Origin of the sequence: Mycolicibacterium litorale (assembly GCF_010731695.1) — a bacterium.
GTDB lineage: Bacteria > Actinomycetota > Actinomycetes > Mycobacteriales > Mycobacteriaceae > Mycobacterium > Mycobacterium litorale.
Genome location: NZ_AP022586.1, coordinates 5,456,810 through 5,571,308 on the forward strand (window position 1 = coordinate 5,456,810; position 114,499 = coordinate 5,571,308).

Genomic DNA, 114,499 nt, shown 5'->3' on the forward strand with positions numbered 1-114,499 from the left:
GATCGCCGGGCAGAAGACGGTGGCCGAGGCGCTCGAGCAGTCACAGCGGTACGCCGAGGTCGTCGGCCGGAGTTATCAGGAGCAGTCATGACCACAGTGGCGGCCGACGTGCGCGAGTCGGAGTCAGAACACGTCGCGCGGATCAAGCAGGCGCAGGATCGTGGCGTGTCCCGCGCCGAGGGCTGGCGGCGGCGGGGGCCGCTACTGCCCGCGCTGATCTTCATGATCCTGGTGACGCAGATCCCGTTCCTGTTCACGCTCTACTACTCGACGTTGTCGTGGAATCTGGTGCGGCCCGGCTCCAGTGAGTTCGTCGGGCTGCAGAACTATCTCGATGTCATCGCCGACGGCACCTTCTGGCAGGTGGCGATCAACACCGTCGTCATCATCGTCGCCACGGTGCTGATCTCGGTGGTGCTCGGCCTACTGCTGGCACTGCTGCTCGACCGCGCGTTCCTCGGCCGCGGCGTGGTGCGCACGCTGCTGATCACGCCGTTCCTCGTCACTCCCGTTGCGGGGGCACTGATGTGGAAGACCGCCATGCTCGACCCCGTGTTCGGCATCGTGAACTGGATCCTGCCCGGCGAGGGCATCGACTTCGTCAGCAGGTTCCCGCTGTCGTCGGTGATCCTCGCGCTGGTGTGGCAGTGGACGCCTTTCATGATGCTGCTGATCCTCGCCGGCCTCCAGTCGATGCCTCGCGACATCCTGGAGGCCGGTCGAGTCGACGGCGCGGGAGCGTTCCAACTCTTCCGCGAGTTGACGCTCCCGCACCTTCGGCGCTTCATCGAACTGGGCACGGTGCTCGGCGCGATCTACCTCGTCAACACCTTCGACCAGATCTACATGATGACCCAGGGCGGGCCGGGTACCGCGAGTGCGAACCTGCCGTTCTACATCTATCAGCGCGCGTTCCTGGGCTTCGACATCGGCCAGGCCGCGGCGATGGGCGTGGTCGTCGTGATCTTCACGATGATCATCGCCAGCTTCGCGCTGCGGTTGATCTTCAAATCGTTCACCGGCAAGGAAGAGGCCGCCTGATGAGCACCACCACGACCACGGCTCCCGCCGCCGAGACAACCGCTCCCGCCGCCGCGGCGAAGCGCCGCAAGTTCGACCCGTGGGGCATCGTCGCCTGGCTCGTCGGGCTCGGGTTCTTCTTCCCGGTGTTCTGGATGGTGCTGACCGCGTTCAAGCAGGAGGTCGACGCCTACACCACCACACCGAAGTTCGTCTTCGCGCCGACCCTCGACGAGTTCCGGGCCGTCTTCGACCAGGGCATCGCGACCGGATTGCTGAACTCGTTGTTCGCCACCACGGTGTCGACGATCCTGGTGCTGCTGCTGGGCATTCCGGCGGCGTTCGCGCTGTCGCTGCGGCCGGTCCGCAAGACCCAGGATGCGTTGTTCTTCTTCATGAGCACCAAGATGTTGCCGGTGGTCGCGGTGATCATCCCGCTGTATGTGATCGTGTCGAACATCGGTCTGCTGGACAACATCTGGGCGCTGATCATCCTCTACACGGCGATGAACCTGCCGGTGGCGGTGTGGATGATGCGGTCGTTCTTCCTGGAGGTGCCCGGTGAACTGCTCGAGGCCGCCAGCCTCGACGGTGCGAGCACCTGGCGCTCGGCGCGGGAGGTGATCCTTCCGCTGGTCTCACCGGGGATCGCCGCGACCGCGCTGATCTGTGTGATCTTCGCGTGGAACGAGTTCTTCTTCGCGGTCAGCCTCACCGCGGTGCAGGCCCAGACCATGCCGGTCTTCCTGGTCGGCTTCATCGCGGGTGAGGGCCTGTATTGGGCCAAGCTGTGCGCGGCGGCGACGCTGGCCGCGCTGCCGGTGGTTCTGGCGGGTTGGGTCGCCCAGAACAAGCTGGTTCGTGGACTGTCCTTCGGCGCCATCAAGTAGATAGGGAAAAGTCAATGGCGACAATCGCTTACAAGAACGCCTCGTGCATCTACGAGGGCTCGGACAAACTGGCGGTCGACTCGCTGAACCTCGACATCGCCGACGGGGAATTCGTGGTGCTGGTCGGCCCGTCCGGATCGGGCAAGAGCACCGCGCTGCGCATGCTCGCCGGACTCGAGGACATCGATGAGGGGGATATCGAGATCGGCGGCCGCAACATGCGGGGCGTGCCGTCGAAGGACCGTGACATCGCGATGGTGTTCCAGAACTACGCGCTGTATCCGAACAAAACGGTCGCCGAGAACATGGGTTTCGCATTGAAGCTGCGCGGGGTGTCGGCCGACGAGCGGCGGCGTAAGGTCGAGGAAGCCGCGAAACTGCTCGACCTCACCGACTTCCTGGACCGCAAACCGGCCAAGCTGTCCGGCGGTCAGCGCCAGCGGGTGGCGATGGGCCGGGCGATCGTGCGGGAACCGCAGGTGTTCTGCATGGACGAGCCGCTGAGCAACCTCGACGCCAAGCTGCGGGTGCAGACCCGCACGCAGATCGCCGCGCTGCAGCGGCGGCTGGGCACCACCACGGTCTACGTCACCCACGATCAGGTCGAGGCGATGACGATGGGCGACCGGGTCGCGGTGCTGCGCAACGGAAAGCTCCAGCAGTTCGCCACACCGAACGAGCTCTACGATCAGCCGGCCAACGCGTTCGTCGCGGGCTTCATCGGATCACCGGCGATGAACCTGATGACGCTGCCGATCACCGCCGAAGGCGTTCGGGTGGGCGAGAACTCGTCGCTCGAGCTGGAACGGGCACAGCTCAGCGCCTTGCACGAGGAGGGACTCAAAGAGGTCACCGTCGGCGTGCGGCCCGAGCAGCTCGAACTGACCGATTCCGGCGGCATGGAGGTCGTCGTCGACCTGGTGGAGGACCTGGGCAGCGAGGCGTATGTGTACGCCCACGCCGGTGAGGGGGTCAACCTGGTGGCGCGCTCGCTGACGAAGGCGGCGCCGCGGCTGGCCGACACCGTGCATCTGCGCAAGCACCCCGACGCCGTCGTGCACCTGTTCCACCCGGAGACGGGGGAGCGGATCTAGCGCGGCGAGTTCTACACCAGGGCTGCTCTTGCCGGGGCATCACGACCCTGACGTAGAACTCGGTGGGGTCCAGCCGCGGCGGGCGAACGCCTCGCGGACACGGTGCAGGATGTATCGGCGACTGTGCTCGGCCACCACCCGAAGGTCGATCCATCCTTCGCGCTCGATGAGTTCGGCGCGGCCGATGTCGTGGACGTATTGGCCGCGATTGGTCGCGTAATGCGCGCCTTCATATTCGAGGCCCACCTTCGGCTCGTCGTAGCCCATGTCGATGAAGGCCTCCGAATAGCCGTCGAAGACCCGGATCTGGGTCCGAGGCTTCGGCAGTCCGCCGTCGATCAGGGTGAGCCGCAGCCGGGTCTCCTGTGGCGACGCCGCGCCGGCGTCCATCAGCGCGAGCGCTGTCAGGGATCTCCGAACGCCACGGCCCCCGCGGTAGCGCTGCGCCAGACCGTTCGTGTCGGCGGCCGTGACGCCGGTGGCGGCTGAAAGCGAGTCGAGATGCACCACGGCGACGTCACGCGGGAGATGCCGGGCGAGGTCGAACGCCGTGCGGGCGAGCGACGTCACCGGCAGCTCGCCGACACGGACGACCTCGTCGTCGCCGATCCGCTCCTCGCGCACGATCAGGCCATCTCGGCGGCGCCCGTGTGCGGTGATGATCTCGATCGGGGTCGTCGCATCGACCCATTTCGCGCCGTGCAGCGCCGCGGCGGCCCGGCCGGCGATGATGCCGCGGCGCCCGGTCCACAACCAGGCGGCGTGCGCCCTGAGGAGCAGTGTGCGCTCCGCGTGCTTGGGGATGTACACGCCGGGGTGGATCGCGGCGTATTGCCAGCGCAGTTGTGCGCGAGTGAGCGCACCGGCGGTGACGGCTTCGGATCCGATGACGGGTTCAGACATGCGTCGATGCTGTGGAGCGATGCCGACGACGAGCCCGCGCGAGGCGCCTCACCCAGCCGTGGATGTGGACAAAGCGATCGGTGTGGACGCCGATTTCTACTCCAGGGTCGTGCCGCACGCCGATCGACGACCCTCGTGTAGAACTCGCCGATAAGCACACGGCGTGAAGCGGGTAATACCGTGAGGTGGTGGATCACTACGGTCGGGTGCGCCTGACCAATCCGGACAAGGTGCTGTACCCGGCCACGGGCACCACCAAGGCCGAGGTGTTCGAGTACTACGTCGACGTGGCCGACGCGATGGTCCCGCACATCGCCGGGCGCGCCGTCACCCGCAAGCGCTGGCCCAACGGCGTCGGCGAGCTGGAGTTCTTCGAGAAGCAGCTGGCCAGCTCGGCACCCGACTGGCTCACCCGTGGCACCGTGGTCCACAAATCCGGCACCACGACCTACCCGATCATCGACACCCGCGAAGGCCTGGCGTGGATCGCCCAGCAGGCGTCGCTCGAAGTACACGTCCCGCAGTGGCGGTTCGTCGGGGGGCGGGCGGGCGATAACGCTGGCGAACCGGAGCACCTCACGCCCGGCCCGGCCACCCGCATCGTCTTCGACCTCGACCCCGGCGAGGGCGTCACGTTCCGCCAGCTCTGCCAGGTCGCCCACGAGGTCCGCGACCTGATCACCGACATCGGGTTGACCGCCTACCCGCTGACCAGCGGCAGCAAGGGCCTGCACCTCTACGTTCCGCTCGAGGAGCCGATCAGCTCGCAGGGCGCCTCCGTCCTGGCCAAACGCGTCGCGCAGCAACTCGAGAAGGCCATGCCCAAACAGGTCACCGCCACGATGACCAAGAGCCTGCGCGACGGCAAGGTGTTCCTCGACTGGAGCCAGAACAACGGCAACAAGACGACGATCGCCCCGTATTCGCTGCGCGGCCGCGACGAGCCGACCGTGGCCGCGCCGCGCACCTGGGACGAGATCGAAGATCCTGACCTGCGGCACCTGCGCTTCGACGAGGTGCTGGAGCGCATCGAGCAGTTCGGCGACCTGCTGGCCGATCTCGACGAGAAGGTGCCCGTCGAGGACCGGCTGACCAAGTACCGCAGCATGCGCGACCCGGCGAAGACCCCCGAACCCGTCCCGCCGCGCCCGCCGACCAAGGGCAACAACGACCGCTTCGTCATCCAGGAGCACCACGCCCGCCGCCTGCACTACGACCTGCGCCTGGAACGCGACGGCGTCCTGGTGAGCTGGGCGGTGCCGAAGAACCTGCCGGAGAGCCCGGCGGAGAACCGCCTGGCCGTCCACACCGAGGACCACCCGCTCGAGTACCTCACCTTCCACGGCACCATTCCCAAAGGCGAGTACGGCGGCGGCGACATGATCGTGTGGGACACCGGCACCTACGAGACCGAGAAGTTCAACGACCACGCCCCCGACGGCCCGGCCAAGGGCGGCGAGGTCATCGTCACCCTGCACGGCACCAAGGTCGACGGCCGCTACGCGCTCATCCAGACCGAGGGCAAGAACTGGCTCGCCCACCGGATGAAGGATCAGGGCAACCCGACCTTCGAGGACTTCGCGCCGATGCTGGCCACCCACGGTTCGGTCGAGAAGTACACCGCCAAGAACTGGGCGTTCGAAGGCAAGTGGGACGGCTACCGGCTGCTGGTCGACGCCGACCACGGCAAGCTGTGCCTGCGCTCGCGCAGCGGCCGCGACGTCACCGCCGAGTATCCCCAATTGCGGGCGCTGGCAGCCGATCTCGCCGAGCATCACGTCGTGCTCGACGGGGAGGTCGTCGCGCTCGACGACAACGGGGTGCCCAGCTTCGGGCAGATGCAGAACCGGGCTCGCGCCACCCGCGTCGAGTTCTGGGCATTCGACATCCTGCGCCTCGACGGCCGCTGGCTGCTGCGCGCGAAGTACCGCGACCGGCGAAAACTGTTGGAGACGTTGGCCGGTGGCGGCGGGCTGATCGTGCCGCCGCTCCTCGACGGCGACGGACCCGAAGCGCTCGAGCACGCCCGCGAACGCAAATGGGAGGGTGTGGTCGCGAAGAAGTGGGACTCCACCTACCAGCCGGGGCGACGCTCGTCGGCGTGGATCAAGGACAAGCTCTGGAACACCCAAGAGGTCGTGATCGGCGGCTGGCGCGAAGGTAACGGCGGCCGCAGCAGCGGGATCGGCGCGCTGGTGCTCGGTATCCCCGGACCCGACGGCCTGCAGTTCGTCGGCCGCGTCGGCACCGGGTTCACCGAGAAGGACCTCGCCAACCTGAAGGAGACACTGGCACCGCTGCACACCAACGAATCCCCTTTTTCCACAAGGCTTCCCACGCAGGACGCCAAGGGGGTGACGTTCGTGCGGCCGGAGCTCGTGGGCGAGGTGCGCTACAGCGAGCGCACCGGCGACGGCCGGTTGCGTCAGCCGTCGTGGCGCGGGTTGAGGCCGGACAAGACGCCCGACGAGGTGGTCTGGGAGTAGATCGGTTTTGTCGGTGGTCGAATGTATGTTCGAAGTATGTCGGGCAACGACCTCCAGGCCGCGGTGGCGGCGCTGCGTGCCGCCTTCGAGGCGGTGGGCGCCTGTGATGTCGGCCTGTCGGAGCAGCCTGAACTCGTTGCCGCGCTGGATGATCTCGAAACCCTGTGGTGCCAGCTGCCCACGATGAGCCACCGCCTGCTGGCCCGCCTGCAATCCGAGGCGACGCCGCAGCAGATGGGCGCCAAATCCTGGAAAGAGGTGCTGATGGTCCGCTGGCGGATCTCGGGCACTGAGGCCAACCGACGACTCACCGAAGCCGCCCTGCTCGCACCCCGCCAACCCGTGACCGGCCCGGCGCTGCCGCCGCTGTTGCCCGCCACCGCCGCCGCTCAGGCCGTTGGGCTGATCAATGGTGAGCATGTCGAGGTCATCCGCAAGGCGGTCGACAAATTGCCGGGGTTTTTGGACGCGGTAACCCGCGAGCAGTTCGAGGTCACCCTGGTCCGCACCGCGGTCGGAGTCGGCCCCAAAGAACTCAAGGACGCGGCCGACCTCACGCTGTTCCTGCTCGACCAGGACGGCCCCGAGCCCGATGACACCGAACGCGCCCGCAAGCGCGGGGTCACCAAGCACAAACAGCGCGATGACGGCATGGTCGATCTGAGCGCAAGTCTGACTCCGGAAGCATGGGCGGTATGGGAGGCGATCTTCGCCAAATACGCCGCACCAGGGATGTGCAATCCCGACGATCCCCAACCCTGCACCTCGGGCACACCGTCACAGGCTCAGATCGACAACGACCACCGCACCCTGGCCCAGCGTCAGCACGACGCGATGCTCGCGATCGGGCGCATCGCCCTGATGAGCGGCGAACTCGGGCACCTCAACGGGTTGCCGGTCTCGGTCATCATCCGCACCACCCTGCAAGACCTCGAGTCGCGGGCCGGGGTCGGCACCACCGGCGGCGGCACCGTCGTGCCGATTGCCGACGTGATCCGGATGGCCGGCCACGCCAACCACTACCTCGCGGTGTTCGACCGCGCGACCGGATCAGCCCTGAATCTTTTCCGCGCCAAGCGGATCGCTTCGCCGGCGCAGCGGATCATGCTGATCGCGCGCGATGGCGGATGCACCAAACCTGGCTGCACCGTCGGCGCCTACGGATGCCAAGCCCATCACGTCGATGACGACTGGGCACACGGCGGCAACACCAACGTCGACGAACTCGGCCTGGCCTGCGGGCCCGACAACCGCAACGTCGACCAGGACAACGGGTGGACCACCCGCATGAACAACCAGCACGAGGTGGAATGGATACCCCCACCACGGCTGGAGACCGGCCAAGGCCGGCTGAACTACTACCACCGGCCCGAACGCCTCCTCGTCCCACCGCAGGACCCGGACATCGGCGGCGAACCCGTTGCATCGGCGAAGCCGGCTGACGACAGTGTGGCCGGCGGCGACGTGGACTCGGACGCGCCGCGGCCGTCCGACGAACCCGGTGAACCCGGCGGCCCCGCACCACCCGACGTCCGAGCAGCTTGACGGCTACGGACTCGACGGTCACGCCACGACGCGGAAGTGCTGCGCCGTCGCATCCGACGCGTCTGGCAGCGTCATCCCCGCCGCCGCTCCCGAGCGCAGATAGTCGACCACCGCGTCGTTGAGCATCTCCCCGGGGACGACGGCCGGTATCCCCGGCGGATACGGCGTGATCTGTTCGGCGGCAACGCGTCCCGCCGCCTTCTCGGCCGGCACCATCTCGGTCGCTCCGAAAAACGCGTCACGGGGCAGGATTGCCGTGTCGAGCTGGATCTCCTCGGGGGTGGGCAGGTCGATCGGCGGTGGCGGGTCGAAATGGCGTGCCGCCTCCCGCCAGGATGACAGCGCCCCGTGCAGCCGCTCGACGGTGTGCCGGTCGTCGGCGAACGACATCGTCGCCAGCATGCGGCGGTGGTCGGACATCCCGAGGTCCAGCTGGCAGTGCTCGCGCATCCAGTCCAGACCCTGATAGCCCGACGTCCCGGTCGCGGCGATGTCCATCAGCACCTGCAGGCGGTCGAGGTCGTGGGAGGCCTGCTCGCCCAGCAGTTCGTCGTCGAGCACCTCCACGTCGGAAATCTGCTCGATGCGCGCCCGGACGTCGGCGGCGAGTTCGAGTGCGGCACCGAGCATGTCGTGGCCGCGCTCGACCATCTGGCGGCGCCACGCGTCGAGTGCCGCGTACACCATCACGTTCGGGCTCGTCGTCATCAGCAGGTCCGCGCACTTCGACAACCGGTGCGGATCGACGAGATCGCCCTGCAGATGGAACACCGAACCCTGCTCGAAGCCCGCGCCCATCTTGTGGACGCTGACGACGCAGACGTCGGCGCCCGCGTCCATCGCCCAGGTGGGGAGGTCTTCGTGGAACGGCAGATGCGCACCCCACGCCTCGTCGACGATCAACGGTTTGCCGCGGTCGTGGCACACCTTCGCGATGCCGGCCAGGTCGGCGCAGGTGCCGTACGGGCTGGGGCTCACGACGAGCGCGCCGGAGGCGTCCGGATAGTCCTGCCACGCCTGCTCGACCTGCTCCGGCGACGGCGGATGCGAGAAGTGCCGCTCGGCATCCCACTGCGGGGTGATCCACCGAGGCTGGACGCCCGACATGATGAGGCCCGCGACCACCGACTTGTGGCTGTCCCGGCTGAGCAGCAGGCCGCCGCTGTGCCCGCCTGCCACGGCCATCATCGCCGCCTTGACCGAAAGCGAACTGCCGCACGTCGAGAAGAACGCCGAGTCGGCGCCGACGGCCTCGGCCATCAGGTCCTCGGCGTCCGACAGGAAGCCGCCTCGTGACATCCGGTCGTCGAGGCCGCCCGAGGCGAGCACGTCGTCGCGAAACGGATCCTTGCCGAGAACGGCGAGGGCACGTTCGTCGGCGCCGCGGCCCTGACGGTGACCGGGCGGGCTGAAGCCGTAACGCTCGCTGCGGTGGTAGTCGGCCAGCGCGTCGAGAAGGGGTGCCTTCGCCTGATCCATGACACCGGGCTTACCCGCGGCCGGTGTGTTGAACCGTCAGGCGGTGATCGCCGCGGCGGCGACGGCCTCCTGCAAACCGCGCGTCGCCAGCTGATCGGCCAGCTCGTTGTCGGCGACACCCGAGTGGCCCTTCACCCAGAACCACTCGACGCGGTGCCGCGCGCACGCCTGCTGCAGCCGCTGCCACAGGTCGACGTTCTTCACCGGCTGCTTGGCCGCGGTCATCCAGCCGTTGCGCTCCCAGCCGAGCACCCACTTGGTGATGCCGTTGCGGACGTAGGTGCTGTCGGTGTGGAGGTGCACCACCACCGGTCGGGTGAGTGCCTCCAGCGCCATGATCGGCGCAGTCAGCTCCATCCGGTTGTTACTGGTCGCGCCGGCTTCCCCGCCGCACATCTCACGGACGTGGTCGCGCCGGCGCAGCACGGCACCCCAGCCGCCGGGCCCGGGGTTGGGCCGGCATCCGCCGTCGGTGTGGATGACCACGACATCTTCACTCACGCGCCGAGGATAGGCAGCGCAGCGCGGCGCCGGGGGAGTGACGCGCCGGGTTCCCGCAACGAGATCGTCGACGGGCGCGCACGGGCAACATTGCACCGAGTGCCACTTCCCGACATGGTCGACGAAAGCCGAGACAACGTCCGATTCCGGCGTCCGACCAGCCTTTGCTCGGTACCTTGGAGCGAACATCTCGGGTCTCACCGGAGGACGGTTGGCACTATGGCGGGCGGGATAGCGGGCGAGCTGGCGGCCGCCGGATTCACCGACGCCGCCGAGGTGGGCCGCGGCGGCGGGGGCGTGGTCTACCGCTGCTATCAACAGTCCCTCGGCCGCAGCGTCGCCATCAAGGTACTGGCGTCGGATCTCGACGACGACGACCGCGAACGGTTCCTCCGCGAGGGGTACGCGATGGGCGGGCTCTCCGGCCACCCCAACATCGTGAACATCCTGCAGGTCGGTGTCACCGACAGCAACCGGCCGTTCATCGTGATGCCCTACCACGCAAGGGGTTCCCTCGCCCAGCGCCTGCGCCGCGAGGGGCGGATCGCCTGGCCGGAGGCGTTGCGCATCGGGGTGAAGCTCTGCGGCGCCCTCGAAACCGCACATCGGACGGGGACGTTGCACCGCGACATCAAACCGGCCAACGTGCTCGTCAACGATTACGGCGAACCCCTGCTCAGCGATTTCGGAACCGCGCGCATCGTCGGCGGGTACAAAACCGTCACCGGCTTCTTCACCGGCACGCTGTCCTACACCGCGCCCGAGGTGCTCAGCGGAACGCCGCCGACGGTGGCCGCCGACGTGTACTCGCTCGGCGCGACGATCTACGCGCTGATCGCCGGCAATCCCCCGCATGAGCGGAAAGCCGACGAGGATCTCATCGCCCACTATCTGAGGATCACCTCGACACCGGTGCCGGACCTGCGGCCGGAGGGAATCCCCGTCGACGTCTGCGCGGCGATCGAGAAGGCCATGTCGCGCGAACCGGCCGACCGGCACACATCCGCCGAGGAGTTCGGACGCGAACTGCAACTCGCGCAGCGGCACAACGGTCTGGCCGCGGATCCGATGGCGCTCAGCGAACCGGGCGGCCCCGCCGAACGACCCGACGGCGAAACAGCGTCGCCGCCCGATGCCACGCAAGCGCCTGACCCGCGAGGCGCCGACTCCGAGGCTCTCGGCGCAACCGGTGAGATGACGCCGCCCGTCCCCGGCATGTTCGCGCACACCGCGTCGATCAGCGCGTCGAGCCTGCCGTGGGCGGTACCGGCGGCCGCGCCCCCGCCACCGCCGGCCGAACCCCCAGCCGGAGGCGCTGCGCCGAAACCGGACCGGCACCGGAAACTGATCGCCGCGGCGGCCGCGTTCGCGGTGCTTCTCCTCGTCGCCAGCGGTGTCTACATGGTCACCTCGTCGCGGGACGTCGACAGCGATGCGGCGACACCGGCCGGTCAGGCCCAACCCGCCGAGGTGACTCAGCCTGGTTGGCAGGCGATCGCGAACGCCCGGGTGGCCCGCGAGGGGGTGGCGGCGACGGAGGCCGACGGCACGATCTGGGTGTTCGGCGGCGTCGGAGAGGGCAACCGCATCAGTGGACGGCACGAGGGCTACGACCCCGCGATCGACAGCTGGAAGGGCGGCGAGGACCTGCCCGTTCCGGTCCAGCACGCGATGGCCGTGACCTGGCAGGGCACTCCCGTCGTCCTCGGCGGCTGGCGCACCGAGGGCGCGCGCACCAACGTGGCCACGGACCGAGTGTGGCGCGTCGTCAACAGCCGGTGGGCCGAACTGCCGCCGCTGCTGCAGCCCCGGGCGGCGGCCTCAGCGGCCGTGGTCGGCGACCGCATCATCGTCACCGGAGGGGTCGACGCATCGGGCACGCTGCTCGACACCACCGAGATCTTCGACGGCACCCGCTGGACACTCGGTGCCGCGATCCCCACACCGCGTCAGATGCCTGCGGCGGCAAGCGACGGCAGGCTCGTGTACGTCGTCGGCGGGGCGAACGGGTCCACCGACCTCGCGACCGTGGAGGCCTACGATCCGGCCGCCGACTCGTGGACGGCTCTGCCCCCACTTCCGCAGCCACGCAGCGACGTCGGGGCCACCAGTGCCGATGGGCGGCTGGTCGTGGTCGGCGGTCGATCCTCGGGGCAGGTGTTGCGCAGCGTCGCCGCGTTCGACGTCGTCACACGGACGTGGACGGCGCTGCCCGACATGGCCACAGCGCGCCGCGGCATGGCGGTGGCCAGCGTGGGCAGGACGGTCTACGCGATCGGCGGGTCGACGGGTCCCGGCGACGACGCGGTCACCGCATCGGCGGAATCGCTGCGACTCGGCGCGCGCAGACCGCAACCCGCAGGACAGTGGCGGACGCTGCCGGATGCCCCGACCGCGCGGTTGATGATGGCGTGGACCGTGCTCGACGACAAGATCTGGCTCGCCGGTGGCATGAGCCATGGCGAGACCCTCCAGACCGTCGAGAGCTACGACACCCGAACGGGCACATGGCAGACCGAACCCCCGCTGCCGATCCCTCTGCACCATGCGACCGCGACGACATACCGGGGCGAGGTGGTGGTGCTCGGCGGCGCCAGCGACAGCATCGCGGACGCGTCGAAAAAGGTGTTCGCCCTTCGCGACGGCACGTGGACGGAACTCCCGCCGCTTGCGCATGCCCGCGTCGCGGGTGCGGCGGCGGTGGTGGGCGATGAGCTGGTCGTCGTCGGAGGGCAGGATGACAAGCAACTGGTCGCCCAGACCGAGGTCTTCGACGGAGAGTCGTGGACTCCGGCCGCCGACCTGCCCACACCGCGTGAACACCTCGCCGCGGTGTCCGACGGCGACTACGTCTACACCGTCGGCGGCCGGCTCCTGACCGCCGACGAGAACTCCGCGGCCGTCGAGCGGTACGATCCGCGGTCCGGAGCGTGGGAGTCGTTGCCGGACATGCCGACTCCGCGGGGAAGCTACGGCGCCGCGTTCATCGACGGCCGGATCGTGGCCGTCGGCGGTGAGGAACCGACGCGGGTGCTGGCCACGGTCGAGATGTACGACATCGCAAGCCGAACATGGAGCACGCTGGCGCCGATCAGCACTCCGCTGCACGGCGAGGCGGTGGCCGCCGTGGGTTCGACCCTGTACTGCATCGGCGGAGCCGACCGGCCCACGCACGAAGGACCGGTCGCCACCGTCGAGGCGCTGGACTTCACCTAGCGTCGCGCAACTGGGCGATGGTGACCGCGCCGCGCCGCAGCGCCTCGTTGGCCAGCCGGACCCGCCGGTCGCCCTCCGCGGGCACGGCGAACTTGTCGTACAGGTTCTGTAGGTGCTGCTTGACGGCGGCCTCGGTGACGAACAGCTCACCGGCCAAGCGGCGCACGGAGGCGGGCTCGGGAAAGAGGTCGTCGGAGACCAGCGGCCGGCACAACGCCACCAGGACGTCGAGTTCGCGCCGGGTCAGCCTGGGTGGCAGATCCGACGGCTGGGCGGACACCGTCTCCTCGTCACGCGGCCCATCGGTGTCCTGCACCTGCCAGAAGACCATCCGCGACCTGCCGACGCGCACCTCGTCCCCGGACCGCAGGACCCGCTCGGCGGTGATCCGTTCGCCGTTGAGGTAGGTGCCGTTGCGGCTGCCGAGATCCCTTATCGACCAAGCGAACCCAAGATTCTCGAACACGGCGTGGAGTCGCGACACCGTGTCGTCGTGCTCCAGCGACACCGCGTTGGTGGAGGTCTTGCCGAGGGTGACGCGCTGGCCGTCGAGCGTGATCAGCTCGCGCCCAGACGGTTTCCAGACCTCCAGATGCGAAGGCATGCCACCTCCTCTCGGCCCAATTCTGACCCACGGCACGGAAGGTGACCGCAGAACGCGCCGCGGGCCGCCGGGAATCCCGGCGGCCCGCGGCCCACTCGACCGTCACGCGGTGCGACGCCGGCGGGCGAGCGTTTCCAGCAGCGGCGGCCACGGCCATTCGCTGCCCGCGCGGCCACGCGGAGCCTTCAGGAACGCCAGCCCCAGCATGAAGCCGAAGATCAGGTGTCCCACCAGGGTGATCGTCACGGTCGCCGGCGTCAGCGGGAACATCATGTCCTCACCGCGCGGGGCCAGCGCGACCGTGGCGATCAGTCCCGCCCAGGTCGGGAAGACCGCGAAGGCCACGGCGGCACCCACGGCCTTGACGTTCGACCAGCGGTCGATGCCCAGCGCGAACGCGACGACGAAGAACGCGACGCCCAGGCCGCCGCCGTCGCCGATGTAGCGCCACACGTAGCCCACCGCGGCGCTACCGGTGGTGTCCGGCTCCCCGGTGACCCAGGAACCCATCACGGGGATGAAGTCGTCCATCAGGCCCAGGACGTGGACGGCGAACAGTCGCGCGCCGTCGTAGACGATGCATGCCACCATGCCGGCGATCAGCCCCCGTCCGACGATCATGTCGATCCGGTGCGGGGCGAAGGCGACGACGGTCGCCAGGGCGGCGGCCAGCGCGATGATCACCACCGACGTGGTGGCCTGCGGAACCAGCCCGAAGACGTCGACCGAGATGCCCAGGATCGGCATCGCGGCCAGTAGTAGCACCAGCATGACCCGCGCGATCTGCCACCGGCTGGGTGGGACGTCGCTGACCACGCTCAGGTCGGCGTAGCGCTGCCGCACCGTGTTGGCCACGGTGCCGATGACGATGCTGGGCAGCCGCACCGTCCTGCCGGCGGTCGGGCTCGGCGCAGGCCGGCTCGCGGAGCTCAACCGCTGCGTCTCGGGATCCTCGAGCGCGGCAGGCAGCGGCCGGAGCATCTCGGCGTTGCGCATCCGCACTGTCTCGTCGTGGGCCCGGCGAGGGGAGTTCGTCGAAGCTGTCGCAACCATGAGGTTCCTCGATGTCGTCGATCCGAAAGGGGGACGACATCCATCCTGGTGACGCGGTCATCGACGCGTAATCCCGCGGAAGTCAGTTTCTGCTGCTCGCCGGTAAGACTTTCCTATCCGCGCGGCAAGGGACTCACGCGTGGCGCCGGTCGTGTGGTGCCGTCGACGGGACCCGGCCGAGCAGGATGCCCAGCGCCAGCATGCCGGCCGCGAGCCCGAGATGCAGCCAGTTGTCGGCGCTGTTGAACGGGACGAAATTCGCCGGCGAGTGGCGGCCGACCACCAGCCCGTACACCCACAGCGCCGCATAGACGAGACCGCCGCCGATGAGATACCACTTCGCCCCGTTGAAGGTGCCGTGCAGCGCGACGCCGGCTACACCGAACAGCAGGTGCACGACGTTGTGCAGCACAGAGACGGCGAAGATGCCGAAGAGCATGGCCCCGGAGTGGTGTCCGGCGAACGCCAGCTTGTCGTAGTCGGTGGTGATGCCCGGGATGAAGCCCAGGATCCCGACCAGTAGGAAGACCGCCCCGACCGCCAGCGCCGCCTTCTGCACCGGCGCCTTTCCCGCGGTCGGCGCCGCCTTCGGCGTGCCCTGTGTCCCCGGTGTCGCCATCGATGGCTCCCTTCCTCGGATCCTTTGTTTGCCGGTACCCGGTCCGGCGGGGCGGAAACCGATTCATCGCTGCCGGAGCGGGTATCTGCGGACATGCCTTGCGACCAGATCGACCGGACGGCGGGGTGGGGGCCGCTCGCCGGCCTCGCCACCCGCTTCGCGCGGCAGTTCGAGGCGGTCCGGAGCTGCACCGATCCCAGCTACGTCCGACCGGATTGGGCGGAACGCAATGAGCAGTTGGCGCGCGACCTGCTTCCCGTACCGCCCGCGGACTTCCTGTGCCATCCGGCCATCGCGTTCCAGATGATGATGGGCGAGCGCATCGTGCCCTACGAGTTGCCGTACGTGCGCGAACGACTGGGCGACGACGCGCTGCTGGCCGAGGACGCGGTCGGCTCGCCGCCCACGGCCGCGGTGCCCGACACGTCGATCCGGACGTCGCCCAACACCGTGCACCAGCTGTACCACCTGCTGCGCTACGAGGAGGCCTCCGGACGGCGGGTCCGTGACGCCGACACCGTCGTGGAGTGGGGCGGCGGTTTCGGCAGCCTGATGCGCATGCTGGTGCGGTTGCACGGCGGCGATCCGACCTGTGTCGTCATCGACACCCCGGTGTTCACCGCGCTGCAATGGCTCTACCTGTCCGCCGTGCTGGGGGAGGAACGGGTCGTACTGCACCACCGCGCACCGGTCCGACCCGAACCCGGGCGCGTGAACGTCGTCCCGATCGGTCTCGTCCGCGACCTGGAGCTCGAAGCCGACCTGTTCATCTCGAACTGGGCGCTCAACGAGAGCATGCCCGCCGCGCAGCGGGAGGTGGTGGCTCGGCGGTGGTTCGGCGCGGATTCACTGCTGCTGGCCATGCACGCCGGGGACCCGTTCGCGGCGGTCGTGCTCGACCACGGTGCCCGGGCGACGTTGCTCGGCGACTTCATGCCGGGCCAGCAGTACCTCATCCGCTAAGTGCGGGTCGTCTAGGTGATGGTGACGCCGCCGTCGACGACGATGGTCTGCCCGGTCACGTAGCCACCGGCCGCACTGGCCAGCCACACGAGCGTGGCCGCGAGCTCCTCCGGGTCGCCGGTGCGGCCCAGTACCGAACGCTCGATGACGCTCTCGAGGTAACCCGGCTTGTACTGGTCGGTCATCTCCGATTTGAAGAACCCGGGTGCGATGGCGTTGACTCGGATGCCCTTGCGAGTTCCCCACTGCTGGGCCAGATCTCGCGTCAGACCGGCGATCGCCGCCTTGCTCGCGCTGTAGGCCGCCTGCGGCAGACCGGCCGTCGTGATGCCGAGGATGCTCGAGATGTTGACCACCGAACTGCCCGGCGTCATCACCCGTCCGCAGGCCTGCGCGGCCCAGTACGCCCCGTGGAGGTTGACGTCGACCACGGCCCGGAATTCGTCCGGCGTCTCGCGCGTGGCCGGCACCGCGGTGCCGATGCCCGCGTTGTTCACCAGCACGTCGACGTGCCCGAACTCGGCCATCGCCGTGTCGACCATCGCCTGGCATTGCGCGGGGTCGGCGACGTCGGTGGCCACCGACAGCGCGCGGCGGCCCGAGGAGCGCACCAGTTCCGCGGTGCCCTCCAGCTTGTCGGCGCGGCGCGCGGCCAGCACGACGTCCGCGCCGGCCTCCGCGCACGCCTTGGCGAACGCGACGCCGAGACCCGAGGAGGCGCCGGTGACGATGACGACCTTGTCGTCGAGACGGAATCTGTCGAGAACGGACATGGGGGTCATCCCATCACATGGGCACCGCGCCGCCGTCTCAGACATCGACGTGGGCCCTCGGCTAGAGTGATGATCATTCGGGGGTTCAGCGCCAGCCCTGCACTGCGTGACCCGCAGAGGTGAGACCCATATCGACTCTGAGCGCCCACCCTCGTCGTCCCACCCGGACCCGCGTCGAGGTCACCCGGCCCGACGAGGTCGGCGAGTTCCTCGACGAGACCTACGGTGCGCGGCTGCGTCTTTCGCAGACCGCCGACGCCCGGCGCGGCGACGGCCCACTGCTCACCCATGCGCGCGTGGACGCCGGCTCCTTCACGATCGACGACGTCGAACTCGCCGGCCGCGTCGACGTGTCTCCTGATCCGTTGCACAAGGTGGTGGCCGTGTGGACCACCAGCGGCCGCATATCGGGCACCTGCGACGGCCTCAACGGGCGGGCCGGCGCCGGTGAGGTGGCCATGCTCGCCCAGCCTGACCTGCCGTACCGGGCGCAGGCCGAGGACGTGGCGCTCACCTCGGTCCTGCTGGATCCGGCACTCGTGGCGAGGGTCGCCACCGGAACGCCGGAATCGCAGGTGTCGCTGCCCATTCGGTTCGCCACCTTCGAACCCGTCGACGGCAACGCCCACCAAATGTGGCGGCAGACCGTCGAATACGTCAAAACTGTGCTCTTGCAGGATGATTCGGCCGCCACGCCCCTGGTCCTCGGTCATGCCGGCCGGCTGCTCGCGGCTGTCACGCTGTCCGCTTTCGCAGGCGCAAGCGCCGTCGCAGCCAGCGTGCACGACCGCAACGACGCGAAGGATGTCCTGCTTCGCAGGGCCGTCGAGTACATCCACTGCAACGCCGCCGCCGACATCGCACTCGGCGACATCGCGCAGGCCGTGCACGTCTCCCCGCGCGCGGTCCAGTACATGTTCCGCCGACACCTCGACACGACGCCGTTGCAGTACCTACGCGGGCTGCGGTTGCAGCACGCCCACCAGGATCTGCTGGCGGCGGACCGAACACACGAGACGGTGACCCAGATCGCCGCCAAGTGGGGGTTCGCGCACACCGGCCGGTTCGCGGTGGCCTACCGGGAGAAGTTCCGCGTCAGCCCGCACCTCACGCTGCGCGGTGGCGAGAGACCGCACGTCGGGGCTGCTGCGGCAGTAGCGTGTGAGGCGTCAGCCGAGAAGGGTATTACGTGGTGATGGAACGTCGTCGGGAGAGTTCGCTCGCGCAACAGCTCGCCGAGCTGACACGCGACGTCACCGTACGCAACACGGGCGATCCGGCGTCGGCGCTTCACGAGTTGGTCGGGAGCGCCACGGACTACGTTCCCGGCGCACAGTACGTCGGTATCACGTTGGCCGCGCGCGGCGGTTCCGTCGAATCCGTCGCCGCCACCCACCGGTACGCAGAGCTACTGGACGAGATCCAGGAGAAGTTCCAGGAGGGCCCATGCCTGTCCGCCGCCTGGAATCAGCAGACAATCGAGGTTCCCGACCTCAGTAAGGACAGCCGCTGGCCCAAATACCGACGCGAGGCCACCGCCTCGACGCCGGTCCGGTCAATCCTGTCCTACCAACTGTTCACGGGGGCGAAAAAAGTCGGGGCGCTCAACTTTTATGCGGACAACCCGGGTGCGTTCGAGCCCCGGGATGTGGAACTCGGTCTCGTCTTCGCCACCCACGTCGCGATCACCTGGAACATGGTGCTGCTCGACAAGCAGATGCGCAGCGCGCTGGCTTCTCGCGACATCATCGGTCAGGCCAAGGGCATCATCATGGAACGCTTCGACGTCGACGCCGTACGCGCCTTCGAGTTGCTCAAGCGGCTGTCCCAGGATTCGAACGTCCCACTGGTGACCGTCGCCGAGCGGTTGGTGACCGCCGACCATCCCTCGCGATGACGACGTCGGAGGACCGGCACGGCGACCCCGTGGTACGCCGGGAGGCGGCGCGGAAACGGGCTGACGAACTGCGCTTGCAGCCGGTGAAGTCGAAGCAGCGGGTATCCCGCAGATAGCGCAGGAGAGCTTCGAACGCGTCGTCACTCTCGCCGGTCACCATGGTCCCGTCGCCCCCAGTCTTGGGCGAATCAGATACCGGGGCTTTACAGGCGGTTCTCCGGGCCGAGCAGCGCCCACACCGCTTTTCCGGTCGACGTCGGGGCGTTGCCCCACGTCCGGCACAGCGCGGCGACGATCTTCAGCCCGGACGTCACCTCGACCGCGTCGACGCGTTCACGCACGTTCGCGGGCGCGTGGCTGGCATCCTCGACGGCCACCGTGACGGTGGTGCCGTCGGTTTCCAGGCGTAGGCTCGGTCGGCTCTCGGTGTGCTGCAACGCGTTCTCGATGAACGCCGTGGCGACCACCTTGGCCACCGGGATCATCGCGCTCTGCGACCAGGCCGTCAGCCATTGCTCTACGAGTCGCCGGGACTGGATGAGGCTCGCAGTCTCCGCCGACAGGTCGGCCCGCGCGCGGTGCCGGTAGCGAGGTGGCTCGGCAGCGCTCAAGGCGGCGAGGGCGTCGTCGACGGTCGGATACAGCGGCACGTAGCGAGCGATCCCGTTGCGCTTGATCGCCGAGCGCCCCGAATCATGCTCGCAGACAAGCAGGATCGGCACCTCCGGCCAGCGGGCGACATGCCAGCGCGCGCTGGTGAACACCGCCCACGCCGATTCGGCGGGCACGTCAAGTCCGGTGACGTCGACGACGACCGCTGCCGGGCTCTCCAGAGCCGCTTTGATGACCCTGTCCCGCAGCGTCCGATACGTTCTGCTGTCCAGAGTTCCGCGAATGGTGAGGACCGCTGGGTCGCCGACAACCGTCGCGGCGAACGTGAGGCCAGTGTCGTCAGCTCTCACCGTGCTCACCGTCGACAGTGGGGGTCGAGGCCAGCCGGTCGCCCACAATGGTCAGCGCCTCGACGCCACCCCCGGACGCGCCGACGGCCACCACGCCGCGCGGCGCGCCGTCGTGATGCCCATCAACACCATCCATAGACCCCGGAGTACCCAACGCCCGGCCGGCGAACCGCCCGCTACACCTTCGCCATGACGTTCTCGGCGAACCATTCCAGGTTACGGATCTTGTCGGCCAGCGGTTCGGTGTCCGGCCCGGTGATGTAGGGGATCCGGAAGCCGACGATCACGTCGGTGACGCCCTTGTCCTCCAGTCGTTTGATGCCGTCGACGCTGAACGCGTCGACCGAGATGACGTGGATCTCGAACGGTCCTGTCTGCCCCTGTTCCTCGCGGAACCGGTTGAGCTTGGCGATCAGCCCGTCGAGCTCTTCCGGATCGCCGCCGCCGTGCATCCAGCCGTCGCAGCGTGCGGCCCGTCTGAGTGCGGCGTCGGCGTGGCCGCCGACAAGGATCGGCACCGGCTTCGTCGGAGCCGGTGTCATCTTGGTCTTGGGGATGTCGTAGAACTCGCCGTGGAACTCGAAGTACTCACCGGTGGTCAGACCCCGGATGATCTCGATGCACTCGTCCATCCGCTTGCCGCGCTTGGAGAACGGCACGTTCATCAGCTCGTAGTCCTCCGGCCAGGGGCTGGTACCGACGCCCAGACCCAACCGGTTGTCGAACAGCGCGGCCAGCGACCCCGCCTGCTTGGCGACCAGCGCCGGCGGACGGATCGGCAGCTTGAGCACGAAGAAGTTGAAGCGCAGCGTCGTGGTGACCGCGCACAGGGCGCTCGCGAGCACGAACGACTCGATGAAAGCCTTGCCGTCCAAGAACTCTCGGCTGCCGTCCGGAGTGTAGGGATACGTGGAATCGGATTCGAAGGGGTAGGCGACGCTGTCGGGGATCGTCATCGCGTCGTAGCCCGCCGCCTCGGCGGCCTTGGCCAGTGGGATGTAGTACGTCGGGTCGGTCATCGCCTCGGCGTAGGTGAACCGCACATCGCCTCCTCGGGGTTCGGGTGCCGCGGATACGCGGCTTGCGAATACTAGAACGTGTTCTAGTCCCATGTTTGAAGAATGCACAGTCGGGAACGCCACCGCCGTGAGCGCAGCGAAAACCTTCTACAAGCCCCTGGCCCTGGCGAGCAGCATCGGGGGAGGTCTGATCGCCGGCAAGATCTTCTCCGAGATCTGGCAGCGTGCGAATCCGGCGGGCACCGAACCGCCGGACCCCGAGGACCTGCAGAGCTCCGCGAAGGAGATCTTCATTGCCGCCGCCATCCAGGGTCTGATCGTCGGCATCGTCCGCGCCGCGCTCGCGCGCGGACAGGCAAAGGGATTCGCCGCGATCGCGAAGGAGAATCCGGAGTAGCCGACTGCGGCATCATGTCCTAGGTGCGCACCCGGCGGACCTGGCTCACCCGTAACGTCCGGCTGCTGTCGGCGGTGTCGTTCTTGCAGGACGCCGCCAGTGAACTGCTCTACCCGCTGCTGCCGATCTACCTCACGTCGGTGCTGGGCGCACCGGCCGCGGTCGTCGGCGCCGTGGAGGGCGTCGCCGAAGGCGCGGCGTCGCTGACCAAGCTGGCGTCCGGTCCGCTCGGCGACCGGTTCGCCCGGCGGCCGCTGATCGCCACCGGATACGGGATGGCAGCCCTCGGCAAGGTCATCGTGGCCGCTGCCGGAACGTGGCCGGGTGTGCTGGCCGGCCGGGTCACCGACCGGCTCGGCAAGGGAGTTCGTGGCGCACCGCGGGACGCGCTGCTGGTCGCCGACGTGGACGCCGCCGCCACGGGACGGGTGTTCGGTTTCCACCGGGCCATGGACACCCTCGGTGCGGTGGTGGGCCCACTGCTCGGCCTCGCCGGCTACGAACTGCTCGACCACCAGATCGCGCCGCTGCTCTGGGTGGCGGTCGTTCCGGCGGTGCTGTCGGTCGGGCTCGTGTTCCTGGTCCGCGAACACACCCGTCCCGCGCCGACGGTGCCCCGGGCCTCGATGTTCGCCCGGGTCAGGGATCTGCCGCGGCGCTACTGGCGGGTGACCGCGCTGCTGGTCGCCTTCGGCGTCATCAACTTCCCCGATGCGCTGCTCCTGTTGCGGCTCAACGAGATCGGCTTCTCCATCGTCGAGGTGATCCTCGCCTACGTGGGCTACAACGTCGTCTACGCGGTGGCGAGCTATCCCGCCGGGATCCTGGCCGATCGCGTCGGCAAGCGGGCGGTGTTCGCCATCGGTCTGGCGTTCTTCGCGATCGGCTACACCGGGTTGGGCCTGACCACCGACACCCTCGCCGCGTGGCTGCTGATCGGTGTGTACGGACTGTTCACCGCGTGCACCGACGGCGTCGGCAAAGCGTGGATCTCCTCGCTGGTGGGCTCCGATGTACAGGCCAGCGCGCAGGGAGTGTTCCAGGGCGCCAGCGGTTTCGCGGTCCTGGTGGCCGGGGTGTGGGCGGGTCTGCTGTGGGGCGCCGACGGCACCGTCCCGCTGCTGATCTCGGGCATGGCTGGGGCGGGCTTCGCGATCGCCGTCGCGGTAGTGGCCGTCCGGCGCTGATTGGTGCACGCTCCGGTGGGTATGCCGCGGCCATGACCGATCTGGTGGCAGACGCATTGGTGGCCCGGCTGCGCGACTGGGGCGCCGACCGGGTGTTCGGATACGCCGGCGACGGCATCAACACCCTGCTCGGTGCGTTACAGCGTTCGCGCGCACCGGAATTCGTCTCCACCCGGCATGAGGAACTCGCGGCGTTCATGGCGTGCGGGCACGCCAAGTACACCGGCCGGGTGGGCGTCTGCATGGCCACCCAGGGACCCGGCGCCATCCATCTGCTCGCCGGCCTGTACGACGCCAAACTGGACCGGCGGCCCGTGGTGGCGATCGTGGGGCAGGTCGTCTCGACGGCGCTGGGCAGCGGTTACCTCCAGGAGGTCGACCTGCACGCGCTGTTCAAAGACGTGTGCGGCCAGTACGTGCAGACGGTGTTCGCGCCCGAGCAGGCGATGATGGCGCTCGACAATGCGATGCGCACGGCGATCGCCACGTCGACGCCGACCTGCCTGATCATCCCGCACGACGTGCAGCAGGCCGAGATGCCCGACGAATTGGAGCACAGCCACGGTGTCGTGCCGTCGGCCGCCGTGAGCGCCAAGGCCAGGATCAGCGCGCCCGACGAGCAGGTGCGCCGGGCCGCCGATGTGCTCAACGCGGGCGAGCGGGTCGCGCTGCTGGTGGGCCGGGGCGCGGCCGGCGCCGCCGCCGAGATCGCCCAGGTGGTCGACACGCTCGGCGCCGGTGTCACGACGTCGCTGCTGGGCAAACCGGTACTCGACGAGGGCGAGCCCTGGCACACCGGCGTGATGGGCCACCTCGGCACCACCGCGAGCGCCGAGCTGATGACGAACTGCGACACGCTGCTGATCGTCGGCTCCAACGATCCGTGGACCGAGTTCTACCCCGCGCCCGGCCAGGCCAGGGCCGTCCAGATCGACATCCAGCCCCGCGTCATCGGCGCGAAGTACCCCGTCGAGGCGCCGGTGGTCGGGCAAGCGGCACAAGCGCTTTCGGCCTTGTCGGCATTGCTCGAACGAAAACAGGACCGGCGCTGGCAGGAGCAGGTGCACCAGTGGCGGCAGCGGTGGCAGGAGGACGCGGAGCGGCGCGCCGCGGCCGACACCACCGATGCGAACCCCGAGGCCGTGGTGCGGGCGCTGTCCGACCACCTGCCCGCCGACGCCCGGGTCGCCGTCGACACCGGATCGTCCACCTACTGGTACGCGCGGCACCTCCGGCTACCACCCGGCGTGCCTGCCCACCTCTCGGGGTACCTCGCCTCGATGGGCTGCGCACTGCCCTACGGCGTGGCCGCCAAACTCGATGCGCCGCAACGGCCCGTGGTGGCGCTGGCCGGCGACGGGGCCATGCAGATGGGCGGTCTGCTCGAACTCATCACGATCGCCGACCGGTGGCGCTCGTGGGAGGATCCGCGGTTCGTCGTGCTCGTGCTGCACAACGCCGACCTCACCGAGGTGTCGTGGGAACAGCGGGAGATGGAAGGCAACCCGCGCTTCACGGCGTCCCAGGACGTGCCGCGGTTCCCCTATGCCGACTACGCGGAACTGCTTGGCCTGCACGGTATCCGGTTGACCGACTCGGCGGAGGCCGACGACGCGTGGCGCAAGGCCCTCGCGGCCGACCGGCCGACGGTCATCGAAGCGGTGGTCGACCCCGGGACCCCGCTGCTGCCGCCGCTGATGCCGGAGAGCAAGACCGACAAGGTGCTCGGGGCGCTCGACCGGGAGGGAGCGACCGCGGCGCGCGAGCGGGTCACCGATCAGCGGCGCCACGAACAGGATTGATCCACCAGGGGCGGGTGCGCGACGCGACGTGACCGGCGTCCCGAGTTTGGGATACGGCCGCTCGGGTAGAGACCGAGGCATGGCCGAAGATGCGTCCACGAAGGACAACGCACCCGACCCGGACGATCCGCGCAAGCCGGATTCGCCGACGGATCTGACCAAACCGTCGACGCTGTACGTGCTGCGCAAGACCGCCCGCGAATTCGGCCACGACCAGTGCACCGACCTGGCGGCCGCGCTCACCTATTACGCCGTGCTGTCGCTGTTCCCCGCGGTGCTGGTGATGGTCTCCCTGCTCGGCGTGTTCGGCCAGGGCCGACGCACCACCGACGCGCTGCTGGAGATCGTCTCGGACGTGGCACCGGCCTCGACCGTCGACACCCTGCGCCCCACCATCGAACAACTGGTCAATTCCCCCTCGGCCGGCTTCGCGCTGGTGATCGGCATCCTCACCGCACTCTGGTCGGCGTCGGGGTACGTCGGCGCGTTCGGCCGGGCGATGAACCGGATCTACGAGGTCGAGGAGGGCAGGCCGGTCTGGAAGCTGCGCCCGCTGCAACTCGTGCTCACCTTCGCCGCGCTGCTCGGGGCGGCGCTCGTGGCGTTCATGCTCGCGGTGAGCGGGCCGGTGGCCGAAGCCATGGGCAACGCGATCGGCCTCGGCGACGCGGCGGTGACCGTATGGAGCATCGCGCGCTGGCCGGTGATCCTGCTGCTCGTCGTCATCGCCGTCGCGGTGCTCTACTACGTCACCCCCAACGTGCAGCAACCGAAGTTCCGGTGGATCAGCCTCGGTGCGGGGCTGGCCATCCTCACCTGGATCGTGGCATCGGTGATCTTCGGGATCTACGTCGCCAACTTCAGCAGCTACAACAAGACCTACGGGACGCTGGCCGGCGTCATCATCTTCCTGCTGTGGTTGTGGATCACCAACCTCGCGCTGCTGTTCGGTGCGGAACTGGACGCCGAACTTGAACGGGGCCGCCAGCTGCAGGCCGGGTTGCCCGCCGAGCGCGAACTGCAGCTGCCGCCGCGCGACACCCGCGTGATCGAGAAGAAGGAAGCCGCCTTCGAGGAGGACGTCAAGCGCGCCAAGGCGTTGCGGCGCAGCCGGGGACGCGACGACGGCTGACGCTGGCCCGTCGCGCATACTCACCTGCGTGACCCGACGGATCCACGTCATCGGCATCGGCGCAGGCGACCCGGACTACGTGACCGCCCAGGCCGTCGCGGCGCTCAACGACACCGACGTGTTCTTCGCCATGGACAAGGGCGAGGCCAAAGACGAGCTCGTCGCGCTACGGCGCCTCATCTGCGAACGGTTCATCACCGAACCCGGCTACCGCTTCGTCGAGATGCCCGACCCGGTGCGGGCCAAGACGGGTGACTACCGCCAGGCGGTCGACGACTGGCACGCCGCCCGGGCGCGGCTGTGGGCTGAGGCGATCGAGTCCGAGCTACCCGCCGGCGGCGTCGGCGCGTTCCTCGCCTGGGGCGACCCCTCGCTCTACGACAGCACGCTGCGCATCCTCGACCGGGTGGCTGCCCACGTCGACATCGACTACGACGTCATCCCCGGCGTCACCGCCGTCCAGGCACTCACCGCGCGTCACCGCATCCCGCTCAACGACGTCGGCGAACCGGTGCTCATCACCACCGGCCGCCGCCTGCGCGAGCAGGGGCTGACGGGCACCGCGGTGGTGATGCTCGACGGCGATTGCGCGTTCATGCAGACCTCCGCGCAAACCCGGATCTGGTGGGGCGCCTACCTGGGCACCGGCGACGAACTGCTGGTGTCCGGCACCGTCGGCGAGGTGGGGGAGCGCATCGTCGGGCTGCGCGCCGAGGCACGGGCCCGGCACGGCTGGATCATGGACACCTACCTGCTTCGCGGCTGAGCGTGCGAAGATCAGCCCGTGGGTAGCTTCCTGCTGCGGGCCGCGGTCACCGGGGTGGCACTGTGGGTGGTGACGCAACTGGTCAACGGCATGGAGTTCGTCGGCGGCGACAACACACTGCAGCGCATCGGGATCATCTTCGTCGTCGCGGTGGTGTTCGGGCTGGTCAACGCCATCGTCAAGCCGATCGTGCAGCTGATGTCGATCCCGCTGTACATCCTCACCCTCGGGTTGTTCCACATCGTCATCAACGCGCTGATGCTGTGGTTGACCGCGTGGATCACCGAGCACACCACCCACTGGGGGCTCTACATCGACGACTTCTGGTGGACGGCGATCTGGGCCGGCATCCTGCTGTCGATCGTGAGTTGGGTGCTGTCTTTGCTCAGTGGCGGTCTCCTTTCGCGCGACTGACGGCACACTGGACCCATGCCGGAACTGCCCGAGGTCGAAGCACTGGCCGACCATCTACGGCGCCACGCCGTCGGACTGCCGATCGGACGCGTCGACGTGTCGGCGTTCTCGGTGCTCAAGACGTTCGACCCGCCGATCACCGCACTGCACGGCCGCGAGGTCACCGACGCCCACCGCTGGGGGAAGTACCTCGGCCTGCAGGCCGGCGACCTGTACCTGATCACCCATCTGTCGCGCGCCGGCTGGCTGCGCTGGTCGGACAAACTGGCCGCCGCGCCGCTGAAACCCGGTAAGGGACCGATCGCGCTGCGGGTGCACCTCGGCACACCCGGTCACGCGCCCGGCTTCGACCTCACCGAGGCGGGCACGCAGAAGCGCCTGGCGGTGTGGCTGGTGCCGGATCCCTCTGCGGTGCCCGGAATCGCGACGCTCGGGCCCGACGCGCTCGAGCTGACCGCCGAAGACCTCGGCGCGCTGCTCGCCGGGCAAGGCGGACGGATCAAGACCGTCATCACCGACCAGAAGGTGATCGCCGGAATCGGTAACGCCTACAGCGACGAGATCCTGCACGTCGCGCAGCTGTCGCCGTTCGCGACCGCCAACAAGCTGACCGCCGCGCAGCTCGGCTCCCTGCACGACGCGATGATCTCGGTGCTCACCGACGCCGTGTCCCGGTCCGTGGGCCAGCAGGCGGCGACGCTGAAGGGGGAGAAGCGGTCCGGGCTGCGGGTGCACGCGCGGACCGGGCTGCCGTGTCCGGTGTGCGGGGACACCGTGCGCGAGGTGTCGTTCGCCGACAAGTCATTCCAGTACTGCCCGACGTGTCAGACCGGCGGCCGGGTGCTCGCCGACCGGCGGATGTCGCGCCTGCTGAAGTAGTGGTGATTTCGGTGTCGTCGGTCGCGGTGGGCGCGATCGACTGCACCGAAATCGCCGCCGTTACGCTGCCCGCATGACCCGACAGAAGATCCTGATCACCGGGGCAAGCTCCGGGCTCGGCGCCGGGATGGCCCGTGCGTTCGCCGCCAAGGGTCGCGACCTCGCGCTCTGCGCGCGCCGCACCGAACGCCTCGACGCGCTGAAAGCTGAACTCATGCAACGGTATCCGGACATCACGGTTGCGGTCGCCGAACTCGACGTCAACGACCACGACCAGGTGCCGAAGGTCTTCGCGGCTCTCGCCGACGAACTCGGCGGCATCGACCGCGTGATCGTCAACGCCGGTGTGGGCAAGGGCGCGACCCTGGGGTCGGGCAAGCTGTGGGCCAACAAGGCGACCATCGAGACCAACCTCGTCGCCGCGCTCGTGCAGATCGAGACGGCGCTCGAGATGTTCACGCGCGCCGGCGGCGGACACCTCGTGCTGATCTCGTCGGTGCTGGGAAACAAGGGTGTGCCGGGCGTGAAGGCGGCCTATGCCGCGAGTAAGGCCGGGCTGTCGTCGCTGGGGGAGTCGCTGCGGGCGGAGTACGCCAAGGGGCCGATCCGCGTCACCGTCCTCGAACCCGGCTACATCGAATCGGAGATGACCGCCAAATCCGCCTCGACGATGCTGATGACCGACACCGAGACCGGCGTCGCCGCGATGGTCCGGGCGATCGAGAAGGAGGCCGGCCGCGCCGCGGTGCCATGGTGGCCGTGGGCACCGCTGGTGCGGCTGATGCGGGTGCTGCCCGCCAGGTTCTTCGGGTGATCTCGGTGTAGTTCGTCGCGGTGAGCGCGACCAACTACACCGAAATCACGGGAGATTCGTCGCCATCGCACGCTCTCGCCACGGTGCGAGTTCGGCCGCGTCGGTCGCGACGCGGCGCTCGGTCGCCGCGGCCGCGTCGGGTCCGACCGGAAGCCGGGTGAGGGGAGCCCCCGCGGCCACCACGTCGTACAGGAGCGCGGCGAGCTTGTCCGGGTCACCGTCCTGCGTCTGGTCCATCTCGTCGAACTGCGCGACCTGCTCGTGTGCGGGCGTGCCTGCGTAGTCGTCGGCACCCTCGCCGAAGCCGCCCGGCCCGACTGAAGTCGGGCGCAGTGTTGTAAACGCTTGACATATCGTTGGGTTTTCCAAATACTGCGTTATATGAGTCCGGTGAGACGGGGCAAAACGCTTCCCATCCACAACCGCATCGGCGTCCTGCGCGCCGAGCGTCGCATGTCGCGGGCTGAGCTGGCGGAACTGGTCGATGTGAACCCACAGACCGTTGGCGCACTGGAACGCGGGGACCACTACCCGAGCCTCGACCTGGCGTTCCGGATCTGCGACGTCTTCGACCTGCCGGTCGAGGCCGTGTTCTCCCGCACGGAATTCGTCCCACTGTCCGCCGAGCTCTACCGACGAACGAACCGAGCGCAAGGAGGCGACCCCGATGTCCGAGACGTCCGTGCCGACTGACCGAACTCTGATCGACCGATACCAGGACCACCGCACGCGGCGGTTCCTCAAGCACGAGCGCACCTACGCGAGGTTGCTGCCCAGCTGGCGCACGCGACCGCGGCGTCGACTCCTGGTCATCCTGCTGAGCGCGACGTTCACCTTCATGTTCGCGGTGAGTGTGTTGTGCGCGTTCGGAGTCGACTGGGCGCCACTCCTGTGGCTGCCCGCGTGTCTGGTGTTCTTCCCGGCCTGGACCGTGCTGCAGATCGTGTCCGGCCGTCAGGGCGACGCGCCGCAGGCCGCGCTCGACGAATACGAGGTGCAGCAACGCAACAGCGCGCGCTCGATCGGTCTGACCGCAACGCAGTACCTGATGCTCATACCGAGCTTCTACCTGATCGTCGGCGCAACGCTGACCGGCGGCACGGACACGGACATGGCCTATGCCGGCGGGCTGATGGTGCTGACCGTCCTGCTGATCGGCGGATGCCTGCCCGCGATGATCCTCGGCTGGATCCAGCCGGACCCCGAAGCCTAGGCGGAGCGGCCGCGCTCCGCTCGGCTCAGGCGGAGCGGCCGCGCTCCGCGCGGCTCAGGCCGATCGACCTCGCTGCGCTCGGTAGTGGCGCACCAGCGCATCGGTCGAGGTGTCGGACTGCTCGGCGGGCGAATCGTCGCCGGTGAGGACCGGCAGCAGCGCCTTCGCCTGCGTCTTGCCCAGCTCGACCCCCCACTGGTCGAACGAGTCGATACCCCAGACGACGCCCTCGGTGAACACCTGGTGCTCGTAGAGTGCGATCAGCTGACCCACCACCGACGGCGTCAGCTTGGTCGCGAGAATGCTTGTCGTCGGCCGGTTTCCGGGCATCACTTTGTGCGGCACGACGTCGGCGGGGGTGTCCGCTGGAAGATCACGGGCGATTTCCGCCGCATCTCTGCCGAACGCCAGCACCTGCGTCTGGGCGAAGAAATTGCTCATCAACAGGTCGTGCATGCTGCCGGTGCCGTCGGCGGTCGGCAGATCGTCGGTGGGCTCGCTGAACCCGATGAAGTCGGCGGGCACCAGCCGCGTCCCCTGGTGCAGCAGTTGGTAGAACGCGTGTTGGCCGTTGGTGCCCGGCTCACCCCAGAAGATCTCCCCGGTGTCGGTGACGACGGAGGTGCCGTCGGCGCGCACCGACTTGCCGTTCGACTCCATCGTCAACTGCTGCAGATACGCCGCGAACCGCGACAGGTCGTTCGAATACGGCAGCACCGCCCGCGACTGCGCACCGAAGAAGTTCGAATACCAGAGCCCGATCAATCCCAGCAGCGCCGGCGCGTTGGACTCCAGCGGTGCGGTGCGGAAGTGCTCGTCGACGAGGTGGAATCCGGACAGGAACTCCGCGAAGCGCTCCTTGCCGATCGCGGCCATCACGCTCAACCCGATCGCGCTGTCGACCGAGTAGCGCCCGCCCACCCAGTCCCAGAAACCGAACATGTTGTCGGTGTTGATGCCGAACTCGTCGACCAGGCGCTTGTTGGTCGACACGGCGACGAAGTGCTTGCTCACCGCCGAATCGCCCAGCGCAGCGGTCAGCCACCGCCGCGCGGCGGTCGCGTTGGTCAGCGTCTCCAGCGTGGAGAACGTCTTGGAGGCGACGATGAAAAGCGTTGTGGCGGGATTCAGTCCGTCGAGCTTCGCTACCAGGTCGGCCGGGTCGACGTTGGAGACGAACCGCGCCGAGATCCCGGCGTCGGCGTAGTGCCGCAGCGCGTCGTACACCATCACCGGGCCCAGGTCCGAGCCGCCGATGCCGATGTTGACGACGGTCGTGATGCGCTCGCCGGTGGCGCCGGTCCATTCGCCGCTGCGCAGCCGGTCGGTGAAATCGCCCATCCGGTCGAGCACCTCGTGCACGTCGGCGACCACGTCCTGCCCGTCGACGGTCAACTGCGCATCGCGGGGCAGCCGCAGCGCGGTGTGCAGCACCGCGCGGTCCTCGGAGGTGTTGATGTGGACGCCGGAGAACATCGCGTCGCGCCTGGCCTCCAGACCGGCGGCACGGGCCACGTCGACGAGCAGTCGCAGGGTCTCGCGGGTGAGGCGGTGTTTGCTGTAGTCGATGTAGAGGTCGCCCACCGACACGGTGAGTTCGGTACCGCGCGACGGATCCTCGTCGAACAGCTCCCGCAGGTGCGTCCCGGCGATCTGATCGTGGTGCGCTTGCAGCGCCTGCCAGGCCGGGGTGGCTGCGATGTCGGGGATCTGCAGAGCATCGGAATCCATGCCCCAGACCCTAGTGCGGCGACGGAAACGAAGGTGTAAATGATGGAGGTATGGACACCACCGCACTGTTGAAGTCAGTCCCCACCGGCCTGTGGATCGGCGGCGAAGAACGCCAGGCGAAGTCGACGTTCAACGTGCTCGACCCCAGCGACGATCAGGTGATCGCCACGGTCGGCGACGCCACCGCCGAGGACGCGATCGCCGCGCTCGACGCCGCATGCGCGGTCCAGGCCGAATGGGCCGCCACCCCCGCGCGCAAACGCGGCGAGATCCTGCGCTCGGTGTTCGAGGCGATCACCGACAGCGCCGACGACATCGCCGCGCTGATGACCCTCGAGATGGGCAAGGTCTTCGCCGAGAGCAAGGGGGAGGTCACCTACGGCGCCGAGTTCTTCCGCTGGTTCGCCGAGGAGGCGGTCCGCATCGGCGGCCGCTACACCCCGAGCCCGGCCGGGACCGGCCGCATCATCGTCACCAAGCAGCCCGTCGGCCCCTGCTACGCGATCACGCCGTGGAACTTCCCGCTGGCGATGGGCACCCGCAAGATGGGCCCGGCGTTCGCCGCCGGCTGCACGATGATCGTCAAACCCGCCCAGGAAACGCCGCTCACCATGCTGTACCTGGCCAAGCTCATGGCCGACGCCGGCCTGCCCAAGGGTGTGCTGTCGGTGTTGCCGACCAGCAGCCCCGGCCCGGTCACCGAGGCGCTCGTCGACGACGGCCGGCTGCGCAAGCTGACCTTCACCGGCTCCACCGGAGTGGGCAAGGCACTGGTCAAGCAGTCCGCCGACAAGCTGCTGCGCACGTCGATGGAACTCGGCGGCAACGCGCCGTTCATCGTGTTCGACGACGCCGACGTCGACGCCGCCGTCGAGGGCGCGCTGCTGGCCAAGATGCGCAACGGCGGTGAGGCGTGCACCGCGGCCAACCGCTTCCACGTCGCCAACGCCGTCCGCGAGGAGTTCACCGAGAAGCTGGTGAAGCGGATGAGCGAGTACACCCTCGGCAAGGGCCTCGACGAATCGTCCAAGCTGGGGCCGCTGATCAACTCCAAGCAGCTGCAGAAGGTGACCGAGCTGGTCTCCGACGCGGTCTCGCGCGGCGCGACCGTCGCCGTGGGCGGTGTCGCCCCCGGTGGGCCCGGCAACTTCTACCCGGCCACCGTGCTCGCCGACGTCCCCGCAGACGCCCGCATCCTCAAGGAGGAGGTGTTCGGTCCCGTCGCCCCCATCACCGGGTTCGACACCGAGGACGAGGGCGTCGCCGCGGCCAACGACACCGAATACGGGCTCGCCGCCTACGTCTACACCCAGTCGCTGGACCGGGCGCTGCGCGTCGCCGAGGCCATCGAATCCGGCATGGTCGGCGTGAACCGCGGCGTGATCAGCGACGCCGCCGCGCCGTTCGGCGGCATCAAGGAGTCCGGGTTCGGCCGTGAAGGCGGCACCGAGGGCATCGAGGAGTACCTCGACACGAAATACATTGCGCTGACGAACTGATCCCAGGCGCGCCTGCCGGATCCGGCGCCGCTGCCGCCATAGACTCCCATGCTCGGAACAGATATGGGAGGGCGTCGGAGAGGTGACTGCCGTGACTGCGGCGCCGGTCCGTGTTGCCGCACGCCGGCGCTGGGTGGCGCCGGTGGCGACCCCCTCTCGCCGCGGCACCGCAGGACGCCGTGAGATCCGCGCACTCGACGGGATCCGCGCCGTCGCGGTGGGTCTGGTCCTCGCCGATCACGGCGGGCTGCCCGGAGTCTCGGGTGGCTTCCTCGGCGTCGACGTCTTCTTCGTGCTCAGCGGCTTCCTGATCACCTCGCTGCTGCTCGACGAACTCGGCCGCACCGGGCGCGTCGACCTGCGGGGGTTCTGGATCCGGCGGGCGCGCCGACTGCTGCCCGCACTGCTGGCGATGGTGGTGGCCGTCGTCGCGGTACGGATGTTCTTCCCGCCCGACGCCGTCACCTCCCTGCGCGACGACGCCGTCGCCGCGTTCTTCTGGGCCGCCAACTGGGCGTTCGTCGCGCAGCAGACCGACTACTTCTCGCAGGGCAGCCCGCCCTCGCCGCTGCAGCACACCTGGTCGCTCGGCGTCGAGGAGCAGTTCTACCTCGTGTGGCCGCTGCTGCTGGTCGCGGTCGTCGGGGTGCTGGCGTTCCGGCGTGCGGCGCCCACGCTGCGGGCCGTGCGGTGGGGGGTGTTCGCGCTGGCCGCCGCGGGCGCGGCCGGGTCGGCGGCGGCCGCGGTCCTGCTCACCTCGCAGGCCGGGGACGCCGCGGCGGCCAACCGCGTGTACTTCGGCACCGACACCCGGGTGCAGGCGCTGCTGATCGGCGCCGCGGCCGCGGCCCTGCTGGTGCGCGACTGGTCGACGGTCACCCTGGGCACCCCGATCCGCGCCCGCTGGGTCCGCTGGGCGGCCCGCCTGCTGTCGGTGCTCGGACTGGCCGGACTCACGGCGCTGGCCCACCTCGCGACGGGCGCACCGGCCGAGTACCGGATGGGACTGTTCACCGCGACGGCCGCGGCGGCGGTGCTCGTGGTGGCCACCGTGGCGCTCGATCAGCGCGGCCCGGTCTCCCGGCTGCTCGCCTGCCCGCCGCTGGTGTGGCTGGGCGCGATCTCCTACGGCGTGTACCTGTGGCACTGGCCGATCTTTCTGATCCTCAACGGCGAACGCACGGGTTGGACCGGGTGGCCGCTGTTCGCCGCCCGTTGCGCGGCGACGCTGGCCGTCGCGGTGCTGAGCTACTGGCTGGTGGAACGCCCGGTCCGGCAGTGGCGGCCGGTGACGGTGCCGCAGCTGCCGCTCGCGCTGGCGACCGCCGCGACGGCCGCCGTCGTCACGATGGCCGTCGTCCCCGTCGGCGTGCAGCCCGCCGACGACGCCAGGCCCGACGTGCTCGACATCGCCTCGGCGGCCGCGGTGCTGCCCGAACGGCCTGTGGCCATCGGCGCCGCCGGTGTGCAGCGCCCGCCGGGCACCCGCAGCGTCGCGGTGTTCGGCGATTCGGTGGCGTGGACGCTGATGCGGTACCTGCCGGAGACCCCGGGCCTGCACTTCAGCAACTACACGACCATCGGCTGCGGGATCGCCCGCGGCGGGCCGTACCGAACGACCGGGCAGACGCTGACGCAGAAGCCGGAGTGCGACACCTGGCCCAGCCGCTGGGCCCAGCGCATCGACCACGACCGGCCCGACGTGGTGCTGCTGATGATCGGCCGCTGGGAACTCGTCGACCGCATCAACGAGGGGGAGTGGACGCACGTCGGCGACCCGGCCTACGACGCCTACCTGCGCGGTGAGCTCGACCGGGCGCTCGACATCCTGGGATCGACGGGGGCGCGGGTCGTCGTCACCACCGCGCCTTACAACCGGCGGGCCGAACAGGCCGACGGCAGCCTGTACCCGGAGGACGATCCGGACCGCGCCGACGCGTGGAACGACCTGCTGCGGGAGGCCGCCGCCACCCGGCGCAACGTCACGGTGCTCGACCTCAACGAGAAGCTCTCACCGCGCGGTTACTACACCAACCGGGTCGACGGCATCCAGATGCGCAGCGACGGCGTGCATCCTACGCCGGAGGCGGTCGAATGGCTGACGCCGTGGCTCACCGAGGCGCTGTCGAAGAAGTGAATTCGGTGTAGTTCGTCGCGCCAGGCGCAACGGAGTGCACCGAAATCGCTAATGGCCGAGGCGGCCGCGGCCCAGGCGCAGCAGCAGCATGGCGAGGTCCTTGCCCTCTGGGCCGAGCACGCTGTAGCGCTCGATGACCTTCATCTCCCGGCTGTGCACCAGGCGGGTGCCGCCGGAGGCCATCCGCGCCTTGCCGATGATCTTGGAGACCTCGGTGCGCCGCTGCACGGCGGCGAGGATGGCGGCGTCGAGTTCGTCGATCTCGCGGCGCAGGTCGTCGATGTCGAGCGACTGGTCGGATTCGATGCTCATCTCTGACTCCTCGTTGTGTGGGGGTTCTGGTCTCATCCGGTTTCGGGCCTCACACAAGAGAAGAGCCCCGGATCCGGAAGCGGACCGCGGGGCTGAAGGAAGCAGCTAGACCACGGGCACCGCAGGCCGGTACCCGTAGAAAAATCGCCACGTGTCAAGCACGGTGATCAGTCTGCCACTTGCGGCCGTGCCAGCGCAAAGAGTGTCACCGCGCGGCGGTAAGTTGGGACAGACATGAGTGTGAACGTGACTGAACCGAGATCCAGGCCCGACGGCGGGCCCGAGGAGCTGCTCGACGGCCTCAACCCACAGCAGCGCCAGGCGGTTCTGCACGAGGGTTCGCCGCTGCTGATCGTGGCGGGGGCCGGGTCGGGCAAGACCGCGGTGCTCACCCGCCGCATCGCCTACCTGCTGGCCGCCCGCGACGTCGGCGTCGGCCAGGTGCTGGCCATCACGTTCACCAACAAGGCCGCCGCGGAGATGCGCGAACGCGTCGTCGGTTTGATCGGACCGCGGGCCCGGTCGATGTGGGTGTCGACGTTCCACTCGACGTGCGTGCGGATCCTGCGCAACCAGGCCTCGCTGCTGCCGGGCCTCAACTCGAACTTCTCGATCTACGACTCCGACGATTCCCGCCGGCTGTTGATGATGATCGGCAAGGACATGGGGCTCGACACCAAGAAGTACTCGCCGCGCCTGCTGGCCAACGGCATCTCGAATCTGAAGAACGAGCTGATCGGACCCGAACAGGCCGCCGCCGAGGCCTCCGAGGCCGCCGACGACCTGGCCCGCATCATCGCCGACGTCTACGCCGAGTACCAGCGCCGGCTGCGCGCGGCCAACGCGCTGGACTTCGACGACCTGATCGGCGAGACCGTCGCTGTCCTGCAACGGTTCCCGCAGATCGCGCAGTACTACCGCCGCCGGTTCCGGCACATCCTGGTCGACGAGTACCAGGACACCAACCACGCCCAGTACGTGCTGGTGCGGGAACTGGTCGGCCACGACCTCCCCGAAGATGACGGCGTACCGCCCGCGGAGCTGTGCGTGGTGGGCGACGCCGACCAGTCGATCTACGCGTTCCGCGGCGCCACGATCCGCAACATCGAGGACTTCGAGCGCGACTACCCGAACGCGACGACGATCCTGCTGGAGCAGAACTACCGCTCCACCCAGACCATCCTCAACGCCGCGAACTCGGTGATCGCCCGCAACACCGGCCGCCGCGAGAAGCGGCTGTGGACCGACTCCGGCGAAGGTGAGCTGATCGTCGGCTACGTCGCCGACAACGAGCACGACGAAGCGCGGTTCGTCGCCAGTGAGATCGACGCGCTGGCCGACCGCGGGGAGATCACCTACAACGACGTCGCGGTGTTCTACCGCACCAACAACAGCTCCCGCGCGCTCGAAGAGGTGTTCATCCGCGCCGGCATCCCGTACAAGGTGGTCGGCGGCGTCCGCTTCTACGAGCGCAGGGAGATCCGCGACATCGTCGCCTATCTGCGGGTGCTCGACAACCCCGGCGACTCGGTGAGCATGCGCCGCATCCTCAACACCCCGCGGCGCGGTATCGGCGACCGGGCCGAGGCCTGCATTGCGGTGTACGCCGAGAACACCGGCGGCAGCTTCAACGACGCCCTGCAGGCCGCCGCCGAGGGCCGGGTGCCGATGCTCAACTCCCGCTCGGAGAAGTGCATCAAGAGCTTCGTCGAGATGCTCGACGAACTGCGCGGCCGCCTCGGCGACGAACTCGGCGAACTCGTCGAAGCGGTGCTCGAACGCACCGGCTACCGCGCCGAACTCGAGGCGTCCAACGATCCGCAGGACCTCGCCCGGCTCGACAACCTCAACGAACTGGTCAGCGTCGCACACGAATTCAGCATCGACCGGGCGAACGCCGCCGCGCTGGCCGAAGACCTCGACGAGCCGGTGGACGAGGATGTGCCCGACACCGGTGTGTTGGCGCAGTTCCTCGAGCGGGTGTCGCTGGTGGCCGACGCCGACGACATCCCCGAGCACGGCTCGGGCGTCGTCACCATGATGACGCTGCACACCGCGAAGGGCCTCGAATTCCCGGTCGTGTTCGTCACCGGCTGGGAGGACGGCATGTTCCCGCACATGCGGGCCCTCGGTGACCCCACCGAACTGTCCGAGGAACGCCGGCTGGCCTACGTCGGCATCACCCGGGCGCGGCAGCGGCTCTACCTCAGCCGCGCGAAGGTGCGCTCGTCGTGGGGGCAGCCGATGCTCAACCCGGAATCCCGGTTCCTGCGCGAGATCCCGCAGGAACTCATCGACTGGCGGCGTACCGACACCGCCCCGTCGTCGTTCAGCGCACCGGTCAGCGGCGCCGGACGGTTCGGCCCGGCCGAGCAGCGGCGGCCCGCACCGGGGCGCCCCGGTGCCGGTAAGCGCCCGCTGATCGTGCTCGAGCCCGGCGACCGCATCACCCACGACAAGTACGGGCTGGGCCGCGTCGAAGAGGTGTCCGGTGTCGGGGAATCCGCGATGTCGCTGATCGACTTCGGCAGCGCCGGCCGCGTCAAGCTCATGCACAACCACGCGCCGGTCACCAAGCTGTAGCTACGGGGACTGTGCCCAGCGCGCCGTGCTGGGCAGCAGTGTCAGCACGATCGCGGCCAGCGGCAGCAGCGGTATGGCGTAGACGATCCAGGGGAACTTCGCGCCCGCGACGAACAGGCTGCCGAAGATCAGCAGTCCGATGACACAGCCGACGACGATCAGCAGCCGGCTCATCCGGCGGCGCAGCAGCAGCGTGACGAGCCCCCCGATGGACGCGGCGGCCGAGATCGTCGTGAGGAAGCCGATGGCCACGCAGAACAGCCGATCGGTCTGCCACCACCCGGCGATCAGATCGGTGGCGATGACGGCGGTGGCCCACCCCGACAGGATGGCCAGCACCGCCGCGGCGACCGCGGTGCGCGGATGTGCGGTCACCCCCGTCGGCGGGATCTCCACCGGACGCGGCCGCGGGATGTAGGAGGTCTGGGTGCCGTCCTCGACGGCGGGCGGTTCGATGTAGCTGGTCTGCGGTTCCTGGCCGACGGTGGGCAGACCGCCGGTCGGGTGACGGCGGATGATGCCGGTCGGCGGATCGTGTTGCGGCGGCGCGGAAGGCACGGGATTCGCGCCGGTCGGATGCCGGCGGATGATGCTGGTCTTCGGATCGTCCTGCTGAGAGGATTGGGCCGGATCGCCTGGGTGGCCAGTCGAGTCAGCTGCGCTCACTCAGCCAACATAGCTGCCGGTGGTGATGCCCCGCTTGGACAGCCAGCCCACCGGATCGATCCGGTTCGACCCGCCGAGCAGCACCTCGAAATGCAGGTGCGGGCCGGTCGAGTTGCCCCGGTTGCCCATCGTCGCGATCTGGTCACCGGCCATCACCTGCTCGCCGATGCTCACCGACCACGTGTTCAGGTGGCCGTAGAGCGTCACCGTGCCGTCGGCGTGGCGCAGCTTGACCCAGGCGCCGTAACCGGCGGTCGGGCCGACGTCGATCACGACACCGTCGGCGGCTGCGAGGATCGGCGTGCCGATCGGTCCGGCGATGTCGATACCGCCGTGCAGCACACCCCAGCGGTAGCCGAAGCCGGACGTCCACACGCCCTTCGTGGGCATCACGTAGAGGGGCCGCAGCTGGCGCGCCTCGCGCTCGGCGCGCTCCTGGGCGAACGCGGCCGCCTTCTGGATCTCCTCGGTGTGCACGGACGCGTTGGCGGTCGAGGCGACCGATACGATCTGCATACCGTCGACCGAACCGGTGATCGAGGCGCCCTCGACCGTCGTCGACCCGGCGGCCAGCACCGTGTCGGTGGTGGCCGGGGCGGAGTTCTGGGTCATCGAGTAGGCGCCTGCGGCGGTCGCGCCTGCGGCCATCGCGGCGATCACCAGACGGCTCTTGATCGGGCCCTCGACGTCCTTGCGGTGCGCTCCGCGGCGGGCGCGCAGGTCGATGATGTCGGTGGCGGCGGTGCCGTCGCTGACGTCGGTGTGGCTGTCGCGGTAGGCGCGTGAGCGGCGCGGGGCATCCGCGGCGTCACCGCCGGCGCGGAACTGCGCGGGGATCGCCAGCCGGAGCGGGATCAGGTCGTCGGTGTCGTGCAGGTCGTCGAGTTCCGGAGCGCCGATGACCTGCGCTTCACGGTCGAAGGCGGTGCTGTCGCGGAAATCGAGGTCGTCCAGATCGCCGAACTCGTTGAACGGGATGATGTCGGTCACTTCTGCGGCGCGCTCGGCGGGGATTGAAATCGCCTGGAGCGGGCGGGCATTCGTCGAGACTCCCTCGCGGGACCGGGACGAACGATGCGCTGCCAACCTGAAGAATCCTTTGTCGTGATCTATCCGTTACCTATCAAGACCAGATGGCACGTTAACCAAACCCCAATGTTTGTGGCAACCCGTGCAGTAATTCCGGGCCGGATTGTGAGGTGTATCACGTTGAGGCCGCGGTGAGATCTCCCACATCAGCGGTGGGCGGTGACTACCGGCTCAGGCGGTGCGGATAAAGTTCCCACGAGCCCCTCGGGTGCAAACCTTCGACATATAACGCGACCGTCAACGCAGACAGACAGTGAGTCCATGGACCTTTTCGAGTACCAGGCGAAGGAGCTGTTCGCCAAGCACAACGTCCCGACCACGCCTGGCCGGGTGACCGATACCGCCGAAGACGCCAAAGCGATCGCCGAGGAGATCGGCAAGCCCGTGATGGTGAAGGCTCAGGTGAAGGTCGGCGGCCGCGGAAAGGCCGGTGGCGTCAAGTACGCCGCGACCCCCGACGACGCGTTCACCCATGCGCAGAACATCCTCGGCCTCGACATCAAGGGCCACGTCGTCAAGAAGCTGCTGGTGGCCGAGGCCAGCGACATCGCCGAGGAGTACTACATCTCGTTCCTCCTCGACCGCGCCAACCGCACCTACCTGGCCATGTGCTCGGTCGAGGGCGGCATGGAGATCGAAGAGGTCGCCGCCACCAAGCCCGACCGGCTGGCGCGCATCGCCGTCGACGCCACCAAGGGTGTCGACGAGGCGTTCGCCCGCGAGATCGCCGAGAAGGGGCACCTGCCCGCCGAGGTTCTCGACGCCGCCGCGGTGACCATCGCCAAGCTGTGGGAGGTCTTCGTCGCCGAGGACGCCACGCTGGTCGAGGTCAACCCGCTGGTGCGCACCCCCGACGACCAGATCCTGGCGCTCGACGGCAAGGTCACCCTCGACGCCAACGCCGACTTCCGCCACCCGGAGCACACCGAGTTCGAGGATCGCGACGCGACCGATCCGCTCGAGCTCAAGGCCAAGGAGAACGACCTCAACTACGTCAAGCTCGACGGGCAGGTCGGCATCATCGGCAACGGCGCGGGCCTGGTCATGTCGACCCTCGACGTGGTCGCCTACGCCGGGGAGAAGCACGACGGCGTCAAGCCGGCCAACTTCCTCGACATCGGCGGCGGCGCCTCGGCCGAGGTGATGGCCAACGGTCTCGACGTCATCCTGGGCGACAGCCAGGTCAAGAGCGTGTTCGTCAACGTCTTCGGCGGCATCACCGCATGCGACGCCGTCGCCAACGGCATCGTCAAGGCGCTGGAGATCCTCGGCGAGGAAGCCAACAAGCCGCTCGTGGTGCGCCTGGACGGCAACCGCGTCGAAGAGGGCCGCAAGATCCTCGCCGACGCGAACCACCCGCTGGTGGTGCTGGCGCAGACCATGGACGAAGGCGCCGACAAGGCCGCCGAGCTGGCGGCGAAGGCCTGAGAGGACGAGAACGATGTCGATTTTTCTGAACAAGGACTCCAAGGTCATCGTCCAGGGCATCACCGGCGGTGAGGGCACCAAGCACACCGCGCTGATGCTCAAGGCGGGCACCCAGCTGGTCGGCGGCGTCAACGCCCGCAAGGCCGGCACGACGGTCAGCCACGTCGACAAGGACGGCAAGGACATCGAGCTGCCGGTGTTCGGCAGCGTCGGCGAGGCGATGAAGGAGACCGGCGCCGACGTGTCGGTGGTCTTCGTGCCGCCGAAGTTCGCCAAGGACGCGATCATCGAGGCGATCGACGCCGAGATCCCGCTGCTCGTGGTGATCACCGAGGGCATCCCCGTGCAGGACACCGCGTACGCGTGGGCCTACAACGTGGAGAAGGGGCAGAAGACCCGCATCATCGGCCCGAACTGCCCCGGCATCATCACCCCCGGCGAGGCGCTGGCCGGCATCACGCCCGCCAACATCACCGATTCGGGTCCGGTCGGCCTGGTGTCGAAGTCGGGCACGCTGACCTACCAGATGATGTACGAGCTGCGCGACTTCGGTTTCTCCACCGCCATCGGCATCGGCGGCGACCCGGTCATCGGCACCACGCACATCGACGCCATCGAGGCGTTCGAGAAGGACCCCGACACCAAGATCATCGTGATGATCGGTGAGATCGGCGGTGACGCCGAGGAGCGCGCGGCCGACTACATCAAGGCCAACGTGTCCAAGCCCGTCGTCGGCTACGTCGCGGGCTTCACCGCGCCGGAGGGCAAGACGATGGGCCACGCCGGCGCCATCGTGTCCGGTTCGTCGGGCACCGCCTCGGCGAAGAAGGAAGCGCTCGAGGCAGCCGGCGTGAAGGTCGGCAAGACGCCGTCGGAGACCGCGGCCCTGGCCCGGGAGATCCTGCAGAACCAGTAGCACGCCGAGGATTCCTCAGCGCCTCACCGCGAGCAGACACAGAATCGCCCATTTCCCGCCGGAAATGGGCGATTCTGCGTCTGCTCGGCAGCTAGATGCGCCCCCCGAGATGCTCGGCGAGGAAGCGTTCGACCGCGCGGTACATTTCGATCTGGTTGTCCGGGTTGAGGAATCCGTGGCCCTCGTCGTCCTTGACCAGGTACTCGACCTCGACGCCGCGGCGGCGCAGCGCCTCCACGAGGTTGTCGGATTCGGCCTTCACCACGCGAGAGTCGTTGGCGCCCTGCACGACCAGCAGCGGGGTCCGGATCGCCTCGACGCGCGTGATGGGGGAGCGGGTCAGCATGTCGGCTTCCTGCGCCGGGTCCGACGGGTCGCCGACGAACAGGTGCCAGTTGTTGGCCAGGAACGGCCGGGCCACGTTCGGCAGGGTCCGCATGAAGTTCGCCAGGCTGGAGATGCCGACGTAGTCGATGGCCGCGGCGAACACGTCGGGGGTGAACGTGACACCCACCAGCGCGGCGTAGCCGCCGTACGAGCCGCCGAAGATGCCGACCCGGTCGCGGTCGGCGTAGCCCTGCCCGATCGCCCACTCGACGGCGTCGATGAGGTCGTCGTGCATCTTGCCGGCGAACTCGCCGATGGCGGCTTTGGTGAAGGCCTTACCGTAGCCCGTGGACCCGCGAAAGTTGATCTGCAGCACCGCATATCCGCGGTTGGCCAGCAGTTGCACCTCGGGCTGGTAGTACCAGCAGTCGCGTGCCCAGGGGCCGCCGTGGACCAGCAGGACCATCGGCAGCGCGACCGGTTCCACGCCGACTGGCAGCGTCAGGTACCCGTGGAGATCCAGCCCGTCGCGTGCGGTGACGGTCACCGGCGTCATGGGGGCGAGCGCGTCGGGGTCGAGATGCGGGTAGGGCCGGAACAACAGTCGGCTCTCACCCGTCGCGTGGTCGTACAGGTAGGTGACCCCGGGATCCCGGTCGTCGGTGACGCTGACCACCCATCGCCGCCCGGTGCCGTCGGAGGACACCGACCCGACGTCGCCGTCCGACAACGTCGCCAGATGCTGCAGCACCGCAGCGAAATCCGGGTCCAGCGGGTGGATCACCTGGCGGTCCCCGTAGTAGCGGGCCCCGATCAATTCGCCGGTCCGGTCACTGATGATGAGCGGCGACGGCAGTACCGGTGAGATGGCGAGGTCGAATCGCGGGTGGCTGTCGACCTCGAATTCCTCACCGGTGGCGACGTCGACCCGCACCAGACGGGTCCGGTCGCTGTCCCTGTTGGAGCCGAGCCACAGTCCGGTGCCGTCGGGGGTGACCGCGACCGGGTAGATGCCGAGTGGGTAGTCGGTGCCGTCATAGGTCACGATCGTGCGCAATGTCGCTGTCGCCGTGTCCCATTGGGAGATGTCGATGTCGCCGTCGGCGGTCAGCGTGTTGGTGAACAGGTCACCGCTGGGACCGCTGATCCAGTGGACGACGGTGCCGGGGTTCTCCGCGACGAGGGTGAGTTCGCCTGTCGCGATGTCGAGTTCGTACGCGTCGAGCAGTTCGGGAGTGCGGCGGTTGAGCTGGACGAGGGCCTTGCCGGGGCGCTTCTTGAGCAACTCGAAACTCGCTCGCACCTCCGGGAAAGGAGTGAGATCCACGGCGCCGGCGTCCGGATCGTCGGGATCGACACGGTAGACGTGCCAGTTCTCGTCACCGCCGTTGTCCTGCAGGTAGAGCAGCCACCGTGAATCGTGGGACCACTGATAGAGGTATACGCTGCGGGTTTCGTCGGCGGTCAGGCAGCGCGCCTCGGAGCCGTCGTCGAGGTGTTCGACCCAGACGTTGAGACGGTTCTTCCACGGTGCGAGGTAGGCGATCCTGGTCCCGTCCGGCGAGATCGTCGCGGCCGCGCGGACGGGTGGGCTGAAGAGGTCGTCGACCGGGATCAACTCGGGCAGTGCCATGGTGTCCTTCCGGTTGGGGCAAGCGGGTACCGCGGGCCTGCGTCGCAGGCTCGGCCGTGGTGTCGGGCTGTCAGGGCGCGACGGGCCCGCCGAGGCGGCCGTTGGTGGCTTCGCGGATCGCGCGGTCGATCAGCGCGAGGGTGTCCTGCTGGGTGACGGTCACGCCGTCGACGATCACCGCTCGGCTGACGTCCTCGTCGACGACGCGGAACGCCCCGGTGACCGCGGCCGCGCACAGGCGGACGGTCAGGTCGGTCCCCTTCATGTTCAGGCGGTCGGCGACCACGGGGATGAAGCCCCGTTCCATCCGGTCGTGGACCATCAGGTAGGCGGTGCGCAGCGCGGGTTCCGACGAGGTCATGGTGGCGATGCGCATCGCGCTGATCTCGTCCGCGACCTCCTGCGGGGTGAGCACATGGGTGACGATGTCCGCCGCAAGGTGGTCGGCGAGCGACAGGCGGTGCGGCCACCGGTGCAGCGAGGCCACGAACCGGTCGGCCGACCGGGCGAGCAGGGGTTCGACGCAGCTCTCCTTCGAGCGGAAGTACCGCCAGATCGTGCGCGTGGAAAGCCCTGCGGCCGCGGCGATGTCGTCCCCGCTCGTCCCGGCCACCCCACGCTCCCAGAACAACCTGCAGGCGTGCCGGGAGACCTCGAGACGCGCCTGCGACTGCTTCTCGCGGATCTCACTCACCTCCCGTAGCTGTCACTTAGTGACAGCACCAATGTGTCACCAAGTGACAGCGCGGTCAAGGGGTCGGTGGGACGGTCCGGCCCATCCATTAGCCTGACGAATTAACACCTGCCAGGAGGTTTGTCATGGTCGATCCCCGCACCCCGGTCATCGTCGGCGTCGGTCAGTTCACCGAACGCGTCGACGACTCCGGATACCGCGGCATGTCGGCGGTCGACCTCGCGACCGAGGCGGTCAGGGCCGCGCTGGCCGACACCGGTGCCGACGCGGGCGCCGTGGCCGGGGCCATCGAGGTGTTCGCCGGGCTGCGCCAGTTCGAGATCTGCACGCCCTTCGCCGATCCGCCGCTCGGCGCCTCGGACAACTACCTGCGGTCGGTGGCGCAGCGCGTCGGCGCCGACCCGGCGCGTGCGGTGCTCGAACCGATCGGCGGCAACGGCCCCCAGAAGCTCGTCACCGAGTTCGCCACGGCGATCGCCGCCGGCGACGTCGAGGTGGTGCTGGTCGTCGGATCCGAGCCCGGCTCCACGACCAAGTACTTCGCGAAGCGCGACGACAAGCCGGACTTCACCGAACGCGTCGGCGGCCAGCTCGAGGACCGGGGCTACGGCTTCGAGCAGTACATGAGCGACTACACCGTCGCGCACGGCCTCACCGGCGCACCCGTCCAGTACGGACTGCTGGACAACGCCCGACGCGCCCGCACGGGCCTCGGCGTCGAGGGGTACCGCCGCGAGATGGCCGAACTCTTCGCACCGTTCACCGAGATCGCGGCGAAGAACCCGTTCTCGTCCTCACCGGTGCAGCGGTCGGTCGAGGAGCTGATGACGGTCACCGACGACAACCGGATGATCTGCGATCCCTACCCGCGGCTGATGGTGGCCCGCGACACCGTGAACCAGGGCGCCGCCGCGCTGGTGATGTCGGTGGCGGCCGCCCGCAAACTCGGTGTGCCCGAAGAGAAATGGGTGTATCTGCGCGGGCACGCGGACCAGACCGAGCAGGATCTGCTCGACCGCGCGGATCTGAGCGTCAGCGTCTCGGCGGAACAGGCTGTGGCAGAGGCGCTTCGGGTCGCAGGCATCGGTATCGACCAGGTGGCCACCTTCGACCTGTACAGCTGCTTCCCGTTCCCCGTGTTCGCGGTGTGCGACGCGTTCGGCCTGGCCCCGGACGATCCCCGCGGCCTGACGCTCACCGGCGGGCTGCCGTACTTCGGCGGCCCGGGCAACAGCTACTCGCTGCACGGCATCGCCGAGACGGTCGCCGAGATGCGGGACAAGCCGGGCACATTCGGCCTCGTCGGCGCCAACGGCGGTGTGATGAGCAAGTATTCGGTCGGGGTGTACTCCACCGAACCCGCGGACTGGGTGGCCGACCGCAGCAAGGCGCTGCAGGACGACATCGCCGCGCTGCCGAAGGTGCCGGTCACCCGGCACGTGAACGGCCGCGGCACCATCGAGACGTACTCGGTCCGCTACGACTGGCCGGTGCGCACGGGCATCATCATCGGCCGGCTCGAATCCGACGGCAGCCGGTTCATGGCGATCACCGAGGACGACGACCTGGTGGCGCTGATGACTGACAGCGATCCGCTGGGAGCGGTCGTCGACGTCACGGCCGACGGGGACAAGAACCGCGCCACGCGGGCGTGAACGCGGTCAGACGAGTGCGGAGAGCTTTCCGGCCAACCGCTCGACGTACGCCGCGACCTCGGCCTCACCCTTGTCGGGGAGCCCGAACAGCACCTCGGTCACGCCGAGTTCACGCCAGCGCGCCAGCTTGTCCGGATCGGGTTTGAAGTCGAGCGCCACGATCTGCGGCGCGCCGTCGCGCCCGGCCGCCGCCCACGTGTCCTGCAGCAGCTTCACCGGGGCGTCGATGTCGAAGTCGCGCGGAGTGGTGATCCAGCCGTCGGCGGACTTCGCGATCCACTTGAAGTTCTTCTCCGTACCGGCCGCGCCGACCAGCACGGGGATGTGTGACTGCACCGGCTTCGGCCACGCCCAGCTCGGCCCGAAGTTTACGAACTCGCCCGCATACGACGCCTCCTCCTGCGTCCACAGCGCCCGCATCGCCTCGAGGTACTCCCGCAGCATCGTGCGGCGCCGTCCGGGTGGAACGTTGTGGTCGGCGAGTTCGTCGGTGTTCCAGCCGAATCCGACACCCAGGCTGACGCGTCCACCTGACAGGTGGTCGAGCGTGGCGATCGACTTCGCCAGCGTGATCGGATCGTGTTCGACCGGCAGCGCGACCGCCGTCGACAGCCGCACTCGTGACGTCACCGCGCACGCCGTCCCCAGCGAGACCCAGGGGTCCAGGGTGCGCATGTAGCGGTCGTCGGGCAGCGTCTCGTCGCCCGTCGTCGGGTGCGCCGCCTCCCGCTTGATCGGGATGTGCGTGTGCTCGGGCACGTAGAAAGTGCGGAAGCCGTGATCGTCGGCCAGCTTGGCAGCCGTGGCCGGGGTGATGCCGCGATCGCTGGTGAAGAGTACGAGCCCGAAGTCCATGTTCGAATTAGAACGTGTTCTAGTAAGAAGGGCAAGCACTGGACCGTCGGTTCGGATCGCGGCGATCCATAGTCGTGACGGCGAACGTGGCGATTGCTGCCATGGAGCCATGAGCACCGAACGCATCGCCGACCACGTCAAGTTCGCCTACTGGGTGCCCAACGTCAGCGGCGGCCTGGTCACCAGCGACATCGAGCAGCGCACCGACTGGAACTACGAATACAACAAGAAGCTGGCGCAGACCGCGGAGAACAACGGCTTCGAATACGCGCTGAGCCAGGTGCGATACGAGGCCAGCTACGGCGCCGAGTACCAGCACGAGTCGACGAGCTTCAGCCTCGCGCTGCTGCTGGCCACCGAACGGCTCAAGGTCATCGCCGCCGTGCACCCCGGCCTGTGGCAGCCCGGCGTGCTGGCCAAGCTCGGCGCCACCGCCGATCAACTGTCCGGCGGACGGTTCGCCGTCAACGTCGTCTCCGGCTGGTTCAAGGACGAGTTCACCCACCTCGGCGAGCCGTGGCTCGAACACGACGAGCGCTACCGGCGCAGCGCCGAATTCCTGCAGGTGCTGCGCAAGATCTGGACCGAGGACGACGTGGACTTCCGCGGCGACTTCTACCGCATCCACGACTTCACGCTCAAACCCAAACCGGTCAACACCCCGCATCGGCCGAACCCGGAGATCTTTCAGGGCGGCAACTCGACGGCCGCACGGCGCAACGGCGGGCACTACGCCGACTGGTACTTCTCCAACGGCAAGGACTTCGACGGCGTCACCGAGCAGGTCGTCGAGGTGCGCGACCACGCCCGCGAAGCCGGCCGCGAAGTGCGGTTCGGCCTGAACGGTTTCATCATCGCCCGCGACACGGAGAAAGAAGCGAAGGAGACTCTCCGCGAGATCATTGAGAAGGCGAACAAGCCTGCGGTCGAAGGGTTCCGCGACGCCGTACAGCAGGCCGGCAACGCGACGCACGACAAGAAGGGAATGTGGGCGGATTCGACGTTCGAGGACCTGGTCCAGTACAACGACGGCTTCCGCACCCAGCTGATCGGCACACCCGAGCAGATCGCGGAACGCATTGCGGCATACCGCAAACGCGGTGTCGACCTGATCCTCGGCGGGTTCCTGCACTTCCAGGAGGAGATCGAGTACTTCGGTGCCAGGGTGCTGCCACTGGTGCGGGAGATCGAGGCGGCGGAATCGGCGGACGAGGACGCCCCGGTGCTCACGAGCGTGTGAGGTGGCGCCGCTCGGGGATTAGGCACCCGTCGTGCACCGGGCGTGACCGTCGGTGCGCTAGCGTGGGATAGCGAATTGCTCAGGTGGTCCGTGTTCATGCGCACGCGTTGCCCACGTCAGACGCCCGATCAGCACAGGAGAGGTCATGACCTACTCACCCGGTAGCCCCGGATATCCACCGGCCAACCAGCCCACCACCCAGTTCTCGGCACCGACCCAGCACTTCGGCAAGCTCCCCGAGCAGCCCGCCGCCGGCGAAAGCCCCAACAAGCTGCCCGCCTACCTGCTGATGGTGGTCGCGGCCCTCGGCCTGCTCGTCTACCTCTGCAACTTCGGGCCGATCTTCGAGGTCAACGCCTCGGACTTCCTCGGCCAGGGCGGCACCGTCAGCGGTTCGACGCTGGGCATCGGGCTCGCGGTCGTCGCGGCGCTCGCCGCCGGCCTGCTGGCCGGGGTCACCCTGCTGTCCAAGGGCCGCACCTACGTCGCGATCGCGGCGGTGCTGTCCGTGCTGGCGTTGCTGCTGGTGATCGCCGAACTGATCAACAAGCCGTCGGAAGCCTCGATCGGCTGGGCGCTCTACGCGCTGATCGTGCTGTCGCTGCTGCAGGCCGGATCAGCCGTCGCCGCGCTGCTCTTCGACACCGGTGTCCTCACCCCGCCCACGCCGCGGCCCAAGTACGACCAGCAGCAGCAGTACGGCCAGTACGGCGGCCCCGGCCCCTACTACGGCCAGACCCACGGCGGCCAGCAGCACTCCGGGCAGCACCAGCCGCAGCAGCACCACACCGGTTCCCACCAGCAGGCGCCGCAGCAGCAGCGTCCGGGCTACCCCTCGCAGTACGGCGGCGGCTACCCCGGTGCCGGCGGCCCGTCGACCGGTGGCTTCTCGGCCCCCGGCCAGCAGAGCGGCCCGCCGACCCCTCCCACCGGTTTCCCGACCTACGGCCAACCGCAGCAGCAGGGCGGCGGTTCCGGCCAGGGCCAGCAACCGCAGTCCTCGCAGCAGCAGTCCGGCCCGAACCCCTCGTAATCTGACCGCGCGTGCGTGACCACCGCGCACGCCAGCCTGCGCGAGGGGCCCCGTTAGTGGACAACCGGCCGGTCGGCGCCCGCCAGGCCCGCGAACTGTTGCGGGTCGCCTTCGGGCCGTCCGTCGTGGCGCTCGTCGTCATCGCCGCGGTGACGCTGCTTCAGCTGCTCATCGCGAACAGCGATATGACGGGCGCCTTCGGCGCCATCGCCAGCATGTGGCTGGGCGTGCACCAGGTACCGGTCTCGATCGGAGGCCGCGAACTCGGCGCGATGCCGCTGCTGCCCGTGCTGATGATGGTGTGGGGCACCGCCCGCACCACGTCGGCGGCCACGTCACCGAACAGCTCGTGGTTCGTCACCCGCTGGGTGATCGCCTCGGCGCTGGGTGGCCCGCTGCTGATCGCCGCGATCGCACTGGCCGTCATCCACGACGCGGCGTCGGTGCTCACCGAGTTGCAGACCCCGTCGGCGCTGCGCGCCTTCGGCGGGGTGTTGGTGGTGCACCTGATCGGCGCCGCGATCGGGGTGTCGTCCCGGATCGGACGGCGCACGGTGCGCACCACGCCGCTGCCGAACTGGTTGCCCGAGGCGGTCCGCGCCGCGGCGGCCGGCGTCCTGGCGCTGGCCGGTCTGTGCGGCGTCGTCACCGCCGGATCGCTGGTGGTGCACTGGTCGACGATGCACGAGCTGTTCGCGATCACCGACTCGGTGTTCGGCCAGTTCAGCCTCACCGTGCTCTCGCTGCTCTACCTGCCCAACGTCGTGGTCGGCGCCGCGGCGGTGGCCGTCGGCTCCAGCGCGCACATCGGGCTGGCGACGTTCAGTTCGTTCACCGTGCTCGGCGGCGACGTGCCCGCACTTCCCATCCTCGCGGCGGTGCCCACCCCGCCGCTCGGGCCGGTGTGGGTGGCGCTGCTGATCATCGCGGCCGCGTCCGCGGTCGCGGTCGGTCAGCAGGTCGCCCGCAGACCCGCACCCCTCCACGTCGCGGCGGCGAAGCTGGTCGTCGCCTCCGCCCTCGCAGCGCTGACCATGGCGCTGCTCGGGGTCGCCGGCGGCGGTCGGCTGGGCAACTTCGGCGAGGTCGGGGTGGACCAGACGACGTTCGGTCCCGGTGTGTTCCTGTGGTTCACCGTGATCGGCGGGCTGACCGTGGCCATGTCCGGCGGAATCGTCCGCCGTCCGCGCCGGGTGCGGGCGGTCGGACCTGAACCGGACCTCGAGCCCGAACCGGACGCCGAGCCAGATCCGGCGCCCGAGGCGGACGACGCCGACACCGGGCCGGTCCTCGACACCCTTCCGGACGAGCCGCCGCCCCCGGCGGAGGCACCGGAACCGGCGGCGCCCGAGGTGGCGCAGGACCCCGAGGAGCACTTCATCGTCGACGAGGACGTGACGGGGAACGGCGTAACGGGCCGCGCCCCCACCGGCCGTAGCCCTACCGACGACGAACCGCGCCGCTCAGCCGACTAGGCTGCTGCGCGTGCAGCAACCGCTACGTGTGCCTCCGAGCGCACCTGCACGGTTGGTGGTGCTCGCCTCGGGCACCGGATCGCTGCTCGCCTCGTTGCTCGAATCCGCCGTCGGCGACTACCCGGCGCGCGTGGTGGCCGTCGGCACCGACCGCGACTGCGCCGCACTCGACATCGCCGCCGCCGCCGCGGTGCCGACCTACACCGTCCGGCTGGGGGAGTATCCCGACCGCGCCGCCTGGGACGCCGCGATCACCGCGGCCACCGCCGAACACCAGCCCGATCTGGTGGTGTCGGCGGGCTTCATGAAGATCCTCGGACCCGCATTCCTTTCGCGCTTCCTCGGCCGCGTCGTCAACACCCACCCCGCCCTGCTGCCGGCGTTCCCCGGCGCACACGCCGTGCCCGACTCGCTGGCGTACGGCGTGCGGGTCACCGGCTGCACCGTGCACCTGGTCGACGCGGGAATGGACACCGGCCCGATCCTGGCGCAGGAGGCCGTCACCGTGTACGACGGCGATGACGAGGCGACCCTGCACGAACGAATCAAGGTGGTCGAACGGCGACTGCTGGTGGATGTCCTGGCCGCGATGGCACAGCGCGGCGTGACCTGGACCGGACGAAAGGCGACCCTGGGATGAGCATGGACGAGGCGAACTCCACGACGCGCAAGCCGATCCGGCGCGCCCTGATCAGCGTCTACGACAAGACCGGCCTGACCGACCTGGCCCGCGGCCTGCACGAGGCCGGCGTCGCGATCGTGTCCACCGGGTCGACCGCCAAGACCATCGCCGGCGCCGGTGTGCCCGTCACCCCGGTGGAGGACGTGACCGGCTTCCCCGAGGTGCTCGACGGCCGCGTCAAGACCCTGCACCCGAAGGTGCACGCCGGACTGCTGGCCGACCTGCGCAAGCCCGAACACGTTGCGGCGCTGGAGGAACTCGGCGTCGAGGCGTTCGACCTCGTCGTGGTCAACCTCTATCCGTTCAGCGAGACCGTGGAATCCGGCGCGTCGCAGGACGAGTGCGTGGAGCAGATCGACATCGGCGGTCCGTCGATGGTGCGGGCGGCGGCGAAGAACCACCCGAGCGTGGCCGTGGTCGTCGAACCCAACGGCTACGACGGGGTGCTGGCCGCCGTGCGGGCCGGCGGCTTCACACTGGCCGAACGAAAGATTTTGGCGTCGTTGGCCTTCCGGCACACCGCCGAATACGACGTGGCCGTCGCGACGTGGATGGGTTCGACCCTGGCGCCCGAGGAGCCCGCCCAGAAGCTGCCCGCATGGGTGGGCGGCACCTGGCGGCGCGCCGCGGTGCTGCGGTACGGCGAGAACCCGCATCAGCAGGCGGCGCTGTACCGCGACGCCACCGCGTGGCCGGGTCTGGCCCAGGCCGAGCAGTTGCACGGCAAGGAGATGTCCTACAACAACTACACCGACGCCGACGCGGCATGGCGGGCGGCGTTCGACCACTCCGACATCTGCGTCGCGATCATCAAGCACGCCAACCCGTGCGGTATCGCGATCTCGTCGGTGTCCGTCGCCGATGCGCACCGCAAGGCCCACGAGTGCGATCCGCTGTCCGCGTTCGGCGGAGTGATCGCCACCAACACCACCGTCAGCGTCGAGATGGCTGAGACCGTCGCCGACATCTTCACCGAGGTGATCGTGGCCCCGGCCTACGAGCCCGGTGCGGTGGAGGTCCTCGCCCGCAAGAAGAACATCCGCATCCTGGTCGCGTCCGAACCGCCGACGACCGGCACCGAACTGCGCCAGATCAGCGGCGGGCTGCTGCTGCAGCAGCGCGATGCGCTCGACGCCGCGGGCGACAATCCCGCGAACTGGACGCTGGCGACCGGCGAACCGGCCGACCCGGCCACGCTCGCCGACCTCGCGTTCGCCTGGCGGACCTGCCGTGCGGTGAAGTCCAACGCGATCGTGGTGGCCGCCGACGGCGCCACCGTCGGCGTCGGCATGGGGCAGGTCAACCGCGTCGACGCGGCGCGGCTGGCGGTACAGCGCGCCGGCGACCGGGTGCGTGGTGCGGTCGCGGCCTCGGACGCGTTCTTCCCGTTCCCCGACGGCCTGGAGACGCTCAGCGATGCGGGCGTGAAGGCCATCGTGCATCCCGGCGGGTCGATGCGCGACGACGTCGTCACCGAGGCCGCCGCCAAGGCGGGTATCACGCTCTACCTGACCGGCGCCCGGCACTTCGCCCACTGACCGCGGGCGTCTACAGCGGGGGTTCGTCGTCCTCGAGTGCCCGCAGCGGCGGGCAGTTGATGTGGTGCGCCTGATTGCCGCCGGCGCGCCGCGCGACGACGACCGCCGACCGCGCCAACTCGAGCAGCTCGGCGAGGATCTGCTCCGGCGGTCGTTCGGCGAGGGCCTGCATCGGGGTGCTGACCACGCCGATGCTCGCCGACGTCCGCGGCGGCGTGGTCCGGATCGCGCTGCGCACCCGTTCGACCAGCGGTGAACTGTCGGTCGTCGGAAAGCTGTCGGCGATGAGGAACTCGGTGTCCGGCAGGTGGGCGATGACCGCGTTCTGGCGGGTGACCTCGCGCAGCGTCTGCGCCGCGGCGACGCGGGCCCGCTCCCCGGCCTGCCTGCCCTTGGCCTGCGTCAGCAGCGCGAAGTTGTCGAGGTCCACGACGACGAGCACGAAGAACCGGTCGTCGTCACGGTTGCGGGAGCTGATGTAGGCCGCCGCCGCGCGGTCGAACGCGTCGCGGTTGTACAGACCGGTCAGCGGATCGATGTCGGCGTTGAGCACGTCGATGCCCAGCAGGTGCACCAGCGCGTGGCACGTCGACGGCGTCGCCACGTTGATCACCGTGAGGAAGATCAGCGTCGAGACCGCCAGCGCCGGATCGCCGTCCACCGCGACCCGCACCGCCAGCACGGCCCCGGTGAGCAGCGCGAGCAGGAAGTTGAACGCCATCATTCGCGGGGTGTGGAAGAACGCGATGTACCCGGCCAGCACCGCGAACGTCGCCCCGCCGAACATGCCGTTGAACGGATCGGCCTGGACCAGACACGACGCGCTGATGCACAGCGCCGCGGCGATCACGAAGCCCGCCGACTGGCGCTGGGTCGGCCACCCTTCCCGCCACCAGCCGATCGCCATGGCGGTCAGCGCCACCGCGATGACGACCGTTCCGATTCGTCCGGCCATCCCCGACGGTCCCGCCGGGCTGCCCAGCGAAACCAGCAGGACGAGCGCGAAGCCGACGAGCGAACCCGCAACCACCCGGCAGATACCCTGTTGCGCGCCTCGAGCCGCCAGGAAAGCGGTGAGCCAGTAGTAGTGGTCGGGCTGGCGCCACCATTCGCGCACTGCGCTGGTCATGAACCCCCTTGTGGTGACGGCAGGCCTTCACCCGTCGATGACATCGGCAAACTCAGCTTGGTACCGCGACGGCCCCTGCGCAACCACCGGGACCGGCGTTCAGGGTGCGATCACGGTCTGCTGGTCGATCACGACGCCCGCGTCGGTGATCAGTTGCGTGCCCGTCGCGGGCGCGTCGCCGTTGATCTGCAGCACGAACAGCGCGTCCGGGACCGGGATGACGACGGTCTTCTGCCAGGTCGAGCGGCGTCTCCCGTCGCGCTCGTAGGAGCCGTCGACCTGCACCGAGTCGAACCCGGCGAGGCGGCCGGGGCGGGGTGCGCCGGTATGGGCGGCGGGCAGCGTCGACAGTTCGTTCGGCGCGTACTGGAGGATGCGCGCCGGGTCGACGTTGCCGGACAGCTTCGACATCAGCGAGATCACCGTCGGCGGATCGACGTTGTCGGGCAGGCCGTCGAACACCATCGCCGAGTACGCCCACGACGGGGCGCGTGGGCCGGCGTCGGACCAGCCGGGCGGGATCGGCACCGTGACGACCGGCGCGTCGGGCGTCTCGCGGCGGATGGGCACCTCGACGATGCGGTTGTCGCGGATGTAGTCGGCGATCGTGTAGGCCGAGCGGTCGGGACGGGCCGACGTCGCCGTCGGTCTGCTGACACCGGCCGGACCCCGCGCCGACGTCGAGGTGGTCGTCGTCGGGGCGGGTCCGCCGGCGTCGTCGGAGCCGCCCAACGCGACGGCGGTGACGACGCCCGCGACGAGCAGGATCACGCCGAGGAGGGCGCCGGCGACGACGAGCCCTCTGCGGCGGCGCCGCGGCGGCCGGCCGGGCGCCGGGCCGTGCGGCGCGCCCGGATGCGTGGCGCCGCTCGGCATCCACGGTGAGACCAGCACCGGCGGCGGGCCCTGGCCGCCCGCCTGCGCCTGCGGCGGCGGTGCGGTGATCGGCGGACCCGGATACGACACCCCCGGCGGTGGGCCGACCGGCGACCGCGGGGTGGCCGGGGCATGGGTCGGGGCGTTGGCCGCCTCGGCCAGCGCGGCGGCGAACTCGTGGCAGGTGGGGAACCGCGCGGCGGGGTCCTTGGCCAGGGCGCGCGTCATCGCGGCGTCGAACGCCCGCAACTCCGGGCGCGTGTCCCCGAGCCGAGGGGGCGGGGTGTTGAGGTGGTGGCTGATGATCACCGCGGGGTTGCTGTGCGGGAACGGCGGACTGCCCGTGAACAACCGGTAGGCCGTCGCGGCGAGCGAATACTGGTCGGACCGGCCGTCGATCGCGTGGCCCATCAGCTGTTCGGGCGCGCTGTAGCTCATCGAACCGACCGCGATGTTCGACGACGTCAGACCGGTGTTGTCCTCGGCGTGACGGGCGATACCGAAGTCGGCCAGCAGAATTCGCCGCCGGGCCCGGTCCGGACCGGTGATGAGGATGTTGGCCGGTTTGACGTCGCGGTGCAGCAGTTGGCGCTGATGGGCGTAGTCCAGGGCGTCGGCGACGGCGGTGACGATCTCGATGACGTCGGCGGCGGGCATCCCGTTCGGATACCGGTCGACGAGCAGCCGGGCGGCGTCGTGGCCGTCGACGAAGTCCATCGAGATCCACAGCCGGCCGTCGTACTCGCCGCGGTCGTGCACCCCGACGATGTGCGGATGCCACAGCGCGGCGGCCAGATCGGCTTCGCGGCTGAAGCGGTGCCGGTACTCGTCGTCGGCGGAGAACGAGGCGGGCAGCACCTTGAGCGCATCCTGTCGGGGCAGCCGCGGATGCTGCGCCAGATACACCTCGCCCATGCCGCCGGTGCCCACCAATCGCACGATGGTGTAACCCGCGAAGACCTGACCGGTTTCCAACGGCATGGCCGCAGACTACCGGCGTCATTGTTCGCTCACGGGGGAAGCGGTGCCGCACACGCCGCACCGTCGTAGCGTGGAGTGGTGACCCAACCTCATGATCTGCCGCGGACCGTCGGCGAGCTGCGCGCCTCCGGCCACCGCGAGCGGGGCGTCAAACAGGAAATCCAGGAGAACCTGCTGGCCGGGCTCGCCGAAGGGCGCGACCTGTGGCCCGGCATCCTGGGTTTCGAGGACACGGTGATCCCGCAACTCGAACGGGCGCTGATCGCCGGCCACGACATCGTGCTCCTCGGTGAGCGCGGCCAGGGCAAGACCCGGCTGCTGCGCGCGCTGACCGGACTGCTCGACGAGTGGACGCCCGTCATCGAGGGTTCCGAGCTGGGCGAGCATCCGTACACCCCGATCACCCCGGAGTCGATCCGCCGGGCCGCCGATTCCGGTGACGACCTGAAGGTGGCGTGGCGCCACCGCAGCGAGCGCTACACCGAGAAACTCGCCACCCCGGACACCAGCGTGGCCGACCTCGTCGGCGACATCGACCCCATCAAGGTGGCCGAGGGCCGCAGCCTCGGCGATCCGGAGACCATCGCCTACGGCCTGATCCCGCGCGCCCACCGCGGCATCGTCGCGGTCAACGAACTGCCCGACCTCGCCGAGCGCATCCAGGTGTCGATGCTCAACGTGATGGAGGAGCGCGACATCCAGGTGCGCGGCTACACGCTGCGGCTGCCGCTCGACGTCCTCGTCGTCGCGAGCGCGAACCCGGAGGACTACACCAACCGCGGCCGCATCATCACCCCGCTCAAGGACCGCTTCGGCGCCGAGATCCGCACCCACTACCCGCTGGAACTCGACGCCGAGGTCGGCGTCATCACCCAGGAGGCGCAGCTGGCGGCGGCGGTGCCCGACCACCTGCTGCAGATCCTCGCCCGCTTCGCCCGCAACCTGCGCGAATCGCATTCGATCGACCAGCGCTCGGGTGTCTCCGCACGGTTCGCGATCGCGGCGGCCGAGACCGTCGCCGCGGCCGCCCGCCACCGGTCGACGATCCTCGGCGAACAGGAGCCGGTGGCCCGCGTCGTCGACCTCGGCACCGTCGTCGACGTCCTACGCGGCAAGCTCGAATTCGAATCCGGTGAGGAAGGCCGCGAACAGGCGGTGCTCGAGCACCTGCTGCGCCGCGCCACCGCGGACACCGCGCAGCGGCTGCTCGGTGGCCTCGACGTCGGTCCGCTGGTCTCCGCGGTCGAGGAGGGCTCCGCGGTGACGACCGGCGAGCGGGTCTCGGCCAAGGACGTGCTGGCCGCGCTGCCGGACCTGCCGGTGATCGATGCGATCGCCACCCGGCTGGGCGCACAGACCGACGGTGAACGGGCAGCCGCCGTCGAGCTGGCGCTGGAGGCGCTGTACCTGGCCAAGCGGATCGACAAGGTCTCCGGCGAAGGCGAAACCGTCTATGGCTAGCCGCACGACGATCAAGCGGCGAGGGACGAGCTGCGTTGAGGAGTGCGGCCATGTCACCTAGCCGCACGACGATCAAGCGGCGAGGGACGAGCCGCGTTGAGGAGTGTGGCCATGTCACCTAGCCGCACGACGATCAAGCGGCGAGGGACGAGCCGCGTTGAGGAGTGCGGCCATGTCACCTAGAGCGGCCGGGCACGGCCGGTCGTCGAAGTACTCCCGCTACACCGGCGGGCCGGATCCGCTGGCCCCGCCGGTCGATCTGCGTGAGGCGCTCGAGCAGATCGGCGAGGACGTGATGGAGGGCAGCTCGCCCCGACGCGCTTTGTCGGAGCTGCTGCGACGCGGCACCAAGAACATGCGTGGCGCCGACCGGCTCGCCGCCGAGGCCAACCGCCGCCGCCGGGAACTGTTGCAGCGCAGCAACCTCGACGGCACCCTGCAGGAGATCAAGAAGCTGCTCGACGAGGCCGTGCTCGCCGAACGCAAGGAACTCGCCCGCGCGCTCGACGACGACGCCCGCTTCTCCGAGATGCAGATCGAGTCGCTGTCACCGTCCCCGGCCAAGGCCGTGCAGGAACTGTCGGACTACCAGTGGCGCAGCCCCGAAGCGCGCGAGAAGTACGACCAGATCAAGGATCTGCTCGGCCGCGAGATGCTCGACCAGCGCTTCGCCGGCATGAAGGAGGCGCTGGAGAACGCCACCGACGAGGACCGTCAGCGCGTCAACGACATGCTCGACGACCTCAACGACCTGCTGGACAAGAACGCCAGGGGCGAGGACACCCAGCAGGATTTCCAAGACTTCATGGCCAAGCACGGCGAGTTCTTCCCCGAGAACCCGCGCAACGTCGACGAACTCCTCGACTCGCTGGCCCAGCGCGCCGCGGCGGCGCAGCGGTTCCGCAACAGCCTGAGCGCCGATCAGCGCGCTGAATTGGACGCGCTGGCGCAGCAGGCGTTCGGTTCGCCGTCGCTGATGAACGCCCTCAACCGCCTCGACTCGCACCTGCAGGCCGCGCGCCCCGGCGAGGACTGGACGGGATCGTCGGAGTTCTCCGGCGACAACCCGCTGGGCATGGGGGAGGGGGCGCAGGCGCTGGCCGACATCGGTGAGCTCGAACAGCTCGCCGAGCAGCTGTCGCAGAGTTACGCGGGCGCATCGATGGACGACGTCGACCTCGACGCGCTGGCCCGCCAACTGGGCGACCAGGCCGCCGTCGACGCCAGGACGCTGGCCGAGCTGGAACGCGCGCTGATGAACCAGGGTTTCCTGGACCGCGGGTCCGACGGGAAGTGGCGGCTGTCGCCGAAGGCGATGCGCCAGCTCGGACAGGCCGCGTTGCGCGATGTGGCGCAACAACTCTCGGGCCGACACGGGGAACGCGACACCCGGCGCGCAGGCGCGGCCGGGGAGCTGACCGGCGCCACCCGGCCGTGGCAGTTCGGAGACACCGAACCGTGGAACGTCACGCGCACGCTGACCAACGCCGTCCTGCGCCAGTCCGGTACCGGTGAGCGTGAGATCCCGCTGAGAATCACCGTCGACGACGTCGAGATCTCCGAGACCGAGACCAGGACGCAGGCCGCCGTCGCGCTGCTGGTGGACACCTCGTTCTCGATGGTGATGGAGAACCGGTGGCTGCCGATGAAGCGGACCGCGCTGGCGCTCAGCCATCTGGTGAGCACCCGGTTCCGGTCCGACGCGCTGCAGATCGTCGCCTTCGGCCGCTACGCCAGGACGGTGACCGCCGCCGAACTGACCGGGCTGGAGGGTGTCTACGAACAGGGCACCAACCTGCACCACGCGCTGGCCCTGGCCACCCGGCATCTGCGCAGGCACCCGAACGCCCAGCCGGTCATCCTCGTCGTCACCGACGGTGAGCCGACCGCCCACCTCGAGGACTTCGGCGGGCGCGACGGGGCACAGGTGTTCTTCGATTACCCGCCGCACCCGAGGACCATCGCCCACACCGTCCGTGGCTTCGACGAGGTGGCCCGGCTGGGAGCCCAGGTCACGATCTTCCGCCTGGGCAGCGACCCCGGCCTGGCCCGCTTCATCGACCAGGTCGCCCGCCGCGTGCAGGGCCGGGTGGTGGTTCCCGACCTCGACGGGCTCGGCGCCGCGGTCGTCGGCGACTATCTGACGTCGCGCCGCAGACGCTGACGGATCGGTCCGCCACTATCCGAACCGGAGGTGGTGCGCTATTGTTTGCTGAATTCACAGCGTCCGGTCGGGTCGGGGGAGGCCCTCTCGGACGGTGCACAGCATGAGGGGAATCCATGGCGAACCACCGCGCCGAACCGTGTCGCCGCACCGCTGACCGCGCGGCGGCGGGCCGACTTCGCCGGGCCGTGCTGCCCGCCGCGTTCAGCAGCGCCATCGTCGCGAGCGTGGTCGCCGCGGGCGGTGTCGCGGTCGTCCACCCGGAGACGGTCGCCTCGACGATGTACGACCTGTCGGCGCTGATCACCGAGGGCAGCTCGACCAACCCGACCGGTGCCGGCATCGAAGACTTCTACAACGGCGCCTTCGCCGACGGACGTGACCTGGTGACGGTCAACTTCTTCACCGGACCGTTCGGGGTTTACGGCGCCCTCGCCGCGCATCCCGACGAGAACAACGTCGTGATGTCCTCGGGGTGGGGTGCCGCGAACGTCAGCCTGCTGCTCACCTATCTCCACGCGACCGGCGGTGACGACCCGGTCGCCACCGACGCCGTCTACGTCCTCGACAACAGCGTCGCCCGCCCGAACGGCGGCTTCGGCACGCGCTACCCGGTGTTCGCGGTCATCGGGGTGAACCCGTTGCCGACCCCGACGTCCCCGGGTGCCCACGTCGTCGACGTCGGCTACGAGTACGACATCAACGGCAACACCCCCGCCTACGTGCTCAACCCGTTCGCAATGGCCAATTCGCTGGCGACCTACTTCGACAACCGCCTCAACCAGAACGACGTGAACCTGCCAGTCGACGCCGACGGGGAACTCGAGCTCACCGACACCGAGTGCAACAGCGTCTGCCAGGACTCGATCGACAGCGGTGAGGACACGACGGTCGTGCTCGACTCGGGCGAGACGGTCGTCATCAAACAGGTCGGCCAGACCACCTACATCAGCTACCGCCGTGACGGTCTGCCGTTGCTGCAACCGCTGCGCACCTACGGCGGTGCGATCGGCAACCGGTTCGCGGACGCGGTCGAGGACCCGCTCACCGACATCGTCAACTACGGCTATCCGAACAACGATCCGCTGGCCGATCCGGACGTCTACCGGCCCGCCGGCCTGCTGCCCACGCCGCGGGAGACCGCGACGTTCCTGCGCAACCTCGCCGACCCCGACAACAACAGCAGGCCGAAGGTCACGACGGCAGTCGAGGAGACCGACGAGCCGGCCGCCGCTGTCGAGAAGGACGAGGAAATCACGACCTCGCCCGGTGCGCGGCACACCGGACCGGTCAGCACGATCATCCGCAACACCATCAAGCGACTGACTCCCGCGCCGCCGAAGAAGACCGCAGGCACGCGTGACGACGCGAGCCCGGCCGAGGACACCGCCGAGGCGTCCGAACCCGCGGCCGCAGGCGCGGACGCGGACTCGGATTAGCTGCAGTTGCTCGCTGGTCGCCCCGACGATCGGAACTTTGTTTGACTTCGCGCAGACGTCGTTCCCGATTGCCGTTCGCGTCTGTTGATCTCGGGCGGCCCTGCGCTACCGTTTGCTGAATTCACACGTCCGGGTGAGCGAACGGGGAGGTCTTGCGCGGACGCTTCTTTCGAGGGGAATCGATGGCGAAGCACCGCTGCATGCACGAACCATTGCGACATCGGACATCCGTAGCGCGACTGCTGGCCCCGGGAGGCCTGGCGGCGGCCGCGCTCGGTGCCACCAGTGTGTCGTCTGCGCTCATGACAGGTGCGACGACGGCGGCCGCGCCATCGGTCGATCTGGTAGCCCTGATCACGCCGGCCAACTCGACGTCGCAGATCTTCGCCGGCACAACGTACTACGGCACCGATTACGCCAACCCGCCTCGCTACGGCGAGCAGCAGGTCGTCCCGTTCTTCCTCGGGCCGCAGGGCGTCGCGGACGCGATCAGCGCCGCCGATGACGATGAGGGCGGCACCGTCGTGCTGTCGTCCGGATGGGGCGCCGGCCAGACCGGTACCGCGCTGGGACTGCTGTCGCCCGAGGATCGGGACAACATCGATCTGGTCATCCTCGACAACAACACGAACCGGGCCGGCGGTGGATTCTGGACCACCTATTCGCCGTTCGCGCCGCTGCTGCTGACGTCGGCGGAGCCCACGCGGAGCGATCTCGGTGTGCCCGTGCTGGATGTGGCCTACGAGTACAACATCAACTCGAGCGCCCCTGTCGATCCGCTCAACCCGTTCGCGCTCGGGAACAGTCTGGTCGCTTATCTGTACGGCTACGGCGCGCAACAGACCGCCGAGGTGCCGCCGGAGATCATCGCTGAGGCCAAGGATCCCGGCGGAGATCACTATCACTACGTGATCGCAGCGGACGGCACGTACACAAGGACTCTGCTCGACGACAGCACCACCACGTACGTGACGTTCGAAGCCGACGGGTTGCCTCTGGTGCGCCCGTTGCGGTTGCTGCCCGGCGGGGACATCGTGGCCGACGCGCTGGAGCCGACCCTGACCGAACTCGTCAACGCCGGCTACAACGACGGCCTGGGCGTACCGGGTGACGAGGCGATCCCGAAGGATCCCACGGTGCCGCGGCCGATGCAGCCGGGCTCCTCGCTGACGGGCCTGGGCGGTGTCCCCGACTCGGTGGCGACGGGATTCGACGACGGTGTCCAGACCGCGCGGCAGGATCTCGCCGAGCCCACGAACCTCGCGACCAAACCGGCCGCCGAAGTGGGCAAGCTGCCCGTACTGTCGTCGCTCCCCGACCTGTCGCCAACGAAGGAACAGACATCCGACGCGGCCGACAACGGCCTCGAGACGCTCATCCCGGATCTGAAGCGGAACTCCACCGGCGCCGCCTCGACCTCCGACTCGTCCACCAGGACGAACCCCGGACAGCGGTTCGCCGACCGGATCAACGATGCCGTCAAGAAGGTGATCGGTGGGCCGTCGGGAGGTGCCGACAACGACAGCGACAACGACTCGCCTGAGTCCGGGACCCCGACCGATTAACCAGCGGCGGCCTGCTTGCGCTTCTTGCGCTTGACCGCGACGCTGCCCCACAGGGCGAACCCGCGGATCCGCACGCACGGCGCTCCCGGCGTGCCCTCCCCGGGCACGCTGTGGTCGAACGCCCCCATCACCGCGACGCCGCGCAGATCGACGTTGACCTCCGGCGGCACCAGGATCGTCTGACCGCCGCACACCGAGTACGACCGGATCTCGACCTCGGGTGCGGTGAAGTCCGCGTACCGCAGGTCCACCACTCCGCCGCCGAAGAACGCCACCGTGGTGAGGCGCCGCGGCACGTTCCACCGGCCGCGTCGTTCGAAGCCGCTCATGATCGCCAACAGCAGGGTCGACGGGGCCGGCCGGCACGGGCCGCTGCCGCGAGGAGTGGTCATCGCGCCCGGCAGATCGGAGCTCAGCGCGGCGAGTTCGTCGTAGGTCTGAGCGGCGTACGCCTTCGTCAGGCGGTTCTCGTACTCCGTCATGGGGAGCCGGCCCTGGGCCGCGGCGTCGGTGAGCAACTGGGCAACCTGGATCCGATCGGTGTCGGCAGCGCGCTTCGAACCGTTCCGCGGCGTCGCAGGTGTGCTCATCGCAGTCGAGCCTACGACGAACGCTGGTACATGCAAGAGTGTTGGCTAAACTGTGCCCTCCGCTGCGACGGCGAACAGTCTAGTGCGTCGAAGTTTCTGCGGTTCCGGCCCGCCGCGGTCGCAAAGATACCGGCACACGCTGGGATTATCGCGTCAGTTGGCGTCGAATGTGTAACGTGCCGCGGCACTTTGGGACCTCTGCGATTTCAAACACATTCTTCGCCACGTCTGTGGTTCCGGCGTTCAGCTCACCCAGTTCGGCGGTCGCTTCTGCAGGAACGCCAGCATGCCTTCGCGCGCCTCGTCGGAGACGAACAGCGCCGCCGATTGTTCGGTCAGCGCGTCGGCGTCGCGGTCGAACCGCTCGAGGAGCGCGGCCGTCGTCAACGCCTTCGACGCCGCCAGACCCTGCGGTGAGCCCCGGCCGATCTGCGCGGTCAATTCCGCGAGGGTCGCCTCGACGTCGTCGGTCGCCACCGTCACCAGCCCGATGCGTTCGGCCTCCCGGGCGTCGAACTTCTCGCCCGTCACGAAGTACCGGCCCGCCGCCCGCGGCGTCATCTTCGGCAGCAGCGTCAACGAGATGATCGACGGCGCGACACCGATGCGGGCCTCGGTCAGCGCGAAGGTGCTGCCGGCGCCCGCGACCACGATGTCGCAGGCGCCGATCAGGCCGAGCCCGCCGGCGCGGACGTGTCCGTCCACCGCGGCGATCACCGGCACGGGCAGTTCGAGGATCGCGCGCAGCGCACCGGTCAGCTCCCGGGCGCGGTCGACCGCGACGTCACCGGGGTCGCGTCCGGCGGCTTCACGCAGATCGGCGCCCGCGCAGAACGTGCCCCCGGTGTGACCGAGCACGACCGCCCGCACCGCGGCGTCCGCGGCTGCTCTGCGCAGCCCGTCGTGCAGTTGCTCGACGAGCACCGTCGACAGCGCGTTGCGGTTGTCCGGCGAATCGAGCGTCAGCCGGGCGACACTGCCGTCGACGCGGTAGCGGACGAGTTCGGTCATCAGCGCGCCCCGATCAGTACGAGCGGGGCAGACCGAGCGAGGTCTGCGCGACGAAGTTGAGGATCATCTCCCGGCTCACGGGGGCGATCCGGGCCAGCCGCGACGCCGTCACCGCCGCCGCCACGCCGTACTCCTTGGTCAGCCCGTTGCCGCCCATCGACTGCACGGCCTGGTCGACCGCGCGCACCGAAGCCTCACCGGCCGCGTACTTCGCCATGTTTGCGGCCTCGGCTGCCCCTGCGTCGTCGCCGAGGTCGTAGAGCGCCGCGGCCTTCTGCATCATCAGCTTGGCCAGTTCGATCTCGATGTGGTTCTGCGCCAGCGGATGCGACAGCCCCTGGTGCGCGCCGATCGGCGTCTTCCACACCTGGCGGGTCTTCACGTAGTCGACCGCGCGGTTGATCGCGAAGCGGCCCATGCCGACCGCGCTCGCGGCGCCCATGATCCGCTCCGGGTTCAGCCCCGCGAACAGCTGCGCGATCGCCGCGTCCTCCGATCCGACCAGCGCGTCGGCGGGCAGGCGGACGTCGTCGAGGAACACCTGGAACTGGTTCTCCGGACTGATCAGCTCCATCTCGATCTTCGTCCAGCTCAAACCCGGAGTGTCGGTCGGCACGACGAACAGGGCCGGCTTGAGATTGCCGGTCTTGTGGTCCTCCATGCGGCCGACGACCAGGACCGCCTGCGCCTGGTCGACGCCGGAGATGTAGACCTTCTGGCCGGACAGCAACCAGTCACCGCCGTCGCGGCGCGCGGTGGTGGTGATCTTGTGGCTGTTCGACCCGGCGTCGGGTTCGGTGATCGCGAACGCCATCGTGATCGACCCGTCGGCGATCCCGGGCAACCACCGCCGCTTCTGCTCGTCGGTGCCGAACTTGCTGATGATGGTGCCGTTGATGGCGGGGGAGACCACCATCATCAGCAGTGCCGAACCGGCCGCCGACATCTCCTCCATCACCAGCGACAGCTCGTACATGCCTGCGCCGCCGCCGCCGTACTCCTCGGGCAGGTTGACCCCGATGAAGCCGAGTTTGCCTGCCTCCGACCACAGTTCGTCGGTGTGCTCACCGGCACGGGCCTTCTCCAGGTAGTAGTCCTGCCCGTAGTTGGCGGCCATCGCAGCCACCGCCTTGCGCAGCGCCTGCTGTTCCTCGGTCTCGACGAAACCGGTCATGGTTGTCCTCCTTCTGGGCTTTCCCCCCGGTCCATTACTCGCGCCAACACGGTGCCCACGTCGACCTGCTGGCCGGGGGTGACGGTGAGTTCGGCGAGCACGCCGTCGCCGGGTGCGGTCAGCGTGTGTTCCATCTTCATGGCCTCCAGCCACACCAGCGGCTGGCCGGCGGTCACCGTGTCGCCGACGGCGGCCCCCACGCGCACGACCGCACCGGGCATCGGCGCGATCAGCGAACCGTGTGCGACGGCGGACTCCGGATCGGGGAAGCGGGGCAGCGCGGCGAATTCGACGGCTCCCAGCGGCGAGTCGACGAACACCGCATCACCGTGGCGGGCCACGTCGAACGGGAACTCGACACCACCGGCGGCCAGCACCACGCGCCGCGGGTCCGCGGACACCACCGTGATGTCGTCGCGGTCGGCGAATCGCACACCGGTGCGGGTGGAGCGGTACCGCACCTCACGCTCGTCGCCCGCGGCGTCCCGGTACCGCTTGGTCTGGTAGCCGGAGGGCAGGTTGCGCCATCCGCTCGGGATCGCCGGGAACACCGTTGCGGCACGGCGATTCTCGGCGGCGTCGGCCAGAGCGGCGGCGAGCATCGACAGGTCGGCGCTTCGGTCATCACCGACCGGGGCCGCGAGCGTGGCGAGGCCGTGGGTGTCGAAGAACGCCGTGTCGGTCGCCCCGTCGAGGAACGCCGGATGGCGCAGCACGTTGACCAGCAGGTCGCGGTTGGTGCGGACGCCGTGCAGGCGGGTCCGCACCAGCGCGTCGGCCAGGATGCCGGCGGCCTGCCTGCGTGTCGGCGCGTACGAGATGACCTTGGCCAGCATCGGATCGTAGAAGATCGACACCACCGATCCGTCGGCGACGCCGGAATCCACCCGTACCCCGGTGCGCTCCTGCGGCGCGAACGACGTTGTGGCGCTCGGTATGTCGAAGCGGTGCACGGTGCCGGCCTGCGGCTGCCAGTTGCGCGCCGGATCCTCGGCGTAGAGCCGCGCCTCGATCGAATGGCCGCGCGTGGCGGGCGGTGCGGAGTCGAGCCGGTGGCCGTCGGCGACCAGCACCTGCAACTCGACCAGGTCGAGGCCGGTGGTGGCCTCGGTGACCGGATGCTCGACCTGCAGGCGGGTGTTCATCTCGAGGAAGTAGAACTCTCCCCGGTCGTCGGCCATGAACTCCACCGTGCCCGCGCCGGTGTAGCCGATCGCGCTCGCGGCGAGGCGAGCGGCCTCGAACAGTCTGGCCCGCATCCCCTCGGTGCGGTCGACCAGCGGTGACGGCGCCTCTTCGATGATCTTCTGATGGCGGCGCTGGATCGAGCATTCGCGTTCGCCGACGGCCCACACCGTGCCGTGCGCGTCGGCCATCACCTGCACCTCGATGTGGTGGCCCGCGGCCAGGTAGCGCTCACAGAACACCGTCGGATCGCCGAACGCGGACTGCGCCTCGCGCTGCGCGGCGGCCACCTCGTCGGTCAGCGCGTCGAGCTCGCGCACCACCCGCATGCCCCGGCCACCGCCACCGGCCGAGGCCTTCACCAGGACGGGAAGCTGCTCGGCCGTCACCGCGGCCGGGTCGAGTTCATCGAGTACCGGCACACCCGCCGCGGCCATCAGCTTCTTGGCCTCGATCTTGCTGCCCATCGCCTGCACGGCCGCGACCGGCGGGCCGATCCACGTCAACCCGGCATCCTGCACCGCGGCGGCGAAATCGGCGTTCTCCGAGAGGAAGCCGTATCCGGGGTGGACGGCGTCGGCGCCGGCGGCCCGTGCGGCGGCGATGAGTTGTCCGGCGTCGAGGTAACCGTTGGTGCCCTCCAGGCGCACCCGCGCGTCGGCTTCCGCGACGTGCGGTGCGAGGGCGTCGGGTTCGGTGTACACCGCGACGGTGCCGATGCCGAGGCGGCGGCACGTCGCGAACACCCGGCGGGCGATCTCCCCGCGGTTGGCGACCAGGACTCGGGTGATCATCGGGCCCCCTCCTCTGCGATTTGTGCACGTTTACGCGCGCTCACCGCTCGAAATCGTGCACAAATCGCTGGCATCGGGCGCCTCACATCCGGAAGACGCCGAAGTTCGACGTCCCCTCGATCGGACCGCTGGCGATCGCGGACAGGCACATCCCCAGCACGGTTCGGGTGTCGCGCGGATCGATCACCCCGTCGTCGTAGAGCCGGCCGGACAGGAACGTCGGCAGAGACTCCGCCTCGATCTGCGCTTCGATCGCCGCCCGCAACGCGGCGTCGGCGTCTTCGTCGACCGTCTGGCCGCGCGCCTCGGCGGCCGCGCGGCTGACGATCGAGATGACGCCCGCCAACTGCGTGCCGCCCATCACCGCGGCTTTGGCGCTCGGCCAGGCGAACAGGAAGCGGGGGTCGTAGGCGCGTCCGCACATGCCGTAGTGCCCGGCGCCGTAGGACGCGCCGATCAGCAGCGACAGGTGCGGCACCGTCGAGTTCGACACGGCGTTGATCATCATCGACCCGTGTTTGATCATCCCGCCCTCTTCGTACTGCCTGCCGACCATGTATCCGGTCGTGTTGTGCAGGAACAGAAGCGGGGTGTTCGACCGGTTCGCCAACTGGATGAACTGGGTGGCCTTCTGTGACTCCTCGCTGAACAGCACGCCGCGGGCGTTGGCCAGGATGCCGATCGGATAGCCGTGCAGCCGCGCCCAGCCGGTCACCAGCGACGAGCCGTAGAGCGCCTTGAACTCGTCGAACTCCGAGCCGTCGACGATGCGGGCGATGACCTCCCGCGGGTCGAAGGGGATGCGCAGATCCGACGGCACGATGCCGAGCATTTCCTCGCCGTCGAACAGCGGCTCGGTGACCGCGGCCGCGGCAGGCCCCTGCTTGCGCCAGTTCAGCCGGGCGACGATGCGCCTGCCGATCCGCAGCGCGTCGAGCTCGTCGAGCGCGAAGTAGTCGCCGAGACCGGAGGTGCGCGCGTGCATCTCGGCGCCGCCGAGCGATTCGTCGTCGGACTCCTCGCCGGTGGCCATCTTCACCAGCGGCGGGCCGGCCAGGAACACCTTCGAGCGCTCCTTGATCATCACCACGTGGTCGGACATGCCGGGGACGTACGCGCCACCGGCGGTGGAGTTGCCGAAGACCAGTGCGATCGTGGGTATTCCGGCGGCCGACAGACGGGTGAGGTCGCGGAACATCTGCCCGCCGGGGATGAACACCTCTTTCTGCGTGGGCAGGTCCGCGCCGCCCGATTCGACCAGTGAGATCACCGGGAGCCGGTTTTGCAGCGCAATCTGGTTCGCGCGCAGGATCTTTCGGAGGGTCCACGGATTGCTGGTGCCGCCCTTGACGGTCGGGTCGTTGGCCACCAGCAGGCATTCGACGCCGCTGACCGCGCCGATTCCGGTCACCACGCTGGCGCCAACGGCGAACTCGGTGCCCCAGGCGGCCAGCGGGCTCAGCTCGAGGAACGGCGAGTCCGGGTCCAGCAGCAGCTCGATGCGCTCGCGGGCGGTGAGCTTGCCGCGGGCGTGGTGGCGTTCGACGTACTTGGCCCCACCACCGGCCAGCGCCTTGGCGTGCTCGGCCTCGAGTTCGGCGAGCTTGACGGCCATCGCGTCGGCGGCAGCGGTGTAGCCCGGCGAGGCCGGATCGAGCGTGGACTTCAGCGCGGTCACGACTGGTACCCCAGCGTCTTGGCCGCCAGCGAGGTGAGGATCTCGGTGGTGCCCCCGCCGATGCCGAGGATCCGCATGTCGCGGTACTGCCGCTCGACCTCCGATTCGGCCATGTAGCCCATCCCGCCGAACAGCTGGACGGCCTGGTGGGCCACCCACTCGCCGGCCTCGACGGCGGTGTTCTTCGCGAAACACACCTCGGCGATCAGGTTCTGCTCCCCGGGGTCTGATGTCGCCGCCGGAGCGGCTCCGGCGAGTTGCCGCTCCACCACGTGGCGGGTGTACACCCGGGCGACGTCGATGCGGCGGGCCATCTCGCTGAGCGTGTTCTGTACCGACTGCCGCGAGATCAGCGGCCGCCCGAACGTCTCCCGGTCGCGGCACCACCGCACGGTGAGGTCGAGGCAGCGTTGCGCACTCGCATACGCCTGCGCGGCAAGGCCCACCCGCTCCGACACGAACGCCCCGGCGATCTGGAGGAATCCGGTGTTCTCGGCGCCGACCAGGTTGGCGGCCGGGACGCGGACGTCGGTGTAGGACAGCTCGGCGGTGTCGCTGGAGCGCCAGCCCATCTTGTCCAGTTTGCGGGTCACCTCGAAACCCGGTGTGCCCTTGTCGACCACGAGCAGCGACACCCCGCCGGCGCCCGGCCCGCCGGTGCGCACCGCCGTCACGACGTAGTCCGCACGCACCCCGGAGGTGATGTAGGTCTTGGCGCCATTGACGACGTACGAATCGCCGTCCCGCTCCGCGCGGGTCGTCAGGTGCCCGACGTCGGAGCCCCCGCCGGGTTCGGTGATCGCGAGCGAGCCGATGAGTTCGCCGCGCAGTGTGGGCCGGACGTAGGTGTCGATCAGCCGCTCGTCCCCGGAGGCCGCCATGTGCGGCGTCGCGATGCCCGAGGTGAACAACGAGGCGAACACACCGCCCGGGGCGCCGGCGTAGTGCATCTCCTCGCAGATCACCACCGCGTCGGCGCCGTCACCGCCACCGCCGCCGACCGATTCGGGCATGCCCGCCCCGAGCAGCCCGGCCTCGCCGGCGCGCCGGTGCAGCTCGCGCGGCAGCTCTCCCACGCGTTCCCATTCGTCGACGTGGGGCAGTACCTCGCGTTCGGCGAAGGCGCGCACGGATTTTCGCAGTTGTTCGCGTTCGGGCGTATGCCAGATGCTCACTGGGGCAACAACTCCTCAGGGATGTCGAGGTGACGACTCCGCAGCCATTCGCCGAGTCCCTTGGCCTGCGGGTCGAACCGCGCCTGGTAGGCCACGCCCTCGCCGAGGATGTCCTCGACGACGAAGTTCACCGCCCTCAGGTTGGGCAGCAGGTGGCGGGTGACGGGCAGATCAGCGGTCTCGGGCAACAGGTCGCGCAGCGTGTCGACGGTGAGGGTGTGCGCGAGCCAGCGCCACTGCTCCTCGGTGCGCACCCAGACGCCGATGTTCGCACTGCCGCCCTTGTCGCCGCTGCGCGCACCGGCGATGAGTCCCAGCGGCACGCGCCGGGTCGGCCCGGACGGCGGGGGAGCGGGCAGTTCCGGATCGCCGACCGGTGTGAGTCCGAGTGTCTCGGCGGCGGGCGGGATCTCGGTGCGGGTGCCGTCAGCGTGGATCGCGACGTGCGGTACCTCGCTGGCGTCGACGTAACCGGCGGTGAAGACGCCGTAGACCTGTCCGTCACTGGGTGGTGCGGTGACGTGGAAGCCGGGATAGCTCGCCAGCGCGAGTTCGACGGCGGCATTCGAGAACTGGCGGCCGACGACCGCGGGATCCGGATCGCGCACCACGCAGCGCAGCAGCGCGCTGGCCGTCTCCTCGGTGTCGGCGTCGGAGTGGTCGGTGCGGGCCAGCGTCCACTCGAGTTCGGCGGGCTTCGCCGTCAGCCCTGCGCCGAGTTGGTCGCGCACCAGCGCGGCCTTCGCGTCGATGTCGAGACCGGTGAGCACGAACGTCATCGCGTTGCGGAAACCGCCCACGCTGTTCAGCGACACCTTCAGCGTCGGGGGCGGGGCCTCCCCGGTGACCCCGTCGATGCGCACCCGGTCAGGTCCGTCGTCGTGCAGGCACAGTGAGTCGACGCGCAGCGTGACGTCGGGATTGGCGTAGCGGGCGCCGGCGATCTCGTAGAGCAGCTGGGCGGTCACGGTGCCGACGGTGACCGCGCCACCGGTGCCGGGGTGCTTGGTGATGACCGAGGACCCGTCGGCGTGGATCTCGGCGAGTGGGAACCCGGGATGGCGCAGATCGGACACCTCGGTGAAGAAGGCGTAGTTGCCGCCGGTGGCCTGCACACCGCATTCGATGACGTGCCCGGCGGCGACCGCGCCGGCCAGCGCGTCGTAGTCGGTGCGCCGCCACCCGAAGTGCGCGGCGGCGGGTCCGACGGTCACAGAGGCGTCGGTGACCCGGCCGGTCACCACCACGTCCGCGCCGGCGTTGAGGCAGTCGACGATGCCCCACGCGCCGAGGTAGGCGTTGGCCGCCAGCGGGGTACCGAACCCGAGTTCGGCGGACCGGCCCACCAGATCGTCGCCTTCGACGTGCGCGACCGAGACCGCGAGTCCCAGCCGCTCCGCCAGCGCGCGCACCGCCGCGGCCAGTCCGGCGGGATTGAGTCCGCCGGCGTTGGCGACGATCTTCACCCCCCGCTCGACGGCGAGGCCGAGGCACTCCTCGAGCTGGGAGAGGAAGGTCTTGGCATAACCGCGGTCGGGGTTCTTGGCTCGGTCGCGCGCCAGGATCAGCATCGTCAGCTCGGCGAGGTAGTCGCCGGTGAGGAAGTCGAGCTCACCGCCGGTGAGCATTTCGCGCATCGCGGCGCGCCGGTCCCCGTAGAACCCCGAGCAGTTGCCGATGCGTACCGGATCAGGCAATGCTCGCTCCCATACCGGCTCCAATCGTCGTCGATGCGCCAACCAACCGGTAGGTTAGCCGGTACCTCCGGTTCCACGTCAAGGGCTCACTCCGGCGAAACATGTGCGCGGGCGACCCGGCGGGTGGCCCGATACTTGACCGGTGTCGTGGATCGCGCAGGCGCTGTTCGGCGTCGTGTGGACCGTGAGCGGCGTCGCGATCGGCCTCGGCCCGCCGCTGAGCGAGACCGGCCGGGGGGCATCGTCGCCGCTCGTCGGGTGGGCGCTCACCGCGTTCGGCGTCTACCAGATCGTCCTGGCTTTCCGCCGGTCGGTGGATCCGCCCGGCGAGCCCGACCGCAGGCCCGCACACGCCAGCGGACGGGCACCCGACCGCCGGACGGCGATCGGGATACCGGTGGCTTTTGCCCTCTGTGCCGCGGCGGGAGCCGGCGGCATCTGGTGGGGTATCGCCGCGGGCCGACCGACCGTCATGTGGTTCGGCGTGGCGATGTTCTCCATGGTCATCGCGGCCTATCCGTCGTTCGTCGACATGGTGCGTCACCGTCTGCGCCGGCGCTGACCGGGCGTGTTTTGGAGGCGGTGCAGCTCACCGGCTATCCTGAAGAGCACTTGCCGGCGCCCCGCCCTGATTCGGGTTTCGCGTGGCACCACACCCGTAAGAGGAGAAGCTCGATCATGGCTGTGCCCAAGCGCAGAATGTCGCGTTCGAATACTCGTAGCCGCCGCGCGCAGTGGAAGGCCAAGCCCACCGAACTCGTCGGTGTGACCGTCGCCGGCCAGCAGCGCAAGGTGCCGCGTCGGCTGCTCAAGGCCGCCCGCCTCGGTCTGATCGACCTCGACCGCCGCTGAGGCCACTTTCGACGCCGTAGCGGCGCGCCTCTCAGCGCTCTCTCAGGCGTTGGGTTGAAACTGTGGCTGTGCGCATACTTGTCGTCGACGACGATCGTGCGGTGCGAGAATCCCTGCGCCGGTCACTGTCTTTCAACGGGTACTCGGTCGAGTTGGCCCAGGACGGTGTCGAAGCCCTCGATCTGATCGCCAACGACCGGCCCGACGCCGTGGTGCTCGACGTGATGATGCCCCGGCTGGACGGCCTCGAGGTCTGCCGCCAGCTGCGCAGCACGGGCGATGACCTGCCGATTCTGGTGCTGACTGCCCGCGACTCGGTGTCCGAGCGCGTCGCCGGGTTGGACGCCGGGGCCGACGACTACCTGCCCAAACCTTTCGCGCTCGAGGAACTGCTCGCGCGGATGCGGGCGCTGTTGCGCCGCACCTCGCCGGACGACGGTTCGGATTCACCCGCCTTGACGTTCCTCGACCTGACCCTCGACCCGGTCACCCGGGAGGTCACTCGGGGGTCCCGCCAGATCAGCCTCACCCGCACCGAGTTCGCGTTGCTGGAGATGCTCATCGCCAATCCCCGCCGCGTGCTCACCCGCAGCCGCATCCTCGAAGAAGTGTGGGGCTTCGACTTCCCGACTTCGGGTAACGCCCTCGAGGTGTACATCGGCTATTTGCGTCGCAAGACCGAAGCGTCCGGCGAGCCGCGCCTCATCCACACCGTGCGCGGCGTGGGGTACGTGCTCCGCGAGACGCCGCCCTGATGGGTTTGCCGCCCGTCCCCGGCCCCCCGCCGCGGTTCAAACCGCCACGCAACACCAGTTCACTGTCCTTGCGATGGCGCGTGATGCTGCTCGCGATGTCGATGGTGGCCATGGTCGTGGTGCTGATGTCGGTCGCCGTCTACGCCGTGGTGTCGCGGGCGCTGTACGACGACATCGACGACCAGCTGCACATCCGCGCCCGGCTGCTGATCGAGAGTGGATCGCTGGCCGCCGACCCGGCCAAGGCCATCGAGGGCACCGCGTACTCCGACATCAACGCGATGCTGGTCATCCCCGGCCGATCGATCTTCACCAACAACTCCCAAGGCAAGCTGCCGATCGGCGAGCCGGAGAAGGGCGTCATCTCCGGTGAACTGCTGCTGTCGCTTCGCACGGTCAACCACCAGCGGGTGCTCGCGGTCCACCTCAACAACGGCAGCTCGCTGCTGATCTCCAAGAGCCTCGCGCCCACCGGCCAAGTGCTCGGCCGGCTCGGCACGGTGCTGCTGATCGTCGGCGGGGTCGGGGTGGCGGTGGCGGCCATCGCGGGCGGCATGGTGGCCCGAGCGGGTCTGCGCCCGGTCGGGCGCCTGACCCAGGCGGCCGAACGGGTCGCGCGGACCGAGGACCTGCGCCCCATCCCGGTGTTCGGCAGCGACGAGCTCGCCCGGCTCACCGAAGCCTTCAACATGATGCTGCGCGCGCTGGCCGAGTCCAGGGAGCGGCAGGCGCGGCTGGTCTCCGACGCGGGCCACGAGCTGCGCACCCCGCTGACGTCGCTGCGCACCAACGTCGAACTCCTGATGGCCTCGCAGGCGCCCGGTGCGCCACGGCTGCCCGAGGAGGACTTGGCGGATCTGCGGTCCGACGTCATCGCACAGATCGAAGAGCTTTCCACATTGGTGGGCGATCTGGTCGACCTCACCCGCGACGAGGCGGGCGGGGTGGTCTACGAAACCGTCGACATGGCCGACGTGGTCGACCGCAGCCTCGAGCGGGTTCGGCGGCGCCGCAACGACATCCAGTTCGACGTCGACGTCATCGGCTGGCAGGTCTACGGTGACGCCGCCGGCCTGGCCCGCGCCGTGCTCAACCTGCTCGACAACGCGGCGAAGTGGAGCCCGGCCGGTGGCCGCGTGGGAGTGCGTCTGACACAGAGCGATCCGGTGCACGCCGAACTCGTGGTCTCCGATCAAGGCCCGGGCATACCCGAGGCCGAGCGGCGGCTGGTGTTCGAGCGGTTCTACCGCTCGACCGCCGCACGCGCCATGCCCGGCTCCGGGCTGGGGTTGGCGATCGTCAAACAGGTCGTGCTCAAACACGGTGGGGCACTGCGGGTCGAGGACACCGTGCCAGGGGGTGACCCGCCCGGCACGTCCTTCTACGTCATGCTGCCCGGCCGTCCCGCGCCCCCGTCGGGCGACCAGAACGGCCACATTGCGGCGACTCCCGACGCGGAGATGCATACCGCCGGATCCCGGGCACACAAGAAGTGATCGAAGACACCTACGCGATGATCAAGTCTCGGTCTGGTTCGATGGTTCTCTAAGTGGATTCTCAGTCCACCTGGGCACTGTGAGGACGAGTCCTTCGTTAGACGAACTGTCGGACCACTTACCAGGAAGAGCACCGAAGCGACATGACGAACCACCCGAGGTATTCGCCGCCGCCGCAACAGCAACCGGGCCATCGCCCGGTTGGCCCGGACACCGGGTATCCGGGTGCCCACGGAGCGGATCCGTATGCGCAGCAGCCCTACGACTGGCGGTACGCCGCGCAACCGCAGCAGCAGTTCCGCGCACCGTACGACCCGTACCGTGGCGCCGCCCAGCCCACCGCGGTGCTGCCGCAGCCCCGTCCGGCGCAAAAGCGTTCGCGCGCAGGCGCTCTGATGATCGGCGCACTGGCGGTCGCTGTGGTGTCGGCGGGTATCGGCGGCGGCGTGGCGACGGTGGTGCAACAGGACCGGCCGTCGTTCGGGGGCTCGATCTCCGGTGCCGCGCCGAGCCAGCCCGCCGCGGCCCTGCCCGCGGGTTCGGTCGAGCAGGTGGCCGCCAAGGTCGTGCCGAGCGTGGTGAAGCTCGAGACGAATCTGGGCCGGGCGTCCGAAGAGGGTTCGGGAATCATCCTCACCACCGACGGTCTGATCCTGACCAACAACCACGTCGTGGCCGCGGCCGCCGACCCCAACGCCCCCGGTGCCCGGGCCGAGACCAAGGTGACCTTCTCCAACGGCCGCACCACGTCGTTCACCGTCGTCGGCACCGACCCGAGCAGTGACATCGCCGTCGTCCGCGCGGAGAACGCGTCCGGGCTGACGCCGATCACGCTGGGCTCGTCGGGCAATCTGCGCGTCGGCCAGGACGTGGTCGCCATCGGTTCGCCGCTGGGCCTCGAGGGCACCGTCACCACCGGCATCATCAGCGCACTGAACCGGCCGGTGGCCGCCGGCGGGGACACGCGCAACCAGAACACGGTGCTCGACGCGATCCAGACCGACGCCGCCATCAACCCCGGGAACTCCGGCGGCGCGCTGGTCAACATGAACGGCGAGCTGGTCGGCGTCAACTCGGCGATCGCCACCATGGGTGGCGACTCGCCCCAGGCCCAGAGCGGGTCGATCGGGCTGGGGTTCGCGATCCCGGTGGATCAGGCCAAGCGCATCGCCGACGAACTCGTCCAGAACGGCTCCGCCTCCCACGCCTCGCTGGGCGTGCAGGTCAGCAACGACACCGCCACCGACGGCGCGAAGATCGTCGAGGTGACCGGCGGCGGGGCGGCGGCCTCCGCCGGCCTGCCCAGCGGTGTGGTGGTGACCAAGGTCGACGACCGGGTGATCAACAGCGCCGACGCGCTGGTGGCGGCGGTGCGGTCCAAGGCGCCGGGGGAGAAGGTCACGCTGACCTATCTCGATCAAGGCGGAAAGCCGCAGACCGTGCAGGTGACGTTGGGGAAGGCGCAGCAGTGACGATCAGTACCGGACCGGGAACCCTGCGAGTGGCTGCGCCGCTGTCTGTGCCCACATATACGGTTGAGGTCATGGAGCAGCCAGGGGAGTTGGTGGGCCGCGCGCTCGTCGTCGTCGTCGATGACCGCACCGCCCATGGCGACGAAGAGGATCACAGCGGTCCGCTGGTCACCGAGCTTCTCGGTGAGGCGGGCTTCGTGGTCGACGGTGTGGTCGTGGTGTCCGCCGACGAGGTGGAGATCCGCAACGCACTGAACACCGCTGTGATCGGCGGGGTGGACCTCGTGGTGTCGGTCGGCGGCACCGGGGTGACACCGCGGGATGTGACGCCGGAGGCGACCCGCGACATCCTCGACCGCGAACTGCTCGGCATCTCCGAGGCGCTGCGCGCCTCCGGGTTGTCCGCGGGGATCGTCGACGCGGGAGTGTCCCGCGGGCTGGCCGGAATCTCGGGCAGCACCCTCGTCGTCAACATCGCCGGGTCCCGCGCGGCGGTCCGTGACGGCATGGCCACGCTCAGCCCACTGGCCGTGCAAATCATCGGGCAGCTATCGAGCCTGGAGATCTGACAACGAATCGTGCTGCCAAGACGCCGCGGCGACGCTTTTCCAGCGTCGCCCGGCGTCTTTTTGTTACGTCCTCCGCACCGTTACTGTCTGCAGTGTTACCAGGAAGTGAACGGTAATCCCACCACGAATGTGATGTTGATCACACGCAAGGATTTTCGTGCCTGAGCAATCGAAGCGCCCCCGAGATTCAGTTAACAAAATCTTCGGCGAGACGCTGCCGGAGACGTCCGCGGACGAGCGGGATGACCGAGCCTCCGAGGACGAGGCGCAGCACGACCGATGGCTGCGTGACAATATTCCGCCGCATCACGATTGATCGTGAATATTTAACACATCTGAGGAATCCCCAGGTGGGAGCCGCATGAGCAGGTGCGCCGACCGACGGTTGTCCCGGTTTCACCGGCGCGGGACGTCACCGGGCAACCGCGTTCCCGGGGCTCTCGGACGGAGTGGTCAGCAAATCCTCAGCAAATCTTGACCCCGTCGTGACCTCGGCCGTGTGACCGCACCGTCTGCGTTGCCGCCCGGGTGCCTCCCGGATATGTTCCTCGTGTCAACGATGAGCTACGCGTAAGAACAGCCTGTGGGGTTTCTAATTCGCCTCACATGTTGGGCTTGCCGGGTGTCAGGTGAAGCGGTAGGCCAGGCACCCACACAACGACTCGGTGAGCACGTCACCGGCCATAACAGCTAGGGAGAACATGAAGGCAATCAGTCGGGTGCTGATCGCGTTGGTTGCGGCCATCGCGGCTCTGTTCACGAGCACGGGCACCTCTCACGCAGGTTTGGACAATGAGCTCAGCCTGGTCGACGGCCAGGGCCGGACCCTGACCATCCAGCAGTGGGACACCTTCCTCAACGGTGTGTTCCCGCTCGACCGCAACCGGCTGACCCGTGAGTGGTTCCACTCGGGCCGCGCCAAGTACATCGTGGCCGGCGAAGGCGCCGAGGAGTTCGAGGGCTCGCTCGAGCTGGGCTACCAGATCGGCTTCCCCTGGTCGCTGGGCGTGGGCATCAACTTCAGCTACACCACCCCGAACATCGCGTTCGACGGTGAGGGCGTCAACGTCATCGAGGGCGTCGGCGGCATCCTGCCCGCCGAGGGCATCGTGACCCCGCCGCTGTTCCCGGGTGTCTCGATCAGCGCCGACCTGGGCAACGGCCCCGGCATCCAGGAAGTCGCCACCTTCGCGGTCGACGTCGAGGGTGCTGAAGGAACCGTCGCGGTCTCCAACGCGCACGGCACCGTGACCGGTGCGGCCGGCGGCGTGCTGCTGCGTCCGTACGCCCGGCTGATCGCCTCCACCGGTGACAGCGTCACCACCTACGGCGCGCCGTGGAACATGAACTGAGTTCTCCCTGATCGCAAGGAACCCCGCGGGTCGCGTACCCGCGGGGTTCTTTGCGTTCGACCGAAGCGCCGGGTTCGGCGTTTGCGCAGGTTGGTACCGAAATCAACGGGGTGTGGGCCATCTGTTGTCGCTCGTTGGCCGCCCTGTTATGTTTTGCGCGTCACAGACGATGAGATTCACATGAGGGCAGCACGTGAGAATTCTCATCCGAGTCACATGTTGGTCTCACAGGGTCCGCGGTCGAGGGTCGGCCGGAACCCGAAACCACATCAGCGCGACAGCTAGGGAGAACATGAAGGCAATCAGTCGGGTGCTGGTCGCGTTGGTCGCGGCCATCGCGGCTCTGTTCACGAGCACGGGCACCTCTCACGCAGGTTTGGACAATGAGCTCAGCCTGGTCGACGGCCAGGGCCGCACGCTCACGATTCAGCAGTGGGACACCTTCCTCAACGGTGTGTTCCCGCTCGACCGCAACCGGCTGACGCGCGAGTGGTTCCACTCGGGCCGCGCCAAGTACATCGTCGCCGGCGAAGGCGCCGACGACTTCCAGGGTTCGTTGGAGTTGGGCTACCAGATCGGCTTCCCCTGGTCGCTGGGCGTGGGCATCAACTTCAGCTACACCACCCCCAACATCGCGTTCGACGGTGAGGGCGTCAACGTCATCGAGGGCATCGGTGGCATCCTGCCCGCCGAGGGCATCGTGACCCCGCCGCTGTTCCCGGGTGTGTCGATCAGCGCCGACCTGGGCAACGGCCCCGGCATCCAGGAAGTCGCCACCTTCGCGGTCGACGTGACCGGCGCCGAAGGTGCGGTGGCGGTGTCCAACGCGCACGGCACCGTGACCGGTGCGGCGGGCGGCGTGCTGCTGCGTCCGTACGCCCGGCTGATCGCCTCCACCGGTGACAGCGTCACCACCTACGGCGCACCGTGGAACATGAACTGAGTCCACACCCCGCGTGAAACCGATCGGCCCCCGGATCCGTCCGGGGGCCGATCGCCTTTCAGTGCTTGTCGGCGCTGGTGGTCTCCGCCGTGTCGGGGGTGGGCCCGGTGCCCGGCCCGGTGACCTGCGGCCTCGAGCCGTTGGTCTCGGCCAGCAGGTTGCGGATCTCGGTGAGCAGGCTCAACTCGGTGTCCTGCGCCTGTTCGACCTGGCCGCGTTCCCGCAACTTCTTGTACGGCAGCACGATGAGGAAGTACACCACCGCGGCGACCAGCAGGAAGTTGATCATCGCCGACAGCAGCACGTTGAGGTCGATGGTTTGACCGCCGCCGATGTTGATGCGCAGGATTCCGTAGTCCGCCTCACCGCCCGCGCCGATCCGGCTGATCAGCGGTTCGATGACGCTGTTGGTGAAGCTGGTGACCAGGCCGGTGAACGCGGTGCCGATGACGACCGCGGTCGACAGGTCGACGATGTTGCCGCGGGCGAGGAAATCCTTGAACCCTTTCAGCATGGAAAGCCCTTCTTCCGTGGGTGGACGGCTGATAGTGCGCCACGTTAGGCGGGGCGGTCCCTCAGTGGAAGGTCAGCGTGACGGCCTGGGTGAGCGAGGCGCCGGCCACCTCATTGGCCGCCTGCGCCGGCAGCGCCACCAGCACGGCGCGCTCACCCGCGGCGCCGGGTCCCTGCCGCTTCTCCGACACCAGCACCACGACCGCGCGGGTGGCGATCACTCGAGGCCGCGCTTGGATTCCGGTGTCGCCGGCCGGTGCCGCGAGGACGTCGACGACGTCGCCGGTGCGCACCAGGTCGACCAGTGCGCCGTCGGCGAGCTGGAGTGACACGATGCGGGCGTCGGGGCCCGCGGCCGCCTCGGCGATCCGCGGTCCGAGCAACCGCACGTCGGTGAGGACCTCGCCGCGGCGGGCCGGACCCGCCACGGTCGCGCCGACGACGTCGGCCGGGTCGGTCGCTGCGCCGTCGGGGACGGTGGCCACGGGGCGACGCTCGAGACGGATATGGGTTTCGGCGAGTTCCGCGCCGGGGGTGAGATCGCTGGCGGCGACGACGACGTCGACCTGGTCGCCGTCGGGATCCGACCGGACTGCCGCGACCGCGGCCAGCACCACGAGGGCCGCCGCGGCGACGCGGCGCGCCGGCACCGTGCGGCTCCAGTCGGGCCGCAACCTGCTCAGCCGCGCCAGTGGTGTCGGTTCGACAGATTCCCCCATGCCGCCACGCTAAGCAGCTATGGGGTGGACCCGCGCGGGTTCGCCGCGGGCCTGTGGATAACTACGCCGTCAGCTGGAGGCAGCCGCGGCGGGCGCCGAACTGGTCGACGACGAACTCGAACCGGAATCGCTCGACGCGCTCGCGGTCGACTTCTCCGAGGAGCTCGACGAATCCGAGGAGCTCTTGGCCGAACCGCCGCCGCTGGTGGACTTGGCGGCTTCGCGGCTGTCGGTGCGGTAGAAACCGCTGCCCTTGAACACCACGCCCACCTTGCCGAAGAGTTTGCGCAGCCGTCCGCTGCACTTCGGGCATTCGGTCAGCGCATCGTCGCTGAACGCCTGCACGGCATCGAACCGATTGCCGCATTCGGTGCACGCATAGGAATAGGTAGGCACGAAAACCTCCGAGGTCGTCAAACTTCTTAGCACTCTACCGGCTCAAGTGCTAGAACCGCTACGCGGCCTTGGTCATTCCTGCAAAGCCACCAGTCCGAGCCCGGGTGTGAGCGCATGCGTCATCCGCACGTCATGAGGTTCGGACGGGAGCCGCTCGACCAGTTCGTCGTCCCGCACCACTGCGATCAGGAGCGCGTCCGGGTCGGCCGATCCGAGGGAGCGGTCGTAGAACCCGGCTCCCCGCCCCAGCCGCACCCCGGTGCGGTCCACCGCGAGCGCCGGCACCAGGACGACGGCGGCCTCGGCCACCGCGTCGGGCGCCAGCCACGGCGGCGCAGGTTCGCGCAGACCGAACCGAGCCGCCACGAGATGTCCCGGGCGATATTCGCCCCACCGCAGCGGGAGCGGAGCGTCCGCGTCGTCGTGCTGCGCGACCGGGAGCAGCACCCGGGCTCCGAGCGCGAGGAGCTCATCGAGCAGAACGAGCGATCCGGGTTCGGAGCCCACCGGCACGTACGCGCACACTGTTCGACCAGCCGGTGCGAATCCAGCAAGGTGGCCGGCGAGCGCTGCCGCTTCCCGTTCCCGTGCTTCGGGGGTGACTTTGCGGCGCGCGCTCGACAGTCGGGCGCGCAACTCGGCTTTGGTCGGCGATGTCACGTATTCACGATGACATCCCCGATTCGGCGATCAACGTGCGGCCAGAACGGGTTCAACCAGCCCGTAACGGTTAATCTGTGAGCGATGAGCCGGCCAGAAGTACCCATTCCACGTACCGCCGTCGTGCCCGCCGCAGGCCTGGGCACACGTTTCCTGCCCGCCACCAAGACGGTGCCCAAGGAATTGCTGCCGGTGGTCGACACCCCCGGTATCGAGCTGGTGGCCGCCGAAGCCGCCGAGGCGGGCGCCGAGCGCCTCGTCATCATCACCTCCGAGGGCAAGGACGGTGTGGTCGCCCACTTCGTCGAGGACCTGGTGCTCGAGGGCACGCTCGAGGCCCGCGGCAAGAAGACCATGCTCGAGAAGGTCCGCCGCGCGCCCGCCCTGATCAAGGTGGAATCGGTGGTGCAGGCCGAACCGCTCGGCCTCGGGCACGCCGTCAGCTGCGTCGAATCATCGCTGTCGGACGACGAGGATGCGCTCGCTGTGCTGCTTCCCGACGATCTCGTCCTGCCGACCGGTGTGCTGGAGACGATGTCGAAGGTCCGCGCCAAGCGCGGCGGCTCGGTGTTGTGCGCGATCGAGGTGCCGACCGAGAAGATCAGCGCCTACGGCGTCTTCGACGTCGAACCGGTGCCGGACGCCGCCAACCCCGACGTCATGCGCGTCAAGGGCATGGTGGAGAAACCCAAGGCCGAGGATGCGCCGTCACCGTACGCGGCCGCGGGCCGCTATGTTCTCGACCGTGCGATCTTCGATGCACTGCGACGGGTGAAGCGCGGTGCGGGCAACGAGATCCAGCTGACCGACGCGATAGCGCTGCTGATCGAGGAGGGTCATCCGGTCCACGTGGTGGTGCACCGGGGCACCCGACACGACCTGGGAAATCCCGGCGGCTACCTCAAGGCTGCGGTTGACTTTGCGTTGGAACGCGACGACTACGGCCCCGAGCTGCGGCAGTGGTTGGTCGAGCGATTGGGCCTGGCCGAGAACTGAATCCGCGCGACAGGCCCGACTGAGGTGGAGAAAGGCGTGTTGTGCGTTCGGTTGAGGAGCAGCAGGCTCGGATAGCGGCCGCAGCGGTGGCCCCGCGGCCGGTACGGGTTGCCATCGCCGAAGCGCAGGGTCTGATGTGCGCCGAAGAGGTCGTGACCGAGCGGCCGATGCCGGGATTCGATCAGGCCGCCATCGACGGTTACGCGGTGCGCAGTGTCGACGTCCTGGGTGTCGGCGGAGGCGCGGGCGCCGACGATCACGACGGTCGCGATGTCAGCCTGCCGGTGATGGCCTCGATCGAGGCGGGTGCCCGGACGCCGAGCCGGCTGCAGCCCCGGCAGGCCGCGCGCGTCCAGACCGGCGCCCCGATGCCCACGTTGGCCGACGCGGTGTTGCCCCTGCGGTGGACCGACGGCGGCGCGAACCGTGTCCGGGTGCTGCGTGGCGTGCGTTCGGGTGCCTATGTGCGGCGCGCCGGTGACGATGTCCAGCCCGGCGACGTCGCGGTGCGGGCGGGCACGATCATCGGTGCTGCCCAGGTCGGTCTGCTGGCGGCGGTCGGCCGGGAGCGGGTGCTGGTACATCCGCGACCGCGGCTGTCGGTGATGAGCGTCGGCGGGGAGTTGGTCGACATCTCGCGGACGCCGGGTAACGGCCAGGTCTACGACGTGAACTCGTACGCGCTCGCGGCCGCGGGGCGCGATGCCGGCGCCGAGGTGAACCGGGTCGGCATCGTCGACACCGACCCCGCCCGGCTGCGCGAGGTCGTCGAGGGACAGCTCAACCGGGCCGAGATCGTCGTCATCGCCGGCGCGGTCGGCGGTGCCGCCGCGGAGTCGGTGCGCGCGGTGCTGTCCGAACTCGGGGAGATGGAGGTCTCGCGCATCGCCATGCACCCCGGCTCCGTTCAGGGGTTCGGCCAGCTCGGCCGCGACGGGGTGCCGGTGTTCCTGCTGCCGGCCAATCCGGTCAGCGCGCTGGTGGTGTTCGAGGTGATGGTGCGGCCGCTGATCCGCCTGTCGCTCGGCAAACGCGCGCCGATGCGCCGCGTGGTCTCGGCTCGCGCGCTTTCGCCGATCACCTCCGTGTCCGGCCGCAAGGGCTATCTTCGAGGTCAGCTGATGCGCGATCAGGACACCGGCGAGTACCTCGTGCAGGCACTCGGCGGCGCCCCGGGGGCGTCGTCGCATCTGCTCGCCACCCTGGCCGAGGCAAACTGTCTGGTGATCGTGCCGACCGACGTCGACGAGGTCCGTACCGGTGAAACCGTGGACGTGGCCTTCCTGGCGCAGCGCGGCTGACCAGAGTCGAGGTGAGCCTGCTGCGGTCGAGTTCTCTGCACCCCGGATGGCCGATGCCGGTGGGCCCGTTGCGGGTGCCCGCCGGTACGGTGCGGCTGCGCCCGATCCGACTGCGCGACGCCGCACAGTGGAGCCGCATCCGGCTGGCCGACCGCGACCACCTGGAACCGTGGGAGCCGGTCACCGGTGTGGAATGGCCTCTGCGACATGCTTTCTCGTCATGGCCGTCGGTGTGCTCGACGCTCCGGTCAGAGGCCCGCAAAGGGCGGATGCTGCCCTACGTCATCGAGCTGGACGGGCAGTTCGCCGGGCAGCTGACCATCGGCAACGTCACGCACGGTGCGCTGCGCTCGGCGTGGATCGGTTACTGGGTGGCCAGCGAGCGGATCGGTGGCGGCGTGGCCACGGCGGCGCTGGCGCTCGGTGTGGACCACTGCTTCGGGCCGGTGATGCTGCACCGCGTCGAGGCGACCGTGCGGCCAGAGAACGCGCCGAGTCGACGGGTGCTGGCAAAGGTCGGGTTCCGCGAGGAAGGCCTGCTCAAACGGTACCTCGAGGTCGACGGCGCGTGGCGTGACCACCTGCTCGTCGCGATCACCGTCGAGGAGCTCAGTGGGTCGGCGTCGTCCGCGCTGGTGCGGGCCGGTCGGGCGGAATGGGCCTGACCCGCTGTTACTGATGTGACACGTGTTACTCGTGGTGCTTGTCTCCGGCGAATTACAGGTGTGTAATTGTCTCGGCGCGTCGCCCCCAGGTGCGCTGGTCAACCGACCTAGCCTGTAGGGGAAAGGAGCAGGCGCATGCCAAGCATCCCCCAATCTCTGCTGTGGATCTCGCTCGTGGTGCTCTGGCTCTTCGTGCTGGTGCCCATGCTGGTGAGCAAGCGAGATGCCGTGCGACGCACGAGCGATGTCGCACTGTCCACCCGGGTGCTCAACTCGGGTCAGAGTGCTCGACTGCTCCGCCGATCCGGTCCGGCGGCCGGCCACCATTCCGACCCGGACTGGCGTCCGTCCTCCGACGAGCTGGACGAACTCGACGACGAGCACGACGAGTGCGACGAGCAGCAGCGCGCGGTGGTCCTCGCGGCCGCGCCGCAGCGTCACGCCGAGCCGGACTACCTCGACGTCGACATCGTCGAAGAGGACACCGGTGCGCTGCCGCTGAGCGCCGTCGCCGATGAGCCCCCCGGCGCCGAGCCCGAGCCGGAGTTCCACGACGAGCCCCCGGTGGAAGCCGAGCCCGAGGACGATCTCGAAACTGCCGTCGCCGCAGACGATTACGACGACGAAGCGGACGACGACGAAGCGGACGACGACGTCGCCGATGAACGTGCTGAGGACGGCGCGGGGGACGGCACGGAGGACGAATACGAGTACGTGCCGGACTCCTCCGGGCTCGAGGCGTCGGAGAGCGAACAGGCCGTCGACTCGATCAGCGCGGCGCGCAGGCGGCGCCACGAGTCGAAGACCGCCGCCGCGGTCAGCGCCCGCAAGTTCCAGTTCCGCAAGCGGATGGTGACCTCGATGGCGGTGGCGCTGCTCGCCTCGGCCGTCCTGGCGTACCTCGTCGCCCCGTGGGCGTGGTGGCTGTGCGGTGCGGTCGGCGTGGTCACCGTTCTCTACCTCGGCTACCTGCGCAGGCAGACGCGCATCGAGGAGCAGCTGCGCCGCAGGCGCGCGCAACGCATCCGCCGTTCTCGGCTCGGCGTGGAGAACACCGACGATCCGGAGCTCGACGTGGTGCCCGCCCGGTTGCGCCGGCCGGGCGCTGCGGTACTCGACATCGACGACGAGGATCCGATCTTCGAACACCTCGACGAGGTGGCGTTCGCGCGGCACTTCGACCTGCCCAGAGCGGCCGGGCAGTAGCTCGGTTTCAACCGGTGCGCGACGGCTGGTAGCCTTTCGTTCCGGTATCAGGGGCTATGGCGCAGTTGGTAGCGCGACTCGTTCGCATCGAGTAGGTCAGGGGTTCGATTCCCCTTAGCTCCACTTCACAGGCCGCTTCGGCGGCCCGCGTATCGAGATCGATCCGATGCTCGAATCTGGTCGCGAGAATTCACAGGATCTGGTACTCCCGTGCGGGTGCGGGGGTTGATCCGCCCTGATAATCTGCCTTGGCGCGCTGACGTCAACGATCGGGATGTGATCCCGCAGAGAAAGGGGAGGCAGATGGCCGAACACGCCGAAGCCCTCGTCCGCAAAACGAAGAAGCTGGGGATTATGGGATTTGGTGCGCTCGCCGTCACGGGAGCCTTCTTGGCGTTCGGAGCCGGTACTGCCGGTGCCGACGTCGAGGACATCGAGGGTGACCCCGCGGCACCGTCCGCGTTCCCGGTTGCCGAAGAGGGCATTCGCGTCGCCGATCCCGGCGTCGTGAACGCAGGCCCCTCCGAGGTTCGTGCCGCCGACATCGGCGCACCCCTCGCCCCGTCCGGCGGGGAGTCCAAGGACTCGCTGCGTGCGGTTCCGTCCATCACCGGCGGCATCGGCACCTACATCGACTTCGGTCCCTTCGGCGGCCCCGGCGCGCCGATCTGGGATTGGTGATCGAGGCCTAGCCGCGTCCCGACCACGCGAACAAGCGCCCGGTTCCGTTACGACGGACACCGGGCGCTTTTCGTTGTGGTGAAGACGTCATCGACGCGTCCCCGACTTTTCTTGCCGGGTCCGTCGCGCGGCCCGTAGCCTCGGGAGCGTGGCCGGTGTGACGACCGCCCGTGCAGATGAGCTCGCGGCGTTGGACTTCTTCGCCGGCTGCTCCACCGGAAGTCTGGAGCCGTTGGCGGCACAGTTGCGGCCGTTCACCGCGGCGCCCGGCGAGATCCTCATGAGGCAGGGCGAGCACTCGGAGTCGTTCCTGATCATCGGGTCTGGACGCGTCCAGGTCAGCCACACCGGCGCCGAAGGCTTGCATGCCGTCGTCGACGTTCACCACGGCATGGTCGTCGGTGAGATCGCTCTGATGCGGGAGACCCCGCGCACCGCGACCGTGATCGCACTCGACGAGGTGACCGGCTGGGTCGGTGCCCACGAAGCGTTCGCCACCATGGTGGAGTGCCCGGGCATGATGGACAAGCTCGTCCGCCTGGCCCGCCAGCGGTTGGCGGCGTTCATCGCGCCGATCCCGATCACGGTGCGTGACGGGACCGTGCTCTACCTGCGCCCCGTACTCCCCGGCGACAACGAACGCACCATCAACGGCCCGGTCGAGTTCTCCAGCGAGACGCTCTACCGGCGGTTCCAATCCGCCCGTAAGCCCACGCCGCGGCTGATGGCGTATCTCTTCGAGGTGGACTACGCCGATCATTTCGTCTGGGTGTTGACCGACGGTGCCGACGGTCCCGTGGTCGCCGACGCCCGGTTCGTCCGCGACGAAGACGACCCCACCACCGCCGAAGTCGCTTTCGTCGTGGGGGACGACTACCAGGGTCGCGGCATCGGCACGCTCCTGATGGACGCGCTCGTCGTCGCGGCGAGCTATGACGGCGTGCGCCGCTTCACCGCCCGCGTGCTGACCGACAACTATGCGATGCGCCGGATCCTCGACCGGTTCGGGGCACGCTGGCACCGCGAGGACCTCGGGGTGGTCACCACCGTCGTCGACGTCCCCGACCCGGCCACGTTGCCGTTCCCGCCGGAGTTGACCGCCCGGATCCGCGACGTCACCCGGCAGGTCATCCGGGCCGTCGGCTGATGGGCCGTCCGCCCCTGAACAAGGACACCCGGCTGTGCATCTCCCTGGCCGGACGCCCCAGCAACATCGGCACGCGTTTCCACAACCACCTCTATGAGGTGCTCGGGCTGGACTTCCTCTACAAGGCGTTCACCACCACCGACATCGCCGCGGCCATCGGCGGGGTGCGGGCGCTGGGCATCCGCGGATGCTCGGTGTCGATGCCGTTCAAACGGGACGTGCTCGCCCTGGTCGACGAGGTCGAACCGTCGGCGCGGGTGATCGACGCGGTCAACACGATCGTCAACGACGGCGGACACCTCACCGCCTCCAACACCGACTACCTGGCCGTGCAGCGCCTGATCGACCAGTACGCGCTCGATCCTGCCGCTCCCGTGTTGATCCGGGGCAGCGGCGGGATGGCGTCGGCCGTCGGCGCCGCGTTCCGCGATCGGGGTTTCGGTGCCGGGACGGTGGTGGCGCGCAACGGCGCAACCGGGCGCGAACTGGCCGACCGGCTCGGCTACGAGTACGCCCCCGAGGTGGGGTCACCGACGGCCGCGGTGCTCGTCAACGTCACGCCCATCGGGATGGCGGGCGGTCCGGAGCAAGGGCAACAGGCGTTCGGAACCGACGCGATCGCCAAGGCGCACACCGTATTCGACGTCGTGGCGACACCCGCCGAGACACCGCTGATCCGCGCCGCGCGAGAAGCCGGGATACCGGTGATCACCGGAGCCGAGGTCGTCGCGCTACAGGCAGCCGAACAATTCGAGCGATACACCGGCGTGCGGCCGACACCGGAGCAGGTCGCGGAGGCCTCGGCGGTATCACGCGCCGACTAGCCGACGGCAAAGGTCAGTTTTGATCCGTCAGCTCATTGCTGACGCTGGTGAGAGCCGGTCCTGTCGTTGCTTTCGGAATGGATTGCTTGCAGACGACAACACTTCCTGTGATTTTCTCAGGTCGACTGTCAAACTGCATGTGGCACGCTGCGCAGCTCCTTGAGGGGGAAGTGGGCTCGGGGTTGGCCGGCTTGCTGTCAATTCCTGGGGGAGTTCAATGGTTCGCAGTTCTGCGCGTTCGCTGGCAATGGTCATCGGCGCGGTGTTCGGAGTTCTGGCAATCGGATGGTCGGTGACGCTCGGCTCGGCGGCGCAGTTGCTCGCCGCAGCCACGGTGCTGGCGATGGGCGGGACACAACATCCGCTGATCGACGCCCAGGGTGACTACGCCGACGATCCCGCGTTCGTCTCCGACTACCTCGACGACGCGGTCCGGGTGTACGTCGCGCCGAGCGGCGTCGGTGGGTCCACCGACCCCGACGACTACCAGGCTGTCGCGGTGCACACGCCCGAGGAGTTCGGCCCCATCTTCGGCACCATGACGTTCGACGACTCGGTGGACGCGGGCGTCGCCAACCTCGACAACTGCATCCAGGGCCCGTCGTGCGTGGCGCGAGCCGAGTCGGGCGAGCCGGTCATGAACCCCGCTCCTCCGTTCGTGGTCTACGGCTACTCCCAGAGTGCGGTGATCGCGACCCTCGAGAAGCGCAGGCTGATCGAGCAGTACGGCGATTCGGATACCGCACCCGACGTCTCGTTCGTCTTGCTCGCCAACCCGAACCGACCCAACGGCGGCGTCATGCAGCGGTTCGAGGGTCTCTACATCCCGATGCTCGACGTCACCTTCAACGGGTCGACGCCGACGGACAGCCAGTTCACGACGATCGACGTCGCGCGCCAGTACGACGGTTGGGCCGACTTCCCGGCCTATCCGCTGAACATTGTGGCCACGGCCAACGCGCTGCTCGGCATCTACTACCTGCACGGCGACTACTGGAGCGAGGGTGTCGGTACCCCGCTGACGCAGGGGACCGTGGGCGACACCACCTACTACATGATCCCCACCGAGCGCCTGCCGCTGCTGATGCCGCTCGAGCAACTCGGAGTGCCGTCGCCGATCCTGACGGCGCTGGACGCACCGCTGCGCGTCATCGTCGAATTCGGTTACGACCGCGACCCCGACCACGTCGGCACCCCGACGCGTGCCGGCCTCATCCCGATCATCAATCCGATCACCGGCGTCACCAACCTGGTGATCGCGATCCCGACCGGTCTCGACGACGCCGCGGCGGAAGCGGCCGGGGACACCGACTTCCGGCCCCTCGGCACGACCCCGGTGACCAGCCCGTACGGCGTGGGCGGTGAAGAACTCGGTGCGCCGTTGCCGGCGCCGGAGCCCGCGCCGACGGCGCGGACCGCGCCGAAGGACGCGGCGGCTGCGGCGCCGATCGAACCCGAACCGATTGTCGCCGAGCACGACTCCGACGAGCCACCGGCTCCGAAGGCGCCCATCGTCGACCGCCCACGAACGGGCATCCTCCGCAACCTGGTGCCGCCGCGCCGCGACACCTCCTCGGAGGCTCCCGCTGAGCGGCGCCGTCCGCTCAAGACCATCATCGACCGGGTCACCGGGCGCAACGATGAGGCGCAGGAGCCCGCGGGAGCCGAGGGCGGAGAACCGCAGTCCGAGACGCGAAGCGACCCGGACGCCGCCTGACCGACGCCGGGCGCGCGTTGTGATATCAACGCGACGTGCGCCGCTTCGCGGCCGGTGTGGCCGCCGCCCTGAGCGTGGCCTCTTGCGGTCAACCGCCGCCGCCGGCGCCCGCCCCGCCGCCGACCGCGGCAGCAGGCCCCATCGATCCGTCCCGTATGAACCGCGCGCGCTACGAACTCCCGTCGGACTACGAGGTCGCCGACGTGAGCGGGCGCATCGCGCCGGTGGCGCAGTGGGGGTATGGGCCGGACTGGTCGGCGGATCCGCCGCAGTGCGGCGCGCTGGCAGACCCGCCGGCTGATCCGGCGAGCGTCCGAGGCTGGTCGGCGTCAGGCCCCGGCGGAATCGTCTTCGCGGTGGCGGCGGCCGGTGCGGCGCCTGCCGACCCCACCCTGCTGGCCGAATGCGGCACGTGGACCATGGTGGCCGGCCCCACGACCGGCACCGTCCGCCTAGCCGATCCGCCCGAGGTGAGCGGGGTCGTCGTCTCCGGCATGGTCGCCGACACGCTCACCGTCGTCGAGGGTGGCACGGAGACACGCTCGCACGCACAGACTTTCGTCGCCAACGAGGGGGTCAACATCGTGTACGTCACCGTCGTCACCGATCCCGGCTCGCCGCACCCGCCGCTCGGTGCCGAGTTCGCCGCAGATCTGTTGACCCGGACGGTGGCCGCGTTGCGCAGTTGAGTGTCGGCTGCCCGGTACATTGGCGGCGATGTTCCACCCACGAGTGATGGCGGCCGTCGCATGCGCCGGTGTGCTGGCCGGATGCGGCTCCACTGCGGCGACCGAACCGAACGAGCCCGAGGCGGACATCGCCCGCGTCTCGCAGGTCAAGTCGACGTTCGGCAACGAGTTCCAGTACCGCGACATCGCGCCGACGGGTATCGACCCCAAACTGCTGCAACCGCAGAAGATGCCGCCCGGCTTGACCTTTCGCCCGCCCGAGTGCGCGGCGTTCGCCGAAGGTCAGCTGCCCGAGGCGGATCTGAAGGGCAACATGGCCGCGGCGACCGCCGAGGGTGAGGGCAACCGGTTCATCGCCCTGGCCGTCGAGACCAACGAACCTGTTCCGGTCCCCGAACCGGGCGATGCCTGCAAGAAGGTCGAATTCGGTGGCGCCGCGCTGCGAGGGCTGGTCGAGGTGGTGGAGGCACCGCAGATCGATGGCGTGCAGACCGCCGCCACCCATCGCGTCCTGCAGACCGTGGTCGCGGGCGCACCGCGAACCGGCGAGTTGTACAACTACACCGCGCGGTTCGGGCCGTACATGGTGATCGTGACGGCGAACCCGTTGGTGATCCCGAACAAGCCGGTCGCGCCGGTGAACACCGAGCGGGCCCGTCAGCTGCTGGTCGACGCGGTCGCCGCCGTGCGGGGCTGACCGGCTTTCAGCGGACGTTGTGCGGCCGGAACTGGATGCTGATCCGGGGGCCGGTGGGCCGCGACGTCTTCGGGATCGCGTGTTCCCAGGTGCGCTGGCAGGATCCGCCCATCACCAGCAGGTCGCCGTGGTGGTGCTGGATGCGCAGGGACGGGCCGCCGCCGCGCGGGCGCAGCGCGAAGACCCGGGTGGCGCCCAGGCCGACGATCGCGACCATCGTGTCCTCGGTGCTGCTGCGGCCGATGTTGTCGCCGTGCCAGGCGACGCTGTCGTTGCCGTCGCGGTAGAGGCACAGACCGGCCGTGGTGAACGGTTCACCGAGTTCGCCGCCGTAGGTGTCGTTGAGGCGGCGCCGCATCTGTTTGAGCCGCGGATGGGGCGCCTCGCCGTCGACCAGGTTGTGGAAGCTGAGCAGCCGCGGCACGTCGAGTACCCGGTCGTACATCTGCCTGCGCTCGGCGCGCCACGGGATGACCTCGCGTAGTTCGTCGAAGAGGGTGTCGGCGTCGGTGAGCCAGCCCGACCGCACGTCGAGCCAGGCGCCGTTACCGAGTATGCGGCGGTCTGCGTGCTCGAAAAGCGAGCCCTGTAGAGCCAGCTCCATGTCGCCGAGTGTATCGCACAGGCGTTCGACGGGTCAGAGGCGAGCGGGACCGGGTCCGGTGCCGGCGAGGACGTCGCCCGGGTTGGCGAGCGCGCACGTCTTGAGGCTCAGGCAGCCGCAGCCGATGCAGCCCGCGAGGTTGTCGCGCAATCGCTGCAGGTGCAGGATCCGCTCGTCGAGATCCTCCCGCCAGCTGGCGGAGAGCTTCGCCCAGTCCTTGCTCGTCGGCACGCGGTCGGTCGGCAGGGTGGCCAGCGCCTCGCGGATGCGGGCCAGCGGGATCCCGAGGCGCTGGGACATGCGGATGAACGCGACGCGCCGCAGGGTCTCGCGCGGGTACCGGCGCTGGTTGCCCGCGGTGCGCCTGCTGGTGATGAGTCCTTCGCGTTCGTAGAAGTGCAGCGCCGACACCGCGACCCCGCTACGGGCCGCCATCTCGCTGGGAGTCAGCTCGTGGCCGTCCATGACCCGAACCATACTTGAGGTCTCCGCCCGGAGGCGATGGCGCTACGGTGCTAGATGTGACATTGGGCTGCGATTCCGAGGTCGGCACGCTGCGGGCCGTCATCCTGCACCGCCCCGGCGCGGAACTGCAGCGGTTGACGCCGCGCAACAACGACGCGCTGCTGTTCGACGGGCTGCCGTGGGTGTCGCGCGCGCAGGACGAGCACGACGCGTTCGCCGAACTGCTGCGCTCGCGCGGTGTCGAGGTGCTGCTGCTGGCGGAGCTGCTGACCGAGGCGCTCTCCAGCGGGGCGGCGCGGATGCACGGCATCGCCGCCGCCGTCGATCCCCGTCGGTTGGGAATTCCTCTCGCACAGGAACTCTCGGCCTACCTGCGCACCCTCGACGCCGCGCAGTTGGCGCACGTGCTGGTGGCGGGGATGACGTTCAACGAGTTGCCGTTCGCGGCGAGCGAGCTGTCGCTGGTGCGGCGGATGCACCACGGCGGGGACTTCGTGATCGACCCGCTGCCGAACCTGCTGTTCACCCGGGACTCGTCGTTCTGGATCGGTCCGCGGGTGGCCATCACGTCGCTGGCGCTGCCCGCCCGGTCGAGGGAGACGTCGCTGACCGATCTGATCTACGCCCACCATCCGCGCTTCCTGGGTGTGCGGCGGGCGTACGAATCGCGGTCGGCCCCGGTCGAAGGCGGTGACGTGCTACTGCTCGCTCCGGGCGTCGTCGCGGTCGGGGTGGGGGAGCGGACGACTCCTGCTGGCGCGGAGGCGTTGGCGCGCAGCCTGTTCGACGACGATCTGGCCCACACGGTGCTGGCGGTGCCCATCGCCCAGGAGCGGGCGCAGATGCACCTGGACACGGTCTGCACGATGGTCGACGTGGACGCCGTCGTGATGTACCCGAACGTGGTGGACACGCTGTCGGCGTTCATGATCCGCCGCAACGGCGACGGTGGGGTGCGGATCGACGATGCGGCGCCGTTCGTGACGGCTGCCGCCGACGCGATGGGGATCGACAGGTTGCGGGTGATCGACACGGGGCTGGATCCGGTGACCGCCGAACGCGAACAGTGGGACGACGGGAACAACACCCTCGCGCTGGCTCCCGGGGTGGTGGCCGCCTACGAGCGCAACACCGAAACCAATGCGCGGCTTATCGATTCGGGCATCGAGGTGTTGCCGATCGCCGCATCGGAGCTCGGCACCGGTCGAGGTGGGCCGCGCTGCATGTCGTGTCCCGCCGCCCGCGACCCGCTGTAGCCGCCCCGGGCTCGGCCTTCGCGATGGCTCTCGCGAAGATTGCACTCAGGGTTGTGGTCGGGCCGTATGTCACGACCCTCAGCGCAATGTCTGGGGTGCCCATCCCCGCCGCGTGAACGCCTCGCGAACCCGGTGGATGACGAAGGCTCGGCTGTGCTCCTTGACCACCTTGATGTCGATCCAACCCTGGTTGTCGATGAGTTCCGTTCGTCCGATGTCGTGAACGTATTGGCCGCGGTCGGTGCTGTGATGTGAGCCCTCGTAGTCCAAGCCGACCTTGGCTTCGTCGTAGCCCATGTCGATGAACGCCTCGCGGTATCCGTCACTCACCCGGATCTGCGTGCGCGGACGGGGGAGTCCCGCGTCGATCAAAGTGAGGCGGAGATCGGTTTCCCGTGGCGACTGTGCACCGCCGTCCATCAGGTCGAGTGCGACGCGCGCACGGGGGAGCCCGCGCGCCCGCGGATACCGCTCGGCGAGCGCCGACACCTGCGCTGTCGTGACGCCCGTGGCTCGGGCCAACGCGTCGAGGTGGGCGACCGCCGAATCGCGGGGCAGGTGCCGCGCAAGGTCGAAGGCGGTCCGACGGGGCGTCGTCACGAGAAGACCGCCGACTTCCAGCAATTCGTCGTCGTGGACCCGTTCGTTGCGGACGATGATCCCCTCCGGAGGTCGCCCGCACTGCCACAGCATTTCGACCGGCGTCGTCGCGCCGACCCACAGTGCGCCGTGTATGGCCGCGGCGGCACGACCGGTGACCACGCCGTTCCTGCCCGACCAGAGCCAGGCGCCGGCGACTCTCAGCCGCAGCGTCGGCGACGACTCCTTGGGCGCGTAGACACCTGGGAAGAGTCGGCGGTAGTTCCACCGCAGCTGACCGCGGGTGAGCGCTCCGCTCGCCAGGAGCTCACCGCCGACGACCACCTCCGACATGGGCTCGATGCTGTCGGGAACGGCCGACAGATCCGGTGCTGCGCCGAGACATTGCGCCCGCGGCTGTGGATAACCGCCGATTCGCGACCCTCAGCGCAAACTCTCGAACGCAAGCGCAACGTCTCGAACAGAAGCGCCCCAAAGGCTAGCGCCAGCTCGGCAGCCAGATCTGCATGTTCCACGTCGACTGGCTGATCGGAATGCCGGTCAGGATCGGGAAGAGCCACGCGAAGTTCGTGATCACCAGCGCCACATAGCCGGCGACCACCATCAGCCCCAGCGTTCGTCGCTCGGCGTTCTGCCGCGGCGCGTGCAGGATGTCGCCGAGGATCAACGCGATAGCCATGATCAGGAAGGGCGCCATCACGGCCGCGTAGAAGAAATACATCTGCCGGTCGATGTCGGCGAACCACGGCAGGAAACCCGCCGCATAACCGGTCAGCACCACCGCGTATCGCCAGTCGCGCCGCACGAAGGTCCGCCACACCGCCCAGCCCAGCATTGGCACCGCGATGAACCACATCGCCGGCGTACCGACCAGCATCACCGCCTTCACGCACGACTGCGCGCCGCAGCCCGGCACGTCCTGGTTGTCGATCGCGTAGAGCACGGGCCGCAGCGACATCGGCCACGTCCACGGCTTCGACTCCCACGGGTGGTGGTTGCCGTCGGAGTTCGTCAGGCCGGAGTGGAACCGGTAGGCCGCGTAGGTGTAGTGCCACAGTGAGCGCACCGCATCGGGGATCGGCCACGCGCTGTCCTCGCCGATGGACTGTCCCGCCTCATGCCGGTTCACCCCCGTCTCGGAGGCGAACCACGGCGTGTACGACGCGAGGTACACCGCGAACGGGATCAGCCCCAGCGCGTAGACCGCAGGTCCGAGGTCGCGCCGCAGCACCCCCACCCACGGCCGCGTCACCCGGTACTGGCGGCGGGCCGCGATGTCGAGCGCCAGCGTCATCACGCCGAAGAACACCACGAAGTACAGTCCCGACCACTTCGTCGCGCAGGCCAGCCCGAGCAGCACGCCCGCGCCGAACCGCCACCACCGCACGCCGAGCCGCGGCCCCCACGGCGTCTCCGCGATGCGGCCCTCGAGCAGCGCGACGTGCATGCGTTCGCGGACCTGGTCGCGGTCGACCATCAGCGCGCCGAACGCCGCGACCACGAACACCGTGAGAAAGCCGTCGAGCAGCGCCGTCCGCGAGGTCACGAACGACACGCCGTCGGCGATCAGCAGCAGCCCGGCGATCCCGCCGACCGCCGTCGACCGGCTGATCCGCCGCGCGATCCGCGCCACCAGCAGGACCAGCACCACCCCGCACACCGCGCCGGAGAACCGCCAGCCCAGCCCGTTGTAGCCGAACAGCGCCTCACCGATCGCGATCAGCTGTTTGCCGACCGGCGGATGCACCACCAGCCCGTAGCCGGGGTTGTCCTCGACGCCGTGGTTGTGCAGCACCTGCCAGGCCTGCGGCGCGTAGTGCTTCTCGTCGAAGATCGGGGTGCCGGCGTCGGTGGGCGAGCCGAGGTTGAGGAACCGGGTGATCGCGGCGAGCGCGGTGATGACGGCGGTCATCGCCCAGCCCTGCAACCGGTCGACGGGTCCGAAGTCGGCGACCGGTACCAGCGGGGCCGGGCTGATGACGGGGACCGCGCGCGGTGCTTCGGTGGCGGGGGCGGTCACGCCTTCAGATCGTAGGCTGTGGCCATGACCGCCGGACGTCTGCTGCTCGGCGCCACCCCGCTCGGCCAGCCCGGCGACGCCTCGAAACGGCTGGTGGCGGCTCTGGCGCGCGCCGACATCGTGGCCGCGGAGGACACCCGCCGGGTGCGCCAGCTGGCGCAGTCACTGGAGGTGCGGCCCGCGGGCCGGGTGCTGAGCCTGTTCGACCAGAACGAGGCATCCCGGGTGCCGGCGCTGGTCGAGGCGATCAAGTCCGGCGCGACGGTGCTGGTGGTCAGCGACGCCGGTATGCCGCTGATCAACGATCCGGGCTACCGCCTGGTCACCGCGTGCGTGGAGGCCGGCCTGCCGGTCAGCTGCCTGCCGGGCCCCTCGGCGGTGACGACGGCGCTGGCGGTGTCCGGTCTGCCGTCGGACCGGTTCTGCTTCGAGGGGTTCCCGCCGCGCAAGCACGCTGCCCGGCTGGCGTGGTTCCAGGCGCTGACCACCGAGCAGCGCACCTGCGTGTTCTTCGAGTCACCCCGGCGGCTGCCCGACACCCTGCGCGACGCCGCCGACGCGCTGGGCGGTGACCGCAGGGTCGTGGTCTGCCGCGAGCTGACCAAGACCCACGAGGAGGTCAAACGCGGTACGCTGGCCGAACTCGCCGACTGGGCGGCCGACGGGGTGCTGGGGGAGATCACCGTCGTGCTGGCGGGCGCGGTACCCAACGCCGATCTGGACTCCCTCGTCGCCGACGTCGAGGACCGCGTCGCCGCGGGCGCGCGGGTCAAGGACGCGTGCGCCGAGGTGGTCGCCGCCACCCCCGGCGCGCCGTCGAAACGCGACCTCTACGACGCCGTGCTGCGCTCGCGCGCCTAGGACGCGGTGAGCGGCCAGTGCGAGGTCGCGATCAGCTCGGCGCGTTCGAGCGCCTGCGCCCGGTGCACGTGGATGGCGTTGTACTCCTCGCTGGTGACCATCTCGAGGAACGCCGACGGGGTCGGGTATTCGACGACGAGGATGACGTCCCACCACGGGCTGCCCTCCTCGCCGATGACGAAGGCCGGGGAGGTGCCGCCGTAGACGATCGACGCGCCGACCCGCTCGAGGAACGGCATCACCGCGGCGCCGTAGCGCTGATAGCTCGCGAGCCCGTCGGGTTCAGCGAACTTGAGCAGGTTCACCATCACGACGGGCTGATCGGACGGGAAGTCGGTCAGCGCGGGAAGCGGCATCGGGCCGACGTCGGCGGGCTTGTCGGTCGGTTCACTCATACCGGGTTGACTACCACAACTCGGTCGCCCTGCGGAAACGGCGAGGCGGCCCCGACGACGGGCGCGGCCTTGTGCAGGCACTCCTCCCATTCGCGGTCCGGATCGGAGTCGGCGGTGATGCCGCCGCCGACGCCGAGCACCGCGGATCCGCTGGCGGCGAACTCCACGGTCCGGATCGCCACGTTCAGTTCGCACCCCGCAGCAGGTGAGGCGAGACCGATTGTGCCGCAGTAGATTCCGCGTCGGTTCGGCTCCCATGTCCGAAGCAGGCCGCGTGCCCTGCCCTTCGGGGTGCCGGTGACCGACGCCGGTGGGAACGTGGCGGCGAGCACCTCTGCCATCGGGACGTCGACCGGGACCTCCGCGGTGACCGTCGACACCAGATGCCACACGCCGGGTGCGGGTCGCACCGCCAGCAGCTCGGGCACGGTCACCGTTCCGGTGGCCGCGATGCGGCCGAGGTCGTTGCGGACCAGATCGACGATCATGATGTTCTCCGCGACGTCCTTGACCGACGCGCGTAACGCAGACGGATCCGCCCACGACGGCAGCGTGCCCTTGATCGGGCTCGACGTCACCGCCGTCGCGCGGCGGCGCAGGAACAGTTCCGGTGACAGTGACGCCACCGCGCCCCAGTCGCCGGCGAGGTAGGCGGCGCGGGCGGGGGTGGTGCGCGCCGCAGTGTCGACGAAGAAGTCCAGCGGGGTGCCGCGCAGGCGGCCGACGAACTGAGTGCACACGCAGGCCTGGTAGACCTCGCCCGCGGCGATCGCGGCGAGGCAGTCGGTCACGCCGCGGCGATGGGTGTCGCGATCCGGTGCGACCCAGTCGATCTCGTAATCCGACGGCATCGGCGGTGTCCGGACGGATTCGAGCAGCCATGCGGCAGGCGCTGCGCCGCTGAGGCTTTCGTACCACCAGCATGCGTCGTGGTCGCGACGCAGCACACAGTCCGACCATCCGCCCGCCGCGACGGGGACGCGCGGTCCGAGGCCGTCGGCGCCGGGATCGGGGTAGGACAGGTAGCCGAACCACCCTCCGCCGACGGCGTTCCCGGCGGCGGCCGGGACGTCGAACACCTCGGCCACCTCCACCGCCGCGATGCGAACCGACGGTGCGATGACGGCGCTGGAGCCGAACCAGTCACCGAGCAGCGCGGCCGGCGGTGGGAGCCCGAGCGCGGAACCGCCCCTGCCCACGGCGGCCAGCACCGCGGGCGCGTCGCCAAGGCCGCCGAGCCGCTCGATTCGCACGAGCCAAGCCTGACACAGGTCAGCGGCTGATCGCCCGTGGGATGTCGACGCCGGTGAGCTTGTCGGGGTTGCGCATCGCGTAGAAGTGGCTGATCTTGCCGTCGGCGACCTCGACGGTGACGATGCCCTCGAAACTGTCGCCGAGGTACAGCTTCAGTGCCGGCGCGTTGTTGTACACGGCGGGTTCGAGGCGCCCTTCTTCGCCGGCGACGCGGAGCAGTCCGAGGATCAGCTTGCTGACGCGTTCGGCACCGGTGACCGGGCGGCGCGCCGCGCTGCGCTTGCCCGCACTGTCGGCGGTCCACACCACGTCGGGCGCCAACAGCTCCATCAGGCCGTCGACGTCACCGGTCGAGGCGGCGGCGAAGAAGCGCATGGTGATCTCGGCCGACGTCTGCGGGTCCACCGGTTCGAACCGCTTGCGCCGTGACTGGACGTTTTCGCGGGCGCGGTGCGCCATCTGGCGCACCGACGCCACCGATCTGCCCACGGCAGCGGCGATCTCGTCGTGACTGAACCCGAACACCTCGCGCAGCACGAAGACCGCGCGCTCGTCGGGAGTGAGGGTTTCGAGCACCACGAGCATCGCCATGGACACCGATTCGGCGAGCACCACGTCCGCCGAGGCGTCCTTGCTCTCGACCAGCAGTGGTTCGGGCAGCCACGGGCCGATGTAGTCCTCACGCCTGCGGGTCTGGGCCCGCAGCGCGTTGAGGGCTTGGCGGGTGACGAGCTGGGCGAGGTAGGCCTTGGTGTCCTGCACTCCTGCCAGGTCCACCTCCGCCCAGCGCAGGTAGCTCTCCTGCAGCACGTCATCGGCTTCCGTTGCGCTGCCCAGGATCTCGTAGGCGATCGTGAACAGCAGCGGTCGCAGCAGCGTGAACCGTTCGGCGTGCTCGTTCACCGCACCGGCACTTCTGGATCTTCCGCGAGCCGTTGCGCCCGCTTGCCGCCCTTCAGCCAGAAGTAGCTACCGGGTTTGCGGGCCTCGCGGGACAGGAACGTGATCGTGCCCTTGCACACCGCCTCTTTGATCGTCGCCGCGGCGCGGCCACCGATGTAGAGGGGCATCACGCGGTCGTCCAGGTGGGCGATCTGGATGGTGCCCGCGTTGCGGCCCAGGCTGATGCACTGGCCGGTGAACGCCTGGTTGACCACCGCGGGCTCGGTGCCCGCGATCCGGCTGAGCACGGTGTTGGCGGCCTGCGCGCCGAGTGGGATCGCGGCCTGGCAGCTCATCCGCAGCGGTGAATTCGACGGCGCTGCAGCGTCTCCCGCCGCCACGATCCGCGGGCTGTCGACGCTCGTCAGCGTCTCGTCGGTGACGAGCCGGCCCAGCGCGTCGGTGGTGAGCCCGCTGCGCACGGCCAGGTCGGGCACCCCGAATCCGGCGGTCCAGACGGTGAGCGCGCTGGGCAGTTCGCGGCCGTCGGCGAGAACGACCGAGCCCTCGCGAACCTCGTCGACCGTGGCGCCGGGGCCGTCGACGACGGTCACGCCGAGCTTGCGCATCCGCCGCGCCACCGACTTGCGGGCCGGTGCACTCAGATACGGCCCGAGCACGCCGCCGCACACCAGCGTGACGGTATGCCCTTCCTCGCCCAGTTCGGCCGCGGTCTCGATGCCGGTCGGCCCTGCGCCGACGACGGTGATCGGGGCTCCGGGACGGACGTCGGCCATCGCCGCGCGCAGCGCTTCGCCGTGCTCGTACTCGGAGATGGGGTAGGCGAACTCTGCGGCGCCCGGCACGGTGAGCGATGCGCCCGTGCTGCCGACCGCGTAGATCAGGTAGTCGTAGTCGAGCGCGTCACCGGAGGCCAACTCGACCCGCTGCGCGGGCGCGTCGATCCGGTGCGCCGAGTCGACCACCAGCCGGACGTCCGCGCCGAGCACGTCGGCGTACTCGACGACCGCGTCATCCGATCCGGTGACGAGCTGGTGCAGCCGGATGCGCTCGACGAACTGCGGCCGGGGGTTGACCAGCGTGACGGCGACGTCGCCGTTGACGCGCAGGTGGTTGGCGGCGATGACGCCGGCGTAGCCGCCGCCGATCACCACGACGTTGATCTTCTCGGTCATCTCTGTCTCCTCGGGTCGTCCGGCTCATCCCAGCCGCCGGAGGCGGCCAGACCTGTGAAGAGCCGGTCTGTCCTGGAGACACCACGCACACCAGAAGTGTGACACCTCGACGGCAGATGTGGTGCAGCTCACTGACGGCGGATCGCCCGCGGGACGGTGATCCCGGCCAGCTTGTCCGGGTTGGCCACCGCGTAAAAGTTCGCGATCCGCCCGTCGACGACATCGACGAGGACCAGCCCTTCCACGCGGTCGCCGCTGTGCACGACGACGGCCGGGGTGTTGTTGTACGTCGCAGTCTCCAACCGGAAATCCGGCACCTGCTTCGGCGCCGCCCGGAAGAAGCCGGCGATGACGCCCGCCACCTTCCTGGCGCCGAGCACCGGCCGCCGGATCGCCTTGGCCCGCCCGCCGCTGTCGGTGATCCACGCCGCGTCCGGTGCGAGTACGGCCATCAGGCCGTCGATGTCACCGGTGGCGGCAGCCGCCATGAACCGCTCGGTCACCTCGGCGGCGTCCGCAACGTCGACGCTCTCGGACCGCTGACGCCTGGCGTGCACGTGCTCGCGGGCGCGGTACGCCATCTGACGGACCGCGCCGGCCGACTTTCCGACGGCAGAGGCGATCTCCGCGTAGTCGAAGCCGAAGACCTCGTGCAGCACGAAGACCGCGCGCTCGTCGGGGGTCAGCGTCTCGAGCACCACCATCATCGCCATCGAGACGGACTCGGCGAGGACGACGTCGGAGGAGGCGTCGGCCTCGTCGAGCAGCAGCGGTTCGGGCAGCCAGGGGCCGACGTAGTCCTCCCGGCGGCGGGCGTTGGCCCGCAGCGTGTTGAGTGCCTGACGGGTCACCAGTTGCGCCAGGTACGACCGGGTGTCCCGGACCGTCGAGAGGTCCACGTCGGCCCACCGCAGGTAGCTGTCCTGCAGCACGTCGTCGGATTCGCTTGCGCTGCCGAGGATCTCATAGGCGATCGTGAACAGCAGGGGCCGCAGCAGCGTGAAGCGTTCGGCGTGCTCGCCGCCGGTGCTCACGGCTTGGCGACCTCCTCGACCGCGACCCCCTCGACCGCGTCCTGCTGCGGCCGCGGACCTCCGGTGAACCAGAACGACGAGCCGGGCTTGCGCGCTTCGCGGCGCAGACCCCACACCGTGCCCCGGCAGATCGCCTCCTTGAGCGTCGCAGCGACGCGCCCGCCCAGGTAGAGGTCGATCGCCGTGTCGTCCCTGCGGGCGAACTGCACGACCGCCGCCCGGCGCCCCAGGCTGGTGCACGTACCGGCGAAGCCGTACTCGAAGCGCACCGGCTCGGTGCCCGCGATCCGGCTCAGCACCGTGTTGGCGGCCTGCGGGCCCAGCTGGGATGCCGAAGCGCAGCACATCCGCAGCGGTGCGCCCGACGGGGAGGCGCAGTCGCCGGCGGCGACGATGCGGGGGTCGTCGACGCTGGTCAGCGTCTCGTCGGTGAGCAGCCGGCCCATCGCGTCGGTGCGCAGTCCGCTGCGTGCCGCCAGATCCGGTACGCCGAAGCCCGCCGTCCAGATGGTCAGCGCGCTCGGGCGCACTGCACCGTCGGCGAAGACCACCGCGTGCGGGCGCACCTCGGTCACCACGTCGTCCTCGAGCACCGCGATGCGCAGCCTCGCCATCACCTTGGCGACCGACCGCCGTCCCGGGCGGGACAGCGTCGGACCCAGCTGCCCGCCGCACACCAGCGTGACCCTGCGGCCCTGCTCGGCGAGTTCGGTGGCGACCTCGATACCGGTCAGCCCGGCGCCGACGACCGTCACCGGCGCGTCGGGATGCAGTTCGTCGACCGCGGCGCGCAGCCGCGTCGCCTGCTCGAGTTCGGCCACTGGATAGGCGAATCGGGCCGCGCCGGGCACCGAGGTGGAGACCGCGCCGGTGCTGCCGACCGCGTAGATGAGGTAGTCGTAGCCGAGGGTGGCGCCCGATCCCAGCTCGACCGAGCAGGCGTCGATGTCGATGCGGGTGGCGGTGTCGACGACCATCTCGATGCCCTCGCCGAGCACACTGCCGTAGTCGACGGTGGCCTCGGCGGTGCCCGCCACCAACTGGTGCAGCCGGATGCGTTCGACGAAGTGCGGGCGGGGGTTCACCAGAGTGATCCGGACGTCACCGCGCAGTCGCAGGTGGTTGGCCGCCAATGTTCCGCTGTATCCGCCGCCGATGACGACGACGTGGGGGCGTTGCACGGTCATGGTGTCTCCTTCGCGTCAGGGTGTGATGCCCCTGAGACACCGCCCGCCGCGGAAACGTCACGCGCGCGACGCCGTGTGTGACCTAGCTCACGTCAGATGAGGCCGAGGGCCATCATCGCGTCGGCCACCCGGGTGAAGCCGGCGATGTTGGCACCGGCCACGTAGTTTCCGGGTTGGCCGTATTCCTCCGCGGTCTGCAGACAGCGGTCATGGATGCGGCCCATGATCTCGGCCAGCCGATCCTCGGTCTCGGCGAACGTCCACGAATCGCGGGACGCGTTCTGCTGCATCTCCAGCGCACTGGTCGCGACACCGCCGGCGTTCGCGGCCTTACCGGGGGCGAACACGGTGCCCGCCTCGGCGAAGAGTTTGACCGCCTCCGGCGTACACGGCATGTTCGCGCCTTCGGCGACGATGCGGCAGCCGCCCTTGACCAGTGCCGCGGCGTCGGCGCCGTTGATCTCGTTCTGCGTGGCGCTCGGCACCGCGATGTCGCACTCCACGTCCCACACGTTGCCGCGGGCGAAGCGGGCGCCGCCCCGGATGTCGGCGTACTCCGAGATGCGGGCGCGCCGGACCTCCTTGACCTCTTTGAGTGCGGTGAGGTCGATGCCGTCGGGGTCGACGACGTACCCGTCGGAATCCGAACACGCGATCACCGTGCCGCCGAGCTGGTGGATCTTCTCGATCGCGTAGATGGCCACGTTGCCCGAACCGGACACCACGACACGCTTGCCGTCGAACGACTCGCCGCGGGCCTTGAGGATGTCGGCGATGAAGTACACCGTGCCGTAGCCGGTGGCCTCGGTCCGGACCAGCGAGCCGCCCCACGTGACGCCCTTACCGGTGAGCACGCCGGACTCGTACCGGTTGGTGATGCGCTTGTACTGGCCGAACAGGTAGCCGATTTCCCGCAGTCCGACGCCGATGTCGCCGGCGGGCACGTCGGTGTACTCGCCGATGTGGCGGTACAGCTCGGTCATGAACGACTGGCAGAACCGCATGATCTCGCCGTCGGAGCGGCCCTTGGGGTCGAAGTCCGATCCGCCCTTACCGCCGCCGATCGGCATCCCGGTCAGCGAGTTCTTGAAGATCTGCTCGAAGCCGAGGAACTTCACGATGCCCAGATACACCGACGGGTGGAACCGCAGCCCGCCCTTGAACGGGCCGAGCGCCGAGTTGAACTCGACGCGGAACCCGCGGTTCATCTGGACGGCGCCGCTGTCGTCGACCCACGGCACCCGGAAGAGGATCTGCCGTTCGGGCTCGCACAGCCGGCGGATCACCGCGCTGTCGGCGTACTCGGGGTGCTTGGCCACCACCGGTCCGAGGCTCTGCAGCACCTCGTAGACGGCCTGGTGGAATTCGGTCTCACCGGGATTGCGCCGCGCCACCTCCTCGAAGGTGTCCTGCAGGTTCTCGTGCAGACCGTTCATGCCTCATCCACCTGGTATCTCGGAAACACGCCGACGGGCTTGGGCAACGCGGTGCCCGGAGCGAGCCGCGTCGAAACGGCGGCGAAGGTGCGCTGATCGGCGGGCTGGCCGAGCAGGTCGAGCAATGTGGCGGTCGAATCCGGCATCACCGGCTGGGTGAGCAGCGCGGCGATGCGCACGGTCTCGAGCGTCGTGTAGAGGACGGTACGGAACCGCACCTCGTCGGCCGGCGCATCCGACTTGCGCAACACCCACGGCTCCTGGGCGGTGAAGTACCGGTTGGCCGCGCCGAGCACCGACCAGATCGCCTCGAGCGCCAGGTGCATGGCCTGCTCGTCGAAGTGGCCGCGGACCCGCTCGAGCAGCGCGTCGGCGGCCTCGAGCAGCCCGCGGTCCTCGGCGGTGAAGTCGCCCGGTTCCGGCACGGCGCCCCCGAGGTTCTTGGCGACCATCGACAGCGAGCGCTGCGCCAGGTTGCCCAGTTCGTTGGCCAGGTCGGCGTTGATGCGGCCGATGATGGCGTCCTCGCTGTAGCTGCCGTCCTGGCCGAACGGCACCTCGCGCAGGAAGAAGTAGCGCACCTGATCCAGGCCGAACGTGTCGACGAGGTTGACCGGATCCACGACGTTGCCGATCGACTTGCTCATCTTCTCGCCGCGGTTGAGCAGCCAGCCGTGCGCGAAGATCCGCCGCGGCAGCTCGATGCCCGCCGACATCAGGAAGGCCGGCCAGTAGACGGTGTGGAACCGGATGATGTCCTTGCCGATCATGTGCAGATCGGCCGGCCAGAACCGCTGGAACGCCTCCGAGGAGGTGTCGGGGAAGCCGACGCCGGTGAGGTAGTTGGTCAGCGCGTCGACCCACACGTACATGACGTGGTCGGGGTGGCCGGGCACCGGGACACCCCAGTCGAACGTGGTGCGGGAGATCGACAGATCGCGCAGCCCGCCGGAGACGAAGCTGACGACCTCGTTGCGGCGCACGTCGGGGGCGATGAACTCGGGGTGTGCCTCGTAGTGCGCGAGCAGGCGGTCGGTGTAGGCCGACAGCTTGAAGAAATAGGTCTGCTCCTCGGTCCACGTCACCGGCGCGCCGGTCTCGGTGGCGATGCGCACCCCGTCCTCACGCAGCGCGGTCTCGTTCTCGGTGAAGAACCGTTCGTCGCGCACCGAGTACCAGCCGGAGTAGGCGTCCAAATAGATGTCGCCGGATTCGTTCATCCGCTGCCAGATGGCCTTGGATGCTTCGTAGTGGTCGGCATCGGAGGTCCGGATGAACCGGTCGAACGAGATGCCGAGCTTCTCCTGCAGCCGCTGGAACACATCGGAGTTGCGGGTGGCGAGTTCGGCGGCGGAGATGCCCAGTGCCGCTGCCGTCTCGGCCATCTTCTGACCGTGGACGTCGGTGCCGGTGAGGTAGCGCACGTCGAAGCCGTCGAGCCGTTTGAACCGGGCGATGGCGTCGGTGGCGATGTACTCGTAGGCGTGGCCGACGTGCGGATCGCCGTTGGGGTAGGCGATCGCGGTGGTGATGTAGAACGGCGTGCTCATCGGCACTCACCTTATGGTGTGGTGCGTGAGTCGCTCGAACCGTCCGGCCCCGCCGGCTCCTGAGCCGTTGGCGCCGCTGATCGATGCGCACACCCACCTCGACGCCTGCGGGGTGCGCGACGCCGACGACGTACGGGCGGCGCTGGACCGGGCGGGCGCGGTCGGGGTGCGCGCGGTCGTGACGATCGCCGACGATCTGGCGGCCGCGCGCTGGGCCACGCAGGCCGCCGAGTGGGACGACCGGGTGTATGCGGCGGTCGCGCTGCACCCCACCCGCGCCGACGCGCTGACCGACGACGCCCGCGCCGAACTCGAGCGCCTGGCCGCCCATCCGCGGGTGGTGGCCGTCGGCGAGACCGGGATGGACCTGTACTGGCCCGGCAAGCTCGACGGCTGCGCCGAACCCGACGCGCAGCGCGAGGCGTTCGCGTGGCACATCGACCTGGCCAAGCGGACCGGCAAGCCGCTGATGATCCACAATCGCGACGCCGACGCGGCCGTTCTCGACGTCCTGGCCGCCGAGGGCGCTCCGGACACCGTGATCTTCCACTGCTTCTCGTCGGATGCACAGATGGCGCGCACGTGCATCGAGGCGGGTTGGCTGCTGAGCCTGGCCGGAACGGTCAGCTTCAAGAACGCCCACGCCCTGCGGGAGGCGGCGCGGTTGATCCCGGGCGAACTGCTGCTGGTGGAGACGGACGCACCATTCCTCACCCCGCACCCGTACCGGGGAGCGCCCAACGAGCCGTATTGCCTGCCGTACACGGTGCGCGCGCTGGCCGAGGTCCGTGGCCGCCCCGCCGAGGAGCTGGCGCAGCAAACCGCCGACAACGCCATCCGCGCATACTGGCTGTGTAAGAGTTGATCTCAGTAAAGGTATTCGTTACCGTCTTGTGATCGTAAGCGGACTTAGCCGCCCTTTTTGAAACGTTTGTACCAATAATCAGGGACTCGACAACTCTTGACTGCTCTGAACAGACTGCACGAGGCGCGCTCGCCCATGCTGCGCATCGTGGTGGCCGCACTGCTGGTCGCGGTCGCCTTCGCGGGCGGATATGCCGTCACCGCCCAGAAGACCGTCACCCTCTCGGTGGACGGTACGGAGACGACGGTCTCGACGATGAAGTCGCGCGTCATCGACGTCGTCGAGGAGAACGGCTTCGAGGTGGGGGAGCGCGACGATCTCTTCCCGGCCGGCGACACCGACGTGCGGTCCACCGACACGATCGTGCTTCGGCGCAGCCGTCCGCTGGACATCTCGCTCGACGGTCAGCACACCCGGCAGGTGTGGACGACGGCGTCGACCGTCGACGAGGCGCTCGCGCAGCTGCAGATGACCGACACGGCCCCGGCCGCGGCATCGCGCGGCAGCCGCGTGCCGCTGGGCGGTATGTCGCTTCCCGTCGTCACCCCCAAGACCGTTCAGCTCGACGACGGCGGGGTCGTCCGGACGGTGCGTCTGGCGGCGCCGAACGTGGCCGCGCTGCTCGAGGCCGCGGGCGCTCCGCTGCAACAGCGGGACCGTGTCGTGCCCGCCGCGTCGTCGCCGGTCGTCGATGGGATGCAGATCCAGGTAACACGCGTGCGCATCGAGAAGTTCACCGAGCGCGTGCCGCTGCAGCCGGCCGACACGCGCATCGAAGACGTCAACATGAACATGAGCCGCCAGATCGTCGAAGACGCGGGAACACCCGGCGTTCAGGACGTAACCTTTGCTGTTTCAAAGGTAAACGGCGTGGAAACCGGCAGGCTGCCAGTAGCTAATGTCATCGTTTCACCTGCAAGGAACGCCGTCCTGAGGGTCGGTGCGAAGCCCGGCACGGAGGTGCCACCGGTGCGCGCCGGAGCGGCCTGGGATGCGCTGGCGCAGTGTGAAGCCGGAGGTAATTGGGCCATCAATACCGGTAATGGTTACTTCGGTGGGGTTCAGTTTGATCAAAACACCTGGGAGCGCAACGGTGGTCTGAGGTATGCTCCGAGGGCAGATCTGGCAACAAGAGAAGAACAGATCGCGATTGCTGAGGTCACGCGGGCGAGGCAAGGCTGGGGAGCCTGGCCCACGTGCAGTGGAAGAGTGGGGGCGTCGTGACGATTCGACTACTCGGGCGGACCGAGATCCGGCGCCTGGCGAAGGACATCGACTTTCGCCCGCGCAAGTCATTCGGGCAAAACTTTGTCCACGATGCCAACACCGTGCGCAGGATCGTCTCCGCCTCCGGTGTGCACCGGCACGACCACGTCCTGGAAGTGGGACCGGGCCTCGGCTCGCTGACGCTGGCGCTGCTCGACCGCGGTGCGCACGTGACGGCGGTGGAGATCGATCCGCTCCTGGCGCAACAGCTTCCGACCACGATCGCCGATCACTCGCACAGTGAGATCAACCGTCTGACCGTCCTCAACCAGGACATCCTGACGCTGATGCCGTCGGATCTGGAGGCTCAGCCCACCGCGCTGGTCGCCAACCTGCCGTACAACGTCGCGGTACCCGCACTGCTCCACCTGCTCGCGGAGTTCCCGACGATCCGTTCGGTCATGGTGATGGTCCAGGCCGAGGTGGCCGAGCGGCTCGCCGCCGACCCGGGCGGCAAGGACTACGGCGTGCCGAGCGCCAAGGTGCGGTTCTACGGCAACGTCCGCCGCTACGGCATGGTGTCGCCGACGGTCTTCTGGCCCATCCCGCGGGTGTACTCCGGGCTGGTCCGCATCGACCGGTACGAGACGTCGCCGTGGCCGACGGACGCGGAGTTCCGCGCGCAGGTCTTCGATCTGATCGACATCGCCTTCGCGCAGCGCCGCAAGACGTCGCGCAACGCGTTCGCCGAATGGGCCGGGTCCGGCAACGAGTCCGCCCGCCGACTGCTGGCTGCCAGCATCGACCCGTCGCGGCGCGGTGAGACGCTCGCCATCGCCGATTTCGTCCGGTTGCTGCAGCGTTCCGGCGAAGCCGAGGAGCAGGTCCGCGTCCAATAGCTGACCGGCCCGGACGTGCCATGGGTTTGCGCTGCCGACGTGCGGCGATAGTGTCGAGCGGTGCGTAACGGCAACACCGCCTCCGAGTGGGTTCCCACCGGCTCGGTCACCGTGCGGGTGCCCGGGAAGGTGAACCTCTTCCTCGGGGTCGGTGATCTGCGTGACGACGGCTATCACGACCTGACGACGGTCTTTCATGCCGTCTCGCTGCTCGACGAGGTCACCGTCTCGACCGCCGACACGCTGTCGGTTGAGCTGGCCGGCGAGGGCATGGAGTCGCTGCCCACCGACCGGCGCAACATCGCCTGGCGGGCGGCCGAGCTGATGGCCGACCACGTCGGCAGGGCGCCCGACGTGGCGATCTCCATCGAGAAGTCGATCCCTGTGGCCGGCGGGATGGCAGGCGGCAGCGCCGACGCCGCCGCCGTGCTGGTCGCGATGAACCATCTGTGGGAGCTCGGGGTGCCCCGGCGTGATCTGCACGCGATGGCCGCCGAGTTGGGCAGTGACGTGCCGTTCGCGCTGCACGGCGGCACGGCGCTGGGCACCGGCCGCGGTGAGGAGCTCGCGACGGTGCTCGCCCGAAGCACGTTCCACTGGGTGCTGGCGTTCGCGCGCAAGGGCCTGTCGACGCCGAAGGTGTTCGGAGAACTCGACCGGCTGCGCGCCACCGCCGACGGCAAGCGGGCCGCACCCGGCCGGCTGGGTGACCCGGAGCCGATCCTGGCCGCGCTGGCGTCCGGCGACGCCGCCACACTCGCGCCGCTGCTCGGTAACGATCTGCAGGCGGCCGCGCTGAGTCTGTATCCGGAACTGCGCCGCACGCTGCGGGCGGGCCTGGACGCCGGCGCCCTCGCGGCGATCGTGTCCGGGTCCGGTCCGACGTGCGCCTTCCTGTGCGCCTCGTCGCCCGCCGCGATCGACGTCGGCGCCACGCTCGCCGGTGCCGGGGTGTGCCGGACCGTGCGGGTGGCCAGCGGGCCGGTGCAGGGCGCCCGGGTGGTGCCCGCGCCGTCCTCGTCGGTGTGACGGGGTCTTTGCGGTCTTTTTGCGTCGGAAAGGTGTGACGCACGCCTCAATCCGCGCCATGGTTTGGCAGTTACTTAAGGGTCTCTTAAGATGGTCGGCGGTGAAAGCTAGCGGTCGAGCGCCGGACGCGTGTCCTTTCCGCCGGCGTCGCCGGCGGGTGCCGATGTGGACGCCCCATCACCGTTTCGATACCCAACTGCTCCTCAATCGTGTACGCGTGCCTACTCGGCAACGCTCGTAGACAGGCGGAGCATGAGAAGCCGGGCAGTGGCGCCGGTCCCCAGGAGGATGTCGTGAGCAGGTTCACCGAGAAGATGTACCGCAACGCGCGCACCGTGAGCACCGGCATGGTGACCGGCGAGCCGCACGAGCCCGTCCGCCACACGTGGGGTGAGGTGCACGAGCGTGCCCGCCGGATCGCCGGTGGGCTCGCAGCGGCCGGTATCGGCCTGGGTGACGCGGTGGGCGTGCTCGAGGGCCTGCCGGTCGAGATCGCCCCGACCGCGCAGGGCGTCTGGATGCGCGGCGCGAGCCTGACGATGCTGCACCAGCCCACTCCGCGCACCGACCTCGCCATGTGGGCCGAGGACACGCTGACGGTGATCGGGATGATCGAGGCCAAGGCCGTGATCGTGTCCGAACCCTTCACCGTCGCGATCCCGGTGCTGGAGGAGAAGGGTCTGCTGGTGCTGACCGTGGCCGATCTGCTGGCCGCGGAGCCGATCGACCCGGTCGAGGTCGGCGAGGACGATCTGGCGCTGATGCAGCTGACCTCCGGGTCGACCGGTTCGCCCAAGGCCGTGCAGATCACCCACCGCAACATCCACTCGAACGCCGAGGCGATGTTCATCGGCGCCGAGTACGACGTCACCAAAGACGTCATGGTCAGCTGGCTGCCGTGCTTCCACGACATGGGCATGGTCGGCTTCCTCACCATCCCGATGTACTTCGGCGCGGAGCTGGTCAAGGTCACGCCGATGGACTTCCTGCGCGACACCCTGCTGTGGGCGCGGCTCATCGACAAGTACAAGGGCACGATGACGGCCGCGCCGAACTTCGCCTACGCGCTGCTGGCCAAGCGGCTGCGCAGGCAGGCCACGCCCGGCGAGTTCGACCTGTCGACGCTGCGCTTCGCGCTGTCGGGTGCCGAGCCGGTCGAGCCCGCCGACGTCGAGGACCTGATCGACGCCGGCGCGCCGTTCGGCCTGAAGCCCGAGGCCATCCTGCCCGCCTACGGCATGGCCGAGACCACGCTGGCGGTGTCGTTCTCCAAGTGCGGTGCGGGTCTGGTGGTCGACGAGGTCGACGCCGATCTGCTGGCCGCGCTGCGCCGCGCCGTGCCCGCCACGAAGGGCAACACCAAGCGGCTGGCCACGCTGGGCCCGCTGCTCGAGGGTCTCGAGGCCCGCATCATCGACGAGCAGGGCAACGTGATGCCCGCCCGCGGCGTCGGCGTCATCGAGCTGCGGGCGAGCCGCTGACCCCGGCTACATCACGATGGGCGGATTCGTCCCGGCCCAGGACGAGCACGGCTGGTACGACACCGGTGACCTCGGCTACCTGACCGAAGAGGGCCACGTGGTGGTGTGCGGCCGCGTCAAGGACGTGATCATCATGGCCGGGCGCAACATCTACCCGACCGACATCGAGCGGGCCGCGGGGCGCGTCGAAGGGGTGCGGCCCGGCTGCGCGGTCGCGGTGCGCCTGGACGCCGGGCACTCGCGGGAGACCTTCGCCGTCGCCGTCGAGTCGAACGCCTGGCAGGACCCGAACGAGGTGCACCGCATCGAGCGGCAGGTCGCCCACGAGGTGGTCGCCGAGGTCGACGTGCGGCCCCGCAACGTCGTGGTGCTCGGTCCGGGCACCATCCCGAAGACGCCGTCGGGCAAGTTGCGCCGCGCCAACTCGGTCTCGTTGGTCACCTAGTTCCGCGAGAGTGCGTGTCTGCTTCGTGACACGCCACTGAACACCGACCGTGCGCGCACGCTCGCGCGACCGCCGGCGTGCGTAATGCGTTGGCCCGATGTCGGTCGCCACGGCTACCGTCGTGAACATGACACCGGCCATCGAAGCGATCGACCTGGTGAAGCGGTTCGGCGAGCAGACAGCGGTGGACGGGGTGAGCTTCACCGTGCCTGCGGGTACGGTCCTCGGCCTGCTCGGCCCCAACGGTGCGGGCAAGACCACCACCGTGCGGATGATGACCACGCTGACCGAACCGACCAGCGGCACCGCCCGCGTCGCGGGCTTCGACGTCCGCCGCGAACCCGACCAGGTGCGTCGCAACATGGGGCTCACCGGGCAGGTCGCCACCGTCGATGAACTGCTCACCGGCCGCGAGAACATTCGGATGATCGGCGGGCTCTACGGCATCCGCCGCAAGGAACTCGAGCGGTTGGGTACCGAACTGCTGGAGCGGTTCTCGCTCGCCGAGGCCGGCGACCGGGTGGTCAAGTCCTACAGCGGCGGCATGCGGCGGCGCCTGGACCTCGCGGTGAGCCTGCTGGCGGCGCCTCCGGTGCTGTTCCTCGACGAACCGACCACGGGTCTCGACCCGCGCAGCCGCACCGAGCTGTGGGACGTGCTGCGCGACCTCGTCGCCGGGGGCACGACGCTGCTGCTCACCACGCAGTATCTCGAGGAGGCCGATCAGCTGGCCGACAACATCGTGGTGATCGACAAGGGCCGCATCATCGCGCAGGGTTCACCGCTGGAGCTCAAACGTCAGGCCGGTAACGCCAGCCTGGTGGTGACGGTGGCCGACGAGAGCGACCTCGCGGCCGCACAGGCACTGCTGGCGAAGACCGGTGCGGAGGTGTTCGTCGACACGGGCGCCCGCCGGCTCACTGCCTCCGCCGACGGGCTGGCCGACATGGTTCGCGTGGCCGGCTGGCTGCGCGACAGCGACATCGAGGTCGACGACATCGGGTTGTCGCGCCCCTCCCTCGACGATGTGTTCCTGACGCTGACCGGCCACCGCACCGAGGACGAGGAGGTCGGCGCATGACCGCCGTCGAAGCCAGGACGCAGGACCAGTCCCGGCGCCCGGCCACACCGGACCAACCTCGCGCAGCAGTCGTGGATCATGGTGAAACGCAACATGATCCACACCAAGCGCATGCCGGAGATGCTGAGCGACGTGACCGCTCAGCCGATCATGTTCGTACTGCTGTTCGCCTTCGTGTTCGGCGCGTCGATCACCAACACCGGCGGGGCGTCCTATCGGGAGTTCCTGCTACCCGGCATCCAGGCGCAGACCATCGTGTTCTCCGCGTTCGTGGTGGCGTCCGGCATCACCGCCGACGTCGAGAAGGGCATCATCGACCGGTTCCGATCGCTGCCGATCTCGCGGTCCTCGGTGCTCATCGGGCGCAGCATCGCCAGCGTGATCCACTCCTCGCTGGGTGTGGTCGTGATGGCGCTGACCGGCCTGGCGATCGGGTGGCGGATCCGCGGCAGCGTGGGCGAGGCGGTGCTGGCCTTCGCGCTGCTGCTGCTGTTCGGGTTCGGGATGATCTGGTTCGGCATCCTGATCGGCTCGCTGATGCGCACGGTCGAGGCGGTCAACGGCGTCATGTTCACTGCGCTGTTCCCGATGACGTTCCTGGCCAACACGTTCGTGCCGACCGAACCGATGCCGCACTGGCTGCGGGTGATCGCCGAGTGGAACCCGGTGTCCTCGCTGGCGCAGGCGATGCGGGAACTGTGGGGCAACGGCGGCCCGGCCGCCCCGGACGCCCAGCTGCCGCTGCATCACCCGGTGCTCGCGACCGTGCTGTGGTCGCTGGCGTTGACGGCGGTCTTCGCGCCGTTCGCACTGCGCGCGTACGCCAAGCGCACCGGGGGCTGATCCGCGCGCACAGCTGAGTATGTATGGCTATACTCAGCGCTATGGCTGCACCCAAGATCCCCGCACGCCTCGCCGACCACCCGACGGTGCGCGCGGCGCTGGCCCGGGACGCGCAGACCCGGCGTCATCGACGCCGGCTGGTTGCGTGAGCTCTGCCTACAGGCCGGGGCCGACGACGTGGCGTTCGCCGCCGTCGACAATCCTGACCTCGCCTCCGAAC

104 protein-coding genes, 1 tRNA gene and 2 pseudogenes (2 of these 107 cut by a window edge) are annotated in these 114,499 nt (G+C 69.2%); 64 read left to right on the top strand and 43 right to left on the bottom strand.

Features of this window, described 5'->3' with window-relative positions; all coding sequences use genetic code 11:
• The 4 genes in view from G6N30_RS26285 to G6N30_RS26300 are tightly spaced (at most 14 nt apart) and all read left to right on the top strand, a layout consistent with a single transcriptional unit that may run on beyond the window.
• On the top strand, positions 1–91 hold the 3' end of the coding sequence (locus G6N30_RS26285; protein WP_456093970.1) for an ABC transporter substrate-binding protein. It extends 1,262 nt beyond the left edge of the window; only the last 91 of its 1,353 coding nucleotides appear in the window; the start codon falls outside the window, past its left edge; its stop codon occupies positions 89–91.
• The gene (locus G6N30_RS26290; protein WP_134055975.1) at positions 88–1,041 is read left to right on the top strand and encodes a carbohydrate ABC transporter permease; all 954 of its coding nucleotides are present in this window, start codon (positions 88–90) and stop codon (positions 1,039–1,041) included. Before G6N30_RS26285 ends, G6N30_RS26290 begins: the two co-directional genes overlap by 4 nt.
• Positions 1,041–1,910, top strand: coding sequence for a carbohydrate ABC transporter permease (locus G6N30_RS26295; protein ID WP_134055973.1), 870 nt, complete (start codon positions 1,041–1,043; stop codon positions 1,908–1,910). The genes G6N30_RS26290 and G6N30_RS26295 overlap by 1 nt, the downstream gene beginning before the upstream one ends.
• Positions 1,911–1,924: 14 nt before the next feature.
• Positions 1,925–3,004 (top strand): ABC transporter ATP-binding protein, encoded by a 1,080-nt coding sequence (locus G6N30_RS26300; protein ID WP_134055971.1) that lies wholly within the window; start codon positions 1,925–1,927, stop codon positions 3,002–3,004.
• 39 nt (positions 3,005–3,043) lie between these two features.
• Here the strand turns inward: G6N30_RS26300 and G6N30_RS26305 are convergent, their stop codons facing one another.
• Entirely contained in the window at positions 3,044–3,907 is an 864-nt protein-coding gene (locus G6N30_RS26305; RefSeq protein ID WP_134055969.1) for a putative endonuclease domain-containing protein, read from the bottom strand.
• 185 nt (positions 3,908–4,092) lie between these two features.
• On the opposite strand from G6N30_RS26305, the gene G6N30_RS26310 reads away from it, so the two are divergent.
• The gene (locus tag G6N30_RS26310; protein WP_163687820.1) at positions 4,093–6,393 is read left to right on the top strand and encodes an ATP-dependent DNA ligase; all 2,301 of its coding nucleotides are present in this window, start codon (positions 4,093–4,095) and stop codon (positions 6,391–6,393) included.
• A gap of 21 nt (positions 6,394–6,414) precedes the next feature.
• Positions 6,415–7,938, top strand: coding sequence for an HNH endonuclease signature motif containing protein (locus G6N30_RS26315; RefSeq protein WP_163687823.1), 1,524 nt, complete (start codon positions 6,415–6,417; stop codon positions 7,936–7,938).
• Between the two features lie 18 nt (positions 7,939–7,956).
• Here G6N30_RS26315 and G6N30_RS26320 read toward each other — a convergent pair whose 3' ends face one another.
• Both G6N30_RS26320 and rnhA read right to left on the bottom strand, forming a co-directional pair.
• Positions 7,957–9,417, bottom strand: a complete 1,461-nt coding sequence (locus G6N30_RS26320) for an aminotransferase class I/II-fold pyridoxal phosphate-dependent enzyme (RefSeq protein ID WP_134055963.1) — start codon at positions 9,415–9,417, stop codon at positions 7,957–7,959.
• Positions 9,418–9,453: 36 nt separating this feature from the next.
• The gene (gene rnhA, locus G6N30_RS26325) at positions 9,454–9,918 is read right to left on the bottom strand and encodes a ribonuclease HI (protein WP_134055961.1); all 465 of its coding nucleotides are present in this window, start codon (positions 9,916–9,918) and stop codon (positions 9,454–9,456) included.
• A 219-nt stretch (positions 9,919–10,137) separates the two neighbouring features.
• Here rnhA and G6N30_RS26330 point away from each other — a divergent pair, with 219 nt between their 5' ends.
• Entirely contained in the window at positions 10,138–13,134 is a 2,997-nt protein-coding gene (locus G6N30_RS26330) for a serine/threonine-protein kinase (protein ID WP_134055959.1), read from the top strand.
• Here G6N30_RS26330 and G6N30_RS26335 read toward each other — a convergent pair.
• The 3 genes from G6N30_RS26335 to G6N30_RS26345 form a co-directional block, all read right to left on the bottom strand.
• Complete coding sequence (locus G6N30_RS26335) at positions 13,127–13,738, bottom strand: FHA domain-containing protein (RefSeq protein ID WP_134055957.1); 612 nt, start codon at positions 13,736–13,738, stop codon at positions 13,127–13,129. The genes G6N30_RS26330 and G6N30_RS26335 overlap by 8 nt on opposite strands.
• 102 nt (positions 13,739–13,840) lie before the next feature.
• Positions 13,841–14,791 carry a hypothetical protein gene (locus G6N30_RS26340; RefSeq protein ID WP_134055955.1) on the bottom strand — a complete coding sequence of 317 codons (951 nt, stop codon included), beginning with the start codon at positions 14,789–14,791 and terminating at the stop codon, positions 13,841–13,843.
• Positions 14,792–14,924: 133 nt separating this feature from the next.
• The gene (locus G6N30_RS26345) at positions 14,925–15,410 is read right to left on the bottom strand and encodes a DUF4383 domain-containing protein (RefSeq protein ID WP_134055953.1); all 486 of its coding nucleotides are present in this window, start codon (positions 15,408–15,410) and stop codon (positions 14,925–14,927) included.
• A gap of 93 nt (positions 15,411–15,503) precedes the next feature.
• Here G6N30_RS26345 and G6N30_RS26350 point away from each other — a divergent pair, with 93 nt between their 5' ends.
• Positions 15,504–16,373: a class I SAM-dependent methyltransferase gene (locus G6N30_RS26350; RefSeq protein WP_134055951.1), complete on the top strand. Its 870-nt coding sequence runs from the start codon at positions 15,504–15,506 to the stop codon at positions 16,371–16,373.
• An 11-nt stretch (positions 16,374–16,384) separates the two neighbouring features.
• Here G6N30_RS26350 and G6N30_RS26355 read toward each other — a convergent pair whose 3' ends face one another.
• Positions 16,385–17,146: an SDR family NAD(P)-dependent oxidoreductase gene (locus G6N30_RS26355; protein ID WP_134055949.1), complete on the bottom strand. Its 762-nt coding sequence runs from the start codon at positions 17,144–17,146 to the stop codon at positions 16,385–16,387.
• Between the two features lie 119 nt (positions 17,147–17,265).
• On the opposite strand from G6N30_RS26355, the gene G6N30_RS26360 reads away from it, so the two are divergent.
• Positions 17,266–18,342: a helix-turn-helix transcriptional regulator gene (locus G6N30_RS26360; protein ID WP_134055947.1), complete on the top strand. Its 1,077-nt coding sequence runs from the start codon at positions 17,266–17,268 to the stop codon at positions 18,340–18,342.
• Positions 18,342–19,043 carry a GAF and ANTAR domain-containing protein gene (locus tag G6N30_RS26365; protein ID WP_134055945.1) on the top strand — a complete coding sequence of 234 codons (702 nt, stop codon included), beginning with the start codon at positions 18,342–18,344 and terminating at the stop codon, positions 19,041–19,043. Before G6N30_RS26360 ends, G6N30_RS26365 begins: the two co-directional genes overlap by 1 nt.
• Before the next feature lie 203 nt (positions 19,044–19,246).
• On the opposite strand, the gene G6N30_RS26370 is transcribed toward G6N30_RS26365, so the two are convergent.
• Genes G6N30_RS26370 through G6N30_RS26380 form a run of 3 tightly spaced genes read right to left on the bottom strand, consistent with a single transcriptional unit; the run spans position 19,247 to position 21,048 of the window.
• Positions 19,247–20,005: an STAS domain-containing protein gene (locus G6N30_RS26370; protein ID WP_134055941.1), complete on the bottom strand. Its 759-nt coding sequence runs from the start codon at positions 20,003–20,005 to the stop codon at positions 19,247–19,249.
• The gene (locus G6N30_RS26375; RefSeq protein ID WP_163687826.1) at positions 19,995–20,141 is read right to left on the bottom strand and encodes a hypothetical protein; all 147 of its coding nucleotides are present in this window, start codon (positions 20,139–20,141) and stop codon (positions 19,995–19,997) included. Before G6N30_RS26375 ends, G6N30_RS26370 begins: the two co-directional genes overlap by 11 nt.
• A 40-nt stretch (positions 20,142–20,181) precedes the next feature.
• Complete coding sequence (locus tag G6N30_RS26380; RefSeq protein ID WP_134055939.1) at positions 20,182–21,048, bottom strand: LLM class flavin-dependent oxidoreductase; 867 nt, start codon at positions 21,046–21,048, stop codon at positions 20,182–20,184.
• 103 nt (positions 21,049–21,151) lie between these two features.
• Between G6N30_RS26380 and G6N30_RS26385 the strand changes: the two genes are divergently transcribed.
• From G6N30_RS26385 to G6N30_RS26420, 8 genes are all read left to right on the top strand, one after another.
• Positions 21,152–21,421, top strand: coding sequence for a DUF4235 domain-containing protein (locus G6N30_RS26385; protein ID WP_134055936.1), 270 nt, complete (start codon positions 21,152–21,154; stop codon positions 21,419–21,421).
• Positions 21,422–21,444: 23 nt separating this feature from the next.
• Positions 21,445–22,608: an MFS transporter gene (locus tag G6N30_RS26390; RefSeq protein ID WP_134055935.1), complete on the top strand. Its 1,164-nt coding sequence runs from the start codon at positions 21,445–21,447 to the stop codon at positions 22,606–22,608.
• Positions 22,609–22,640: 32 nt separating this feature from the next.
• Complete coding sequence (locus G6N30_RS26395; protein ID WP_134055933.1) at positions 22,641–24,410, top strand: thiamine pyrophosphate-requiring protein; 1,770 nt, start codon at positions 22,641–22,643, stop codon at positions 24,408–24,410.
• Positions 24,411–24,489: 79 nt separating this feature from the next.
• On the top strand, positions 24,490–25,542 hold the full coding sequence (locus tag G6N30_RS26400) for a YihY/virulence factor BrkB family protein (protein WP_134055931.1): 1,053 nt from the start codon (positions 24,490–24,492) through the stop codon (positions 25,540–25,542).
• 28 nt (positions 25,543–25,570) lie between these two features.
• Positions 25,571–26,308: a precorrin-6A synthase (deacetylating) gene (gene cobF, locus G6N30_RS26405; RefSeq protein ID WP_134055929.1), complete on the top strand. Its 738-nt coding sequence runs from the start codon at positions 25,571–25,573 to the stop codon at positions 26,306–26,308.
• Between the two features lie 18 nt (positions 26,309–26,326).
• Positions 26,327–26,722, top strand: coding sequence for a phage holin family protein (locus G6N30_RS26410; protein WP_134055927.1), 396 nt, complete (start codon positions 26,327–26,329; stop codon positions 26,720–26,722).
• A gap of 15 nt (positions 26,723–26,737) precedes the next feature.
• Positions 26,738–27,601, top strand: a complete 864-nt coding sequence (locus G6N30_RS26415) for an Fpg/Nei family DNA glycosylase (RefSeq protein ID WP_134055925.1) — start codon at positions 26,738–26,740, stop codon at positions 27,599–27,601.
• Positions 27,602–27,674: 73 nt separating this feature from the next.
• Positions 27,675–28,415, top strand: coding sequence for an SDR family oxidoreductase (locus G6N30_RS26420; RefSeq protein ID WP_134055923.1), 741 nt, complete (start codon positions 27,675–27,677; stop codon positions 28,413–28,415).
• A gap of 45 nt (positions 28,416–28,460) precedes the next feature.
• Here G6N30_RS26420 and G6N30_RS26425 read toward each other — a convergent pair whose 3' ends face one another.
• Complete coding sequence (locus G6N30_RS26425; RefSeq protein ID WP_134055921.1) at positions 28,461–28,784, bottom strand: Rossmann-fold NAD(P)-binding domain-containing protein; 324 nt, start codon at positions 28,782–28,784, stop codon at positions 28,461–28,463.
• 12 nt (positions 28,785–28,796) lie between these two features.
• Between G6N30_RS26425 and G6N30_RS26430 the strand changes: the two genes are divergently transcribed.
• Both G6N30_RS26430 and G6N30_RS26435 read left to right on the top strand, forming a co-directional pair.
• On the top strand, positions 28,797–29,108 hold the full coding sequence (locus G6N30_RS26430; protein ID WP_134055919.1) for a helix-turn-helix transcriptional regulator: 312 nt from the start codon (positions 28,797–28,799) through the stop codon (positions 29,106–29,108).
• A complete protein-coding gene (locus G6N30_RS26435; protein ID WP_134055917.1) occupies positions 29,083–29,628 on the top strand; it encodes a hypothetical protein in 546 nt (181 codons plus the stop codon). The genes G6N30_RS26430 and G6N30_RS26435 overlap by 26 nt, the downstream gene beginning before the upstream one ends.
• 54 nt (positions 29,629–29,682) lie before the next feature.
• Here the strand turns inward: G6N30_RS26435 and pgi are convergent, their stop codons facing one another.
• Positions 29,683–31,359: a glucose-6-phosphate isomerase gene (gene pgi / locus G6N30_RS26440; RefSeq protein WP_134055915.1), complete on the bottom strand. Its 1,677-nt coding sequence runs from the start codon at positions 31,357–31,359 to the stop codon at positions 29,683–29,685.
• A 50-nt stretch (positions 31,360–31,409) separates the two neighbouring features.
• Between pgi and G6N30_RS26445 the strand changes: the two genes are divergently transcribed.
• Together G6N30_RS26445 and G6N30_RS26450 are read left to right on the top strand one after the other, a co-directional pair.
• A complete protein-coding gene (locus tag G6N30_RS26445; protein WP_134055913.1) occupies positions 31,410–32,858 on the top strand; it encodes an NAD-dependent succinate-semialdehyde dehydrogenase in 1,449 nt (482 codons plus the stop codon).
• Between the two features lie 82 nt (positions 32,859–32,940).
• Positions 32,941–34,995, top strand: coding sequence for an SGNH/GDSL hydrolase family protein (locus G6N30_RS26450; RefSeq protein ID WP_134055911.1), 2,055 nt, complete (start codon positions 32,941–32,943; stop codon positions 34,993–34,995).
• Positions 34,996–35,043: 48 nt separating this feature from the next.
• Here the strand turns inward: G6N30_RS26450 and G6N30_RS26455 are convergent, their stop codons facing one another.
• A complete protein-coding gene (locus tag G6N30_RS26455; protein ID WP_134055909.1) occupies positions 35,044–35,343 on the bottom strand; it encodes a chorismate mutase in 300 nt (99 codons plus the stop codon).
• A gap of 198 nt (positions 35,344–35,541) precedes the next feature.
• Between G6N30_RS26455 and pcrA the strand changes: the two genes are divergently transcribed.
• Entirely contained in the window at positions 35,542–37,890 is a 2,349-nt protein-coding gene (pcrA, locus tag G6N30_RS26460; RefSeq protein WP_134055907.1) for a DNA helicase PcrA, read from the top strand.
• Here the strand turns inward: pcrA and G6N30_RS26465 are convergent, their stop codons facing one another.
• A complete protein-coding gene (locus G6N30_RS26465; RefSeq protein WP_134055905.1) occupies positions 37,891–38,556 on the bottom strand; it encodes a hypothetical protein in 666 nt (221 codons plus the stop codon).
• On the bottom strand, positions 38,557–39,642 hold the full coding sequence (locus G6N30_RS26470) for a M23 family metallopeptidase (RefSeq protein ID WP_163687830.1): 1,086 nt from the start codon (positions 39,640–39,642) through the stop codon (positions 38,557–38,559).
• Between the two features lie 264 nt (positions 39,643–39,906).
• Between G6N30_RS26470 and sucC the strand changes: the two genes are divergently transcribed.
• Together sucC and sucD are read left to right on the top strand one after the other, a co-directional pair.
• Positions 39,907–41,073, top strand: a complete 1,167-nt coding sequence (gene sucC, locus G6N30_RS26475) for an ADP-forming succinate--CoA ligase subunit beta (protein ID WP_134055901.1) — start codon at positions 39,907–39,909, stop codon at positions 41,071–41,073.
• A gap of 13 nt (positions 41,074–41,086) precedes the next feature.
• A complete protein-coding gene (sucD, locus tag G6N30_RS26480) occupies positions 41,087–41,989 on the top strand; it encodes a succinate--CoA ligase subunit alpha (RefSeq protein WP_134055899.1) in 903 nt (300 codons plus the stop codon).
• Positions 41,990–42,080: 91 nt separating this feature from the next.
• Here the strand turns inward: sucD and G6N30_RS26485 are convergent, their stop codons facing one another.
• Positions 42,081–43,949, bottom strand: coding sequence for an alpha/beta hydrolase family protein (locus G6N30_RS26485; protein ID WP_134055897.1), 1,869 nt, complete (start codon positions 43,947–43,949; stop codon positions 42,081–42,083).
• Between the two features lie 70 nt (positions 43,950–44,019).
• Positions 44,020–44,643 (bottom strand): TetR/AcrR family transcriptional regulator, encoded by a 624-nt coding sequence (locus G6N30_RS26490; RefSeq protein WP_456093971.1) that lies wholly within the window; start codon positions 44,641–44,643, stop codon positions 44,020–44,022.
• Between the two features lie 125 nt (positions 44,644–44,768).
• Between G6N30_RS26490 and G6N30_RS26495 the strand changes: the two genes are divergently transcribed.
• The gene (locus tag G6N30_RS26495; RefSeq protein WP_134055895.1) at positions 44,769–46,298 is read left to right on the top strand and encodes an acetyl-CoA acetyltransferase; all 1,530 of its coding nucleotides are present in this window, start codon (positions 44,769–44,771) and stop codon (positions 46,296–46,298) included.
• A 6-nt stretch (positions 46,299–46,304) separates the two neighbouring features.
• Here the strand turns inward: G6N30_RS26495 and G6N30_RS26500 are convergent, their stop codons facing one another.
• Positions 46,305–47,153 (bottom strand): LLM class F420-dependent oxidoreductase, encoded by an 849-nt coding sequence (locus tag G6N30_RS26500; RefSeq protein WP_134055893.1) that lies wholly within the window; start codon positions 47,151–47,153, stop codon positions 46,305–46,307.
• Positions 47,154–47,262: 109 nt separating this feature from the next.
• Between G6N30_RS26500 and sfnG the strand changes: the two genes are divergently transcribed.
• The 5 genes from sfnG to purH all read left to right on the top strand — a co-directional run bounded on the left by sfnG (position 47,263) and on the right by purH (position 53,121).
• Complete coding sequence (gene sfnG, locus G6N30_RS26505; protein ID WP_134055891.1) at positions 47,263–48,393, top strand: dimethylsulfone monooxygenase SfnG; 1,131 nt, start codon at positions 47,263–47,265, stop codon at positions 48,391–48,393.
• Positions 48,394–48,538: 145 nt separating this feature from the next.
• Positions 48,539–49,426 carry a DUF5336 domain-containing protein gene (locus tag G6N30_RS26510; RefSeq protein WP_134055889.1) on the top strand — a complete coding sequence of 296 codons (888 nt, stop codon included), beginning with the start codon at positions 48,539–48,541 and terminating at the stop codon, positions 49,424–49,426.
• A gap of 56 nt (positions 49,427–49,482) precedes the next feature.
• Entirely contained in the window at positions 49,483–50,901 is a 1,419-nt protein-coding gene (locus G6N30_RS26515) for a cell division protein PerM (protein ID WP_134055887.1), read from the top strand.
• A gap of 10 nt (positions 50,902–50,911) precedes the next feature.
• Positions 50,912–51,541 carry a phosphoribosylglycinamide formyltransferase gene (gene purN, locus G6N30_RS26520; RefSeq protein WP_134055885.1) on the top strand — a complete coding sequence of 210 codons (630 nt, stop codon included), beginning with the start codon at positions 50,912–50,914 and terminating at the stop codon, positions 51,539–51,541.
• Positions 51,538–53,121: a bifunctional phosphoribosylaminoimidazolecarboxamide formyltransferase/IMP cyclohydrolase gene (gene purH, locus G6N30_RS26525; protein ID WP_134055883.1), complete on the top strand. Its 1,584-nt coding sequence runs from the start codon at positions 51,538–51,540 to the stop codon at positions 53,119–53,121. The genes purN and purH overlap by 4 nt, the downstream gene beginning before the upstream one ends.
• Before the next feature lie 10 nt (positions 53,122–53,131).
• Here the strand turns inward: purH and G6N30_RS26530 are convergent, their stop codons facing one another.
• Both G6N30_RS26530 and G6N30_RS26535 read right to left on the bottom strand, forming a co-directional pair.
• Positions 53,132–54,250 (bottom strand): GGDEF domain-containing protein, encoded by a 1,119-nt coding sequence (locus G6N30_RS26530; protein ID WP_134055881.1) that lies wholly within the window; start codon positions 54,248–54,250, stop codon positions 53,132–53,134.
• Positions 54,251–54,349: 99 nt separating this feature from the next.
• Complete coding sequence (locus tag G6N30_RS26535) at positions 54,350–56,107, bottom strand: LpqN/LpqT family lipoprotein (RefSeq protein ID WP_134055879.1); 1,758 nt, start codon at positions 56,105–56,107, stop codon at positions 54,350–54,352.
• 78 nt (positions 56,108–56,185) lie between these two features.
• On the opposite strand from G6N30_RS26535, the gene G6N30_RS26540 reads away from it, so the two are divergent.
• The 4 genes from G6N30_RS26540 (at position 56,186) to G6N30_RS26555 (ending at position 62,736) form a co-directional block, all read left to right on the top strand.
• A complete protein-coding gene (locus G6N30_RS26540; RefSeq protein WP_163687833.1) occupies positions 56,186–57,568 on the top strand; it encodes a sigma 54-interacting transcriptional regulator in 1,383 nt (460 codons plus the stop codon).
• A 172-nt stretch (positions 57,569–57,740) separates the two neighbouring features.
• Positions 57,741–59,732, top strand: a complete 1,992-nt coding sequence (locus tag G6N30_RS26545) for a vWA domain-containing protein (RefSeq protein ID WP_134055875.1) — start codon at positions 57,741–57,743, stop codon at positions 59,730–59,732.
• 116 nt (positions 59,733–59,848) lie between these two features.
• Positions 59,849–61,171 carry a PE-PPE domain-containing protein gene (locus G6N30_RS26550; RefSeq protein ID WP_134055873.1) on the top strand — a complete coding sequence of 441 codons (1,323 nt, stop codon included), beginning with the start codon at positions 59,849–59,851 and terminating at the stop codon, positions 61,169–61,171.
• 302 nt (positions 61,172–61,473) lie between these two features.
• A complete protein-coding gene (locus tag G6N30_RS26555) occupies positions 61,474–62,736 on the top strand; it encodes a PE-PPE domain-containing protein (RefSeq protein ID WP_234880206.1) in 1,263 nt (420 codons plus the stop codon).
• Here the strand turns inward: G6N30_RS26555 and G6N30_RS26560 are convergent.
• The 7 genes from G6N30_RS26560 to G6N30_RS26590 all read right to left on the bottom strand — a co-directional run bounded on the left by G6N30_RS26560 (position 62,733) and on the right by G6N30_RS26590 (position 71,980).
• Entirely contained in the window at positions 62,733–63,326 is a 594-nt protein-coding gene (locus G6N30_RS26560; RefSeq protein ID WP_134055869.1) for a DUF1707 SHOCT-like domain-containing protein, read from the bottom strand. The two genes, G6N30_RS26555 and G6N30_RS26560, sit on opposite strands and share 4 nt — an antisense overlap.
• Positions 63,327–63,569: 243 nt before the next feature.
• Positions 63,570–64,337, bottom strand: coding sequence for an enoyl-CoA hydratase family protein (locus G6N30_RS26565; protein ID WP_134055867.1), 768 nt, complete (start codon positions 64,335–64,337; stop codon positions 63,570–63,572).
• 13 nt (positions 64,338–64,350) lie between these two features.
• Positions 64,351–65,511 carry an acyl-CoA dehydrogenase family protein gene (locus tag G6N30_RS26570; protein WP_134055865.1) on the bottom strand — a complete coding sequence of 387 codons (1,161 nt, stop codon included), beginning with the start codon at positions 65,509–65,511 and terminating at the stop codon, positions 64,351–64,353.
• Positions 65,508–67,490 carry an acetyl/propionyl/methylcrotonyl-CoA carboxylase subunit alpha gene (locus G6N30_RS26575; RefSeq protein WP_134055864.1) on the bottom strand — a complete coding sequence of 661 codons (1,983 nt, stop codon included), beginning with the start codon at positions 67,488–67,490 and terminating at the stop codon, positions 65,508–65,510. The genes G6N30_RS26570 and G6N30_RS26575 overlap by 4 nt, the downstream gene beginning before the upstream one ends.
• 82 nt (positions 67,491–67,572) lie before the next feature.
• Positions 67,573–69,168, bottom strand: coding sequence for an acyl-CoA carboxylase subunit beta (locus G6N30_RS26580; protein WP_134055862.1), 1,596 nt, complete (start codon positions 69,166–69,168; stop codon positions 67,573–67,575).
• On the bottom strand, positions 69,165–70,343 hold the full coding sequence (locus G6N30_RS26585; RefSeq protein WP_134055860.1) for an acyl-CoA dehydrogenase family protein: 1,179 nt from the start codon (positions 70,341–70,343) through the stop codon (positions 69,165–69,167). The genes G6N30_RS26580 and G6N30_RS26585 overlap by 4 nt, the downstream gene beginning before the upstream one ends.
• Positions 70,340–71,980 carry an acyclic terpene utilization AtuA family protein gene (locus G6N30_RS26590; protein WP_234880249.1) on the bottom strand — a complete coding sequence of 547 codons (1,641 nt, stop codon included), beginning with the start codon at positions 71,978–71,980 and terminating at the stop codon, positions 70,340–70,342. The genes G6N30_RS26585 and G6N30_RS26590 overlap by 4 nt, the downstream gene beginning before the upstream one ends.
• 202 nt (positions 71,981–72,182) lie before the next feature.
• Between G6N30_RS26590 and G6N30_RS26595 the strand changes: the two genes are divergently transcribed.
• The 8 genes from G6N30_RS26595 (at position 72,183) to G6N30_RS26630 (ending at position 79,479) form a co-directional block, all read left to right on the top strand.
• On the top strand, positions 72,183–72,602 hold the full coding sequence (locus tag G6N30_RS26595; protein WP_134055857.1) for a hypothetical protein: 420 nt from the start codon (positions 72,183–72,185) through the stop codon (positions 72,600–72,602).
• A gap of 116 nt (positions 72,603–72,718) precedes the next feature.
• Entirely contained in the window at positions 72,719–72,892 is a 174-nt protein-coding gene (rpmF, locus tag G6N30_RS26600) for a 50S ribosomal protein L32 (protein ID WP_134055855.1), read from the top strand.
• Positions 72,893–72,960: 68 nt separating this feature from the next.
• The gene (locus tag G6N30_RS26605) at positions 72,961–73,647 is read left to right on the top strand and encodes a response regulator transcription factor (protein ID WP_134055853.1); all 687 of its coding nucleotides are present in this window, start codon (positions 72,961–72,963) and stop codon (positions 73,645–73,647) included.
• On the top strand, positions 73,647–75,143 hold the full coding sequence (locus G6N30_RS26610) for a HAMP domain-containing sensor histidine kinase (protein ID WP_134055851.1): 1,497 nt from the start codon (positions 73,647–73,649) through the stop codon (positions 75,141–75,143). The genes G6N30_RS26605 and G6N30_RS26610 overlap by 1 nt, the downstream gene beginning before the upstream one ends.
• Before the next feature lie 143 nt (positions 75,144–75,286).
• Entirely contained in the window at positions 75,287–76,615 is a 1,329-nt protein-coding gene (locus G6N30_RS26615) for a S1C family serine protease (RefSeq protein WP_134055849.1), read from the top strand.
• A gap of 23 nt (positions 76,616–76,638) precedes the next feature.
• Positions 76,639–77,184, top strand: coding sequence for a MogA/MoaB family molybdenum cofactor biosynthesis protein (locus tag G6N30_RS26620; RefSeq protein ID WP_172800610.1), 546 nt, complete (start codon positions 76,639–76,641; stop codon positions 77,182–77,184).
• Positions 77,185–77,885: 701 nt separating this feature from the next.
• Positions 77,886–78,536: a porin MspA gene (locus tag G6N30_RS26625; protein ID WP_134055847.1), complete on the top strand. Its 651-nt coding sequence runs from the start codon at positions 77,886–77,888 to the stop codon at positions 78,534–78,536.
• Positions 78,537–78,828: 292 nt separating this feature from the next.
• Positions 78,829–79,479: a porin MspA gene (locus tag G6N30_RS26630; RefSeq protein WP_134055845.1), complete on the top strand. Its 651-nt coding sequence runs from the start codon at positions 78,829–78,831 to the stop codon at positions 79,477–79,479.
• A 58-nt stretch (positions 79,480–79,537) separates the two neighbouring features.
• Here G6N30_RS26630 and mscL read toward each other — a convergent pair whose 3' ends face one another.
• From mscL to G6N30_RS26650, 4 genes are all read right to left on the bottom strand, one after another.
• A complete protein-coding gene (gene mscL / locus G6N30_RS26635; protein WP_134055843.1) occupies positions 79,538–79,993 on the bottom strand; it encodes a large-conductance mechanosensitive channel protein MscL in 456 nt (151 codons plus the stop codon).
• Between the two features lie 61 nt (positions 79,994–80,054).
• On the bottom strand, positions 80,055–80,711 hold the full coding sequence (locus G6N30_RS26640) for an SAF domain-containing protein (RefSeq protein ID WP_134055841.1): 657 nt from the start codon (positions 80,709–80,711) through the stop codon (positions 80,055–80,057).
• Positions 80,712–80,780: 69 nt separating this feature from the next.
• Entirely contained in the window at positions 80,781–81,107 is a 327-nt protein-coding gene (locus G6N30_RS26645; protein WP_134055839.1) for an FmdB family zinc ribbon protein, read from the bottom strand.
• 72 nt (positions 81,108–81,179) lie between these two features.
• On the bottom strand, positions 81,180–81,767 hold the full coding sequence (locus G6N30_RS26650) for a 5-formyltetrahydrofolate cyclo-ligase (RefSeq protein WP_134055837.1): 588 nt from the start codon (positions 81,765–81,767) through the stop codon (positions 81,180–81,182).
• Between the two features lie 84 nt (positions 81,768–81,851).
• On the opposite strand from G6N30_RS26650, the gene G6N30_RS26655 reads away from it, so the two are divergent.
• The 11 genes from G6N30_RS26655 (at position 81,852) to G6N30_RS26705 (ending at position 91,690) form a co-directional block, all read left to right on the top strand.
• Entirely contained in the window at positions 81,852–82,763 is a 912-nt protein-coding gene (locus G6N30_RS26655) for a UTP--glucose-1-phosphate uridylyltransferase (RefSeq protein WP_134055834.1), read from the top strand.
• Positions 82,764–82,804: 41 nt separating this feature from the next.
• On the top strand, positions 82,805–84,064 hold the full coding sequence (gene glp, locus G6N30_RS26660) for a molybdotransferase-like divisome protein Glp (RefSeq protein WP_134055832.1): 1,260 nt from the start codon (positions 82,805–82,807) through the stop codon (positions 84,062–84,064).
• A gap of 11 nt (positions 84,065–84,075) precedes the next feature.
• Positions 84,076–84,729, top strand: coding sequence for a GNAT family N-acetyltransferase (locus tag G6N30_RS26665; RefSeq protein ID WP_134055830.1), 654 nt, complete (start codon positions 84,076–84,078; stop codon positions 84,727–84,729).
• A 135-nt stretch (positions 84,730–84,864) separates the two neighbouring features.
• Positions 84,865–85,935 (top strand): divisome protein SepX/GlpR, encoded by a 1,071-nt coding sequence (gene sepX / locus G6N30_RS26670; RefSeq protein WP_134055828.1) that lies wholly within the window; start codon positions 84,865–84,867, stop codon positions 85,933–85,935.
• A 50-nt stretch (positions 85,936–85,985) separates the two neighbouring features.
• Positions 85,986–86,058: transfer RNA gene (locus G6N30_RS26675), tRNA-Ala, on the top strand.
• Positions 86,059–86,238: 180 nt separating this feature from the next.
• A complete protein-coding gene (locus tag G6N30_RS26680; protein WP_134055826.1) occupies positions 86,239–86,616 on the top strand; it encodes a hypothetical protein in 378 nt (125 codons plus the stop codon).
• A 148-nt stretch (positions 86,617–86,764) separates the two neighbouring features.
• Positions 86,765–87,763: an acetyltransferase Pat gene (locus G6N30_RS26685; protein ID WP_134055824.1), complete on the top strand. Its 999-nt coding sequence runs from the start codon at positions 86,765–86,767 to the stop codon at positions 87,761–87,763.
• Positions 87,763–88,587: a shikimate 5-dehydrogenase gene (locus tag G6N30_RS26690; protein WP_134055822.1), complete on the top strand. Its 825-nt coding sequence runs from the start codon at positions 87,763–87,765 to the stop codon at positions 88,585–88,587. The genes G6N30_RS26685 and G6N30_RS26690 overlap by 1 nt, the downstream gene beginning before the upstream one ends.
• 217 nt (positions 88,588–88,804) lie before the next feature.
• Positions 88,805–90,304, top strand: a complete 1,500-nt coding sequence (locus tag G6N30_RS26695) for a PE-PPE domain-containing protein (RefSeq protein ID WP_134055820.1) — start codon at positions 88,805–88,807, stop codon at positions 90,302–90,304.
• 35 nt (positions 90,305–90,339) lie between these two features.
• Positions 90,340–90,993 carry a DUF5642 family protein gene (locus G6N30_RS26700; protein WP_134055818.1) on the top strand — a complete coding sequence of 218 codons (654 nt, stop codon included), beginning with the start codon at positions 90,340–90,342 and terminating at the stop codon, positions 90,991–90,993.
• A gap of 28 nt (positions 90,994–91,021) precedes the next feature.
• The gene (locus G6N30_RS26705) at positions 91,022–91,690 is read left to right on the top strand and encodes a DUF5642 family protein (protein WP_134055816.1); all 669 of its coding nucleotides are present in this window, start codon (positions 91,022–91,024) and stop codon (positions 91,688–91,690) included.
• Between the two features lie 7 nt (positions 91,691–91,697).
• Here G6N30_RS26705 and G6N30_RS26710 read toward each other — a convergent pair whose 3' ends face one another.
• Together G6N30_RS26710 and soxR are read right to left on the bottom strand one after the other, a co-directional pair.
• Positions 91,698–92,294: an alpha-ketoglutarate-dependent dioxygenase AlkB gene (locus G6N30_RS26710; protein WP_134055814.1), complete on the bottom strand. Its 597-nt coding sequence runs from the start codon at positions 92,292–92,294 to the stop codon at positions 91,698–91,700.
• Positions 92,295–92,327: 33 nt separating this feature from the next.
• Complete coding sequence (gene soxR, locus G6N30_RS26715; protein ID WP_134055812.1) at positions 92,328–92,759, bottom strand: redox-sensitive transcriptional activator SoxR; 432 nt, start codon at positions 92,757–92,759, stop codon at positions 92,328–92,330.
• A gap of 47 nt (positions 92,760–92,806) precedes the next feature.
• On the opposite strand from soxR, the gene arcA reads away from it, so the two are divergent.
• The gene (arcA, locus tag G6N30_RS26720) at positions 92,807–94,015 is read left to right on the top strand and encodes an arginine deiminase (RefSeq protein ID WP_134055810.1); all 1,209 of its coding nucleotides are present in this window, start codon (positions 92,807–92,809) and stop codon (positions 94,013–94,015) included.
• A 78-nt stretch (positions 94,016–94,093) separates the two neighbouring features.
• On the opposite strand, the gene G6N30_RS26725 is transcribed toward arcA, so the two are convergent.
• Positions 94,094–94,948, bottom strand: a complete 855-nt coding sequence (locus tag G6N30_RS26725; protein WP_134055808.1) for a type IV toxin-antitoxin system AbiEi family antitoxin — start codon at positions 94,946–94,948, stop codon at positions 94,094–94,096.
• A gap of 145 nt (positions 94,949–95,093) precedes the next feature.
• Positions 95,094–96,635, bottom strand: coding sequence for a dolichyl-phosphate-mannose--protein mannosyltransferase (locus G6N30_RS26730; protein WP_134055806.1), 1,542 nt, complete (start codon positions 96,633–96,635; stop codon positions 95,094–95,096).
• A 24-nt stretch (positions 96,636–96,659) separates the two neighbouring features.
• Here G6N30_RS26730 and rsmI point away from each other — a divergent pair, with 24 nt between their 5' ends.
• Positions 96,660–97,496, top strand: a complete 837-nt coding sequence (gene rsmI, locus G6N30_RS26735) for a 16S rRNA (cytidine(1402)-2'-O)-methyltransferase (RefSeq protein WP_134055804.1) — start codon at positions 96,660–96,662, stop codon at positions 97,494–97,496.
• Here rsmI and G6N30_RS26740 read toward each other — a convergent pair.
• The 8 genes from G6N30_RS26740 to metG all read right to left on the bottom strand — a co-directional run bounded on the left by G6N30_RS26740 (position 97,493) and on the right by metG (position 106,430).
• Positions 97,493–97,891 (bottom strand): DUF1330 domain-containing protein, encoded by a 399-nt coding sequence (locus G6N30_RS26740; RefSeq protein ID WP_234880205.1) that lies wholly within the window; start codon positions 97,889–97,891, stop codon positions 97,493–97,495. The genes rsmI and G6N30_RS26740 overlap by 4 nt on opposite strands.
• On the bottom strand, positions 97,888–99,144 hold the full coding sequence (locus tag G6N30_RS26745; RefSeq protein WP_134055802.1) for an aminodeoxychorismate synthase component I: 1,257 nt from the start codon (positions 99,142–99,144) through the stop codon (positions 97,888–97,890). The genes G6N30_RS26740 and G6N30_RS26745 overlap by 4 nt, the downstream gene beginning before the upstream one ends.
• Before the next feature lie 19 nt (positions 99,145–99,163).
• Positions 99,164–100,048 carry an RNA polymerase sigma-70 factor gene (locus G6N30_RS26750; protein WP_134055800.1) on the bottom strand — a complete coding sequence of 295 codons (885 nt, stop codon included), beginning with the start codon at positions 100,046–100,048 and terminating at the stop codon, positions 99,164–99,166.
• Positions 100,045–101,223 carry an NAD(P)/FAD-dependent oxidoreductase gene (locus G6N30_RS26755; protein WP_134055798.1) on the bottom strand — a complete coding sequence of 393 codons (1,179 nt, stop codon included), beginning with the start codon at positions 101,221–101,223 and terminating at the stop codon, positions 100,045–100,047. Before G6N30_RS26755 ends, G6N30_RS26750 begins: the two co-directional genes overlap by 4 nt.
• 128 nt (positions 101,224–101,351) lie before the next feature.
• Positions 101,352–102,257, bottom strand: coding sequence for an RNA polymerase sigma factor SigJ (gene sigJ / locus G6N30_RS26760; protein WP_134055796.1), 906 nt, complete (start codon positions 102,255–102,257; stop codon positions 101,352–101,354).
• Positions 102,254–103,444, bottom strand: coding sequence for an NAD(P)/FAD-dependent oxidoreductase (locus G6N30_RS26765; RefSeq protein WP_134055794.1), 1,191 nt, complete (start codon positions 103,442–103,444; stop codon positions 102,254–102,256). Before G6N30_RS26765 ends, sigJ begins: the two co-directional genes overlap by 4 nt.
• 92 nt (positions 103,445–103,536) lie before the next feature.
• Entirely contained in the window at positions 103,537–104,880 is a 1,344-nt protein-coding gene (gene gdhA / locus G6N30_RS26770) for an NADP-specific glutamate dehydrogenase (protein WP_134055792.1), read from the bottom strand.
• A complete protein-coding gene (gene metG / locus G6N30_RS26775; RefSeq protein WP_134055790.1) occupies positions 104,877–106,430 on the bottom strand; it encodes a methionine--tRNA ligase in 1,554 nt (517 codons plus the stop codon). Before metG ends, gdhA begins: the two co-directional genes overlap by 4 nt.
• Before the next feature lie 13 nt (positions 106,431–106,443).
• Here metG and G6N30_RS26780 point away from each other — a divergent pair, with 13 nt between their 5' ends.
• The 8 genes and pseudogenes from G6N30_RS26780 to G6N30_RS26815 form a co-directional block, all read left to right on the top strand.
• Positions 106,444–107,295, top strand: coding sequence for a TatD family hydrolase (locus tag G6N30_RS26780; protein WP_134055788.1), 852 nt, complete (start codon positions 106,444–106,446; stop codon positions 107,293–107,295).
• A 96-nt stretch (positions 107,296–107,391) separates the two neighbouring features.
• Positions 107,392–108,519, top strand: a complete 1,128-nt coding sequence (locus tag G6N30_RS26785) for a resuscitation-promoting factor (protein WP_134055786.1) — start codon at positions 107,392–107,394, stop codon at positions 108,517–108,519.
• On the top strand, positions 108,516–109,400 hold the full coding sequence (rsmA, locus tag G6N30_RS26790) for a 16S rRNA (adenine(1518)-N(6)/adenine(1519)-N(6))-dimethyltransferase RsmA (RefSeq protein WP_134055784.1): 885 nt from the start codon (positions 108,516–108,518) through the stop codon (positions 109,398–109,400). Before G6N30_RS26785 ends, rsmA begins: the two co-directional genes overlap by 4 nt.
• A gap of 60 nt (positions 109,401–109,460) precedes the next feature.
• Entirely contained in the window at positions 109,461–110,429 is a 969-nt protein-coding gene (locus G6N30_RS26795) for a 4-(cytidine 5'-diphospho)-2-C-methyl-D-erythritol kinase (protein WP_134055782.1), read from the top strand.
• Positions 110,430–110,722: 293 nt separating this feature from the next.
• Positions 110,723–112,355, top strand: a pseudogene (locus tag G6N30_RS26800) (fatty acyl-AMP ligase).
• Positions 112,356–112,482: 127 nt separating this feature from the next.
• Positions 112,483–113,436, top strand: a complete 954-nt coding sequence (locus tag G6N30_RS26805) for an efflux ABC transporter ATPase subunit, DrrA-related (protein WP_134055778.1) — start codon at positions 112,483–112,485, stop codon at positions 113,434–113,436.
• Between the two features lie 78 nt (positions 113,437–113,514).
• Positions 113,515–114,279, top strand: coding sequence for an ABC transporter permease (locus tag G6N30_RS26810; RefSeq protein ID WP_244964979.1), 765 nt, complete (start codon positions 113,515–113,517; stop codon positions 114,277–114,279).
• Between the two features lie 41 nt (positions 114,280–114,320).
• Positions 114,321–114,499, top strand: a pseudogene (locus G6N30_RS26815) (epoxyqueuosine reductase); it runs 860 nt beyond the window's last position.

What these genes read in the sequence shown, in the direction of transcription:
- sucC (WP_134055901.1), top strand. Translation starts at nt 39,907, where the DNA reads ATGGACCTTTTCGAGTACCAGGCGAAGGAGCTGTTCGCCAAGCACAAC.
- purH (WP_134055883.1), top strand. Translation starts at nt 51,538, where the DNA reads ATGAGCATGGACGAGGCGAACTCCACGACGCGCAAGCCGATCCGGCGC.
- G6N30_RS26640 (WP_134055841.1), bottom strand. Translation starts at nt 80,711, where the DNA reads ATGGGGGAATCTGTCGAACCGACACCACTGGCGCGGCTGAGCAGGTTG.
- G6N30_RS26680 (WP_134055826.1), top strand. Translation starts at nt 86,239, where the DNA reads ATGGCCGAACACGCCGAAGCCCTCGTCCGCAAAACGAAGAAGCTGGGG.
- G6N30_RS26300 (WP_134055971.1), top strand. Translation starts at nt 1,925, where the DNA reads ATGGCGACAATCGCTTACAAGAACGCCTCGTGCATCTACGAGGGCTCG.
- rpmF (WP_134055855.1), top strand. Translation starts at nt 72,719, where the DNA reads ATGGCTGTGCCCAAGCGCAGAATGTCGCGTTCGAATACTCGTAGCCGC.
- G6N30_RS26355 (WP_134055949.1), bottom strand. Translation starts at nt 17,146, where the DNA reads ATGTCCGTTCTCGACAGATTCCGTCTCGACGACAAGGTCGTCATCGTC.
- G6N30_RS26435 (WP_134055917.1), top strand. Translation starts at nt 29,083, where the DNA reads ATGTCCGAGACGTCCGTGCCGACTGACCGAACTCTGATCGACCGATAC.
- G6N30_RS26510 (WP_134055889.1), top strand. Translation starts at nt 48,539, where the DNA reads ATGACCTACTCACCCGGTAGCCCCGGATATCCACCGGCCAACCAGCCC.
- G6N30_RS26375 (WP_163687826.1), bottom strand. Translation starts at nt 20,141, where the DNA reads ATGGATGGTGTTGATGGGCATCACGACGGCGCGCCGCGCGGCGTGGTG.
- G6N30_RS26705 (WP_134055816.1), top strand. Translation starts at nt 91,022, where the DNA reads ATGTTCCACCCACGAGTGATGGCGGCCGTCGCATGCGCCGGTGTGCTG.
- soxR (WP_134055812.1), bottom strand. Translation starts at nt 92,759, where the DNA reads ATGGACGGCCACGAGCTGACTCCCAGCGAGATGGCGGCCCGTAGCGGG.
- G6N30_RS26805 (WP_134055778.1), top strand. Translation starts at nt 112,483, where the DNA reads ATGACACCGGCCATCGAAGCGATCGACCTGGTGAAGCGGTTCGGCGAG.
- G6N30_RS26415 (WP_134055925.1), top strand. Translation starts at nt 26,738, where the DNA reads ATGCCGGAACTGCCCGAGGTCGAAGCACTGGCCGACCATCTACGGCGC.
- G6N30_RS26350 (WP_134055951.1), top strand. Translation starts at nt 15,504, where the DNA reads ATGCCTTGCGACCAGATCGACCGGACGGCGGGGTGGGGGCCGCTCGCC.
- G6N30_RS26535 (WP_134055879.1), bottom strand. Translation starts at nt 56,107, where the DNA reads ATGCCGTTGGAAACCGGTCAGGTCTTCGCGGGTTACACCATCGTGCGA.
- gdhA (WP_134055792.1), bottom strand. Translation starts at nt 104,880, where the DNA reads ATGAACGGTCTGCACGAGAACCTGCAGGACACCTTCGAGGAGGTGGCG.
- G6N30_RS26655 (WP_134055834.1), top strand. Translation starts at nt 81,852, where the DNA reads ATGAGCCGGCCAGAAGTACCCATTCCACGTACCGCCGTCGTGCCCGCC.
- G6N30_RS26430 (WP_134055919.1), top strand. Translation starts at nt 28,797, where the DNA reads ATGAGTCCGGTGAGACGGGGCAAAACGCTTCCCATCCACAACCGCATC.
- G6N30_RS26340 (WP_134055955.1), bottom strand. Translation starts at nt 14,791, where the DNA reads ATGGTTGCGACAGCTTCGACGAACTCCCCTCGCCGGGCCCACGACGAG.
- G6N30_RS26500 (WP_134055893.1), bottom strand. Translation starts at nt 47,153, where the DNA reads ATGGACTTCGGGCTCGTACTCTTCACCAGCGATCGCGGCATCACCCCG.
- G6N30_RS26560 (WP_134055869.1), bottom strand. Translation starts at nt 63,326, where the DNA reads ATGAGCACACCTGCGACGCCGCGGAACGGTTCGAAGCGCGCTGCCGAC.
- G6N30_RS26755 (WP_134055798.1), bottom strand. Translation starts at nt 101,223, where the DNA reads ATGACCGAGAAGATCAACGTCGTGGTGATCGGCGGCGGCTACGCCGGC.
- G6N30_RS26290 (WP_134055975.1), top strand. Translation starts at nt 88, where the DNA reads ATGACCACAGTGGCGGCCGACGTGCGCGAGTCGGAGTCAGAACACGTC.
- G6N30_RS26485 (WP_134055897.1), bottom strand. Translation starts at nt 43,949, where the DNA reads ATGGCACTGCCCGAGTTGATCCCGGTCGACGACCTCTTCAGCCCACCC.
- G6N30_RS26555 (WP_234880206.1), top strand. Translation starts at nt 61,474, where the DNA reads ATGACAGGTGCGACGACGGCGGCCGCGCCATCGGTCGATCTGGTAGCC.
- G6N30_RS26445 (WP_134055913.1), top strand. Translation starts at nt 31,410, where the DNA reads ATGGACACCACCGCACTGTTGAAGTCAGTCCCCACCGGCCTGTGGATC.
- G6N30_RS26570 (WP_134055865.1), bottom strand. Translation starts at nt 65,511, where the DNA reads ATGACCGGTTTCGTCGAGACCGAGGAACAGCAGGCGCTGCGCAAGGCG.
- G6N30_RS26420 (WP_134055923.1), top strand. Translation starts at nt 27,675, where the DNA reads ATGACCCGACAGAAGATCCTGATCACCGGGGCAAGCTCCGGGCTCGGC.
- G6N30_RS26335 (WP_134055957.1), bottom strand. Translation starts at nt 13,738, where the DNA reads ATGCCTTCGCATCTGGAGGTCTGGAAACCGTCTGGGCGCGAGCTGATC.
- G6N30_RS26690 (WP_134055822.1), top strand. Translation starts at nt 87,763, where the DNA reads ATGGGCCGTCCGCCCCTGAACAAGGACACCCGGCTGTGCATCTCCCTG.
- G6N30_RS26295 (WP_134055973.1), top strand. Translation starts at nt 1,041, where the DNA reads ATGAGCACCACCACGACCACGGCTCCCGCCGCCGAGACAACCGCTCCC.
- sfnG (WP_134055891.1), top strand. Translation starts at nt 47,263, where the DNA reads ATGAGCACCGAACGCATCGCCGACCACGTCAAGTTCGCCTACTGGGTG.
- G6N30_RS26575 (WP_134055864.1), bottom strand. Translation starts at nt 67,490, where the DNA reads ATGATCACCCGAGTCCTGGTCGCCAACCGCGGGGAGATCGCCCGCCGG.
- G6N30_RS26710 (WP_134055814.1), bottom strand. Translation starts at nt 92,294, where the DNA reads ATGGAGCTGGCTCTACAGGGCTCGCTTTTCGAGCACGCAGACCGCCGC.
- G6N30_RS26455 (WP_134055909.1), bottom strand. Translation starts at nt 35,343, where the DNA reads ATGAGACCAGAACCCCCACACAACGAGGAGTCAGAGATGAGCATCGAA.
- G6N30_RS26495 (WP_134055895.1), top strand. Translation starts at nt 44,769, where the DNA reads ATGGTCGATCCCCGCACCCCGGTCATCGTCGGCGTCGGTCAGTTCACC.
- G6N30_RS26395 (WP_134055933.1), top strand. Translation starts at nt 22,641, where the DNA reads ATGACCGATCTGGTGGCAGACGCATTGGTGGCCCGGCTGCGCGACTGG.
- G6N30_RS26365 (WP_134055945.1), top strand. Translation starts at nt 18,342, where the DNA reads ATGGAACGTCGTCGGGAGAGTTCGCTCGCGCAACAGCTCGCCGAGCTG.
- G6N30_RS26625 (WP_134055847.1), top strand. Translation starts at nt 77,886, where the DNA reads ATGAAGGCAATCAGTCGGGTGCTGATCGCGTTGGTTGCGGCCATCGCG.
- rsmI (WP_134055804.1), top strand. Translation starts at nt 96,660, where the DNA reads ATGACCGCCGGACGTCTGCTGCTCGGCGCCACCCCGCTCGGCCAGCCC.
- mscL (WP_134055843.1), bottom strand. Translation starts at nt 79,993, where the DNA reads ATGCTGAAAGGGTTCAAGGATTTCCTCGCCCGCGGCAACATCGTCGAC.
- G6N30_RS26330 (WP_134055959.1), top strand. Translation starts at nt 10,138, where the DNA reads ATGGCGGGCGGGATAGCGGGCGAGCTGGCGGCCGCCGGATTCACCGAC.
- G6N30_RS26780 (WP_134055788.1), top strand. Translation starts at nt 106,444, where the DNA reads ATGGTGTGGTGCGTGAGTCGCTCGAACCGTCCGGCCCCGCCGGCTCCT.
- G6N30_RS26630 (WP_134055845.1), top strand. Translation starts at nt 78,829, where the DNA reads ATGAAGGCAATCAGTCGGGTGCTGGTCGCGTTGGTCGCGGCCATCGCG.
- G6N30_RS26810 (WP_244964979.1), top strand. Translation starts at nt 113,515, where the DNA reads ATGGTGAAACGCAACATGATCCACACCAAGCGCATGCCGGAGATGCTG.
- sepX (WP_134055828.1), top strand. Translation starts at nt 84,865, where the DNA reads ATGCCAAGCATCCCCCAATCTCTGCTGTGGATCTCGCTCGTGGTGCTC.
- G6N30_RS26590 (WP_234880249.1), bottom strand. Translation starts at nt 71,980, where the DNA reads ATGCGCGAAATGCTCACCGGCGGTGAGCTCGACTTCCTCACCGGCGAC.
- G6N30_RS26725 (WP_134055808.1), bottom strand. Translation starts at nt 94,948, where the DNA reads ATGTCGGAGGTGGTCGTCGGCGGTGAGCTCCTGGCGAGCGGAGCGCTC.
- G6N30_RS26550 (WP_134055873.1), top strand. Translation starts at nt 59,849, where the DNA reads ATGGCGAACCACCGCGCCGAACCGTGTCGCCGCACCGCTGACCGCGCG.
- G6N30_RS26400 (WP_134055931.1), top strand. Translation starts at nt 24,490, where the DNA reads ATGGCCGAAGATGCGTCCACGAAGGACAACGCACCCGACCCGGACGAT.
- sucD (WP_134055899.1), top strand. Translation starts at nt 41,087, where the DNA reads ATGTCGATTTTTCTGAACAAGGACTCCAAGGTCATCGTCCAGGGCATC.
- G6N30_RS26345 (WP_134055953.1), bottom strand. Translation starts at nt 15,410, where the DNA reads ATGGCGACACCGGGGACACAGGGCACGCCGAAGGCGGCGCCGACCGCG.
- G6N30_RS26565 (WP_134055867.1), bottom strand. Translation starts at nt 64,337, where the DNA reads ATGACCGAACTCGTCCGCTACCGCGTCGACGGCAGTGTCGCCCGGCTG.
- pcrA (WP_134055907.1), top strand. Translation starts at nt 35,542, where the DNA reads ATGAGTGTGAACGTGACTGAACCGAGATCCAGGCCCGACGGCGGGCCC.
- G6N30_RS26765 (WP_134055794.1), bottom strand. Translation starts at nt 103,444, where the DNA reads ATGACCGTGCAACGCCCCCACGTCGTCGTCATCGGCGGCGGATACAGC.
- pgi (WP_134055915.1), bottom strand. Translation starts at nt 31,359, where the DNA reads ATGGATTCCGATGCTCTGCAGATCCCCGACATCGCAGCCACCCCGGCC.
- G6N30_RS26740 (WP_234880205.1), bottom strand. Translation starts at nt 97,891, where the DNA reads ATGAGTGAACCGACCGACAAGCCCGCCGACGTCGGCCCGATGCCGCTT.
- G6N30_RS26530 (WP_134055881.1), bottom strand. Translation starts at nt 54,250, where the DNA reads ATGACCAGCGCAGTGCGCGAATGGTGGCGCCAGCCCGACCACTACTAC.
- G6N30_RS26315 (WP_163687823.1), top strand. Translation starts at nt 6,415, where the DNA reads ATGTATGTTCGAAGTATGTCGGGCAACGACCTCCAGGCCGCGGTGGCG.
- G6N30_RS26610 (WP_134055851.1), top strand. Translation starts at nt 73,647, where the DNA reads ATGGGTTTGCCGCCCGTCCCCGGCCCCCCGCCGCGGTTCAAACCGCCA.
- G6N30_RS26320 (WP_134055963.1), bottom strand. Translation starts at nt 9,417, where the DNA reads ATGGATCAGGCGAAGGCACCCCTTCTCGACGCGCTGGCCGACTACCAC.
- G6N30_RS26615 (WP_134055849.1), top strand. Translation starts at nt 75,287, where the DNA reads ATGACGAACCACCCGAGGTATTCGCCGCCGCCGCAACAGCAACCGGGC.
- G6N30_RS26545 (WP_134055875.1), top strand. Translation starts at nt 57,741, where the DNA reads ATGTCACCTAGAGCGGCCGGGCACGGCCGGTCGTCGAAGTACTCCCGC.
- G6N30_RS26305 (WP_134055969.1), bottom strand. Translation starts at nt 3,907, where the DNA reads ATGTCTGAACCCGTCATCGGATCCGAAGCCGTCACCGCCGGTGCGCTC.
- metG (WP_134055790.1), bottom strand. Translation starts at nt 106,430, where the DNA reads ATGAGCACGCCGTTCTACATCACCACCGCGATCGCCTACCCCAACGGC.
- G6N30_RS26695 (WP_134055820.1), top strand. Translation starts at nt 88,805, where the DNA reads ATGGTTCGCAGTTCTGCGCGTTCGCTGGCAATGGTCATCGGCGCGGTG.